Origin of the sequence: Mesorhizobium muleiense, assembly GCF_900099905.1 — a bacterium.
GTDB classification, from domain to species: domain Bacteria; phylum Pseudomonadota; class Alphaproteobacteria; order Rhizobiales; family Rhizobiaceae; genus Mesorhizobium; species Mesorhizobium muleiense.
This window is the reverse complement of sequence record NZ_FNEE01000004.1, coordinates 1-113435: the sequence shown is the minus strand read 5'-3', so window position 1 is coordinate 113435 and position 113435 is coordinate 1. Positions and strand designations below refer to the sequence as shown.

The following is a 113435-nucleotide window of genomic DNA, read 5'->3' as shown; positions in this document are numbered from 1 at the left end:
AAGCGCGCCATCGCGCTGTTCAAGAAGCTCAGCCTGCCGAACCCCGAAAGCATCGGCGAACGGTTTCCGCACCAGGTGTCAGGCGGCCAGCTGCAGCGCGTGATGACTGCGATGGCGCTGTGCTCCGAGCCCGACCTGATCGTCTTCGACGAGCCGACCACGGCGCTCGACGTGACGACGCAGATCGACGTGCTGGCGGCGATCAAGGACGCCATCCGCGACACGCATGTCGCGGCGCTGTACATCACTCATGACCTTGCCGTGGTCGCCCAGGTCTCGGACGAGATCATGGTGCTGCGCCATGGCCGGCTGGTCGAATGGGGCGGCACCCGCCAGATCATCAAGGAGCCGCGCCAGGAATACACCAATGCGCTGGTGTCAGTGCATGAGATCGAGCACCAGGAGCAAAAGCCCGGCACGAACCCGTTCCTGTCGGTCAAGAACATCACCGCCGCCTATGGCCGCAGCCATATCAAGGTGCTGAAGAACGTCTCGGTCGACATCTATCCGGGCCAGACGCTGGCGGTGGTCGGCGAGTCCGGCTCGGGCAAGTCGACGCTGGCGCGCGCCATCACCGGCCTTCTGCCGCCCGAACAAGGCACCGTCACCTTCGACGGGCGGCCGCTCGCCAACCGGCTTGCCGATCGGCCCAAGGAGGATCTGCGCCAGTTGCAGATGATCTACCAGATGGCCGACGTGGCGATGAACCCGCGCCAGACCGTCGGCACCATCATCGGCCGGCCGCTCGAATTCTATTTTGGTTTGCGCGGCCGCGAGCGCGACAAGCGCGTCGCCGAATTGCTTGACAAGATCGAAATGGGCAAGGGCTTTGTCGACCGCTACCCGGCCGAGCTTTCCGGCGGCCAGAAGCAGCGTGTCTGCATCGCCCGTTCGCTTGCCGCCAAGCCGAAGCTGATCATCTGCGACGAGGTGACCTCGGCGCTCGACCCGCTGGTCGCCAACGGCATCCTGAAGCTGCTGCTCGAGCTGCAGAAGGAGGAAAACGTCGCCTATTTGTTCATCACCCACGACCTCGCGACGGTGAAGTCGATCGCCGATTCGATCGCGGTGATGTATCGCGGCGAGGTGGTGCGCTATGGCGCCAAGAGCCAGGTGCTGGCGCCGCCGTTCGATGCCTATACCGACCTTCTCTTGTCCTCAGTCCCCGAAATGGAGATCGGCTGGCTGGAAAAGGCGATCAAGGGACGGCGCATGGCCAGCGCGGGCAATTAGACACACCGGTGGCGCTGAAGACAAAACTTCTGCTGATCATCCTCGACGGCGTGCCTTACCGCAACTGGCGCCGGCTGATGGGCAACCTCGAAGGCTGGGTGCAATCGGGCGAAGCGCGCGTCTGGAAGATGCGTTCCGTGCTGCCGTCGACCTCTGCCTGCTGCTATGCCTCGATCCACACCGGCGTAGCGCCGCAGGTGCATGGCATCTTGACCAACGAGAACCGCTTCCGCGTCGAGCAGCCGGATATCTTCTCCGAGGTCAGCAGGGCCGGCGGCAAGACAGGTGCGGTCACCCATTCCTACTGGTCCGAATTCTTCCGGGCCTATCCGTTCGATCTGGTCGAGGACATGGAGTTCGACGAGCCGGGCGGGCCGATCACCCATGGCCGGTTCCACACCATGACCGGCTACAATGCCCGCAACCAGATGACGCCGAGCGACGTCGACCTGTTCGCGACGCTGACCATGCTGACCAGACGCCACGGCATCGACTACGGCATCCTGCACACCTGCACGCTGGACTCGATGGGCCACCGCTTCGGCCATGACTGCCATGAGATGGACCATGCCGTCTATGCGATGGACGGCATGCTCGCCGCCTTCCTGCCGCGCTGGCGGAAAGCCGGCTACGAGATCATCGTGACCGCCGATCACGGCCAGACCGATCGCGGCCATCATGGCGGCCATGACGACGAGATGCAGGATTTTGCTCTGTATTATTTCGGACAGGGCAACGGGCCGGAGGCCGACACGCTGCTAGACCAGCTGCAGCTTGCGCCGACGGTGCTTGCGCGCCTCGGCGTCCCGGTGCCCGCGACAATGAAGGCCAGGCCGTTCCTCGACTGAGCGCGCGTCTTCCCTTCTCCCCCTTGTGGGAGAAGGTGGATTGTCGCGAAGCGGCAAGACGGATGAGGGGTGTTGGAAGAAACTCGGCGTGAAAATATTGAGGGATTTGAAGCGCTTAATTCTTCGGTGTAGCGATCCGTCCAGCACCCCTCATCCGACCGAGCTTCGCTCGGCCACCTTCTCCCACAGGGGGAGAAGGGAAGAACCTCCCTCTGGCAACACTGCCGCTCTTCGGCTAGCTTTCAGGAAATTCTGGGCGGAAAGCGGTGAACCTTTTTGGGCCGATCAGCGACAGAGCAGACAGGAGCCAGGCGGCTCGATCGGCCATGACGGCAGCGACGGAAACCGATCGTGCGCTTGTCGGCCGGGTCGCGAAGGGCGACCGCGCCGCCGTGCGGCTCCTGTTCATGCGCCACCACGCGCGGGTCTACCGTTTCGTGGTGCGCCAGACCGGATCGGAAATGATGGCCGACGATATCGCCAACGAGGTGTTTCTCGAACTCTGGCGCCAGGCGCCCGGCTTCGAGGGGCGCTCGGAAGTCTCGACGTGGCTGCTCGGCATCGCCCGCTTCAAGGCGCTGTCGTCGTTGCGCAAGAAAAAGGAAGACTGGATCGACGACGATGACGCCGCCCAGGTCGCCGACGGCGCCGACTCTCCGGAAGTCGTCACCATGAAGGAAGACAAGGGCGCCGCGTTGCGGCGTTTCATCGATGCCTTGCCGGAAGAACACCGAACGGTGATCGACCTTGCCTACTACCACGGACAGTCGGTGAGCGAGATCGGCGAGGTACTCGGTATTCCGGTCGCCACCGTCAAGACCAGAATGTTCTACGCCCGCAAGAAACTCGGCGAGGCACTCAAGGCCGCCGGTTACGACAGGGGGTGGCCATGAGCGCCGCTGAAAAGATGTCGCGCCGCGATGAAATGGAAACGCTGCTGCCGTTCTACCTGAATGGCTCGCTGGAAGGTGCAGAGCTCGAAGCCGTCGAGGAATGGCTGGCGACCGACCCGGCAGCGCTTGCCGCACTCGGCGAGGCCGAAGCCGAATTCTCCAGCACAGCTGCATCCAATGAAGCGATCCGCCCGCCGGCCGATGCGCTCAGCCGCTTCGCCCGGGCGCTTGACGCCGAGGCCGGCCCGGTGCGCGCGCCGGCGGCGTCGTCCTGGCTGACGCAAGCGTGGGGCCGCTTCACCGCGGTGCCCGCCGGCGTCGCCTGGGCTGCGGCCGCGGCTCTGCTGGCGCTTGTTGTGGTGCAGGCGTTTGAGCAGCCTGGCGGCATCGACAGCGATTTCGAAATTGCCGGCCAGCAAGGCGATCTTGCGAAAATGCCGTTCGCGCTGGTCACGTTCAAGCCGGATGCCAAGATGGCCGACATTGTCGCTTTTCTTGGCGAGCACCAGCTGAAGATTGCCGCCGGCCCGACCGCCGAAGGTGTCTTCCGTCTTGGCATCCCGGCCGCGACCGCAGCCGACTATGAAAAAGTGCTCGGCCTGATTGCCGCCCAGCCTTTCGCGGAGGCTGTGGTCGAGGGAAGGAAACCGGTCGATGGCGGCTAGGGCGGTCATCCGATTTGCGGCGCTGCTCGTGGCGGCGATGATAATCGGCGCTGTGCCGGCCTTGGCGCAGACCAATGATCCGACCCTTACGCAGACTGAAATCGACTGCCTCAACCGAGGGGCGACGGCGGCCGACTGCATCAAGCGCGACACAAAGGATGGCAGCGGCGAAAGGCCCGGCGCAGGTCCTGCCGCGACAAATGCGGTGCTTCTTCCCGCGCTGATCGTCGACCTGTTCCCCAATCCGATCGGCGGCGGCCAGGCGCCGCTGCCGACGCCCGATCCGCGCCGCGATCCGGCCAGCGGTGCGTTGCCGCCGCCGGTCCCGCCTGCCGGTGCGACAGCGATACAAGCCGCTGCGGCGGGCGGCCCGATCGTTTCGCCCAGCGATCTCGTCGCGGCCGAGCCGCCCCGCGCCATCGTCGGTGATGTCGTGCCGGACGAGGTGCTGGTGACGGTGGAGGGCGACGCCGTCCAGCAGATCGCCGCCTCCTTTGGCCTCGAGGTGCGCTCGCAGCGCCAGTCTCAGTTGCTCGGCGCCACGCTGGTGCGCTTCGGCATTCCCGATGGCCGCCCGGTCGGCGTCGTGCTGGCGCAGCTTTCCGCCGACGGCCGTACTTTACGGCGCGAGCCCAACCATATCTACTCGCTGCAGCAGGCAGCCACCATCGTCAACTATGCCTTCGAGCGCATTGCGCTCGATGCGAAAGGGGCGAGCGGCGAGAACGTGCGCATTGCGGTCGTCGACACCGCCATCGACGACACCAATCCAGCACTCTCCGGCGTCATCGCCGATCAGTTCGACGCAATGCCCGACGTGCCGATCGAGGCGCGCGATCACGGCACCTCGATCGACGGCCTGATCGCCGGCGTCGGCGCGCTCAAAGGCATGGCGCCGGGCGCCAGGATCTACCACGCCCGCGCCTTCGAGGGCGGCAAATCGACGATGGACGGCATCCTTGCGGCGCTCGACTGGGCGGCGGAGCAGGACGTCCGCATCATCAATATGAGCTTCGTCGGCCCGAAGAACGACCTGCTCGGCGTCGCCTGCCGCAATGCTCGCGCCTTGGGCATCGTGCTGGTCGCCGCCGCCGGCAACAACGGACCGAAGGCGCCCTACGGCTACCCGGCCGCCTTCGACGGCGTCATCGCGGTGACCGCCACCGATGCCAAAGACGGGCTGATGCAGCAGTCCAATCGCGGCGCCTACGTCTTCCTCTCCGCTCCCGGCGTCGAGATGGTGGCGCCGAGCGGCGCCGGTTCTGATGTGGTCACCGGCACCTCGTTTGCCGCAGCGATCGTCACCGGCGCGATCGCCAATCTGCTGCATGCCGCACCCGACCGTTCCGCCGACTGGGTCGAGAAAGCGCTGGCCGCCACGGCAAGGGATCTCGGCCCCAAGGGGCGGGACAATGATTTCGGCTATGGCCTGTTGGATATCAGGGCGGCCGAGGCGGCGAAGGAGTAAGTCCGCGTGGGAGGTAAAGCGATGAGGGGCGGCGCGAAGCACCCCCCTTTGTCCGGCAGGACAGAGGGGGGCGAACCGCGATGTCGCATTTCCCGGCCCCGCCAACATTTTACCCTTACGGCGGTGCGCCGGCGACCGATCCCCTGATGACCAGGTCGACCGGCCAGACTTCGCCGCGGGCGCCCTCCTCCAACCCCGAAATCCGCGCCGCCAGCCGCTCGGCGATACGAGCGCCGGCCAGGCGGATCGACGAACGCGTCGTCGACAACGGCACCGAAAAATTCTCCGGCTTCAGCCAGGGGAAGACGTCGTCGTGGGCGATCAGCGACAGGTCGCCCGGAATGGTCAGGCCGAGATCGCGCACCGCGCGCACGACGCCGAGCGCCATGATCAGGCTGGAGCAGGCGATCGCGGTCGGCGCATCGCTTTGCTCAAGTAAGCGCCTGGCGGCGCGGTAGCCGTTCTCCTCGGTCATGGCGAGGGAACAGACATCGCCTTCGCCAAGCGCCAGACCGCTTGCCGCCAGCGCCCGGCGCACACCACGCTCGCGGTGAATGGCGAAGGTCTCGCGGCCGTCGCCGTTGATCAGCGCCAGCCGCCGGTGACCAAGTTGGACGAGCAACCGTGCCGCCTCGTGGAAGGCGCCCTCATTGTCGATGTCGGTGAAAGGGTAATCGAAATCGAGCCCTTCACTGCGGCCATGGACGATAAAGGGGATGCCGAGCGTGCTGACCAGCGCCACCCGCCGGTCGGCCGGCCTCGGCGAGGAGATGTAGACGGCGTCGACCTGCCGGTTGGCGACGATGCGCCGATAGGTCGTCTCCTGATCGTCGGCATCGGCGGGGGACAGCACCAGGTCGAGTTCGTGCGAACGGGCGTAGTCGCCGAGACCGGAGAGGAATTCGACGAAATGCGGGTCGATGTCGACGGCCGCCCCGGTCGGCAAGACATAACCGATCATCCCGGTCTTGCCGGTAGCCAGCCGACGCGCGCTCGGGTTGGGGCGATAGCCGTGGCGCTTGGCGGCGTCGATCACCCGCCGGCGCGTTTCCTCGTTGACTTCCGGGTAGCCGTTCAGCGCGCGGCTTACCGTCGTCTGCGAAAGCGCCAGCATGTGGGAAAGCTGTTTGAGGTTCACCGGAGGCCTCCAAGCCTCAAAGCGCTTTAACTATGGGTCGCCCGCGCCACGGCGGCAAGCGCTACCGATGCGAAGAACATAAGCACCCTTTCTAACCGGTTTGAAGCAAAATTTGCTGTTGCAGCGCCCAAAATGGTGCTGCAGCGCACTTTGTTTGCGCTTGCGGCCGTGACATTAAATCGATTAGTTAACCAGCCTCTTGACTTCTGATTAATTCAGTGGCGTGATTGCAAAGACCAAAGCGCTTTGGAAGACTCTTCGAAAGGTTGCGGTTCCCTTCCGAGTGAGTCACAGTCCTGCTGCGTCGGCGGACGGAATGGAGGTTCCGTCCGGTGTCTGGCACCACTGGGAGGGAATACCAATGAGGAAAATGCTTCTGCTGAGCGCCGCCTTTGTCGCGCTCGCCCTGGGCGCACCGGCGCAAGCCGAACTGAAGTTCAAGCCGGGCGAAGACCCCCGCTTCAACTGGGCGAATTACGAAGAGCTCAAGAAAGTCGACCTCAAGGGCGAGACGCTGTCGATCTTCGGGCCATGGCGCGGCGAGGACGAGGGCCTCATCCGCACCGTTCTCGACTATTTCTCGGAAGCCACCGGCGCCGAGGTCAAATACTCCTCGTCGGAAAATTACGAACAGCAGATCGTCATCGACACGCAGGCCGGCAGCCCGCCCAACATCGCCGTGCTGCCGCAGCCGGGCCTGATCCAGGATCTGGCGTCCAAGGGCCTGCTGACGCCGCTCGGCGACGACACCGCCAACTGGATCAAGGACAATTACGGCGCCGGCCAGTCATGGGTCGATCTCGGCACCTTCAAGGACAAGGATGGCAAGCCGGGCTTTTTCGCCTTTCCCTACAAGGCCGACGTGAAATCGCTGGTCTGGTACTCGCCGGACAATTTCGAGGAAGCCGACTACGAGGTGCCGAAGACGCAGGAAGAGCTCGCCGAGCTCGAAAAGCAGATCATCGCCGACGGGGGCACGCCATGGTGCATCGGGCTCGGTTCGGGCGGCGCCACCGGCTGGCCGGCGACCGACTGGGTCGAGGACATCATGCTGCGCACCCAGACGCCCGAGACCTACGACAAGTGGGTGAAGAACGAGATTCCGTTCAACGACCCCGCGGTGGTCAACGCCATCGACATTTTCGGCAAGATCGCGACCGACGACAAGATGGTCGACGGCGGCGCCAAGGCGGTGGCGGCGACCGATTTTCGCGATAGCCCGAAAGGCCTGTTCTCGGTGCCGCCGAAATGCTATTTGCACCATCAGGCGTCGTTCATCCCAACCTTCTTCCCGGAAGGCACCGAGATCGGCCAGGACGCCGACTTCTTCTACTTCCCAGCGTACGCTGCCAAGCCCGACCTCGGCACCCCGGTTCTCGGCGCCGGCACGCTGGCCATGATCACCAAGGATAGCAAGAGTGCCCGCGCGTTCATCGAATTCCTGAAGATGCCGCTCGCCCATGAGATCTGGATGGCCCAGGGCGGCTTCGTGACGCCGTTCAAGTCGGTCAACAAGGACGCCTATGCCAGCGACGCGCTGAAGAAGCAGGGCGAAATCCTCGCCGAGGCCTCGACCTTCCGCTTCGACGGGTCCGACCTGATGCCGGGCAAGATCGGCGCCGGCGCCTTCTGGACCGGCATGATCGATCTCGTCGGCGGCAAGTCCGCCCAGGATGTCGCCACCGACATCCAGAAGAGCTGGGACGCGATCAAGTAGGCGGTCCCGGCTGAACGTGCGATCCTGCATGGATCCGGGCCTCGGTGGCCCGGATCCGACCGGCGGCCCGCACAGCAGCAATTTTTATGAGCACATTCCGGCATGACGCGCGACCAGCAAGTGCAAAACCCTGCCTTGCACCCGATCGCGTTCCAAATAACTGAATCGGCCTGTGATCGCATCGCCAAAGTCATTCCCGACTGGCGGATCATGCGCAGAGGGAGGGACCCGTGGCGGCTCAGATTTTCTCGGCCATATTCGTCATCGTCGTCGGCGTCGGCGGCTGCGTCGCCTATTTCTGGGGCGCCAACAAGCTGGTGGACATCATCTTCCCGTCGCGCGGCGTTGCAGGTGCGGCGGCCATCGACAATCTGCGCCGGCAGGGGATGATCCGGCCGTGGCTGTTCGTCGGCCCGGCCATGATCATCCTCACCATCTACCTGATCTACCCGGTCGTGGAGACGCTCAGGCTGTCGTTCCTCGATCGCGGTGGCGCCAATTTCGTCGGCTTCGCCAACTATGAATGGGCGTTCGGCGACCGCGAATTCCGCACCTCCATCCTCAACAACATCATCTGGCTGGCGGTCGTGCCTGCCGCCTGCACCTTCCTCGGGCTGATCATCGCCGTCCTCACCGACAAGATCTGGTGGGGCACCATCGCCAAGAGCCTCATCTTCCTGCCGCTGGCCATCTCGTTCGTCGGCGCCAGCGTCATCTGGAAATTCATCTACGAATACCGCGGTGCTGGCCAGACGCAGATCGGCCTGCTCAACGCCATCATCCAATATTTCGGCGGCCAGCCGCAGGTCTGGATATCGCTGCCGTTCTGGAACAATTTCTTCCTGATGATCATCCTGATCTGGATCCAGACCGGCTTTGCTATGGTCATCCTGTCCTCTGCCTTGCGGGGCATTCCCGAGGAGACGCTGGAGGCGGCCGTCATCGACGGCGCCAATCCGTTCCAGATCTTCTGGAAGATCATGGTGCCGCAGATCTGGGGAACGATCGCCGTCGTCTGGACCACCATCACCATCCTGGTGCTGAAGGTTTTCGACATCGTGCTGACGATGACCAACGGCCAATGGAACAGCCAGGTGCTGGCCAATCTGATGTTCGACTGGATGTTCCGCGGCGGCGGCGATTTCGGCCGTGGCGCCACCATCGCCATCATCATCATGATCGCGGTCATTCCGATCATGATCTGGAACATCCGCCAGGCCAACAAAGAGACGGGAGGACATTGAGATGGCCGTCTCGACCGGAAAGTCCTTTGCCAGCCGTTTCGGCGTCCATATCGCGGTCTTCCTCTTCGTCGCGATCTGGACGATCCCGACGCTCGGCATTCTCGTCTCGTCGCTGCGCGACAAGGACCAGATCATCGCCTCGGGCTGGTGGAACTCGTTCGCCAGTTCCACGCAGACGGAAGCGGGGCGGCTGCCACCCGCCTCGGCGCAAGTCGAGAAGGACGGCAAGTTCGTCCTCGAGGGCAACATCTTCGGCGATGATCCGGCCCGCGACATCAGCGCCTTTGGCGTCAAGTCGTCGGCGCCGACGCAATATCCCGCCGGCACCACAGCCGATCTCGGCGACGGCGAGACCTTGCAGCTCAACCCCGACGGCAGTTTCGTCATGACCTCGACCAAGCCGTTCGAGGGCGAGCGTGGCCAGCGCGTCTACTACGCCTCGTCGGCGCCGCCGAAATTCACCACCGACAATTACAATACGGTGCTGTTTTCGGAAGGCATCGGCCGCTCCTTCATGAATTCGCTGACCGTCACCATTCCGGCGACCGTCATCCCGATCCTGATCGCGGCGTTCGCGGCCTATGCGCTGGCCTGGATGCGCTTTCCCGGCCGGGCGTTGCTCATCGCGGTGATCATCGGGCTCCTGGTCGTGCCGCTGCAGATGTCGCTGATCCCGCTGCTGAAGCTTTACAACGGCGTCGGCAGCTTCTTCGGCGTGCCGTCGAAAACCTATCTCGGCATCTGGCTGGCGCATACCGGCTTCGGCCTGCCCTTCGCCATCTATCTCTTGAGAAGCTACATTGCCGGCCTGCCACGAGAAATCATGGAATCGGCGCGCATCGACGGTGCCAGCGATTTCGAGATCTTCGTCAAGATCGTGCTGCCGCTGTCGTTCCCGGTGCTGGCCTCTTTCGCCATCTTCCAGTTCCTGTGGGTGTGGAACGATCTGCTGGTCGCGATGGTTTTCCTCGGCACCGAGGGCGACCAGATCGTGCTGACCGCCAAGCTCAACGCGTTGCTCGGCTCGCGCGGCGGCGACTGGGAGATCCTGACGACATCGGCCTTCATCACCATTGTCGTGCCGCTGATCGTGTTCTTCTCGCTGCAGCGCTATTTCGTCCGCGGGCTGCTCGCCGGCTCGGTGAAGGGAGGCTGAGATCATGCAATCCGCTGTGAAAGCGACGTTGAGTCCCGACTTCGCCGTCGACCGCGACTGGTGGCGAGGTGCCGTGATCTACCAGATCTATCCGCGCAGCTATCAGGACTCGAACGGCGACGGCATCGGCGACCTCAGGGGCATCATCGGCAGGCTGCCCTATATCGCGGCGCTCGGCGTCGATGCCATCTGGATCTCGCCGTTCTTCAAGTCGCCGATGAAGGATTTCGGCTACGACGTGTCCGACTATTGCGACGTCGATCCGATGTTCGGCACGCTGGCCGATTTCGACGCCCTGACCGCCGAGGCGCACAGGCTCGGGCTCAAGGTGATGATCGACGAGGTGCTGTCGCATACCGCCGACATCCATCCGTGGTTCAAGGAAAGCCGCTCGAGCCGCACCAATCCGAAGGCCGACTGGTATGTCTGGGCCGACGCCAGGCCCGACGGCACGCCACCCAACAACTGGCTGTCGATCTTCGGCGGTTCGGCCTGGCAGTGGGACACCAGCCGCCAGCAATATTACCTGCATAATTTCCTGGCCGAGCAGCCCGATCTCAACTTCCACAGCCGCGCAGTCCAGGACGCGCTGCTCGATGTCACCCGCTTCTGGCTGGAGCGCGGCGTCGACGGTTTCCGCCTCGACACCATCAATTTCTACTTCCACAGCCAGGGCCTCGAGGACAATCCGCCGCTGCCGCCCGAACAGCGCAACGACCAGACCGCTCCTTCCGTCAACCCCTACAACTACCAGGACCATCTCTACGACAAGAGCCGCCCCGAAAACCTTGGCTTCCTCGAACGCTTCCGCGCCCTGCTCGACGAATATCCGGCGACGGCGGCGGTTGGCGAAGTCGGCGATTCGCAGCGCGGACTGGAGGTGGTGGCGGCCTATACCGCCGGCAGCAAGCGCGTGCACATGTGCTATTCATTCGACTTCCTGGCGCCCGAAAAGATCAGCGCGGCAAAGGTGCGTTCGGTGCTGGAAGCCTTTGGCGAGGTCGCCAGCGACGGCTGGTCGTGTTGGGCCTTCTCCAACCACGACGTGATGCGCACTGCCTCGCGCTGGGCGGCCGGCGAGGCCGACCAGACCGCTTATCTCAAGGTGATCTCGGCGCTGCTGATGTCGCTGCGCGGCTCGGTCTGCATCTACCAGGGCGAGGAACTCGGTCTTGGCGAAGCGGAATTGCAATTCGAGGATCTGCAGGACCCCTACGGCATCCGGTTCTGGCCGGAATTCAAGGGCCGCGACGGCTGCCGCACGCCGATGGTCTGGAATGGCGCCGACGGCAATGGCGGCTTCTCCACGGCAAAGCCCTGGCTGCCCGTGCCTGCCAAGCACCTTTCGCAGGCGGTCGATGTGCAGCAGGGCGACGACAACTCGCTGCTCGAACACTACCGGCGCTTTCTCGCTTTCCGCCGCCTGTATCCGGCGCTGGCCAAGGGCGAGATCGAGTTCATCGAAAGCCAGGGCGATACGGTCGCCTTCACGCGCCGCGAGGGCAATGAGCAGATCGTCTGCGCCTTCAATCTCGGCAGCCGACCGGCCGAAGTCAATCTCGGCGGACGCTCGCTGCAGCCCTTGCCGGGGCACGGGTTTTCGGGACAGACTGACGCCGGCTCTATCCGCCTCGGCGGCTACGGCGCCTGGTTCGGGCGTATCGACTGAATTTGCAATTCACTGGAGGGAACCCATGGCCGATGTCACGCTAAGGCAAGTGAAGAAATCATACGGCAATCTCAACATTCTCCATGGCATCGACCTCGACATAAAGTCGGGCGAGTTCATCGTCTTCGTCGGCCCTTCGGGCTGTGGCAAGTCGACCTTGCTGCGGTCGATCGCCGGGCTTGAGGAAATCACCTCCGGCGAGCTCAAGATCGACGGCGAGGTGGTGAACGACGTGCCGCCGTCGAAGCGCGGCATCGCCATGGTGTTCCAGTCCTATGCGCTCTATCCGCACATGACTGTCTACGACAACATGGCGTTCTCGATGAAGATCGGCAAGGAGAGCAAGGCCGAGATCGACAAGCGGGTGCGCCAGGCGGCGGAAATCCTGCAGCTGACCAAATATCTCGACCGCCTGCCCAAGGCGATGTCGGGCGGCCAGCGCCAGCGCGTCGCCATCGGCCGCGCCATCGTGCGCAACCCCAAGGTCTTCCTGTTCGACGAGCCGCTGTCGAACCTCGACGCGGCGCTGCGCGTCGCCACCCGCATCGAGATCGCCAAGCTCAAGGAATCGATGCCTGCTACAACGATGATCTACGTCACCCACGACCAGGTCGAGGCGATGACGCTGGCCGACCGCATCGTGGTGCTCAAGGAGGGCCATATCGAGCAGGTCGGCACGCCGATGGAGCTCTACAAGAGACCCGGCAATCTGTTCGTCGCCCAGTTCATCGGCTCGCCGGCCATGAACATCCTGCCGGCGACGATCGACAAATCAGGCGACCCGACCATCGTCAGTCATGTCGGCGGGCGCAAGGCGACGGTGCCGATCGCCACGCCGGCGTCGGTGAAGGGCGCTTCGGTGAGCTTCGGCGTGCGGCCGGAAGATCTGACGATCGCCACCGGTGCGGATTATCTTTTCGAGGGAACGGTGGATTATGTCGAGCAACTCGGCGAGGTCCAGCTCGTCTATGTCGACATCGGCCGCGCCGACCTGCCGCTGGTCACCAAGCTGCCAGGCAATGTCGGGGTCAAGCGCGGCGCTGCGCTGCGCTTGAATGCCGATGCCGGCGACCTGCATATTTTCGATGCCGACGGACATTCATTCACGCTCCACAAAGCGGAAGCAAAGGCAGCCTGAGAGCAGCAGCCGAACTGATGGATGTTTGGTGACCCAAAAACGAGAGCGGCGGGCAAAGCCCGCCGGTCTTGTGCGTTCCGGTCGCTGTTAGAGCGACGTGCGTCCAAGTGGACGCACAAAAGTACGCTCTAACACTTTAACGCTGCGCATCGTGCTTTCCGCGAATCGGAACCGATTTTCGGGCCGATGCGCTAGCGGCCGAACAGGTTCCGGTCGCTGCCCTGCGGGGCGGACTTCTGTACGTCGCCCGACGAGTTGAGCAGCTTGTAGACCGGCGAGCCGGTATTGCGTACCGAAGAAGTCTGCGTGTTGTCGACGTTGATGGTCGCCTGCTTGTTGATGTCGGTTCTGCCAAAGTTGTCGCTACCGGCAAAAGCGCCGCCCGCAGCAATCAAAAGCGCGGCGGCGGTAAGAACGATCTTCTTCATTTTCAAAACTCCTGGATTTTCTTGGTTCCGCCAGCCCGGCGGGCAAATGCCGCCGCCGCTGTTGGAGCGAACTGTTAGTTGTTGCCGAACAGGTTACGGTCGCTGCCGTTGACGGGTTTCTCGTCAGCCGGAACCGGATTCTGCGCCGAAGCCGAATTCCGAATCGAAGCCGTGTACGAGTTGCTGTCGACCGCAGCGGCCGGCTGGTTGGCGCCGTTCGATCCAAAGTTGTCGCTGCCGGCAAAAGCGCTGCCGGAGATGGCCACAATGGCGGCGGTGGCAAGAATGAGCTTCTTCATTTCAAATACTCCTGAGTTCCTCAGACCCCGAGCGGCGAACCGCCACTTTGCTGTTTGGGACCAGCTGTTAATTGTTGCCGAAAAGGTTGCGGTCGGCGCCCTGGCCAACGGGCTGCTTTTCAGCGTGAGCCGGCGTCTGGACAGAGGCCGTATACGAGCTGTCGACCGCGACGGCCGGCTGGTTGGCGGCGTTGGACCCATAATGGTCGCTGCCGGCAAAGGCGCTGCCGGTGATGGCCAGAGCGGCGACGGCAGCAAGAGCGATCTTTTTCATTTTAGTACTCCAGTATCTTCGTCTTCAGTCCGTCTAGCGGCGTGTCTTGGGAGGATGCGCGCGTCGTTCGGACAGCCCCGATGTGGGAAGGCCATTCGGCGGATTCCAATCACGAAGTTGTTCCGTGTGGACCAAGAATCTACACCTTGAAATTGTACCAGATGCTGCTACTACCATGGTTTTATGGTTCGTTTTCAATATCTTATTCAAAATTAGCCATTCATGATTTGACGGATTGGCGGATTTGCGTTCACAGCATGCTGTACGCATTGTCAACAGAAACGAACCGTTCGGTTCGATTTTAGAAGCGGCTAATAGTCACTTTTGTAAACTGTTAACCTTCCTGGTCTCCGCCGCGGGTCGGATTCGATGTCACGGCAGCCGACAATGGCCGCCGACAAAGTGGGGTTTCAGCCCTGCAGATATAAACCTGCAGGTTTCGCCGGCGGTGTCGCGCCGCATGGATACGATGTCGCTTTCATGCCGGCAGTCAGCCGGCCGGCATGATTAGATCACGCCATCTCAGGTGCCGCTTGGTGACGACGAAGCGGAGAATTGGGAAGCCGGTCAGAACCCGGCGCTGCCCCCGCAACGGTGGTGGAGTTCAAGTCGCAACGGGAGACCACTGGGCCACAAGCCTGGGAAGGTGTCGCGACGAGTCCGCAAGGACACTCCAGAGCCCGGAAACCAGCCCGAGATTTTCAGACTCGACTGATCGCGGTGGGCGGTCAAGAGGTGGATGATGCACGTCCGGCCCTGTCGCCGGCGTGCAAACGGTCCTCCCTCCATCACCACCAGTTCAGTCCTTACACGAGGACAGGACATGGACGCGCGCAACGACATGCTGAGGCTCTTGCACGGCCGCAGGCAAGGCTATTCGCTTGAGCAGCCCTTCTACACCGATCCCGATTTCTTCAAGCTCGACATGGAGCTGATCTGGTATCGCGACTGGCTGTTCATCGGCCACGATTGCGAGTTGCCGAAAGCTGGCAGCTATATCACCGCCCAGATCGGCGACTATCCGGTCGTGCTGGTCCGCGACCAGCAAGGCAAGATCAATGCCTTCCACAATTCCTGCCGGCATCGCGGCAGCCGTGTCTGCAATGCCGACAAGGGCACTGCGGCGAAGCTGGTCTGCCCCTATCACCAGTGGACCTACGAGCTGGACGGCCGGCTGTTGTTTGCTCGCCAGATGGCAGACGGCTTCGACAAGAGCCAGTTCAGCCTGAAGCCGGTGGCTTGCGAAAGCGTTGGCGGCTACATCTTTATCTGCCTGGCCAACGAGCCGGCCGACTTCGCGCCGATGCGCGCCATGATCGAGCCTTACCTCCTGCCGCACCGGCTGCGCGAGGCAAAAATCGCCTTCGAATCGACCATCGTCGAGAAGGGCAACTGGAAGCTCGTCTGGGAGAACAACCGCGAGTGCTACCATTGCGCCGGCAACCATCCGGAACTCTGCAAGACATTCCCGGAAGCGCCGACCGTGACCGGCGTGCAGGGCGCCGACAGCGATCCAGAGATGCTCGCGCACTGGGCGAAATGCGAGGCGGCGGGCTTGCCGAGCAAGTTCCGCATCGATCCGGCCGGGCAGTATCGCGCCACCCGCGCGCCGCTGCTGCGCGACGCCGTCAGCTACACGATGACGGGACGACGCGCGGTGAAGAAGAACCTTTCCGACAGCGTTTCGACCGACCGTATCGGCTCGCTGCTGCTCTATCACTATCCGACGAGTTGGAACCATATCCTCGGCGATCATGCCGTCACCTTCCGCGTGCTGCCGATCAGTGCCACGGAAACGGCCGTCACCACCAAATGGCTTGTCCACAAGGACGCGGTCGAAGGCGTCGATTACGACCTCGCCGAACTCACCCATGTCTGGACCGAGACCAACGACCAGGATCGTCGCATTGTCGAGGAAAACGCCTTCGGCATCCTGTCGCCGGCCTATGAGCCCGGCCCCTATTCGGAACTGCATGAGGGCGGCGTCATCCAGTTCGTCGAATGGTACGCCTCCTTCATCGGGCCGCGCCTTGCCGAGGCCGGGCGGCCGGCGCTGCGCAGCGTCGCCTGAACGAGGTCAAGGGGATGAATGCGATGACGGACCTTGGCCTCTACCGCCATCTCGACGAGATGGCGCCCTGGAACGACAGGCTCCAGGTGCTGGAAGTCATCGGCGTCAGCGACGAGGCGCCTGACGTGAAGACCTTCACGTTCCGCTCTGACAACCAGACCTGGTTCCGCTACAGACCGGGGCAGTTCGTGACGCTGGAACTGCCGACCACCGAGGGCCCGATGATGCGGACCTATACGCTGTCGTCCTCGCCGTCGAGGCCGTTCTCGATCGCGGTGACGGTGAAAGCGCAGGCCGGCAGCCTCGGCACCCGCTGGATGTTCGACAATCTGAAGCCCGGCGTTCACGTGAAGGCCTATGGGCCGGCGGGCGACTTTTCGCTGCACAGCCATCCAGCGGCCAAGTATCTGTTCATTTCGGCCGGCTCAGGCGTGACGCCGATGATGTCGATGCTGCGCTGGCTGAACGACTGCGCGCCATGGACAGATGTCGGCTTCGTCAACTGCGCGCGAAAGCCCGAGGAGATCATCTTCCGCAAGGAGCTCGAGCTGCTCGGCAGCCGCATGCCGGGCCTGACGCTCGGCTTCATGATCGAGGAGCGGTCCAGCCGTGAGGGCTGGTTCGGCCATATGGGCCGGATCGACGCGATACGGCTGCCGCTGCTGGCGCCCGATTTTCGCGAGCGCGAAATTTTCTGCTGCGGCCCCGACCCGTTCATGCGCGCCGTGCGGCAGATGCTGGAGGCGGCCGGCTTCGACATGGCCAACTACCATCAGGAGAGCTTTGCGGCCCCGGCGGTGGAGGAAATTCCGGCCCCGTTCGGTTCGCCGGCAGAGGGTGGGCCGGCAAAAAGTGGGCCAGCAGAGGGCGGGATCGAGGTACCTGCCGAGGCCGCAACGCCGATCCGCTTTTCGCTTTCGGATATTGATGCCGAATGCGTTGCCGGCCAGACCGTGCTGCAGACGGCGCGCGCTTCGGGCGTACGCATCCCCGCAGCCTGCGAGTTGGGCCTGTGCGGAACCTGCAAGGTGAAAAAGGTCTCGGGCACGGTCGAGATGAGCCACAATGGCGGCATCCTCGATCACGAGATCGACGACGGCTTCATCCTTGCCTGCTGTTCGAAGCCGCTGACGGCGATCGAGATCGACGCCTGACCGGCGGGGAGCTTAAAGCGCGTCGCGGCTGAATGGATTCATGCGACGCGCTTTAAGTTATTGTTTTTATGCATGTCGTCATCGCAAAACCGCTGCACACTTTTGCGTGACATGCATTAAACCCCGTAGCGTTCGGTGCGGATGAGGTTTGCCGGCACACCGGCATCGATCAGCGCCTGTGCGGCGGCCGACACGAACGCATTCGAGCCGCAGACAAAGGCGAACCTTGGCGGCGCGGGCAGCCGCAGCATCGATTGCTCCATCATCGCGGCATCGACCCGCCGCGAATAGTCTGACGGGCGCCGGGCGGCCTCGCGGGTCAGCGCCAACACCAGATCGAAGCCGTCCCGGCGATCGTGGACGTCGATCAGCTCGTCGCGAAAGATCACCTCGTCCCAGACCCGTGCGGAAAATACCAATGCCACGGGCACCGCCGATCTGCGCGCGGCGCGATGGCGGATCATCGCCATCAGCGGTACCACGCCGGACCCGCCGCCGACCAGCAGAAGCGGGCCGCCGTCGCTGTCGGACCAGACGAAGTGGCCACCGAGCGGTCCGCGCAACTCGACCTCGTCGCCAACCGCCGCGATATCGTGGAAGAAGGGCGAGATCTCGCCATCATCGAGCCTTTCGATCGCCAGCTCGATCGTCTCGCCGGCTTCCGGCGCCGAGGCGATTGAGTAGGAGCGGCGCGCCTGATAGCCGTCCGGCGCCGTCAGCCTGACATCGACATGCTGCCCGGCACGATAGGCGAAGGGCCGCGACGGCTGGAGGAAAAAGCTGGTGACGCGCGGCGTGCGCTTTTCGATGCGGGCGATGGTCACCGTCTGCCAGGGCGACTGCGCCGCCGGCGCGTCGCTCATGGATCGCCCGTATAGCGCTGCTCACGCCACGGGTCGCCATAGATGTGATAGCCGCGCAGCTCCCAGAAGCCGGGCTCGTCGCGCTCGGTGAACTGCAGGCCGTTCAGCCATTTGGCCGACTTCCAGAAATAGAGATGCGGAACCAGCAGCCGCGCCGGGCCGCCATGATCCGGCGTGATCGGCTTGCCTTCGTAAAGCAGCGCCACCATTGCCTTGCCGGCAATGAGATCCTGCGTCGGCACGTTGGTTGTATAGCCGTCGAAGGACAGCGCCAGCGTGAAGGCGGTCGGTGGCTCGATGCCGGCATCCGCCAGAATATCGTCGACCAGCACGCCTTGCCACGCCGTGTCGAACTTGGTCCACGCGGTGACGCAGTGGATGTCGCGGGTCATCTTGGTCAAAGGCAGCGCGTTGAACTCTGTCCAGTTCCACGTCTTGATCGGCCGCGGTCCGTGCTTGAGCGTGAACGACCAGTCCTCGGTGCGCACACGCGGCGTCGGCCCGGCCGACAGCACCGGAAACCCTTGCTCGAGATATTGCCCCGGCGGGATACGCGCATCCGCATCCGTCGGGGGCTTTCGTCCTGAAGAGAAGCCGCGGGTGACCATCGAGACAATCCGTTTGCATCAGGCCGCCTGTCGGCCTTCACCAATGTTGACAAAGATACTCTGGCGGGCAACCAGATTCTTGGCTTATGCGCCGTCTGTTCGCCTGAGATAACCGGTGGCGATCTCGCGCATCCGTTTGGCGTCGAAGCTTGGTCCATGGCCGCCATGGCCGATGCTGACAGGCAGACCGAGCAGCCGCTGCATGGTTCGGCGATAGGCTGATCCGTCGGAATCCGGCAGGTCGTCGATCAGCAAGGCGTCGTAGATGGCGTCGCCGGCGAAGAACAGGCCGTCGGCCTCATCGAACAGCGCGATCGAATCCGGCGAATGGCCGGGCAGATGCAGCACCCGGAATTGCCGGTCGCCAAGGTCGACCAGATCGCCCTCGTCAAGCGTCCGCGTCAGCGGCGCCGGCTGGATTCTGTATTCGGCCGCTCTCCAGCCCGGTGCCGGCAGCTTTGAGACGGCGCCGTCGAGATCATGAAACATGTGGGCGTAGGTGACGGCGTCATCCATGCTGTCGAATTGCGCAGCACTCATCCTCGGCCCGGCTCGCAGCGGGAATTCGTGCAGCGAGCCGACATGGTCGAGGTGGATATGGGTGGCGACGACGAGCAGCGGCTTGCCATCAGGCGTGTCGATCTCCGGCGCCAGCGGGCAAATCCCCATGCCGGTGTCGACAAGCAGGTCGACGTCGCGGCCGCGCAGATGCCAGATGTTGGCGCGCACGAAATCATGCACGAACGGCTCGGTCAGCATGGTTGTAACGGCGTCGACCTTCGTCTTGCTGAACCAATCATCCATCAGAGGGCCGGCATCAGACGAACGGTTTTCCAACCTTGTATTTTTCGGGAACCAGTCGCTTCAGATAGGCCATTCCTGCATCGGAGAGCTGATTGACCTCAGGCAGCATGAAATCGTCGGGCATGTGACGGGTCTTGCCGGCGACGTTTTTCAGCGGCACCTTGTTCAGCACGGTTTTCTTGCCGTCATATTGCAGCGCCACCGAGCCGCCGCCCTGCTCGGCGACAGCGACCGCAAAGACGCCGGCATCGAAGGCTTCCTGCGCATCGACGGCGTTGATGGCGCCGACATAGCCGCGCGGCATGTAGCCGAGCGCATCGACGCGTGCCCGCTTGCCCGGCAATCCTTCGGCCAGCGCACGCTCGAGGGCGGCCGGCAAGTCGCTGCCCGACAGCTTGACGTTGCCATGCGCATCGCGCTCCAGTTTGTCCGGCGGGACAAGGCTTTCGACCAGCGCCTTGCCGTCGGCTGTGCTGACGCCTTCGGAGACTGCGACGATGCAGCGCTTGTGGCGATCGAGCGTGGCGCGCACGTCGTCGATGAAGGCTGAAGCCGAGAACGGACGCTCCGGCACATAAACGAGATGCGGGCCACTGTCGGGATCAAGCTGCCATGCGGCGGCGGCGGCGGTGAGGAAACCGGCGTGCCGGCCCATGACGATGCCGACATAGATGCCCGGCAGAGCACGGAAGTCGAGGTCGACCGAGAGAAAGGCGCCGGCGACGAACTCGGCTGCCGAAATGAAGCCGGGCGTGTGGTCGTTCTCCTCGAGATCGTTGTCGATGGTTTTCGGCGCATGGACGAATGCCATCTTGCCGCCGGCGGCGTCGGTCAGGATCTGCTGCGTGCCGGACGTGTCGTTGCCGCCGATATAGATGAAGGCATCGGCGCCCGCCTTGTTCAGGCCGTTGAGGATGACCTCGCAATAGGCCTCGTCCGGCTTGTCGCGGGTCGAGCCAAGCGCGGCGCTCGGCGTCGCAGCAATCAACCGCAACCGATCCTCCGGAATGGCCGAGAGATCGACATAGTTGCCGTCACGAATGCCGCGCACGCCATGGATGGAGCCCAACACCTTGGCGCCGGGATGCCGCCTGCGGATCTCGAGTGTGGCGCCCACCACCGTCTGGTTGATGACGGCGGTCGGGCCGCCGCCTTGCGCGATGACAAAAGTTCCGGACATGCTTCACGTCTCCCGAGCAGTGGCTTTGCAAGCCACATTCGCCTGTCTTGCGAGATCGCGCAACGGGAGAGTCGAGCGGCCGCGTCAGCCGCCTCGAGTTCAGACGATGACCGGGAGGGTCAGACGACGACGACCGGGTTCCTCCTGGAGACGCGGCTGTAGAGGTCGATGATGTCCTGATTGATCAGGCGAACGCAGCCCGACGACATCGCCTGGCCGATGCTCCACCATTCGGGCGAACCGTGGATGCGGTAGCCGGTGTCCTGGCCGTTCTGGTAGATGTACAGCGCACGCGCGCCGAGCGGGTTGTCGAGGCCGCCGGGCTGCCCGGCCTGCCATTTCACCAGTTCCGGCTTGCGGGCGATCATCTCGGCCGGCGGCCTCCAGGTCGGCCATTCCTTGCCGTACTGGATGTTGGCGCGGCCGGACCAGCGGAAGCCATCCTTGCCGATGCCGACGCCGTAACGGATCGCGTCACCGCCGGGCTGCACCAGGTAGAGCAGCCGCTCCTGCGAATGGACGACGATGGTGCCGGGCTGCTCGCCGGTCGGGTCGACGACGATCTGGCGGCGGAACTCCGGCTTGACCTTGAGGTAGGGCACTTCCGGCAGCGTGAAGCCGCCGTCGGTGACGGAGGCATACATCACACCAGGGCTGGTGATGTTCTTGTCGACGCTGATGCTCGGGCGGACAGGGGTGATCGCGCCGGTGGTGACGGCGTCGAGTTGCAGCGCCGACAGGTCGAGCGTCTGGCTGCAGCCGGCGACGCCGAGCAGCGCCAGCGCACCGGCGCCGGACAACACTGCGCGGCGGGAAAGCTGGATTTCGGAAATTTCGATTTCGTCGCCATTGTGCGGCGGCGTCAGACCTTGCGGCAACTCACGCATGTACCCAAACCCTACGCTGTCGGCGGGAAACACGGTCCGGCCGGATAGAGTGCATTTTCACCAATCATGGTTGAAAAAGCGTGAAGGACCGTCGCCTGATGTTAACCAGGGGCATTTTCGATTTTTGCCCCTTTACATCTTTGTGAGCCCAAGGATTTATCCTCTTCTTTGAGCTCAAGGAGACGAACATGTCCTTCGAAAACTGGGCCGCCTTTGCCGCCGCCTCGACGATCCTTCTTGTCATTCCCGGCCCAACCATCCTTCTGGTCGTGTCCTATGCGCTCGGCCAGGGCTGGCGCACGGCGCTGCCGATGGCGGTTGGCGTGGCGTTTGGCGATTTTACCGCGATGACGCTGTCGATGCTTGGCATCGGCGCGCTGCTGGCGGCGTCGGCCACCGTGTTCACGGTGCTGAAGGTGGTCGGCGCCGGCTATCTGATCTATCTCGGCATAAAGCTGTTTCGCGCCGGTGGCACGCTCAAGGCCGAGCCGCGCCTGGACGCGGTGTCCTCGGCCAAGATGATGGCGCATGCCTGGCTGGTCACCGCGCTCAATCCGAAAAGCATCACCTTCTTCGTCGCCTTCCTGCCACAGTTCCTCGACCGGCATGCCGATTTCTGGACGCAGATGCTGATCTTCGAGACGACTTTCCTGGCGCTCGCTTTCGCCAATGCCTTCGGGTACGCGCTGATCGCCGCAAGGGCACGCAACGTCGTTCGCAACCCGAAGGCGATCCGCATCTTCAACCGCACCGGCGGCACGCTGCTGGTCGGCGCCGGCATCGCCACAGTGGCGATGCGCTCGGGAAATTGAGGACATGACATGGCAGTCAGGGATGCATTCGGCCTGACGTTTTCGGGCGCGACGGAGGCCGGGTTCTCGCCTTACAGCCAGGCCCTGCGCGAACTGCAATGCTTCATCGGCGATCCGGTCGGCTCGATCGATCGCGCCATCGCCGAGCATCCCGGCTTCGTCATGGCGCATGTGTTCAAGGGCTATCTCTTCGGCCTCGCCACCGAGCGCGAGGCGACAGCCGTGGCCAAGACATGCCACGAGGCGGCACTGCCGCTTGCCGCCACGCCGCGCGAGCAGGCGCATGTCGCAGCACTTGGCCACCTTGCCGCAGGACGCTGGCATGAAGCCGCCCGTCTGCTCGAGGATATCGCCATCGAGTTTCCACTCGATGCGCTGGCGCTGCAGACCGGGCATCAGATCGATTTCTTCACCGGCAATGCCCGCATGCTGCGCGACCGCATCGGCCGCGCGCTGCCGTCGTGGCAAAGCGGCATGCCGGGCTACCACGCCGTACTCGGCATGCAGGCGTTCGGACTGGAGGAAATGGGCGACTATGCGCGCGCCGAAAAGCTTGGCCGCATGGCAGTCGACATCGAGCCGCGCGACGGCTGGGCGCAGCACGCCGTCGCCCATGTCATGGAAATGCAGAGCCGGCAAAGGGACGGCATCGCTTGGATGCGCGCCAACCCCGACGCGTGGACGCGTGAAAGCTTCCTGAAAGTGCATAATTGGTGGCATCTGGCGCTGTTCCACTACGATCTCGGCGAGACCGACGAGGCGTTGGCGCTCTATGACGGCCCAATCTACGGCGAACGCTCGACGCTGGCGGTCAACATGGTCGATGCTTCGGCGATCCTGTGGCGGCTGCATCTCGGCGGCGTCGATGTCGGCGGCCGCTGGGCGGCGCTCGCCGCCAACTGGGTCAAGGCCAGCGCCGGCAACTATGCCTTCAACGATGCCCACGCAATGATGGCCCTCGTCGGCGCCGGCCAAGAGACGCCGGCTCGCACCTTGCTCGAGGCGCAGCACGAGGCCATGCACGCCAACGACGACAACGCCGCCTTTACCCGGGATGTCGGCCATCCCCTGACGCTCGCCATCAAGGCGTTCGGCGACGGCAATTATGCCGAGACGGTCCGCCTGATCCGGCCCATCCGGGCGATCGCCCACCGCTTCGGCGGCAGCCACGCGCAGCGCGACGTCATCGACCTGACCCTGATCGAGGCTGCGCTGCGGTCGGGCGACCGTGCATTGGCAAGGGCACTTGCCGCGGAACGCGCGCTGGCGCGGCCCGAGAGCCCGCTGTCGGCGCTGCTTTCGCGGCGGGCTGCCGATTTGTCGGAGAATTGACCGGAGGCGGATCTTGTCTTAAAAACTGCCAAGTCAGATTTTTTCGAGATCCGAAAAAATTAATGACAATGGGAGGACACCATGTATCTCGGCCTCGATCTGGGCACGTCGGGCGTCAAGGCGCTATTGATCGATTCCGGGCAGACCGTCATCGGCTCCGGCCACGCGTCACTCGACGTGTCGCGGCCGCACTCTGGCTGGTCGGAGCAGAACCCCGCCGAGTGGATCCGCGCCTGCGAGGGAGCGATCGCCGAGCTCAAGGTTTCTCATCCAGAACAGCTCGCCGCCGTCAAAGGAATCGGCCTCTCCGGCCAGATGCATGGCGCTACATTGCTCGATGCCGGCGACCAGGTGCTGCGCCCCTGCATCCTGTGGAACGACACGCGCAGCCATGCCGAGGCCGCCAAGCTCGACGCCGACCCGCGCTTTCGCAAGCTGACCGGCAACATCGTCTTCCCCGGCTTCACCGCGCCAAAGCTGGTCTGGGTGAAAAACAACGAGCCGGATATTTTCGCCAAACTGGCAAAGGTCTTGCTGCCGAAGGATTTCCTGCGGCTCTGGCTCACCGGCGAGCATATTTCGGAGATGTCGGACTCGGCCGGCACCTCTTGGCTCGATGTCCGCAAGCGAGACTGGTCATCCGACCTGCTTTCCGCCACGTCGCTCGACGAGAAGCAGATGCCGTCACTGGTCGAAGGGACTGAGAAGGCCGGCGCGTTGCGCAGCGAACTGGCCTCGAAATGGGGGATGCAGGCGGGCATCCCGATCGCTGGTGGCGCCGGCGACAATGCGGCGTCGGCTTGCGGCATGGGCACGGTCGCCGCCGGCCAGGCCTTTGTCTCGCTTGGCACGTCAGGCGTGCTGTTTGCCGCCAATGCGTCCTATCTGCCCGACCCGGAAAGCGCGGTGCATACATTCTGTCACGCGTTGCCCGACACCTGGCACCAGATGGGCGTCATCCTGTCGGCAACCGATTCGCTCAACTGGCTGTCCGAGATTTCAGGCAAAGGCGCCGGCGAGCTGACCGCCGAGCTCGGCGATACGCTGAAGGCGCCGACCGGCGTGTCCTTCCTGCCCTATCTCTCGGGCGAGCGCACCCCGCACAATGATGCGGCCATTCGCGGCTCGTTTACCGGGCTTGCGCAGGAATCGAGCCGCGCCGTGTTGACCCAGGCCGTGCTGGAGGGCGTGGCTTTCGCCTTCCGCGACAGTCTCGAAGCCCTGGCCAAGGCCGGCACGACGCTGACGCGGGTGACGGCGATCGGCGGCGGCTCGCGCTCGCACTATTGGCTAAAGGCAATCGCCACCGCGCTCGGCCTGCCCGTCGACATTCCCGCCGACGGCGATTTCGGCGCCGCCTTCGGTGCAGCGAGGCTTGGCCTGATCGCGGCGACGGGCGCCGATCCGCTCAGAGTGTGCACGGCGCCGGCCACCGATGCCACAATCGAACCGGTCGCCGCGCTAAGCAACGCCTATGCGGATGCCTATCAGCGCTACCGCTTGCTTTACCCGGCTATAAAGGCGGCCACGGCGTGAGTGGTTTCACACCCCCGCCGCGGCCCGAGATCACCTCACTGTGCCGGGACCTTGTCGAGAAAGCCGGTGACGCTTTTCAGGCGGCCATTCTCGATGACGCCGATGTCGGTGCCTTCGATGACGGAATCGGTGCCTTCCGGCCCGAGATTCCACGAGAAGCGGATCGTGTCGCCAAACCCATCCGGCTTGCCCTTCAGCGAAAACCGGAAGCCGGCAAAACGTTTTTGGACACCATCGATCAGTGCGGCGAGGCCATTGTGGCCGTCTCCCTGCACGATCGGATCGCGGTAGCTGACGTCATCGGTGAAGGCCGCCTTGAGCAAGGCTTGCCGGCGCGCGGCATCGCTCTCGTTCCAGGCGGCGATGTAGTTTTCGGCGATCGTGTTGAGGTCGGTCATGGTCTGTCTCCGTGGTTGATTGGCTTTGACATGACCCTTTTCATCCAGCGCCAGCGCGAAACCAATTACGCCTGAGGTAATCAGGACCGAACCCTGCGAGAGGACAGACAGACATGACCAGCGGCTTTTTCGGCGACATCCAGAAGATCAAATACGAGGGGCCGGATTCGACCAATCCGCTGGCCTACCGGTTCTACAATCCCGATGAGGTTGTCGCCGGCAAGCGGCTGGAAGACCATTTGCGCTTTGCCGTCGCCTACTGGCATTCCTTCGCCTGGCCAGGCGGCGATCCGTTCGGCGGCCAGACCTTCGAGCGGCCGTGGTTCGCCGAGGCCGGTGGCACCGACACGATGGAACTGGCCAAGCTCAAGGCCGATGTCGCCTTCGACATGTTTTCGCTGCTGGGTGTTCCCTATTTCTGCTTCCACGATGCCGATGTGCGGCCGGAGGGAAAAGACTTTTCTGAAAGTGCCGCGCGGCTCGACGAGATATCAGACTATTTTGCGGCGAAGATGAAGAAGACCGGGGTCAAGCTGCTTTGGGGCACGGCCAACCTGTTCTCCAATCGCCGCTTCATGGCGGGAGCCGCCACCAATCCCGACCCGGACGTCTTTGCCTATGCGGCAGCGACGGTCAAACACTGCATCGACGTCACCAAGCGGCTGAAGGGCGAGAATTATGTGCTGTGGGGCGGCCGCGAGGGCTATGAGACGCTGCTCAACACCGACCTTGCCCGCGAACAGGAACAGGCCGGCCGCTTCCTGAACCTGGTCGTCGACTACAAGCACCGGATCGGCTTCAAGGGCACCATCCTGATCGAGCCGAAGCCGCAGGAGCCGACAAAGCACCAGTACGACTATGATGTCGCCACGGTCTACGGCTTCCTGAAGCGCTTCGGGCTGGAGAAGGAGGTCAAGCTCAACATCGAGCAGGGCCATGCGATCCTGGCCGGCCATTCCTTCGAGCATGAACTGGCGCTGGCCAATGCGCTCGGCATCTTCGGCTCGATCGACATGAACCGCAACGACTACCAGTCGGGCTGGGACACCGACCAGTTCCCCAACAATGTGCCGGAGATGGCATTGGCCTATTACCAGGTGCTGCAGGCCGGTGGCTTCAAGTCCGGCGGCACCAATTTCGACGCCAAGCTTAGGCGACAGTCGCTCGATCCGCAGGATCTGCTGATTGGCCATATCGGCGGCATGGATTGCTGCGCACGCGGCCTCAAGGCCGCCGCTAAAATGGTGGAGGACAAGGCGCTGTCGGCCCCGCTGGCCGAGCGCTATGCCGGCTGGAATTCGGCCGAGGCCAAGGCGATGCTTGCCGGCAAGCGGACGTTGGAGGAGATCACCGAGCGCGTCGTCAAGAAGAAGATCGAGCCGCAGCCGAGATCCGGCCGCCAGGAACTGCTTGAGAATATCGTCAACCGGTACGTCTGAGGTGCCGCACCGGCGGGTCTGTTGACCGACCCGCCGGCCCGGAACAGCTTTGCGCGAGGGCGGAACCGACGACAAGGTTTTGCCTCGCACCGCCCCTCAATCGCCTCGCTCTTGCCTTCAAACAGCCGTCACGAATCTCGTATATGTGGTTCGTGGCGGGAACAGAAAGAAGGAGGCGAACCGATATGCAGCACGAACGCGAAATCGACGCCCTGCTCTCATCTGGCGAGGGATCGATCATCGACCGGCTGATGGCGCTGCCGCATCCGAAGGATGGCGCGCGCGGTGCAAACGAATGGGACCGCGCGGTCGCCAGCCGCTTCGAGACCCACCTTGCGAGACAGATGCGCTCGCAGATCGACGGCAAAAGCGACCGCCAGGACGCTGCCTGATCCCGACTATCTCCTGCGCAGCCTGACCGGCGCTTCGCCGAAAGCTCTTGAGAACGCCCTGGAAAATGCCGCGGCGGACGAGAACCCCGTTCGCCCGGCAATATCGGCCATGGCCACGCGCGTGTCGACCACCAGCCGGCGCGCTGCACCCAGCCGCAGCCTGAGATAATAGGCGCCCGGCGTCTCGCCGATCGACTTGCGAAAGATGCTCTCCAGCGTACGTGCCGTCACCCCGGCACGCTTTGCCACCGCGGCGATAGTCAAGGGCTGGTCGACGTGGGTTTCCATCAGCCGGATGGCTTGCGCAAGCCGCGGATCGTAGCCGTCGAGGCGGCCGAGCGAGACCAAAGGCTGCGCGTCGGTCGCGGCGCGTGCCTGGTCGTAGATGAAGACGCTTGCCACATCGAGCGCGACCGCCATGCCGAGCCGCGTGCGGATCAGATGCAGCATCAGGTCGAAGGTCGGCGAAGCGCCACCGGAGGTGAAGACCGGCCCGTCGATGACATAGCGGTCGGGGCGAACGTCGACCTCGGGAAAGGCCGATGAGAAATCCTCCATGTCCTCCCAATGGGTGGTGGCGCTGCGCCCTTCCAGCAGACCGGCGCGGGCGACCAGCCAGGTACCGGCTTCGACGCCGCCGCAGGCGCGTGCGGCGCGCCCCGCTCGGCGCAGGCCGGCAAGCAGGGCCGACGTGGCATAGTTCTGCGTGCCGAAACCGGCGACGACGACAAGCACATCCGTCGTATCCGCCGCATCGAAGCGGCCGCTGACCGCAACCGGCAGGCCGCATGTGGTGACCGGCGCTTCGCCGGTCACCGAAACCAGCCTGAAATCGAACAGCGTCTCGCCGGCAATACGGTTGGCGGCGCGCAGCGGATCGACGGCCGAGGCCACACACATGATCGACGACCCGGAAAACACCAGCAGCGTCACCTTGAGCGGCAACCGTTCGGCGCGAAAGATCGACGACTTTTCGTTTTTCATCATACGCACTTCGTAAAATGCAAAACAGTTTCCGGCAAGTCAGGCATTGTTGCTATCTGTTCGATTGGGCCCATGTTTGATCGGGACCATCTGTGCTGATTGGGAGAAAAGTCGATGCCGCTTGCGATGAACCGTGAGGTCTTCATTACCTGTGCCATAACCGGGTCCGGCAGCTCGCAAGACCGCAGCCCGCATGTGCCGCGCTCGCCCAAGCAGATCGCCGATTCGGCCATCGACGCGGCAAAGGCGGGTGCGGCGATCGTCCACTGCCATGTGCGCGACCCCGAAACCGGCAGGCCGCGCCGTGACGTGCAGCTTTATCGCGAAGTGACCGAGCGCATCCGTGCGGCAGACGTCGACGTGGTGCTGAACCTGACCGCCGGCATGGGCGGCGACATGGTGTTCGGCTCGCCGGAAAACCCGCTGCCGCTGAACGAGAAAGCCACCGATATGGGCGGCGCCACCAACCGCGTGGAACATGTGCGCCAGTGCCTGCCGGAGATATGCACGCTCGACTGCGGCACCATGAATTTCGCCGAGGCCGACTATGTCATGACCAACACGCCAGGCATGCTGCGCGCCATGGGCGGCATGATGACGGCGCTTGGCGTCAAGCCGGAGATCGAGGCCTTCGACACCGGCCATCTGTGGTTTGCCAAGCAACTGGTCGAGGAAAAGGTGCTGGACCCGGATGCTCTCGTGCAATTGTGCATGGGCGTGCCATGGGGCGCGCCGGACGATCTCAACACTTTTATGGCGATGGTCAACAATGTGCCGTCAGGTTGGACCTGGTCGGCGTTCTCCATCGGCCGCAACCAGATGGCCTATGCCGCCGCCGCGGTGCTGGCCGGCGGCAATGTCCGCGTCGGGCTTGAGGACAATCTCTGGCTCGACAAGGGCGTGCTGGCAACCAATGCGCAGCTGGTCGAGCGGGCGGTCAGCATCGTGTCGAACATGGGCGCAAGGGTCATCGGCCCCGATGAAGTGCGCAAGAAGCTCAATTTGACAAAGCGCGCGCCGCTTTGAACAAGCAATCGGTAGGGAGGAGCCGCCGATGAAGACCGTGAAATTCACCGCAATGAAGGATGGCGACCGCGACGATTACGCGTTCCTCACCGAGCACGAGATCGACTATGCGGCGAAGACAGGCGAACGGCTGCTTGACGCGCTTGTCCAACTCGACGAAGGCCTGTCCGGCTACAAGATCACCCGGCTCGGCCATTCGCTGCAGGCGGCGACGCGCGCATGGCGCGACGGCGCCGACACCGACTGGATCGTCTGCGCCCTGCTGCACGACATCGGCGACGTCTACGCACCGTACAATCACGACGAATATGCAGCTTCGGTCCTAAAACCTTTCGTGCGCGAGCAGTGCACCTGGGTTGTGGAAAAGCATGGTGACTTCCAGCGCCTCTATTACGCCCACCATCTCGGCGGCAATCCGCATGCGCGCGACCGTTTCGCCGGCCACCTTTATTTCGACGATTGCGACCAGTTCTGTGAGCGCTGGGACCAGTCGAGCTTCGACCCCGACTACGAGACGTTGCCGATCGACTTCTTCCGGCCCTTCGTGCTCGAGGTGTTTGCGCGCAGGGCCTATGACCCCACCGTGATCCGCGCCGGCGAGCGCGTGCCTCTCATCGACCTGGAAAAAGCCAGGACAAGAACCGGAGCCTCCGTATGAGCATCATCACTAAGGCAGCTGCAATCGGCGGCGGCGTCATCGGCGCCGGCTGGGTGGCGCGGCTGCTCTTGAACGGCATCGACGTGTCGATTTTCGATCCCGACCCCGAAGCCGCGCGCAAGGTCGGCGAAGTGATGAAAGGCGCGCGCCGCGCCTACAAGCAGATGCTGCCCGACGGCCTGCCAAAAGAAGGCAAATTGACCTTTGCCAAGACCATTGCCGACGCCGTCGCCGATGCCGATTTCATCCAGGAAAGCGTGCCGGAACGGCTCGACCTGAAACACCGCGTGCTGGCCGAGATCGACCTCTATGCGCCGGCCAATGCGATCGTCGGCTCCTCGACTTCCGGTATCAAGCCGACCGACATGCAGGTGGCGATGAAGAAGCATCCGGAGCGGCTGGTCGTCGGCCATCCGTTCAACCCGGTCTATTTGCTTCCGCTGGTCGAGATCGTCGGCGGCGAGCAGACCTTTCCCGAGGCGATCGAGGTCGCCAAGGAGATGTACGCCTCGATCGGCATGAAACCGGTGGTGATCCGCAAGGAGATCGAGGCGTTCGTCGGCGACCGCCTGCTGGAGGCGGCATGGCGCGAGGCGCTGTGGCTAATCAAGGACGGCATCTGCACGGTCGAGGAACTCGACGACATCATGCGCTATGGCTTCGGCCTGCGCTGGGCGCAGATGGGCATGTTCCAGGTCTACCGCGTCGCCGGCGGCGAGGCCGGCATGCGCCATTTCATGGCGCAGTTCGGGCCGTGCCTGAAATGGCCGTGGACCAAGCTGATGGATGTGCCGGAGTTCAACGACGAACTTGTCGACCTGATCGCCACGCAGTCGGACGATCAGGCGGATGGCCTGTCGATCCGCGAGCTCGAAAAGATCCGCGACGACAATCTGGTCGCCATCATGGATGCGCTGTCGAAGCAGAACAAAGGCAAGGGCTGGGGCGCCGGCGCCTTGCACAAGGACTATACGAAGCAGCTCGCCAAGCTTGCGGCGAAGAAGCCCACCGCCTCCAAGGCGGCCGAGAAGGCCAAGGCCGAAAAGCCGAAGAAAAAGAAGAAAGGCTGAGACCATGGATTTTGGCCTCTCCGAGGAACAGAAACTGATCGTCGAGACGACGCGCGCCTTCGTCGAGAACGAGCTTTACCCGCATGAGCGCGAGGTGGAGCGCACCGGCGTGCTGCGCCGCGAGCTGATCGATGAGATCAAGGCCAAGGCGATCGAAGCCGGGCTCTATGCCGCCAACATGCCTGCGGAGGTCGGTGGCGCCGGCCTCGATACGGTGACCTGGCTGCTTTACGAGAAGGAGCTCGGCCGCGCCAATTACGCACTGCACTGGACCTGCGTGGCGCGGCCATCCAACATCCTCTTGGCCGGCACGCCGGAGCAGCGCGAAAAGTATCTCTATCCCTGCATTCGCGGCGAGAAGTGGGATTGCCTGGCGATGACCGAGCCGGGTTCCGGCTCCGATCTGCGCGGCATGAAGGCAACCGCAGTGCAGGACGGCGACGACTGGGTGCTGAACGGCACCAAGCACTTCATCAGCCATGCCGACCTCGCCGATTTCGCCATCGTCTTCATGGCTTCGGGCGAAGAGGAGACGCCGCGTGGAAAACGCAAGAAGATCACCGCCTTCTTCGTCGACAAGGGCACCAAGGGTTTTACGGTGCGTGACGGCTACCGCAACGTCTCGCACCGCGGCTACACCAATGCCATCCTCGAATTCGACGATTGCCGGCTGCCCGGAGCCCAGGTTCTGGGCGAGGTCCACAAGGGTTTCGACGTCGCCAATTCATGGCTTGGCGCAACCCGCCTGCAGGTCGGCGCCACCTGTCTCGGCCGGGCCGAGCGGGCGCTTGGCCACGCCATCGAATACGCCGCGCAGCGCCAGCAGTTCGGCCAGCAGATCGGCAAGTTCCAGGGCGTTTCATTCAAGCTTGCCGATATGGCGACAGAACTGAAAGCGGCCGACCTGATGGTGTTCGAAGCCGGCTGGAAGTACGATCAGGGCACCGTCACCGATCAGGACATGGCCATGGCCAAGCTGAAGGCCACCGAGATGCTTGCCTTCGTCGCCGACGAGGCGATCCAGATCCATGGCGGCATGGGGCTGATGGACGATCTGCCGCTGGAACGCATCTGGCGCGACGCCCGCGTCGAGCGCATCTGGGAAGGTACGTCGGAAATCCAGCGCCACATCATTTCACGGGCGCTGCTGCGCCCGTTCGGGGGCTGATAAATGCACAAACTTGAGCGCCTCTTGCGCCCGCGAACGATCGCCGTGTTCGGCGGCGCGCAGGCCGCCGCCGTCGTCGCGCAGTCGATCAAGATGGGCTTTGCCGGCGAGATCTGGCCGGTGCACCCGACCAAGGACGAAGTCGCCGGGCGCAAGGCCTACCGCTCGGTGGCCGACCTGCCCGGCGCCCCGGACGCCGCCTTTGTCGGCGTCAACCGGCATTCGACCATCGAGGTGGTCAAGGCGCTGGCCGAGCGCGGTGCCGGCGGCGCCGTCTGCTTTGCCGCCGGCTTTCTCGAGACCGAGGCTTATGACGAGCATGGCGAGCGATTGCAGGCGGAACTGGTCGCTGCGGCGGGCCAGATGCCGATCATCGGGCCGAACTGCTACGGCCTGATCAATTATGCCGACGGCGCGCTTTTATGGCCCGACCAGCATGGCGGCATCAGGCTGGCCGAGGGTGGCCGCGGGGTCGCCATCATCACCCAGTCGTCGAACATCGCCATCAACATGACGATGCAGAAGCGCGGCCTGCCGATCGCCTTTCTGATGACCGCAGGCAACCAGGCACAGACCGGCCTTTCGGAAATGGCGCTCGGCCTGATCGAGGACGATCGGGTCACTTCGCTCGGCCTGCATATCGAGGCGTTCGATTCGGTAGCCGGCTTCGAAAGGCTGGCCGCGCGGGCGCGAGAGCTGAAGAAACCGATCATCGCCATGAAGGTCGGCCGCTCCGAGCAGGCGCGGCAAGCAACGGTGTCGCATACCGCGTCGCTGGCCGGCTCGGACGCTGCCTCGGGCGCCTTCCTGAAGCGGCTCGGCATCGCCCGCGTCGATTCCATCCCTGCCTTCATCGAGGCGCTCAAGCTGCTGCACGTCACCGGACCCCTGCCCGGCTACCGGCTGTCGTCGATGAGCTGTTCGGGCGGCGAGGCGTCTGTCATGGCCGACAGCGCCGAAGGCCGCTGGGTCAATTTCCCGGCGCTGACCGACACTCACCGCGCGCACGTCAAATCGACGCTCGGGCCGCTGGTTGCGGTGGCCAACCCGCTCGACTACCACACCTTCATCTGGAACAACGAGCCGGCGATGACCGCCACCTTCACCGCCATGGTGTCGGGCGGCTTCGACCTCAACATGCTGGTGCTCGATTTCCCGCGCCCCGACCGCTGCTCCGACACCGACTGGTGGACGACGCTGCGCGCCTTCGAATCGGCGTTGAAGACCAACAAGGCGCAGGGCGCGATCGTCTCCTCGCTGCCGGAAAACCTGCCCGAGGAATACACCGCCGGGCTGATGGCACGCGGCATGGTGCCGTTGTTCGGCATTTCCGAGGCCATGGACGCCGCCCAGACGGCCGCGTTCATCGGCTGGGCCTGGCGCGCGCCGCAGGCGCAGCCGATCGACACCTCCGCTTCCGGGGCGCCGGCCGGCGACCATGTCACGCCTGATGAGGCCGAGGCGAAAGCGCGGCTGATCGAGGCCGGGCTTCCGGTGCCGAGCGGTGAACGCGCCGGCAATGCGGTCGAGGCGGTCATCTCCTCGATGGCGCTCGGTTTTCCGGTGGCGCTGAAGGCTTTGGGCGTCACCCACAAATCCGAGCTCGGCGCGGTGCGGCTCAACCTCAGGGACGCCGAATCCGTCAGCACGGCCGCCCATGATCTCGATGCGCTCGGCACCGGCCTCTATGTCGAGCGCATGGTGCGCGACGGCGTCGCCGAGCTGCTCGTCGGCTTCACCCGCGACCCGATGTTCGGCGCGGTGATGACGCTGGGCACCGGTGGCGTGCTGGTCGAACTGCTGCGCGACAGCGTCACGCTGATGCTGCCGGCGACCCGCGACGACATCGAGGCGGCATTGCGCGGGCTCAAATTGTTCCCGCTGCTCGATGGCTATCGCGGCCGGCCCAAGGCCGATCTCGCGGCGGCCATTGACGCGATATCAGGCATTGCCGCCTTCGTGCAGCAAAATGCCGGCGAGATCGAGGAACTCGACATCAACCCGCTGATCGTCTGCGCGCAAGGCAAAGGCGCCTGGATCGCCGACGCGCTGCTGGTGCTTGGAGAAAACTAGCATGTCTGACGTCATCACCACCCGCCGCGAGGGCACGATCCTCGAAGTCACGCTCGATCGGCCCAAGGCCAACGCTATCGACCTCAACACCTCGCGGCTGATGGGCGAGACCTTCAAGGCGTTCCGTGACGATCCGGATCTGCGGGTCGCCATTGTCAAGACCGCCGGCGACAAGTTCTTCTGCGCCGGCTGGGACCTGAAAGCCGCGGCCGGCGGCGATGCTGTCGACGGCGACTATGGCGTCGGCGGGTTCGGCGGGCTGCAGGAGCTGCGCGATCTCAACAAGCCGGTCATCGCCTGCGTCAACGGCATGGCGGTCGGCGGCGGCTTCGAGCTGGCGCTGTCCTGCGACCTCATCTACGCGTCGGATCACTCTTCCTTTGCGCTGCCGGAAATTCGCGCCGGCACGCTGGCCGATGCAGCGACGATCAAGCTGCCGAAGCGCATTCCCTATCATGTCGCCATGGACCTTTTGTTCACCGGCCGCTGGATGGATGTCGCCGAAGCGCATCGCTGGGGTCTGGTCAACGAGGTTCTGCCCAAGGAGAAGCTCGAGGATCGCGTCTGGGAGATCGCACGACTGCTCGCCGGCGGTCCGCCGCTGGTCTTTGCCGCGATCAAGGAGACGGCGCGGGTCGCCGAAGCACTCACCTTCCAGGACGCGATGAACCGGGTGACGCGCCGCCAATTGCCGACGGTTGACGCACTGTACGGCTCGGAGGACAATCTCGAGGGTTTTCGCGCCTTTGCCGAAAAGCGCGACCCAGTGTGGAAGGGGAAGTGAAGGTATTGTTGAAATGACGGCGCCCACCCCCCTCTGGCCTGCCGGGCATCTCCCCCGCAAGGGAGGAGATTGGCAGCTTCGGCCATACATCCCATCCTGCGACGTTGAAGATTGGCGAAAGCCGACACGATATCCGATCTCCCCCCTTGCGGGGGAGATGGCCGGCAGGCCAGAGGGGGGTGCCCAGGCTCAACCTTGGCAGCCCATCCAGCGTCCATGACCGACTACAAAAAACTGATCGACGCCGAGACCTGGGCCTTCATCGAGCGGACCAATTCCTACTATCCGCCTGATGCGATCGACTACACGATCGATCAGCAGCGCGACATCTACGACCGCATGTGCCGTGAATTCTCTGCCGGCCACCCAGACAACGTTACGGCGGAGACCACCGCCATTGCCACGCCTTCGCATCCCATCCCCATCCGCATCTACCGCACACCCGCGCCGGAAGCGGCGGCGATGGTGCTTTATTTCCATGGCGGCGGTTATATCCTCGGCGGGCTCGACAGCCATGACGACCTCTGCGCCGAGCTTTGCAGCCGCACCGGCTATGAGCTGGTTTCGGTCGATTACCGGCTGGCGCCGGAACATCTGCATCCGGCCGGCTTCGACGATGCCATCAGCGCCTTCGAATGGGCGGCGACGACCTACAAGCGCCCGATCCTGCTTTGCGGCGACAGCGCCGGCGGCAATCTTGCCGCCGCGGTCAGCCATGCGACGCGCGGCCATGCACGAAGGCCGATCGGCCAGGTGCTGATCTATCCCGGCCTTGGCGGCGACCGCTCGCAAAGCTCTTACGTGACCCATGCCGAGGCGCCGATGCTGACGGTCCGCGACCTCGATTTCTACACGAATATCAGGACCGGCGGCGAAGACCGCACCGGCGATCTCACGCTGTCGCCGCTGGCCGATGCCGATTTTGCCAATCTGCCGCCGACTGTGCTGATCACCGCCCAATGCGACCCGCTGTCGTCAGACGGCGAGGCTTATCGCGACCGCCTCGTCGCGGAGGAGGGTCACGCCTACTGGTTCGAAGAGCCGGGGCTGGTGCATGGCTATCTCAGAGGCCGGCACACGGTCGGTCGTGCGCAGTCGAGCTTTTCCCGGATCATCGACGCGGTGTCGGCTCTGGGACGCGGCGAATGGATCTGGTGAGGATCCTACCCCACTGCCCGCGACGCCGCCCGGCCGGCGCTGCGGCCTGAGAAAATGCAGCCGCCAAGAAACGTCCCTTCCAGCGCCGCATAGCCATGCATGCCGCCGCCGCCGAAACCGGCGGCTTCGCCGACCGCGTACAGTCCCTCGACCGGCTGGCCATCGGTACCCAGGACACGGCTGTCGAGATCGGTCTGCAAGCCGCCCAGCGTCTTGCGGGTCAGGATGTTGAGCCTGACTGCGATCAGCGGCCCATTGGCAGGGTCGAGCATCTTGTGCGGCTTGGCCGTGCGGATCAGCCGGTCGCCGAGATAGGCTCGGGCGCCGCGCAAGGCGGTGATCTGCATATCCTTGGAGAACGGATTGTCGAGCTGCCTGTCACGGGCGCGGATTTCGTGCTCGACCTGTGCCAGTTCGAGCAGCGGCTCGCCGCCGACAAGCGCGTTCATGCGGGCGACCAGCGCCGGCAAACCAGGCTCGACGATGAAATCCTCGCCCTTCTCCATGAACGCCTTTACCGGACCGGGAACGCCCGATGTGGCGCGGCCAAGCACCTGACGCCAGCTTTTTCCGGTGAGGTCGGGATTCTGCTCGGAGCCCGACAGTGCGAACTCCTTCTGGATGATCTTTTTGGTCAGGATGAACCAGGAATAATCGAAGCCGGTGCTCATGATGTGGCTGAGCGTGCCCAGCGTGTCGAAGCCGGGATAGAGCGGCACCGGCAGGCGCTTGCCGCGGGCGTCGAGCCACAGCGACGACGGGCCGGGCAGGATGCGGATTGCATGGTCGGTCCAGAGCGGCGCCCAGTTCCTGATGCCTTCGACATAGTGCCACATGCGGTCGCGGTTGATGATGCTGCCGCCGGCCTGTTCGGTGATCGCCAGCATGCGGCCGTCGACATGATCGGGAACGCCAGAGATCATGCGTCTGGGCGGCGTGCCGAGCCGCTGCGGCCAGTTTTTGCGGACAAGCTCGGGATTGCCGCCGATGCCGCCGGAGGCAACGATGACCGCTTGCGCCTTGAACTCGAAGTCGCCGGCGATATCGCGCGAATTCCTGCGGCCGCGCTCGACATCGCTCGGCTCAAGCATGTCGCCGCGCACGCCATTCACGGCGGCGCCTGTCTGCGTCAGTTCGTTGACCCGGTGGCGGAATTTGAATCGGATCAGCCCGCTATTCTCGGCCTCGCGCACGCGCCGTACGAACGGGTCGAGCACGCCCGGCCCGGTGCCCCAGGTGACGTGAAAGCGCGGCACCGAATTGCCGTGGCCGACGGCGTTGCCGCCGCCGCGCTCGGCCCAGCCGACGATTGGGAAGAACTTCATGCCGCGCTGCGTCAGCCAGGAGCGCTTCTCGCCGGCGGCGAAGCCGACATAGGCCTCGGCCCAGCGGCGCGGCCAAAAATCTTCCGCACGGTCGAAGGCGGCGGTGCCAAGCCAGTCCTCGAGCGCCAGATCATGCGAATCGCGGATGCGCATGCGCCGCTGCTCGGGCGAATCGACGAGGAAGATGCCGCCAAGCGACCAGAACGCCTGGCCGCCGAGCGACTGTTCAGGCTCCTGGTCGACAACGATGGTCTTCTTGCCGGCCTCGGCCAGCTCGGCCGCCGCGACGAGCCCGGCAAGGCCGGCGCCGACAATGATCACATCCGCATCGTCAGCCACTTTCTCCCCCCGGCTCTCCTCCCCGGCTGACGATTGTCAGACCGTCTCCCAGCCTTCCTTCTCGCCGGCGCGGAAGATGGCGTCGATGACCTTCTGGTTGAGCACGGACTCTTCCAGCGTGAAGACGCGGTCGGTGCCGCCCTGTGCCGCCCGCGCGAAGGCCTCGACCTCCAGCCGGTACTGCTGCATGCCGGGGAAGCGGAACACTTGCGCCTCGCTGTGGTTCTGGTTGTGCAGCTCGATGCGATGGTGGTCGTAGATGCCGGCGTTGAACGGCGAAAGCACCTCGATGAAGCCCTTCTCGCCGTGGAACACCATCACCTGCCGCGCCGCCATCTGCGTCGACAGATAGAACGACAATTCGAAGTCGCCGAAATCGGCGCGGATCGAGGAATAGATGTCGGTGCCGAATGTCTTGTCGCGCTCGATCGTCGCCTGGACGCGCAGCGGCTCCTTGCCCGTCGAAAAGCGCGTCGACACCGTCGGGTAGACGCCGATGTCGGGCAGCGCGCCGCCACCGAGGTCGAGCTGGTTGCGCATGTTCTTGGGATCGACATTGTAGTAGGAGAACGCGCCCTGGACATGGCGCAGCCGGCCGATGGCGCCGTTGGCGATCAGCTCGCGCACCTTGACCCATTGCGGGTGGTAGACGACCATGAAGGCTTCGCAGACCAGCACGTTTTTGGCGTCGCGCAGCTTGATCAGCGGCGGAATGTCCCTGGCGTCGAGCGCCAGCGGCTTTTCGACCAGAACATGCTTGCCGGCCTCGATCGCCTTGGCGGTCCATTCGACATGCTGGGCGGTCGGCAGCGGGATGTAGACGCCGTCGACATCCCTGGATGCGAGCAGCTCGTCATAGGAGCCGAAGGCATGGGGGGCGCCGAACCGATCGGCCAGGGCACGGGCTTTCGACAGGTCGCGGCTGGCGATCGCCGACAGCACGCCGTTCTCCGCCTCGACCATTGCAGGCAAAAGATGCTCGCGGCCGATCTTGGCCGTCGACAAAACACCCCATCGGAACATCAGGCTTCTCCCTCTTCAAATTACAGGCGTGGAGGTTTGCCTGAAATCGGCAAAAAAGCCAATGCGAAGCATGGCAGCGAGCAAGGCGATCGTCTGCGGCTTGTTCGGATGCCGGCGCTGCCCTCCGCAGAGCTTGGTTTCCTCGTCTCCGCAAAGGGGGGCGAGGAAACCAGGTCCTGCAAAGGCTATCCCCTTCTACCTGTATGTGTCATGTCGAAGCCGACGACGCTCCCACAAACCGGCTTTCTATCTTGAAGAAATCGACAAAGGCTCGCAGCGCCGGCCGCATCTGGCGGCGGCTTGGGTAGTAGGCGAAGAAACCGTCGAAGGGCGGGCACCAGTCTTCCAGCACGCGAATGAGCCGGCCGGTGGCCAACGCCTCGCGGACATAGTCCTCGAACAGGAAGGCAAGCCCAGCGCCGTCGGCCGCCGCATTGGCGATCAGATGGTCCTCGTCGAGGATCAGCGGCCCTTGCACCGCCAGCTCGATCTCCTCGCCGTCCTTCTCGAATTCCCAGCGGTAGAGGATGCCGCTGGAGAAACGGAAGCGGATGCAACGGTGACCGACGAGATCGTGTGGATGGCGCGGCCTGGGCATGGTCGCGAAATAGGATGGCGCGCCGACGACGGCGCCGCGAAGGTTTGGACCGATGCGCACCGCGATCATGTCGCGCTGCAGGCTCTCGCCGAGCCGGACGCCGGCGTCGAAGCCGCCTTCGACCACATCGGTGAAGCGGTCTTCGATGACGATCTCCAGCACGATGTCGGGATAGGCCGATGCAAAGGCACCGAGCCGCGGCGTCAGCGCCAGGTGGGCGGCGGTGCGCGGCACGGTCAGCCGGAGATTGCCCGCCGGCCGGTCCCGCGCCTCGACCGCCGATTCCAGCGCCAGATCGATTTCCGACAGCGCCGGCCTCAGCCGCTCGAGCAGCTGTGCGCCTGCCTCGGTCGGGGCGACGCTGCGCGTGCTGCGCGCCAGGAGCCGCACGCCAAGACGCGCCTCCAGGCTGGAAACCGCATGGCTGACTGCCGAGGGCGCAATGCCGAGCTCCTTGGCCGCGCCGCGAAAGCTGCCGCACTGGGCGACGGTAGCCAGCACCGCAAGTTGGGAGAGATGCGTTCGGTTCATTGATCTATCTTTTAGAACAGCCCGTGCAAGCAAGAGCCGATTATCGAACGCGGTGCAAGGCGCTATCTCTGCCGCATCACAACAAGGAGACGCGTGATGCAAACCCGCAAGCTTGGAAATGAACTTGATGTCTATCCGGTCGGTCTCGGCTGCATGGGGATGAGCTTCGGCTATGGCGGCCAGCCGGAGGTGGACGCGATCGCCACACTGCGCCGCGCCGTCGATATCGGCGTCAATTTCTTCGACACGGCCGAGGTCTATGGCCCGTACGAGAATGAGATCCTGCTCGGCAAGGCGCTGAAGCCGGTGCGTGGCCAGGTGACGATCGCGACGAAATTCGGCTTCAAAATCCTTGAAGAAGGCAACGGCGTCGAGCGCATGGCGGGTGTCGACAGCCGCCCCGAACACGTCAAGGCGGTGGCCGAAGCGTCGCTGAAGCGGCTGGGCGTCGAGGTGATCGACCTTTATTACCAGCATCGCGTCGATCCCAATGTGCCGATCGAGGATACGGTCGGCGCCATGGCCGAGCTGGTGCGCGAGGGCAAGGTGCGCGCGCTCGGCCTGTCGGAGGCGAGCGCGGCGACCATTCGCCGGGCGCATGCGGTGCATCCGATATCAGCCGTGCAGAGCGAATATTCGCTGTGGAGCCGCAATCCGGAGGAAGAGGTGCTTGCCGTCTGCCGCGAGCTCGGCATCGGCTTTGTCCCCTACAGCCCGCTCGGCCGCGGCCTGCTGACCGGAACGATCGCCAAGCCAGAGGTGCTCGGTGCCGATGACTGGCGGCGTGGACTGCCGCGCTTCCAGGCCGACGCCATGGCCGCCAATGCAGCTGTTGTCGCGACGCTGGAGACAATGGCGGCGGACAAGGGCGTGACGCCGGCGCAGCTGGCGCTCGCCTGGGTGCTGCATCGGGGCGATTTCATCGTGCCGATCCCCGGTGCGCGAAAAATCCGCCATCTCGAGCAGAATGCGGCAGCAGCACAGATTGCGCTGACCCAGGCGGAAGTGGCGGCCATTGGCGACGCCCTGTCGCCGGAGAAGGTCGTCGGCAAGCGCTACACCGAAGAAATGCTTGCGCTGGTCAATGGATAACAGCGGCTATGAAATCCCTTCAGGCTTGAGTTGCCCATTCCGGGGCGAGCGCCAGCGTGAGGTCTCGCGCGGCTCTGCCTTCTCCCCGTGTGGGAGAAGGTGTCGCCGAAGGCGACGGATGAGGGGTGTTCCAGCTTGGCAAAAGCCGCGCTCCGTCCAACACCCCTCTTCCGTCTTGGCGCTACGCGCCAATCCACCTTCTCCCACAAGGGGAGAAGGCAAGATGGCGCGGTGCCCCTTCTTGGTTTGCAACTTAGGCCCGCAGCACGCCACCGGTCTGCTTGTGCACATTCTCGACGATGCGCTTGGCCAGCGCCTCAAAATCCTCGTCGGTCAGCGTCCTTTCGACCGGCTGGATCGACACTTCGATGGCGATCGATTTCTTGGCGGCGCCGAGTGACGCCCCTTCGAACACGTCGAAGACCGAGACGTTGGTGATCAGCTTCCTGTCGGCGGCAAGGGCTGCGCGGGTCAGCGTGCCGGCTTCGACCGCCTTGTCGACGACGAAGGCGAAATCGCGCTTGACCGCCTGGAACCCGGACAGTTCCAGTCTCGGTTTCGTCCGCGTCGGCTTGACCTTCGGCTCGGGCACGGCATCGATGAAAACCTCGAAGCCGCAGAGCGGCCCGGAGACGTCGAGTTCCTCCAGCGTCTTCGGGTGGAACTCGCCGAACGTGCCCAAAATGACCTTCGGCCCGAGCTTGATCGTGCCGGAGCGGCCGGGATGATACCAGGCCGGGCCGCCGGCCTCGATCTGCAGCCGCTCGACCGGCGCGCCGCAGGCTTCAAGTGCTGCGATCGCGTCGGCCTTGGCGTCGAACACGCCGACCGGACCGGCATTGCCGGCCCAGTGGCGGCCGGAGCCTTCGAGCTTGGCCGTGCCGCGCCGCACGCCGGCGGCGACGCGCCGCTGCTGGTCGGCCGCGTCGCCCTCATAGGTGCCGGACACTTCGAACAGCGCGACATCGCCGATGCCCCTGTCGGCATTGCGCTGCGCGGCGGCGATCAGGCCCGGCAGCAGCGACGGCCGCATGTCGGACATGTCGGCAGCGATCGGGTTGGCGAGCTTCAGTGCGGTCTGGCCGCCGCCGAACGGTTCGGCATGTTTTGCCGGAATGAACGACCAGGTGACCGCCTCCATCATGCCGCGCACCGCCAGCGCCCGCTTGGCGGCGCGGGTGCGGACCTGCAGGACAGTCAGGATTTTGGCGTTGACGGCATCGTGCGCGCCGAGCGGCTGCGGGGCGATGTTGTCGACGCCATGGATGCGCATGACCTCCTCGACCAGATCGGCCTTGCCGTCGACATCCGGCCGCCAGGACGGCACTGCCACATTGACGACATCGCCCGCGCCGTCCGGCTTGAAGCCGAGGCGCGAGAGAATGGCGAGGCTCTCCTCCAGGGGCACCTCTGTGCCGGTCAGCCGCCTCACTTCCGACAGCGGGAAGGAAACGATCTTCGGCGCGTGACCGGCATAGCCGACGACTTCGGTTTCGGTCGGCGTCCCGCCGCAGAAGTCCAGCACCAGCTTGGTCGCCAGTTCCACGCCGGGCACCATGAATTCCGGGTCGACGCCGCGCTCGAAGCGGTAGCGCGCATCGCTGATGATGCCGAGCGTGCGGCCGGTGCGGGCCGTGGTGATCGGATCCCACAGCGCCGATTCGATCAGCACGTCGGTGGTGTTCTCGTCGCAGCCGGAATGTTCGCCGCCCATGATGCCGGCGATCGATTCGACGCCGTCCTGGTCTGCTATCACGCACATGTCAGGCGTCAGCGTGTATTCGCGGCCGTCAAGCGCCAGCACCTTTTCACCGTCACGCGCCCGGCGCACGGTAAGGTTGCCGGCGACCTTGTTCGCGTCGAACACATGCAGCGGCCGGCCGCGATCGAAGGTGACGAAATTGGTGATATCGACCAGCGCGCTGATCGGCCGAAGCCCAATGGCGATGAGCCGCTGCTGCAGCCATTTCGGCGACGGTCCGTTCTTCACGCCTTTCACCAATCTCAGGGCGAAGCCGGGGCAGAGTTCAGGAGCTTCGATCGTCACCTTCACCGGGCACATGCCGCTGCCGGCATGCGGCATGATCGCGCCGCCGACGAGGCGGCCGAGACCGCTCGCCGCCAGATCGCGGGCAATGCCGTAGACGCTGGTCGCGTCCGGACGGTTCGGCGTCAAATTGATCTCTATGACCGGATCGTCGAGATGCGCATAGGCGGCGAAGCTGGTGCCGACCGGCGCATCGGCCGGCAGATCGATGATGCCGTCATGCTCTTCGGAAAGCTCAAGCTCGCGCTCGGAGCACATCATGCCGTGGCTTTCGACGCCCCTGATCTTGCCGACCGTTAGCGTCACGTCGATGCCCGGAATATAGGTGCCGGGTGCTGCAAAGGCGCCGATCAGACCCGCGCGGGCGTTCGGCGCTCCACACACAACCTGCACGGGTGCCTTGCCGTCGCCGGCATCGACCGTCAGCACGCGCAACCGATCGGCATCGGGGTGCTGCACCGCCGCCAGCACCTTGGCGATGACGAAGGGTTTTAGGCTCGATCTGTCGTCGACATGCTCGACTTCGAGGCCGATCGAGGTCAGCCGCTCGACGATCTCGTTGAGCGAGGCGTCGGTCTCGAGGTGGTCCTTGAGCCAGGAGAGGGTGAATTTCATGACTGTGTTCCGTCTGGTCTGGGCACGCTGGTCTTCAGATATCTCGGCAAGTCATCCGGCATGTGCACGAAGGGAAGCTGCTCGCGCACATGGGCGTGGTGCGTCGGCTTGAAATAGGCCGGCATGTCCATGGCGCCGAGCATGAAATAGATGTGGTCGGCCAGCCGCTCATCGACATAGGCGATCGGCGAGCCGCAGATGCCGCAAAAGGAGCGCGTCACCGGCCCGTTCTCGAACATCTTCAGCGCCTTGCCCGTGAAGGCGACCTGCTCGGTGATGAAGCCGACGAAGGCCGATACCGGCGCGCCGCTGGCCCGCCGGCAATCGCCGCAATGGCAATAGCTGACATGGTGCGGTTCGGCCGAAGCCTCGAACCGCACGGCGCCGCAGCGGCAGCCGCCGGTGTGGGCCGCTGTCATGTGCTCAAGCCTGCGAACAGCGTCGGCATGTCGAGCGGCCGGAAGCCGTAATGCGACAGCCAGCGCACATCGGCGTCGAAGAAGGCACGCAGGTCCGGCATGCCGTATTTCAGCATGGCGATGCGATCGATGCCCATGCCCCAGGCAAAGCCCTGATATTCGTCGGGATCGAGCCCGCCATATCTCAGCACATTGGGGTGGACCATGCCGCAACCGAGGATCTCCATCCAGTCGGAGCCTTCGCCGAAGCGCACCTCGCCCGGCCGCGAACGGTCGCACTGGATGTCGACCTCCATGCTGGGTTCGGTGAACGGGAAGAAGCTCGGCCGGAAACGCATCTTGACCTGGCGTACCTCAAAGAAGGCCTTGCAGAACTCCTCCAGCACCCATTTCATGTTGGCGACGTTGGCTGATCTGTCGATCACCAGCCCTTCGACCTGATGGAACATCGGCGAGTGCGTGGCATCGGAATCCTGGCGGTAGGTTTTTCCGGGAATGACGATTCGGATCGGCGGCTTCTGCACCTCCATGGTGCGGATCTGCACCGGCGAGGTGTGGGTGCGCAAAAGCTTGCGGTCGCCCTTCTCGTCCGGCTGGAAAAAGAAGGTGTCATGCATCTCGCGCGCCGGATGGCCTTCCGGGAAGTTCAGCGCAGTGAAATTGTAGTAATCGGTCTCGATATCGGGACCTTCGGCGATGGCAAAGCCGAGGTCGCCGAAGATCGCGGCAATCTCGTCGCTGACCTGGCTGATCGGATGGATGCGGCCGCGCTCGGCCGGCGATTGCCGCACCGGCAGTGTGACGTCGACCTTTTCCGCCGCGAGCCGTGATGCGATCGCTGCGTCCTTGAGTTCGGCGCGGCGCGCGGTAAGCGCCTCGGTGATGCGGTTCTTGAGACCGTTGATCGCCGGGCCTTTTATCTGGCGCTCTTCTGCGCTCATCGAGCCGAGCGTCTTCAGCATTTCGGAGACCGAGCCCTTCTTGCCGAGCGCTGAAACACGCACGGCTTCGATCGCCTGCTCGTCGGCGGCCGACGAAATGTCGCTCATCAGGGAATTTTCGAGAGTTTCCATGTCACTCATGTTTCAGACTCGATTGAAGGCAAAGAAAAACCCGCGCCAGCCCTGCCAGCGCGGGTTTCCCAAATCAAGTGTCGATGTGCTTGGGAAGGCGCTGGTTAGGCTACAGCGCTTTCAAAAGCGTTCGGCGTGGTGTTCTTGAGGTACTCGAGCGCGACCTTGGCCTTGGCCACAAGGGCGGCAAATGCCTGCGGCTCGTGAATGGCCATGTCCGACAGGACCTTGCGATCGATCTCGATGCCGGCCTTGTTGAGACCGTCGATGAACCGGCCATAGGTCAGGCCATGCTCGTGGGTCGCGGCATTGATGCGCTGGATCCACAGAGCGCGGAACGAACGCTTGCGGTTCTTGCGGTCGCGGTAGGCATACTGCAGCGACTTTTCCACCGCCTGCTTGGCGATGCGAATGGTGTTCTTGCGGCGGCCGTAGAAACCCTTGGCGGCTTTCAGGACCTTTTTGTGCTTGGCGTGCGAGGTGACGCCTCTTTTTACGCGTGCCATGTCATGATCTCCTTAAAACTTGTCCAGACCGAATGCCTTAGAGGCCGTTCGGCAGAAAATTCTTGATGACCTTCTTGCCATCCGGTTCAGCCAGAACCATCGTGCCGCGGGCATTTCGAATGAACTTGTTGGAACGCTTGATCATGCCGTGACGCTTGCCGGCCGCAGCCGACAGGACTTTACCCGTACCTGTTATCTTGAACCGCTTCTTGGCGGCTGACTTGGTCTTCATCTTGGGCATTTTGCTACTCCGTTATGTGCGCATCATCGCGCTTTTTGTTCGCTTCAGGCCGACCAAAGCCCGAAAAGCAAATGAAACCGCCACGGCATGCCCTGCCGGGCGGTTTTTGGGAACGGCGGTGCTATACGTCAAAGCGGGCCGGCGTGCAACACCCTGTGCCGACACACAATGGGCCTATGGGAAACGGAACAGCACCGGCAGTATGCCCGATTGCTGGGCGGCGTCGATCGATTCGAAAAACGGCATGGCGACGAGGAACACCAGTCCGTCCAGCAGCGTCGTCCGCAGCAGGCGCGGCTTGAAGCCGCCGGTGTCGCCTTCCTGATACAGCGAAAGCTTCGGGAAAAAGCGCGGCACTCGCGCCATATAGGCCTGGAATGGCGTTCCGAAGGCCTCCTTCAGGAACGTCTCTTCGCGCAGGATGACGACATGAAAGGCGGCGGCGCAAATCACCGCGAAACCGATCGCCGCAGTGATCGAGCCCATCTGTGCGCCGACGCCGGCGGCAGCTATCGAGGAGAAGACATAGAGCGGATTGCGGGTGATCGAATAGGGTCCGCCGGTAACCACCTCGGAGGATTTGCGTCCGCCGATATAGAGCGTCGACCACAAGCGCCCGACAATACCGAGAAAGATCAGCAGGACGCCGACCATTTCGATCGTTTCGTGCGGCACGCTTTCGGGAGGAAAAGCAGACTGGCCAAACAGCAGCGCTGCGAACATGACGACCACGAGGGCGGCAAGCACCATCCTGCGCGCGTGCTGATACCTGCCCAGCGCACGCCTGGCCTGCGCTTGATCGGCCTGCGCAGATTTAACTTCATTGAGCATGTCGGGAATCCAATCGTCGAGGAACTTGCCCGCGATCGCGGCATCCGCAGCTCAATACAGCCAGAAGAGGACGGGAATTACGCCTCTTTCCTGTCCGGACTCGATGAGTTCGAAAAACGGTACGGAAGCCACGAACATCAAGCCGTCGCGCAGCGTGTGATTAAAAATGCGCGGTGTGAAGGTGACCTCGGCCTGATCGCGATAAAGCCGGGGATTGGGAAAAAACCGCGGCACCCGTGCGATGTAGTCCTTGTACGGCGCCCCGAGCACGGTCGTCAAATGCCGTTCCTCGCGCAGCGTGACGATGTAGAACGCGGCCGCGCACAAAACCGCCGACGCCACCGAGACGATCACGCTGCCGGTCTGGGCGCCGATGCCGGCGGCCCCTATGGTGGAGAAAAAATACAGCGGGTTGCGCATCACCGAATATGGGCCGGTAGCAACCAGTTCGGCCGACTTGCGGCCGCCGATATAGAGGATCGACCAGAGCCGGCCGCCAATCCCGATCAGTATCAGGGCGATGCCGTACTGCCCCTCTATGCGTTCGTGGCCTAGTTCATCGTGCGTGGAGCCGCCGAAGATCAGCAAAGCGCAAAAAGCACCGATCAGCAGCGCCAGCAGGACGCGCCGGCGCCGCTGATAGCGGCCCATTTCGTCGAACGATCTTTCAATCGGAGAACGTGCCGCAGCGGCCATGGACAAACCTTTCGCCGCGAGGACCGGCAACCGGAATCCTTGTCGATGCAACTTGCGGAGAAATCATGGCGAAGACAAAAACAAACAAAAGGCCGCCGAAGCGGCCTTTGCTTTGGCGGAATCGCTTAGCGGGGCGCCAGCACCATCATCATCTGGCGGCCTTCGAGCTTCGGTTCGGCTTCGACTTTGGCGATGGGTGCAACTTCCTCGCGAACCTTGTTCAGAAGCTGCATGCCGAGTTCCATATGCGCCATCTCGCGGCCGCGAAAGCGCAATGTCAGCTTGACCTTGTCACCTTCCTCGAAAAACCGCCGGACCGCTTTCATCTTGGTCTCGTAGTCATGGCTGTCGATGTTCGGGCGCATCTTGATCTCTTTGATCTCGATGACCTTCTGGTTCTTGCGCGCCTCGGCCGCCTTCTTCTGGTTGGCGTATTTCAGCTTGCCGAGATCGAGAATTTTTACGACGGGCGGCACTGCGTTGGGCGATATCTCGACCAGATCGAGCCCAGCCTCTTCGGCGAGCAGCAATGCGTCGTTGATGGAGACATCGCCATGGTTGTGGCCTTCGGCGTCGATAAGCTGGACCCGGGGAACCCGGATGTCACGGTTGGAGCGCGGGCCCTCCTTGGTGGGCGCCGTTGCTTTGAAAGGTCTGCGAATGGTCGTGGTCTCCTTGAGCCGTTTCGTTCGGGGTTTTCAATTCAGAATTGCGAACGCGCCAATGTGGTGAGCGCGCGGCCGGAGTCAATAGCACAGCGCTCACAGGAAATCACCTATTCCCTGACTTCTGCCTGCACCAAACGAAGAAAGTTGCCGAGCACTTTTCGTTGAACCGTCCGCTGTGTCAAAAGACCTGCGTGAGGAGTGAGCCATGACCGCACCGGTTTTTCTCAACGTCGACGGAACCAGCATCGCTGTCAGGCGCGCTGCGGGTGCCGAGCCAGGCATTGTCTGGCTCGGCGGCTACAAGTCGGACATGCTGGGCACCAAGGCCGAGAAGCTGGCGGAATGGGCGAGCGGGCAAGGCCGGGCTTTCCTGCGTCACGACTATTCCGGTCACGGCGAATCGGGCGGCGCCTTTGCGGACGGCACCGTCTCGAACTGGCTTTCGCAAAGTCTCGCCGTCTTCAATCATTTCACGCAAGGCAGGCAAATCCTGGTCGGCTCCTCGATGGGCGCATGGATCGCGCTGCGCATGGTCCAGGAATTGCGCCAGGAATTGCACACGCCAGGCGAGAACCGCATCGCCGGTCTGGTGCTTCTAGCGCCGGCGCCGGATTTCACCGCCGAGTTGGTCGAGCCGGCGCTGACCAAAGCGCAGAAGCGCGATCTTGCCAAAAAAGGTTTTTTCGAGGAGCCGTCGGACTATTCGGCCGAGCCTTACATCTACACCCGAGCGCTGATCGAGGACGGCCGCAACAACCGGGTGCTGACAGGGCCGATCGACACCCACTGCCCCGTCCACATATTGCAAGGGCTGGCCGATGCCGACGTGCCGCCGAGCCATGCGCTGAAACTGGTCGGCCTGCTGCCGGCCGACGACGTCACGCTGTCGCTGATCCCCGACGGCGACCATCGCCTGTCGCGGCCTCAGGATCTCGACATGCTGGTGCGGGCGGTCGATGCCATCGTGCGGCAGGCAGGCTAGGACATGCGCATTTCCATTCCGGTATCCGCCTTCGTTGCCGCGATTGTCGGCTTCGGCGGCACGTTGGCCATCGTCATCGCCGCCGCCAAGGCAGTCGGCGCGACGCAAGTCGAAACCGCGAGCTGGGTGATGGCGATCTGCCTCGCGATGGCGATCGAGAGCCTGTGGCTGTCGTGGCGCACCAGGATGCCGGTCATCGCCGCATGGTCGACGCCGGGGGTGGCGCTGATCGCGGCATCGAGCGGCTTTTCGATCAACGAGGCCGTCGGCGCCTTCATCGTCACCGGGATTTTGCTGATTGCCACCGGCCTGTTCAGGCCCTTGACCAAGCTGATCGCCAGGATACCGGCCTCGGTCGCGTCGGGGATGCTCGCCGGCATCGTTGTCACCTTCGCCATCAATGCGGTGAAGGCGATTCCCGTCGACCCGTGGTTGATCCTGCCGCTGATCGCCGCCTTCTTTGTCATCCGCCTGTTCAATCCGGCGCTCTCGGTGCTGGCGGTGCTGATCGGCGGCGGCGCTGCCGCGTTCCTCACCGGCCGGGTCGGTGGTCTGCCGACCCCGGAACTTTCGACATTGACGCTGATTGCGCCGCAGTTCACCGTCACGGCGATCATCGGCCTGGCGCTGCCGCTTTATCTCGTCACCATGGCCTCGCAGAACCTGTCCGGCCTCGCCGTGCTGAGGGCGGCGGGCTACCACCCGGAACCCGGCCCGCTGATCGGCGTCACCGGCCTGCTTTCACTGCTGTCGGCACCATTCGGGGCCTCGACCACCAATCTGGCGGCGATCTCGGCGGCGATCTGCACCGGCCCCGACGTGCATCCCGATCCGGGCGAGCGCTGGAAGACCGGTCCCTTCTACGCGCTTGCCTACCTCGTCTTCGCCATTTTCGGCGCCTCGCTGGTGGCGATCTTTGCCGTGCTGCCGCAGAGCCTGATCGTGCTTGTCGCTGGACTGGCGCTGATGGCGCCGCTCGCCAACGCGCTGTCGATCGCCTTGAAGGAAGACGGCGAACGCATGGCCGCTACCGTCACCTTTGCCGTCACCGCCTCGGGGCTGACGCTGTTCGGCGTCGGTGCGGCGTTCTGGGGGCTGATTGCGGGCCTGGTCGTCCTTTTCCTTGAAACGCTCAAAAAGCGATAATCATTTCAAACGCTTGTCCGGTTTTGGCCGACACTGTCTTGAATCGCCGTTTTTCTCATCCCATTTCGATTCCACGCAGCCGGGATTGGCTGTCTCCAACTGAAGGATTGGGAGAAAATGAACACATCTGCATTGATCCGTCCGGCCTGGACGCCGGCGACCATCGCTCTGATGGTGATCGGTTTTATGGTGTTCTGGCCGCTCGGCCTCGCCATGCTCGCCTACATCATCTGGGGCGACCGGCTTGACGGCTTCAAGCGCGACGTCAACCGCGCGACCGACGGCATCTTCGCCGGCTGCCGCCGCGGTTCCGACAAAGCGGCGCGCTGGGGCCACGGCTCTGCCCGCACCGGCAACGTCGCTTTCGACGACTGGCGCGAAAAAGAACTCGAGCGGCTCAATGAAGAGCGCCGCAAGCTCGACGAGATGCTGAGCGAGTTCGACGAATACGCCAGGGAATTGCGTCGCGCCAAGGACCAGGAAGAGTTCGACCGCTTCATGGCGAACCGCAACAAGTCGACGTCACCCACAACCGGCGGACCCACAACCGGCGGTGGCAAATCCACGCCAGGCCTGCTTGACGAGTAAGTCACTTGCCTCGACATAAATAATAATCAAAAACGGCGTCGCGTCAGCGGCGCCGTTTCTTTTTTGTTCTATTCGTTTTCCTCGAATCACGTATCGTTCCGGCCATGTCATTCGGCTTCTTCCGCAACCTGACCAAACCCAGGCCCGCCCCCGTCGTGGAGCGGGAGCATTGTGTTGCCGGCCGCACGCTGCCGCTCAAGATCGTCGAGAGCGACCGGGCGCGGCGATTGACACTGCGCATCGATTCCGGTGGCCGGGGCCTGCGCATCACCGTGCCACCGGGCCTGCGGCGAGGCGAGGTGGAAAAATTCCTTGACCGCCATCAGGACTGGCTGGAGCAGCGGCTGGCCAAGGTGCCCAACCGGCCGCAGGTGCGGCCCGGCATCAAAATACCGGTGCGCGGCGTGCCGCATCGCATCGTTCATGAGCCCTCGAAACGCGGTACCGTCACGCTGTCGTGCGACGAACGCGGTCCGCTGATGATCGTGCATGGCGAGCGCGTGCACCTGCCGCGCCGCATCGCCGATTTCCTCAAGCGCGAGGCCAAGCGCGAGATCGAGCGGTTGGTGGTCAGGCACACCGGGACGATCGGCAAGCGCGCCAAGGCAATCCGCTTCAAGGACACGTCGAGCCGCTGGGGGTCATGCACGTCGGACGGCAACCTGTCGTTCTCCTGGCGGATCATGATGGCGCCGCGACCGGTCATAAACTACCTCGTCGCGCATGAGGTGGCGCATCTCAAGGAGATGAACCACGGCCCGAAATTCTGGAAATTGTGCGAGCAGCTCTGCCCCGACACCGAGCGCTGCAAGGACTGGCTCAAGCGCAATGGTGGCGCGCTGCAAGCGATCATGTTCGAATAGGATGCGGAATAAAACTGTAGCGATCCTTCGCCCCGCCCCCCTCTGTGAATAGTGAATGGTGAATGGTAGTGAGTAGTGACGCCTCCTTCACTATTCACTATTCACTATTCACTATTCACTATTCACTACTCCTGCACTGCCGCTCAGTCGTCATTCGCCGCATTCAACTCCTCCGGCCTCAAGCCCTCGTCGGTATGGCGCGGCCATGGCAGGAAGTCCTTCTTGAAGGCGTTGCTGCCGAAATAGTCGAGCGCGCGGTGTGCCTCGGCGCCGTTGAAGGCGGCCTTGTCCATCAGATGGGCGATGACCTCTCGAGCCTGGGCGACTTTTTGCCTGAGTTGGGCGACGGTATCGTCTGCCATGCTTGTTTGCTCCCGCCTGTATTATCTGAAGTAAGTAGCCCGTTCCGCTCTCTTGTCTTATGAAGGTAGCGCGTTCCGCGCCGGTGGCAAACATGCGCTTTTTCTCGACTCTTTTGCCGTTTCGTGCCAATCCCCGCGTCATGGCGCTCGACATCAAGATATGCGGACTGAAGACCGACAAGGCATTGGCCGCGGCATTGGCCGGCGGCGCCAGCCATGTCGGCTTTATTTTCTTTGCCAAAAGCCCGCGCTATGTCGAGCCGGCGGAAGCCGGCCGCTTGCGCGAAGCGGCAATCGGCAAGGCCAAGGCGGTTGCCGTGACGGTCGACGCCGGCGATGCGTTTCTGGATGAAATCGTCGAAAAAATGCAGCCCGACATGCTGCAGCTGCATGGCTCGGAAACGCCGGAGCGGGTGGCCGAGATCAAGGCCCGCTATGGCCTGCCGACGATGAAGGCGCTGCCGGTCAGCGAGGCTGCCGACCTGGAGCGGATAAGACCCTTCGTCGGCATTGCCGACCGTTTCCTGTTCGACGCCAAGCCGCCGAAGGGTTCGCAATTGCCGGGCGGCAACGGCATTGCTTTCGACTGGCGCATTCTGGCCGGCCTTGACGCAGGCGTCGATTACATGCTTTCCGGTGGGCTCAACGCCGCCAACATCGGCGATGCCTTTCGGCTTGCCAACCCGCCCGGACTAGACATTTCCTCAGGCGTGGAAAGCGCGCCGGGCGTCAAGGATCCGGCGCTGATCGAACAGTTTTTCCGGGCCGTCAAGGCAGCACGCGACAGCCGCGCCGCCTGACCGTGCTTCAAACCACAAGCTAGGAGATCGGCGATGAACAAGCCGGCGATACCCAATTCCTTCCGCACCGGACCCGACGAGCAGGGCATGTTCGGCATCTTCGGCGGTCGTTTCGTTGCCGAAACATTGATGCCGCTGATCCTCGACCTTGAGCGGCACTGGAACGAGGTCAAAGACGATGGGGATTTCAAGGCCGAACTGACTGACCTTTCGACCCACTATGCCGGGCGGCCGTCGAAGCTTTATTTCGCCGAAGGCCTGACCAGGCATCTTCGCGAGGTTTCCGCGGCTAAGGGCCTCGGGGGCGGCGCAAAGGTCTATTTCAAGCGCGAGGATCTGAACCACACCGGCTCGCACAAGATCAACAACTGCCTCGGCCAGATCCTGCTGGCCAAGCGCATGGGCAAGAAACGCATCATCGCCGAGACCGGCGCCGGCCAGCACGGCGTGGCGTCGGCCACCGTGGCGGCGCGTTTCGGCTTTCCGTGCGTCGTCTATATGGGCGCCACCGACGTCGCCCGGCAAAGCCCGAACGTCTTCCGCATGAAGCTGCTCGGCGCCGAGGTGCGGCCGGTGACTGCCGGCCACGGCACGTTGAAGGACGCCATGAACGAAGCTCTCCGGGATTGGGTGACCAATGTCGAGGACACCTACTACCTGATCGGCACCGCCGCCGGCCCGCACCCCTATCCAGAGCTGGTGCGCGACTTCCAGTCGGTGATCGGCATCGAGGCGCGCGCCCAGATCCTCGAACAGGAAGGCCGGCTGCCGGACACCATCATCGCCGCCGTCGGCGGCGGCTCCAACGCCATCGGCCTTTTTCACCCGTTCCTCGACGACCGCAGCGTAAAGATCATCGGCATCGAGGCCGGTGGCCGCGGCCTCGACGGCATCGAGCATTGCGCCTCAATGAACGCCGGCGCGCCCGGCGTGCTGCACGGCAACCGCACCTATCTCCTGCAGAACGCCGACGGGCAGATCATGGACGGGCATTCGATTTCGGCCGGCCTCGACTATCCCGGCGTCGGGCCGGAGCATTCCTGGCTGCGCGACAGTGGCCGCGTCGACTATGTGCCTGTTCTCGACGACGAGGCGCTGGAGGCGTTCCAGTTGACGACACGCGTCGAAGGCATCATTCCGGCGCTCGAATCCGCCCATGCCATCGCGCATGCGGTGAAGATCGTGCCCGCCATGGACAAGGACCAGATCGTCATCGTCAACCTGTCCGGCCGCGGCGACAAGGACGTGCATACGGTGGCCAATATGCTGGGCATGGAGATCTGATCATGACCACCCGCATCGACCGCCGTATGGCCAAACTGAAGGCCGAAGGGCGCCCGGCACTCGTCACCTATTTCATGGGCGGCGACCCGGACTACGACACCTCCCTGTCGATCATGAAGGCGCTGCCCGGCGCCGGCAGCGACATCATCGAGCTCGGCATGCCGTTTTCCGATCCGATGGCCGACGGCCCGGCGATCCAGGCGGCCGGCCTGCGCGCGCTGAAAGGCGGGCAGACGCTGGTCAAGACGCTGAAGATGGCTTCGGAATTCCGTGCCACCGACAATGAAACGCCGATCGTTTTGATGGGCTACTACAATCCGATCTACATCCACGGCGTCGACCGCTTCCTCGGGGATGCGCTGGCCAGCGGCATAGACGGGCTGATCGTCGTCGACCTGCCGCCGGAAATGGATGAGGAGCTTTGCATTCCAGCGCTGAGGGCCGGCATCAATTTCATCCGGCTGGCGACGCCGACCACCGACGACAAGCGCCTGCCCAAGGTGCTGCAGAACACCTCCGGCTTCGTCTATTACGTGTCGATGACCGGCATCACCGGCTCGGCGCTTGCCGACACCGGCAAGGTGGCGGCGGCGGTCGGGCGCATCAAGGGCCATACCGACCTGCCGGTCTGCGTCGGCTTCGGCGTCAAGACCGCCGAGCAGGCGCGCATCATCGGAGCGTCGGCCGACGGCGTCGTCGTCGGCACTGCGATCGTCAATGCGGTCGCCAATGTTCTGGGGCCGAAGGGCGAAAAGACCGCCGACCCGGCCGAGGCGGTCGCCACGCTGGTCAGCGGGCTTTCGCAAGGCGTGCGCGCGGCCCGCCTTGCTGCCGCCGAATAGTCTTGATCTTCTGGTTGACCATGATCTCCACCGAAAACCGGTTTCCACTTTTCGGGATCATGGTCTAACTCTTCGTCAGGACAGGAGCCGAAGCGATGAACTGGATCACCAACTACGTTCGACCGAAGATCAATTCGATGCTCGGCCGGCGCACCGACATGCCTGAAAACCTCTGGATCAAGGATCCGGAGACCGGCGAGATGATCTTCCACAAGGATCTGGAGCAGAACCAGTTCGTCATCCCGTCCTCCGGCCATCACATGAAGATCTCGGCCAGGGAGCGGCTGAGATTCTTCATGGACGACGGCAAGTACGAGATGCTCGAAAACCCCAAGGTGGTGCAGGATCCGCTGAAATTCCGCGACGAGAAGCGCTACACCGACCGGCTGAAGGACGCCAAGGCCAAGACCGGGCTGGAGGACGCGATCATCAATGCGCTGGGCACCGTCGAAGGCCTGCCGGTGGTGGTGACCGTGCAGGACTTCGCCTTCATGGGCGGCTCGCTCGGCATGGCCGCCGGCGACGCCATCGTTCGTGGCTTCGAGGTCGCAGTGCAACGCAAGCGGCCGCTGATCCTGTTCGCGGCCTCCGGCGGCGCCCGCATGCAGGAGGGCATCCTGTCGCTCATGCAATTGCCGAGAACCACGATCGGCGTCGATCGGCTGAAGGAAGCCGGTCTTCCCTATATCGTCGTCCTGACCAACCCGACTACCGGCGGCGTCACTGCCTCCTACGCCATGCTGGGTGACGTGCACATCGCCGAGCCCGGCGCGCTGATCGGCTTTGCCGGGCCGCGCGTCATCGAGCAGACGATCAGGGAAAAGCTGCCCGACGGCTTCCAGCGCTCCGAGTATCTGATGGAGCACGGCATGGTCGACATGGTGGTGTCGCGGCTGGAGATGCGCCAGACGATCGCACGGCTCCTGAAAATGCTGCTCAAGCTGCCGGAAGAAGAAAAGCCGCTGGAACTGGAAATCCTGCCGCCGGTGGCGGTCCCGGCGGAAGCACGCCCGCAAGCCTGACGCGACATCCGTCGTCGCGAACTGCGATTGCGCGCCATCTGTGGCGCTGTAGCATCTTGATTTCACGCATGATTCCTTTCCGAGAATCGATTTCGATTTTTCGGGGTCATGCGCTAGGATTCTCCCATGAGCACGCTTGCCGCCGACCGCGAAATCGAAAGCCTGATGTCGCTTCATCCGAAGGGCTTCGATCTTTCGCTCGACCGCATTTCGCGGCTGCTGGAGCGGCTTGGCAATCCGCAGGACCATCTGCCGCCGGTCATCCACATCGCCGGCACCAACGGCAAGGGCTCCTGCGCCGCGTTTTCGCGGGCGCTACTCGAAGCGGCCGGCCACCGCGTCCATGTCCACACATCGCCACATCTGGTGAACTGGCATGAGCGCTATCGGCTGGCCGCCGATGGCGGCGGCAGGCTGGTCGAGGACGAGGTCTTCGCCGATGCCATCGCCCGCGTCGCCAAGGCCAATGAAGGCCAGAAGATCACCGTCTTCGAGATCCTCACCGCCGTCACCTTCCTGCTGTTTTCCGAACATCCGGCAGATGCCGTCATCATCGAGGTCGGCCTTGGCGGCCGCTTTGATGCCACCAATGTCGTCACCGAGCCGGCGGTGTCGGTGATCATGCCGGTCTCGCTCGATCACGAATCCTTTCTCGGCGACCGTGTCGAACTGATCGCAGCCGAAAAGGCCGGCATCATCAAGAGCGGTTGCCCGGTGGTCATCGGCGCGCAGGAAAGCGAAACGGCGCTTCAGGTGCTTATCGAAACCGCCGAGCGGCTCGACTGTCCCGCCTTCGTCTATGGCCAGGATTTCCTCGCCTTCGAGGAAAACGGCCGGATGGTCTATCAGGACGAAGACGGGCTGATGGACCTGTCGCCACCGCGGCTGCCAGGGCGCCACCAGTTCGCCAATGCGGCGGCGGCGATTGCGGCGGTCAAGTCGGCAGGTTTCGAGATCAGCCATCGCGTCGCCGACAAGGCGATGGCCAATGTCACCTGGCCGGGGCGGATGCAGAAATTGCCGCAAGGCAGGCTGACGGAACTGGCGCCAAAGGGCGTCGACATCTGGCTCGACGGCGGCCACAATCCCGGCGCCGGCGTGGTCGTCGCCGAGGCATTGGCCGAGCAGGAGGAAAAAAACCCGCGGCCGCTGTTCTTGATTTGCGGCATGATCAACACCAAGGACCAGAGCGGCTATTTCCGCGCCTTCAAGGGCCTGGTGCGGCATGTCTACACGGTGCCGGTGAGCCTCAGCGAGGCCAGTGTGCCGAATGACGAACTGGCGATCCGCGCCGTCGAAGCCGGCCTGTCGGCCGAACCGGTGAGCTCCGTCGCCAATGCGCTGATGCTGCTGCGCGACACGTGGGACGGACCGCCGCCGCGCATCCTGATCAGCGGCTCGCTCTATCTGGCCGGCGCGGTGCTGGCCGAAAACGGCACGCCGCCGGTTTGAGGCGCCGGTTCACCAGGCCATGATGACGGACTTCGTCAAATCACCACGAGGCGCCAGTCATGATCAAGGTAAAACAGCTCGCTCACGTTTGCATCTTCGCAGATGATCTCGAAGTGACGCGAAGCTTCTATCGGGACGTCCTCGGCATGGACACCCAGTTCAACTTCCTGCGCGACGGCAAGATTTTCGGTTTCTACCTCAATTGCGGCAGCCGCAGCCACGTCGAGGTGTTCCGGAAAGACGGGGCCAGCTATAGCGACCTGAACCAGATCAACCACTTCTGCCTTGAAGTGGAAAACCTTGACGCCGCGATCGCCCACGTAAGAGCGAAAGGCGTTGAAGTCACGTCAAAGAAACACGCATGCGATGATACCTACCAGGCGTGGATTCGCGATCCTAACAACGTGAAGATAGAACTGTTTGAGTACACAAAGAAAAGTGCGCAGTTCGTCGGAGGCGATCGTATCGCGGATTGGTGATCGCCTCACGCCTATGGCGGAGACGCCCTCGGTGGGGACTACTTCAGCTCAATCTCGATGAAGGCATACTCGCCCTCATTGGCATTGATGACGTCATGCTCCACGCCCTCCTTGCGGAAATAGGGCGCCCCCTTCTTCATTTCGGCGAAGGATTCGCCGTCCTTGGTCAGGAGCTTGAGCTTGCCGTCCATCAGCGGCACGACGACATAATCATGGCCATGGCGGTGCCAGCCGGTATTGTCGCCCGGCGCGAAGCGGTATTCGGTGACGATGACGCGCTCATTGTCGATGAAGACGGTGGCCTTGGCGGATCCGGTCATGTCGTTCTCCTGCTTTAAGCCAGACAAGAACATGGGCCGGCAAGTGGCGAGTGCCACGGCGGACCAGCCGCATGACCCAGAAAATCCGAATCGATCTTCGGTCAGATCAAGTGCTGCAGCGTCCTTCGCGCGTCCAGGGGGAGGCGCGGCACATTAGATGACGCAGCAAAAAGCCCGGCGCGAGGGCCGGGCTTGTCTGCGGATTTCCGCCGGATCAGGCGAGATTGCCGTTGATCCAGTGCGACAGCGCCGTCTTCGGCGCGGCGCCGACCTTCATGTCGGCCATTTCGCCGCCCTTGAAGATCATCAGCGTCGGGATCGAGCGCACGCCGAACTGCGCGGCCAGCTCGGGATTCTCGTCGATGTTGAGCTTGGCGATCTTGACCTTGCCGCCGAGTTCGATGGCGATGTCTTCCAGCGCCGGCGCGATCATCTTGCACGGGCCGCACCATTCCGCCCAGAAATCGACGACGACCGGTTCCTTGGCGTCAAGCACATCGGTCTGGAAATTGCTCTTGTCGACCTTGACGGTGGCCATGCGAAAATCCTTTCGAGAGTTATTGTCGCACCAAATGTGGTGGTGATCGCGCCCTTCTTCAAGCAGCTGTTGTGTCACGCTCCCGTGAGTCGGGCAAGGGCGTCGTCCATCGCCGCCGGCGGCAGCTCGATCAATCGCGGCGCTTCAGTGAACAGCAGCGCCGCCGAGACCTCATGCCCGGGATAAAGCGGCTGGAGCAGTGCGCGATAGAGCGCGAGTTGCAAGACATAGGCCGGTGGAACGTCCGCCAGCGCTGCAGGCGCCGGCCGGTTGGTCTTGTAGTCGACGATCGACACCCTGCCTGATGTGACCGCCAGCCGGTCGATCTTGCCGGAGATCGAGCGCAGCTTGCCCTTGACCTCCAGGCTGCCCATGACCGCGACCTCAGCGCGTGAATTCGGCGCAAACAGCTGATCGAAGCGGCTGTCGGCAAGGATCGCCGCCACTGAAGCCAAGGCCTTGTCGCGCTCGGTTTCAGGCCATTGCGCGCCAGCGCGCTTGAGGTAGCGCTCCGCAGCATCGCGGCGTTCGGTCTCGGCAATACCGGGCAGCATCTGCAGCAATTTGTGCAGCGCCAGCCCCCGCATGACCGCAAAGCCAGGTTCTGCCTCGGTGTCCAGCACCGGCGAGCCGGTGTCGACTACGGCTTGCCTGGCCTCATCGATCAGCGCCGAGGCGCCGGACGGCGACAGCGGCCGCGGCAGATCCTCGAAGGGCGGCAAAGGCTGGAACAGGCTCTTCGGCAACGGCTCGAACTGTTGCGCCTGCCGCGCCGCTTCGGCGGCCGCCTGTGCGACCGGCGGCAATTTTGTCACGTGAAAGCGATGCACGGTCTCGCCGGTGGCGGGATGCTGCCGCTCGATGCTTTCGGGCGCGCCGACCAGCGCGCGGCTGACGATCGAGTGCCAAGTGCCGGCATTCGGCACCCGCTTGCCGTGATAGCCGCAGACGATCAGCCGGTCCTCGGCGCGGGTCATGCCGACATAGAGCAGCCGGCGGTATTCGTCGTCGGCCAGTTCGCGCGCGCGGACCGAAGCGGCCCGCGAAAAGCCATTGGCGACATCGCCGGCCGAACGCCAGAGATAGCCCTTGCCGTCCCAGTGTTGGCCCGAGCCATCGAACGGCATCAGTCGCGGCAGATGCTGATCGCTGAACGGCGCCGAGCCACCATCGGCCAGGAACACGACGGGCGCCTCGAGGCCCTTGGCGGCATGCACGGTCATGACGCGAACCTCGTCGCGGGTCTGGTCCATTTCGCGCTTGATCTCGGGGCCGGCATTCTCCAGCGTCGACAGGAAGGATTCCAGCCCCGGCAGGCCGGTCCGCTCCTCGGCCAGGCAGAAGCTCAGGAATTCGTCGAGGATGTCGCCGGCTTCCGGCCCGAGCCGCGCGACCATTTTCTTGCGCAAGCCGTCGCGGGCGAGAGCCCCGGCATAGAATTCGAACACCGGCCTGAATGCGGCTTCATCGGACCATGTGTCGAGTTGGGCAGCGATTGCGGCCAACGCGGCGCTTTCGCCGGCTTGCTGCCTGAGCGAAGCGATCAACGAGAGGCCGGACGGCCGCTCGCCGGCGAGCGCGAAAAGCGTCTCTTCCGAAACATCGAAAATCGGGCTGCGCAGCACGGCGGCAAGCGACAGATCGTCCTCAGGCTGGACAAGAAAGTGGCCGAGCGCGATCAGGTCCTTGACCGCGATATGACCGGGCAGGCTGAGGCGGTCGGCGCCGGCGACCGGGATGTCGCGGCGCTTCAGTGCGCGCGTCAGCGCATGGACGAAACGATCGCGCTTGCGCACCAGCACCAGCACGTCGCCGGGCTGAAGCTTCTTGCCGCGGCCTTCGATGATCTCGCCGGCGCCGATCCAGCCGGCAATGGTTGCCGCCACGTTTTCGGCAATACGCACCGCCGGCGCATGGGCGTGGTCGACGGCTTGCGTCCAGTCGTCGGGTTCGTCGACGACGTCGGCGCCGATCGACGGCCAGACCTCGACATAGCCCGGCGCATCGCTGCGGATCGCCTTGTGGGTCAGCGGGTCGGGATCGTGGCTGATGCCGCGCCGCACGAGCGGGTCGGCAAAGACACGGTCCACCGCCGCAAGCACGTCTTCGGTCGAGCGGAACGACCAGGTCAGCTTGAGATCGGCGAAGGCGGCTTTGGCGTCGCGCACTTTTGCGGAAAACAGCAGCCTTGAGTCGGCGAAGGAGTCGGGCGCCGCTCCTTGAAAGGAATAGATCGACTGTTTTTCGTCGCCGACGGCGAACACCGTGCGGTGAACATTGTCGCGTGCGCCGAGCCCGGCAAAGAATTCCTCGGCCAGTCGCTTCACCACCTCCCACTGGTCGGGACTGGTGTCCTGCGCCTCGTCGAGCAGGATATGGTCGATGCCCTGGTCGAGCTTGTATTGCACCCAGGGGCCGGCGTCGGGCCGCGCCAGGAGATTGACCGTTCGGGTGATGAGGTCGTTGAAATCGAGGAAGCCGCGGGCGCGCTTCAAGTGCTCGTAGCGGGCGATCAGCCAGTCGGCGATGGTCAGCGCGGCACATGTGCCCTCCATCATCCTGAACAAGGCCAATCGGTCGGAGATTTCGAGAATGGCATCGACCGCTGACAGATAGCGCTCGGCAAGATCCGGCAGCCGGTCGAGCAACGCCTTCTTGAACATTGCCGGCTCATAAGGCTCGCCATCGCCTCGCAGGAAGGCTTTTGCCAGCAGATGCAGCCGGCGAACCGGATCATCCTCGGCGAAGGCAAGGCGCGCATAGGGCAGAACGTTGTTGAGTACGGTGCGGGCATCGGCGGCTTCAGCAGCACGGGCGAAGGTGATGAAATAGTCCGGCAGGAAGCCCGGCAGCGGCCAGACGGACGCCGCCAGGCCATCGGCGGTCTGGCCGGCGCGAAACCTGAACTCGTCGAACAGCGCCTGAAAACCACCGCCGCCAGCCGCGCTGATGAAGGCGCGCAGACCTTCGCGCTTGCGCACGATCTCGGCCAGCAAGGCGTCAAGCCCGTGTTCGCCGCCGCGTTCCAGAATGGTGGCGAAAGCCTCGGCCAGCTCCGCATCGCCGGCCGCCGTGCCCGAGATCATGTCGCGGCGGGCGGCGGCGAAGAGCGACGCCTCCATCTGCGGATCGAGCATTTCGAAATGGGCCGGTATGTTGGCTTCCAGCGGGAACTGGTGCAGCACCGATTCGCAGAAGGCGTGGATGGTCTGGATCTTCAGCCCGCCGGGCGTCTCCAGCGCCTCGGCGAACAGGCGGCGGGCGCGGCGCATGGCTTCGCGATTGGGCTGGCGACCGTCCAGCGCCTCTATCCTTGTCGCCAGTTCTGCATCGCCAAGCGCCGTCCATTCCGACAATGTCGAAAACACCCTGTTCGACATGTTGGCGGCGGCGGCGCGGGTGTAGGTCAGGCACAGGATCTTCGACGGATCGGTGCCACGCAGCAGAAGACGGATGACACGCTGGGCCAGCACATGGGTCTTGCCCGATCCGGCGTTGGCCGACACCCAGGCGGAATTTTGCGGATCTGAGGCGCTTGCCTGGCTGACGGCGGTATCGGTCGGGATGGGATAGGCCTTCTTCATGCCTCCCCTCCCTCGTCGTCGGCGTCGCCGCCGGCAGACCATTCGAGCACGCGGGCGAGATGGTCGTAGTCGCCGTCGGTCTCGCCCTCGCGGAACGGCAACGCCCGCGACAGGTATCCGGTCGCCGGGTTGGCATAGTGGATCAGCAGTTTTTCGAGCCGCGCCCAGGCTTCCTCGGCGAGGTCTGCGGCGGTTCGCGGCTTGCGGTTGTATTCGAGGATGGATTCCTCGAACACCTCGCCGTTCGGCTTCAGCCTGATGAAGGCCAACTGCGACGGCTCGCGCGCGCCAAGCCCCTTGAAGGCGCCTCGCCTGAGCAGCGCGCCCTCGAGCGCCAGTTGCGGCGAAAGCAGCGTATGGGCCTGCGCCTTCGACGGCGAAGAGCCGGTCTTGTAATCCAGGATGTCGGCCATGCCGCCGGCCAGGAGATCGACACGATCGGCATAGCCGGACAGCGTCACGCCGGACTGGCCGACGCCGGTTTTCTCGGCGTGCTCCTCGGCATGCCGCATTGTCACGGCGAAGGCGCGGCCGCGTTCCCATTCGATGATGCCGGCGGCGAGCTTTTCGAAACGCGGCCACCACACCGCCTCGACATCGGGAGGAAGGGCCGCCTCGGCAAAGCATGCGCGGCCGGCGGCAATGAGACCGTCCAGCGCCTCCGGCACAAGCGGATCGGCTACGGTCCGCGAAAAGAGATGCAGGATGGCGTGAAACAGCGTGCCGCGTTCGGCAGCACCCGGGTCGCGGATGACCGGGTCGAGCGGCATCAGGCGGAGGATCCTCCTGGCATAGATCGCGTAAGGGTCGCGGCGCAGCGTTTCGATCTCGGTGACCGAGAAATGTTGCGGCCGCACATCCAGCGGTGGCTTCGGCTGCGGCCGCGGCGCGAAGTCTCTTCGTTCGCCGGCATCGAGCGCACGGGCCCAGGACAGGAATTCATCACCACGCCGGCGAAGCACCGCCGCATGGTCCTTGCCTATGAAGGTCAGGAGGCGCTGCAGCCAGCGCGACGGCACCGCCGGCGCGTCGCCGGAGCGGGCGGAGCGCGCCAGCACCACTTGCTTCGCCCCCATCGCCATCTGGAAATCATGGGCGGCCAGGCCGATGCGCCGTTCGGGCGGCTCGAGATCGATGCCGGTCTTCATCAGCCGGGACATGAAGCGGTCGCTTTCCGGTTTGCGCGGCCACACGCCTTCGTTGAGCCCGCCAATGACCAGCGTGTCGACGTTCTGCAACCGGGCTTCCAGCGCACCCCAGATGGCGATGTTCCTGTCGGTGCCTTGTGCCGGCTTGACCGTCTCGGGCGCGATCAACGCCTCCATCACGTCGGGCCATTCGTCGGCCGCGAAGGAGAACGACGCCGAGGCAGCGACCAGCCCGCGCAAGAGCTCGGCGAGCTTTTCACCGGCATCGCCGGCATAGAGTCCGCTCAGACTGCCATCCGCGGTTCGGCCGAGACTTTCGAGCGCGACGACGCTGGCCCGCACAAGCGTGGCAAGATCGGCATTCTCCTCGTCGCGATAGGCAACCAGCGGCGCAAGCGCGGCGGTTAACCGGATCAGCAGGTCTCGGGCTTCTTCGATGCGCCTGACCGAAAGCCGCGATCGCCAGAAGGGCGGGCGGCGATTGCCGCGATCGTCGAATTCGAGGAGCCGGGCATCGAAGAGCTCCGGCAGCGAGGCGACGTCGGGGCGGCCGGTGCCGCCGCGCAGCGCCACCAGTTCAACGATCTCCACCGCGCGACGGACGCTAGTGCGTTCCAGACCGAGGCCAAGCAGCGGGTGCTTGAGCAGCGACAGCAGGGCCACGGGATCGCCGGGGCGGAACGCCGCCTGAAGCGCCAGTCTGAGCAGGCTGGCGGCTGGCGTGTTGATGAGCGGTGTGCCGCCCGAATCGTCGGCGACGACACCAAACCGCAACAGCTCGACCGAGACGCGCCGCGCCAGGGCGCGGTCGCCGGTGACGAGCGCGGCACGCTGGCCGGGCTGTTCGACGGCGCGTTTCAGCGCGACGGCGATCGCCACTGCTTCGTCGCGCTCGCCGGCGGCTTCGAGCAGCGTCACGTCGGCGAAGGCCTCGGTAATATCGCCGGTCGTAAAGCGGGCGCGCGTCTCGACCCACAGCTCGGTGGTCTCGGCCGGCCGCAGCGCCTCGCCGACAAGTGCGGCGCGCAGCGCGAGCGGCCTTTCGGCAACGGCGATCTCCTCGACATCGCCGCGCAGCACGCCGATCTTGCCGATCAGTTTTGCCAGGCCGTATTGCGGGTGGCCAAGCAAGGCTGGCCGCGCGCCGGGCACCGCAATTGCCTGGAATGACGGCTCATCCAGCATCAGGTCGAGGCCGGGCAGCACGACCGCGCCGCTGGGCAGGCCGGCGATCACCGCAAGCAATTCAGCGGTGGCGGGAATGGACCCGGTGGAGCCGGCGGCGATCACCGGCCCGGTCGGCGGATTGCGCTTCAGCCGCGCTGCTTCCAGCCTTATCAGCGCATTGCGATGCGCAGCCGGGTTGGAGCGATTGCGTTCTTCGAGGAGATTCGGCCAGTTTTCGGTGACGATGCTCAGGAAGTCGAGCGTCACTTGCCACCAGCCGGCGAGGTTGCCGGTCACCAGATCGGCAAGCCTGATCCAGTCCGTGCCTTCCGTCTCGATCTCGTCCATCAGCCGGGCCAGGTCGCGCGCCAGCCAGATGGCATCGGCGGCCGACGCCGGCACGACGATCTCCTCGTCGAAAAGTGCCGCGACATGCGCCGGCAGGCGGCGTTTCCAGGCGCGCACCAGCGGCGCCAGCAGCAGCAGGCGCTCGATCGCGGCGATCGGCGGCGCGAGGTCGATGGCGGCCGATGCGTCGGCCTCGAACGCGGCCTCGTTCTCGTCGAACTCGCCGAGCGGGCGGATGACCGGCAGTATCGCGGAGCGGCCACCCAGACAGTCGACGAAGACGCCGCGCAGCGCCCGCGCGGCGCGGCGCGTCGGCACGTAGATGGTGGCGTCGGCCAGCGCCAGCGGGTCGCCGTCGAAGCGGAAACCGGAAACGAGGCGCCCTGACAGCAGGGCCTCGGCCAGCGTCGGCAGAAACGGCGCTCCGGGCGGGATCGAGAAAACGCGGCGGGAGCCGCTCATTTCAACTCGGTGAGAGCGCTGGTCAACTCGGTAAGAGTGCCGGGCGACTCAGCAAGAGCGGTGGCAACGACCGCTTCCGCAAGCGGAATGGCGTCGGGCGTGCCAACGGTGATCCAATGGCCGTGCATCACCATGCCGTACAGGCGGCCGGCTGCGATGGCCGCATCAAAATAGGCGTTGAGCGAGTGTGGGCCGGCCGGCGCATCCTTGAAAAGCCTGGGATGGACGATCGCCGCGCCGGCATAGATCAGGCCTGTCGGGTCGCCTTTCGAACGCCGCAAGGCGCCGTCCGGCGCCATCAGGAAATCGGTGCCGCCGCTGTGTCCGGTTGCTGACTGGGAATCCGCGAGCATCAGCAGAATATCCATTTTCGCCGCGTCCCATGCAAGGGCGAGGCGGGCAAGGTTGGGCACGCCGCTGTCGATCCAGAAGGTGTCGGCGTTGACGATGTAAAAGGGAGCCCCTCCCAGTTCCGGCAAAGCATGGACGATACCGCCGGCGGAATCGAGCAGTCTTTGGCTTTCGTCGGAAATGACGACGCGCGGCGCGCGGCGCGCGGCGACGTGGGCGACGATCTGCTCGGGAAAGTAATGGACGTTGACGATGGCCTTGTCGACGCCGGCACGGGCCAGGCCGTCCAGGCTCCAGTCGAGCAACGTCTTGCCTGATATCCTGACCAGCGGTTTCGGCATTGTGTCGGTGATTGGCCGCATGCGCTTTCCCAGCCCGGCGGCAAGCACCATTGCGGTTTTGGGGCGTGTCGTCACAGCGGCCGTTCCTCCAGCAGCCCTTGGGCGGTATAGAAATCCCGCAGGCCGGCCAGTGCCGGATGCGCCAGCGCCCGCCGGAGATAATCGCGTATGCGCGGCAGGTGTTTCAGATAATAGGGCTTGCCGTCCCGCTTTTCGAGCCTGACGAAAATGCCGAGGATCTTCGAATTGCGCTGCGCCGCCATGATCGCATAGGTCTCGACGAATTCGTCCTCGTTGAAAGCACCGGCCTTATGGCGCGCGGCGATATAGGCATCGACCGTCCGTCGCTCGATCTCAGGCGAGATCGTAACCCGGGCGTCCATGGCGAGAGAGGCGAGATCGTAGGCGGAAGGGCCGATCAGCGCGTCCTGGACATCGACGATGCCAAGGCGATCGTGACCGGTACGTTCGCCGCGCCAGATGATGTTCGGCGAATGAAAGTCGCGCAGCATGAGTGTGTATTCGCGACCCTCCAGCCGGTCGAGGGCCGCGTTCCATTGCTTGGCATAGCCGGCGCGCAAGGCATCGCTTGCCGGGCCGCCTGAAATCGCCGGCACATACCAGTCGAGCAGCAATTCGGCTTCGATCATCATGGCGTCGCGGTCGAAAGGCGGCACGTCGTGAAAGACGCCGGGCGCGGCCTCGATGCGATCGGGCCACGTCTTGCCGTGCATCATGGCAAGCAGTTCGGCCGCCGCCGCGTAGCGCTCCGCCAGCGGCTGACCGTGCTGGCCGAGAAATCCCTCCGAGCCGAGATGCTCCATGAGAAGAAAGCCCTGGTCCAGGTCCTGAGCGTGGATTTCCGGGGCGCTGACGCCGCCGGCCCGCAATGCCCGATCGATGGCGACGAAGGCGGCGACGGACTGTGCGGTGTGGGCGATCACCGCATAGGGCTTGCCGTCGCGGACCGGCGGCCCGAGCACCAGCCGCGGCGAGTTCATCAACACGCGCGGCGGCAGGCCGGCCAGCGAGACGAGCTCATAGGAGCGGGCCGAGGCGTCGCCGATAAAATAGTGTCTCTGCGCTTCACCCCAGCCGGCTCTTTCGAGAAAATTGCGCATGGCCAGCGAGCGCGCCGCGCGCTCGAAGGCAGCGCCTTGTCCCGACAATCTCGCCAGGCGCCCGTCGTCCTGATGGACGAGGTCGATCAGCACCGAAGTCTTGGGCAAATAGGCCTCTGCCCGCTCTGGCCATTCGACCAGGGCAGCGCCTTGCGCCAGCGCCTCGTCGAAACCCAGTTCGTCCAGTTCGGACGCCGCGGACAGGCGGTAGAGGTCGAAATGATGCACGGGAACGCGCGCCTCATAGCTCTGGACCAGCGTGAAGGTCGGGCTCGGCACGTCGAGACCGGCATCGTCGGTCATTGCCCTGATCAGCGCCCGCGCCAAACTCGACTTGCCGGCGCCGAGATCGCCTCTGAGAGCCAGCACGTCGCCGGGGCGCAGCGACATGGCCAGATCCTCGCCCAGCCTTGCGGTCGCAGCCTCGTCGGCGAGAAAACGCTCCAGCACCATGCCTGCCATCGAGCGCGCTACTCGGCCGCCGCGCGGATGCCGGACGGCGTGTCGGGAAAGGCACAAATGACGGTCGTGCCCATGTCCTTGCCGGTTTCGATGCGGACACTGCCGCCATGCAGTTCGACAAAGCTCTTGACGATCGACAGGCCCAGGCCGGGGCCGCGCCGGCGGCCGCCATTGGTGCGCGGTTCGAAACGGCGGAACACGGAATCGAGCAGGTCCGGCGGCATGCCGGGACCGTCGTCGTGAACGGAGAATTCCACGCCTTCGGCAAGCGAGCGGCAGGCGAGCGTGATGGTGCTCGCCTCCGGTGCGTAGTTCGCGGCATTGCTCAGCAGGTTGTAGAGGATCTGGCGGATGCGGATTTCGTCGCCGTGGAACGTCTTTGGCGCAGTGGTCGCATCGATCTTGAGCCTGATCGCATGCTCCTCCAGCCGGTCGGCAACAAGCTCGGCAGCGGCAGCGATGGTCCGGTCGACGTGAACTTCGGAGATATCGAGCTCCATGATGCCGGCATCCACGGTCGCCAGATCGAGGATGTCGTTGACGATGGTGAGCAGGACCGAGGAAGACGAACTGACATGCTCGACATATTCGCTCTGCTTCTGGTTCAATGGCCCGGTCGAGGGCAGCGAAAGCAGCTCGGTGAAGCCGATGATGTTGGTCAGCGGCGAGCGCAGCTCGTAGGAGACGTGCTGCACAAACTCGTTCTTGAGCTGGTCGGATTTTTCCAGCGCCTCATTCTTGTCCTTCAGCGCCCGCTCGACATTGACGCTGTCGGTGACGTCGACGAAGGTCATCATCACCTGCCCGTTGGGCAGCGGGATCATCGCGTAGCGCAGCACGGTGCCGTTGTTCAGCTCGGTCTGGCCGTGGCGGTCGCGGCGCTCGTCGTCGAAACCGGTGACGGCGGCAACGAACCCGCGCCAGGGGCTGTCGGCGGCGCGCCGGTCGCACAGATCGCGGATCGTGGAGACGTGAACGTTGGACTTGGCGGCGTCGGCGTCGAGCCCCCAAAGTGCTGCGAATGCCGGGTTCGACAATCTGAGCCTGCCGTCGGGGCCGAACACGGCTACGCCTTCGGCAAGATTGTCGAGCGTTTCGCCCTGGACCCGCACCGCGGTCTGGTAGCGGCTTTCAAGGTCCATCTTCTCGGTCAGGTTCTCGAACACCCAGGTGACGCCACCTTTGGGCTGCGGATTGGCGACGACGCGGATGGTCTTGCCGTCCGGCAAATGCCACCAATGTTCCTGCGACTCGACCGCGCGATAGGCGCCAAGCAGGCTTTCCTTCCAGCGCCGCCATTCAGGCTGCTCGGCGATCTTGCCTTCGCTGCGCAGCCGGTCGAGCAACAAGGCGTTGTCCGGAGCGCTGTGCAGGAAGCCGGCGTCGAGACCCCATAGTTTCTGAAACGCCTGGTTGAAAAACCGCAGTTTTTCGTCGGTATCGAAAATCGCCACGGCGGTGTTGAGCTGGTCGAGCGTGTCGGCATGGCTGCGCACGGTCCGCTCATATTCGCTACGGATCGTTTCGATGGCGCTGGTGTCGCAGGCGAGACCCGCCGAGCCGTCCGCGCCGGCGAAGTCGGTCACGGCGAACATGCGGCGGTCGCCTTCGATCACGGTGGAAAGCGCCTGCTCGAAGACGGGATGCGACTTGTGCTGCGCAGCGATTGCATCGCGCGCCTGGCCGCCCAGGAACTCCTTCGCGTCGCGAACCGCAGCTTCGGCGTTTTCCGCCTCGACCGCCCTGGCATAGGCGCGGTTGACCCATTTCAGCCGCCCGTCCGCCGAGCGCAGCCAGGCTGGCATGCTGAGTGCGTTGAAAAGACCGAGCATGGTGTCATAGGCGGCGGCAAGGCGCTGGTTCTCAATTCTTAGCCTGGCCTCGCTTCGCTGCGTTTCAGAAAGCGAGACGAAGCGGACGAGCACGTGTGCTGCGCTCTTGCGGCCGTGCACTTCGAGCGGCGCCCCGGCCTGCGATTCGATGACGAGATCGAACGGCTTCGCCTTTTCCCGCAGTCCCGCCACGGCATTCTCGAGCGCCGCCGCCGAGCGCGGCATCAGCCAACGGCCAAAGGCGAGGAAGGCGGCACGGTCTTCCGGAGCCCCGCTTTCAACCGGCAATGTCCCGACGAGCTCGGGCTTTTTGTTTTCCGATGCCCACACGACGACACGCTGGTCGCGCAGGTTGAGCAGCGCCTCGGAGCGCTGCAGCGCAGCGTTGACGTCGGCCAGGCGGGCTCTGAGTTCGCCATTCTGGGCCGAGGTGCGCGCCCGTTCGCGGATCAGGAAAATGGCCGAGACAAGTGCCGCGCCCATGACGCCGACAAACATGGCGAGTTGCATGACCTCGACCGTGCTGACCGACAGCCCGGCTTTGGGCGCAGCCGCGTGGGATGCAGCAGCCGGTCCAGCATGTGCCGAAAGGCCAAGCAGCGGGCCGGCGAGCGCGGAAGAAGCAAGCAATTTTCCGACGCGGGCGCCAGCGCGCCATAAGAGGCTTCCGCCTCTGGCAGCGGAACCCGTGGTCACCATATCGTTGTGGCCGCCGGAAACGGCCTGTCCCGCGCAAGGCGGGTAATCCCCCGGCATGTCCTGGTCCTCTTCGCCGCCTGAATGCAAGACCGCCCTGATGCGGGCCTCGGCCCTCGTCCCCGGGTCCGCGAATCAGCACCATAGCGCTTGCGCGAATCGGCGTGAAGAATCAATCAGCGCAAAAATAAAGCCGGGCGAAAGTCAATCGCCCGGCCTCAATATCTAGTGGTAATTTCCGCTGTGGTTAATAGCGGTAGTGTTCCGGCTTGAACGGTCCCTGCGGGGTCACGCCGATATAGGCGGCCTGTTCGCCGGACAGTTCGGTAAGCCGGGCGCCGAGCTTGTCGAGATGCAGGCGCGCGACCTTTTCATCGAGATGCTTCGGCAGGACATAGACCTGGTTCTGATACTGGCCGGGCTTGCTGTACAGCTCGATCTGGGCCAGCACCTGGTTGGTGAACGACGCCGACATGACGAAGCTCGGGTGGCCGGTGGCGTTGCCGAGATTGAGCAGGCGGCCTTCCGACAAAAGGATCATCCGCTTGCCGTCCGGGAAGGTGATCATGTCGACCTGCGGCTTGATGTTGGTCCACTTCAGATTGCGCAGCGACGCCACCTGGATCTCGTTGTCGAAGTGGCCGATATTGCCGACGATCACCATGTCCTTCATCGCCCGCATATGGTCGATGGTGACGACATCCTTGTTGCCGGTGGTGGTGATGATGATGTCGGCGGTCGGGGCGGCATCTTCGAGGGTGACGACTTCGAAGCCGTCCATTGCCGCCTGCAATGCGCAGATCGGATCGACCTCGGTGACCTTGACGCGGGCGCCGGCGCCCTTGAGCGACGCCGAAGAGCCCTTGCCGACGTCGCCATAGCCGCAGACGACCGCAACCTTGCCGGCCATCATCGTGTCGGTGCCGCGGCGAATGCCGTCGACCAGCGATTCCTTGCAGCCATATTTATTGTCGAATTTCGACTTGGTCACGCTATCGTTGACGTTGATCGCCGGGAACGGCAGCAGGCCCTTCTTCTGCAACTGATAGAGCCGGTTGACGCCGGTGGTAGTCTCTTCGGTGACGCCGCGGATCGCTTCCTTCTGCTTGGCGAAGAAACCGGGCGATGCCGCCATCCGCTTCTTGATCTGGGCAAACAGGATTTCTTCCTCCTCGCTGCCCGGATTGGAGAGCACATCCTCGCCGGCTTCGGCGCGCGCGCCGATCAGGATGTACATGGTGGCATCGCCGCCATCGTCGAGGATCATGTTGGAAGTGCCGCCATCGGCCCACTGGAATATCTTGTCGGTGTAGACCCAGTAGTCCTCGAGCGACTCGCCCTTGACCGCGAAGACCGGAATGCCGGCCTCGGCGATGGCCGCGGCCGCATGGTCCTGGGTCGAGAAGATGTTGCAGGAGGCCCAGCGGATCTCGGCGCCGAGCGCCTTCAGCGTTTCGATCAGCACCGCCGTCTGGATGGTCATGTGCAGCGAGCCGGTGATGCGCGCGCCCTTGAGCGGCTGCGCCTCGCCAAATTCTTCGCGGCAGGCCATCAGGCCCGGCATTTCGGTTTCGGCGATCTCGATCTCCTTGCGGCCCCAGCCGGCAAGCGAGATGTCGGCGACCACATAGTCATTGCTACCCGTCATGGCAGTGCTCCGATCAAGAATTGTCTTCGGGATGCGCCCGCGCCGGAAGGCGTGTCGAAGGGCGCGAGTTGCCGGCCTGACTAGCAGATCGTCGGTCGGACGACAATGGGATATAAAGAAATCTTTATCCGTGCATGTCCTCAGAGGCGCGCCGGCGCGAAATCGGGTTCAGCCGCGACGCGCTCCAGGCGTCAGGACTCTTCGCCGAAGCGGGAGGCGACCAGTTGCTCCAGCGCGTCGATCACCTGCTCGGCCTCCGGGCCGCTGGCGGTGACGCGGATCGAATAGCCGGGGCTTGCCGCCAGCATCATGAGGCCCATGATCGAGGTGCCACCAACCGTGACGCCGTCCTTCTCGACCTGGACGGAGGCGTCGAAGCCGCTGGCAACCTGAACGAATTTTGCCGAGGCGCGGGCATGCAGGCCACGCTGGTTGACGATTGGAAATTCCCGGACGATGTCACCCTTGTTGGCCGACAGCGCGCTCATTTGCTGCTCAGAAGCTGGCTGGCGACATTGATGTATTTGCGGCCGGCCGCCTGCGCCTCGTCCAGCGCTGCGCTCATATTGTCGCCCTTGCGAATGCTGGACAGCTTGATCAGCATCGGCAGGTTCATGCCGGCAATGACCTCGGTACGACCGGATTCCATCACCGAAATTGCAAGATTGGAAGGCGTGCCGCCGAACATGTCTGTCAAGACGATGACGCCCGCTCCCGTGTCGACACGGGCAACGGCATCGATGATGTCGCTGCGGCGCTGCTCCATATCGTCATCGGCGCCGATCGCGACGGTCTCGAAACTGTCTTGTGGCCCGACGACATGTTCCACGGCATGGCGGAATTCGGCGGCCAGTTGACCGTGCGTTACAAGCACGAGTCCGATCATTCTTTGGTGGCTCCCGTCATCGCCGCTTCACAGGCGTTTCATGCTCGCCGGCCTTTTCAGGCGGCGGGAGCGCTATCTTGTCGACGCGAGGCGCGTTGACAAGCCCAAAATTGCACAGGCGCAGGCCATTTTGACGCATTGCAGCAACAATTCGAAATCGCATCATACGAAAGGCGCAATTGGCAGCCGCGCCATCACGGCCGGCAGGGCCGCCGGAACATTGCGTTCGGCAAGATCAATACGTGGCACCGGACAGCCCGCGATGAACTCGCTGGCATCTTCCTGGAAGCGGTCCATTTCGCTTGCCGGGACCAGCCGGACGCAAAGGTCGATGACGCCGCCGGGCTCGAACGACAATGGCCGCGGGCCGAATCCGGGCACCTCGGCGAGGCCGGCGATGGGAGCGGGCACCCGGCAGACCAGCCGCCCCGCGTGATCGGCCGCGAGGAGCCTGTCGTCACCGATCAGCCGCGAAAACAATCCACGTTGGCGGCAATGATCGATGAGGGCGAACGCCAGCGTCGTCTTGCCCGACCCGGACGGTCCCGTGATGAGGACACCACGCTCGCCGATCAGGATCGCCGTGCCGTGAATGTTCTCAGCCTTCACAGTCGGCTCAGGCATGATTCTTGTCCGGAAACCGGTCGCCACTTTTCGGGATCATGCTTTTTGGTTCACGCATGATCTTGTCCGAAAACCGGTTCCCACTTTTCGGGATCATGCGTCAGCCTTCCGCCGGCAGTGTCACGACGAAACGCGCGCCCTTGATCTCGCCGGGTTTGGTGCCCGGGATGTTCTCGGCGGTCAGCGTGCCGCCATGGGCTTCGACGATCTGCCTGCTGATCGACAGGCCAAGACCCGAGTTCTGGCCGAACGCCTCGCCGGCCGGCCGGTCGGTGTAGAAGCGCTCGAAGATGCGGTCGATGTTGTCGGCCCTTATACCGGGACCATTGTCGTCGACGGTGATGATGTTGACCTTACCGGCGCGCGCCAGCGATATGGCGATGTGGCCGCGCTCCTCAGGAACGAAGGAGCGGGCATTCTCGATCAGGTTGGTGATGACCTGGCCGATCCTCAGATCATGGCCGGCGACGAAATAGCCTTTGACGCCCTGCGGCAGTTTGGCGACCTTGAACTCGATGTCGACCGTCTTCTTGTTGCGCGTGGCCGTGCGCGAAACGTCGACCAGATCGGTGATGAATTTCTTGAGATCCACGGTTCCTGCGTCTTCGCGCGCGAGCTCGGCGTCAAGACGGGAGGCATCGGAAATGTCGGTGATGAGACGGTCCAGCCGCCGGACGTCGTGCTGGATGATCTCCATCAGCCGGGCGCGCGACGCCTCGTTCTTGGCCAGAGGCAGGGTCTCTACCGCGCTGCGCAGCGAGGTCAGCGGGTTCTTCAATTCGTGCGATACGTCGGCGGCGAAACTTTCGATCGCCTCGATGCGGGCGTAGAGCGCATTGGTCATGTCGCGCACGGCGATCGACAGATTGCCGATCTCGTCCTGCCGGTCGGAGAAGTCCGGGATTTCCTCGCGATTCTTGACGCCGCGCCGCACCCTGACCGCCGCCGCCGACAGCCGGCGCAGCGGGTTGGCGATGGTCGAAGCAAGCAGCATCGACAGGATGGCGGTGACAAGGGCGGCGATGCCGAAGACGCGCAGGATCGCCTTGCGCTCGGCCGCGACGATCTTGTCGATGTCGCCGCCTTCCGTCGACAGCATCAGCACGCCGAGGACGGCGCGGAAGCGCTGGATCGGCACGGCGACCGAAACAATCTGCTCGCCCTGTTCGGAGATCCGCACGATGGTCGACGGGCTGCCGGTAAGCGCCTTGACCACCTCCGGAAATGCAGCGCCGTTGCCGCCCGGCTGCTCATGGTAGACCGGCAGCGCGGTGTTGCGGAAGAAGTCGAAGACGAATTTCTGGATTCGCTCGAGAAGATCGGGCTCTTCCTTGTCGGTCGGCGGCAGATCGTAGCGAAGAATCTGGCCGCGCGAATAGAGGTGGCGCGAATCGAGCAGCAGATTGGCGTCGCGGTCATAGATCCGGGCGCGCGTCCGCGTCGGCGAAATCAAGCGCCTGAGCACCGGCGCGACGCGCTCCGGATTGATCGGAAAGTCCAGATTGTCGAGTTGATCGGAGCCGGGGCCCAGGCTTTCGCCGGCCTGCAGTTCAAGCAGCTTTTCCGGATCGATGCTGATCGAATCGGTCTCGACCGTCGCCGATGCGGCGATCGCGCCGGCGATGATCTCGCCCTGGGTCATCAGGCTCTCGACGCGGGCATCGATCAGCCCGTCGCGAAACGTGTTGAGGTAGAGAATGCCGGTGACCAGGACGGCCAGGCCGGCGAGGTTGAGGAAGAGAATGCGCCGCGTCAGGCTGGAAAAGATATGGTGGCCGAGGAAGCGGCGCATCGGCACCGTGATCCTCGACAGGAATGCGGGCAGAATCCGCGACGGGCGCCGGGCGCCCGTCCGTCTCACTCGCTCTACGTCCACTGCCATCGAATAGCAGCCCCCGCTTAGTAATTAGTGAGTAGGCAGTAGGGAATAGAAAAATGGTTGGCTGAGGTCGCGGCGATGCTGAGTGGCCGTTCGCACCATTCAAAACTGACTACCGACTATTCCCTACTGCCTATTGCCTATTTACGCTTCGCGAAACCGATATCCGACTCCGTAAAGGGTTTCGATCATCTCGAAGTCATCATCGACGGCCTTGAACTTCTTGCGAAGCCGCTTGATGTGACTGTCGATGGTGCGGTCATCGACATAGACCTGCTCGTCATAGGCCGAATCCATCAGCGCATCACGGCTTTTTACCACACCGGGGCGTTGGGCCAGAGAATGCAGGATCAGGAATTCGGTGACGGTAAGCGTCACCGGCTCGCCTTTCCAGGTACAAGTGTGGCGCTCCTGGTCCATGACAAGCTGGCCGCGCTCAAGCGAACGGGCCTGCTGGTTGGGCGTCTTGGCCGACGCCTCGCGGGCGCTGGCACGGCGCAGCACGGCGCGAACCCGCTCGACCAGAAGACGCTGCGAGAAGGGTTTGCGGATAAAGTCGTCGGCGCCCATCTTGAGGCCGAAAAGCTCATCGATCTCGTCGTCCTTGGACGTCAGGAAGATCACCGGCAGGTCGGATTTCTGGCGCATCCGGCGCAGAAGCTCCATGCCGTCCATGCGCGGCATCTTGATGTCGAGGATGGCGAGATTCGGCGGGCGCGCCGCCAGGCCTTCCAGCGCCGACGCCCCATCCGTATAGGTTTCGACGCGATACCCCTCCGATTCGAGGGCGATCGACACCGAAGTCAGAATGTTGCGGTCGTCGTCGACAAGCGCGATTGTTGCCATTTCAAGTGGCTCCCTCATGAGCTGTCCCTTCTTTGGTCGAGAAGGGGCTTTTGCAGGACAAATTAGGTACAAAATGTGGCACAGGCTTCGTCCGCTGTCACGAGCGGCATGCCGGCGGCCACAATCTCACCTCAACATGGATTGGACCGATACAGACCGCCAATCCTTTGGGCACCCGCCTGATTTTTCGCACATATAAACGATTTAAACAACTTTCAAAATATTTAAATCGATTAAATATTTGATATCATTTGGCTTTTCTGGTTCTGACCGTTACAGTCTCCATCGTTGGGGGCTCCGGAAGTTCGCCGGCCAGGATGCTGCAATCGAAGAAGGAACCCCTCATGTCGGAAGCCGGCAAACGCAATCCCGCATGGGCGATCGACCGGATCGGCCTGAAAACCACCGGCGCGGTGCGCTATAATTTCGGCGAGGCCGTCCTTTACGAGGAAGCGATCCGCCGCGGCGAGGCCCGGCTCACCGCGCATGGCGCGCTGGTCGCCGAGACCGGGCAGCACACCGGCCGCTCGCCCAAGGACAAATTCGTCGTCCGCGACGAGACCACCGGGCCGCATGTATGGTGGGACAACAACAAGGCGATTTCGCCGGCCCAGTTCGATACGCTGCTCGCCGATTTTCGCGCCCATGCGGCGGACAAGGATCTTTATGTGCAGGACCTGGTCGGCGGCGCCGATGAGGACTTGAAGCTGACGACCCGGGTCGTCACGGAGCTTGCCTGGCACTCCTTGTTCATCCGCAATCTGCTGATTCGCCCGCAAGCCGCCGAGCTCGAGAATTTCGTGCCCGAGTTGACGATCATCGACCTGCCGTCGTTTCGGGCCGATCCCGTCCGCCACGGCACCCGATCCGGAACCGTGATCGCCGTCGATCTGACGCGCATGATCGTGCTGATCGGCGGCACCTCCTATGCCGGCGAAATGAAAAAATCGGTGTTCACCGTGCTCAACTATCAGTTGCCGGCGAAGGGCGTGATGCCGATGCATTGCTCGGCCAATGAAGGCGCCGGCGGAGACGCGGCCATCTTCTTCGGCCTCTCTGGAACCGGCAAGACGACGCTGTCGGCCGATCCGTCGCGCACGCTGGTCGGCGACGACGAGCACGGCTGGGGTCCGCATGGCATCTTCAACTTCGAAGGCGGCTGCTATGCCAAGACGATAAAGCTCTCGGCCGAAGCCGAGCCGGAGATCTTCGCCACCACCCAGCGCTTCGGCACGGTGCTGGAGAATGTGGTGCTCGACGCCGGCCGCGTGCCGGATTTCAACGACGGCAATCTCACTGAAAACACGCGCTGCGCCTATCCGCTCCACTTCATCCCCAACGCCAGCAAGACAGGCCGCGCCAGTCACCCGAAAAACATCATCATGCTGACCGCCGACGCATTCGGCGTGATGCCGCCGATCGCCCGGCTGACCCCGGCGCAGGCGATGTATCATTTCCTCTCCGGCTACACCGCCAAGGTGGCAGGGACCGAAAAGGGCGTCACTGAACCCGAAGCGACGTTTTCGACCTGTTTCGGCGCACCGTTCATGCCGCGCCATCCGTCGGAATACGGCAATCTGCTGCGCGAGCTGATCGCCCATCACGGTGTTGATTGCTGGCTGGTCAACACCGGCTGGACCGGCGGCGCCTACGGCACCGGCAAGCGGATGCCGATCAAGGCGACGCGGGCGCTGCTCGCCGCAGCGCTCGACGGCTCGCTGAAAGGGGCCGATTACCGGACCGACGCCAATTTTGGTTTCGAGGTGCCGGTGGCGGTCGCGGGCGTCGACCGTGCCATTCTCGACCCAAGATCGACATGGGCCGATACCTCAGCCTATGACCTGCAGGCGGCAAGGCTGGTCGGCATGTTCGCCGTCAATTTCGAAAAATTCGAACCGCATGTCGACGCCATCGTGCTCGGCGCCGCGCCGCGCATGCGCGAAGCCGCGGAATAGTCGCCGCTGCGTCTCGAGGCGCCGGACCGGGGTCGGGAACGCCCGACCCGGGACCGGGATCGGGAAGGCCCGACCCGGGACCGGGATCGGGAAGGCCCAACCCGGGGGAAGGTCCGATCCGGGGATCGGGCCTTTTCTTTTTTCGTTCGCCGCGCCATGACTGCGGCATGAATGCCGACGACAAGATCATCATTGCCGACGATGCGGTGATCCATCCGGATGACCTGCACGAGGACTTCATCCGCTCGTCCGGCCCCGGCGGCCAGAACGTCAACAAGGTGGCGACGGCGGTGCAATTGCGCTTCGATGCGGCGAATGCGCCGGGCCTGTCGGAGCGCGTCCGCGAGCGAACCATAAGGCTGGCCGGCCAGCGCGCCACCAAGGACGGCGTTATCGTCATCGAGGCCGGACGCTTCCGCACGCAAGAGCAGAACCGGGCGGACGCCCGGGCGCGGCTTGCGGAACTGGTCGCCAGGGCCGCCGAACCGCCGCCGCCGCCGCGCAAGAAGACGAGGCCGTCGAAAGGCGCGGTCGAAAGGCGGCTGAAGACCAAGGCTGGGCGCGGCACGATCAAGAAGCTGCGCGGTCGGGTGGACGACGATTGACGCGCGTCCACCCGGACGCACAAGGCGCGCGCTCTGGCAGCCACGCATCGTGCTTTTCCAAAAATCGATTCCGAGTTCTGGGCCGATGCGGGAGGCGCGACATCGATCGCGGTCGAGACCGCTTCCAATTCGAGGTTGCAGGTGGCAAGTTCGGTATTCGTCACAGCAAGGAGACCGCAGATGGGCATGTTTGATTTCGTCAAGGGCGTCGGCAAGAAGCTCGGCTTCGGCGACGATGAGCCGGAGCCGACCGCCGATACGCTGAAGAAGGAACTCGATTCGCACGCGCTCGGCACCGACAATGTGGAAGTCGACGTCAAGGGCGACACGGCTGTGCTGAAAGGCGTGGTCAAGGACCAGTCGATCTTCGAAAAAGCCATCATCGCCGTCGGCAACACGCTCGGCGTGTCCAAGGTGCAGGCGGATGAATTGCAGGTCGCCGCACCCGAGGCCGGCACGCCTGCAGCCCCGGCCAAGCAACCGACCTTCTACACGGTCAAGAAAGGCGACAATCTCTGGAAGATCGCCGAAAAGAGCTATGGCAAGGGCAAGGGTGCGAAGAACACGGTCATTTTCGAGGCCAACAAGCCGATGCTGACCGACCCGGACAAGATCTATCCGGGGCAGGTTCTGCGCATCCCGGATCTCGATCAGGCCTGACCAGATCGAGCCAGATCGGCAACAATGGCGGCGGCTTTCGGGTCGCCGTTTTCGTATGATGGTGGCATTCTGGTCGTTTGCAGACCAACGGATCAAACGACCATGCTCGTTCTGCCCAAAGGCGTCCGCCACATGCCCCTCTATCTGTCCCGCGCGGTGCAGGAAGCGCTGGTCGAGGATGTGAGGCAGGTCGTGCAGGAAGCGCCGCTGTTCGTGCCGGCGATGCCGCGCACCGGCAAGGAGATGAGCGTGCGCATGACGAATTGCGGTTCGCTTGGCTGGGTCACCGACAAGGAGCACGGCTATCGCTACCAGCCGACGCACCCGGTGACCGGGACGCCCTGGCCGCCGATCCCGGACGTGCTGCTGGAGCTGTGGCGCGAGGTGTCTGCCTATCCCCATCCGCCGGAGGCTTGCCTGGTCAATTTCTATTCGCCCGACGCGAAGATGGGCCTTCATCAGGACCGCGACGAGATCGATTTCTCCGCGCCGGTCGTCTCCGTTTCACTGGGCGACGATTGCCTGTTCAGGGTCGGCCAGAGCACGCGCGAAGGCGGCACCAAATCGTTCAGGCTGAAAAGCGGCGACGTCGTCGTGCTTGGCGGCGAAGGGCGCCTCTGTTTCCACGGCGTCGACCGTATCTATCCGTCAACCTCGGCACTGCTCAGGAATGGCGGCCGGATCAATCTGACGCTGCGGCGGGTGACCTATCCTGGCTAATGCTGTCGCGCAAAAGCGCGGACTTTCAAGTCGAGCCGTATCGCCGCTCATCACTTTTTTCAGGCATCGGATTTTCCCAAAACCGGCACCCGCTTCGTGTCACGGCCGAGGCCCGCGACTGAGCGACCGGAAAAGATCCAGCGTTCGAGAACGACGAAGTTGACCACGGGAAGGAGAATACAGGTGAGCAGGATCGGAATCGCGACCGGCAAGGCCGAGCTGCCCGCCGTTAACCGCTTCGTTACAGCTTCCTGAGCGCTACTTCCTCGACCAGATGATTGGCGCCCTTGCGCAGGATGAGATCGGCGCGGGCTCGCGTCGGCAGAATGTTCTCGCGCAGATTTTTCAGGTTGATGTTGGCCCACAGGCCTTCGGCGATGGCGCGGGCCGCTGCTTGCGAAAGTTGCGAATAGCGGTGGAAGAAGGAGTCCGGATCGCGGAAGGCGGTCTCGCGCAGCCGCATGAAGCGGGCGATGTACCATTGATGGATCAGCTCCTCCTCGGCATCGATATAGATGGCGAAGTCGAAGAAATCCGACAGGAAAGGCACGATCTTGCCGTCCTTTGGCAGCTTGCCCGGCTGCAGGACGTTGATGCCTTCGAAGATCAATATGTCCGGCCGGTCGATGGTCTGGAACGCGCCGGGAACGACGTCGTAGGTCAGGTGCGAATAGACTGGCGCGCGGACATTGCGCTGCCCCGATTTGATGCCCGACAGGAAACGCAGCAGGGCGCCGACATCGTAGCTATCGGGAAAGCCCTTGCGCTCCATCAAATTGTTGCGGCGCAGGATTTCGTTGGGAAGCAGGAAGCCGTCGGTGGTGATCAGATCGACCTTGGGGCTCGACGGCCAGCGCGCCAGCAATTCCTTGAGGACGCGCGCCGTGGTCGATTTGCCGACCGCGACGGAGCCGGCAATGCCGATGATGAAGGGCGTCTTGACGACATCCACCGCGTTGAAGAAGGCCTGGCGCTGCCTGAACAGCAGTTGGCTAGCCTCGACATGGGCCGACAACAGCCGAGATAGCGAAAGATAGATGCGCTTGACCTCTTCGAGGTCGACCGGGTCGTTGAGCGAACGCAGGCGACGGATCTCGTCCTCGCCGAGCGTCATCGGCGTATCGGCGCGGAACTGCGACCATTCTTCCGCCGAGAAAAAACGGAAGGGCGAATATTTCTCGGTGGGGGCGAGCTGGTCCATCGAGTTTCCTGCCCTCCGCAGCGATCAGCCCCGGTCCTGCCGAGACGCCTTTTCGGCGATGCCCGAACGACCGGTGCGGCGCTCGAGTTCGGTCAGGACATCGGCAAGCGGAACGCCGGCGACACCCAGAACGACGAGCCAATGATAGATGAGATCGGCGCTTTCCGAAACGAGGGCTTGCCTGTCACCGCCAACGGCCGCGATCACCGTTTCGACCGCCTCTTCGCCGAGCTTCTGCGCCGCCTTGTCGATGCCGCGCGCGAACAGCTTTGCCGTCCACGAATCCGGATCGCCGGAATGCGCGCGTTCCCTGATGATTGTCTCCAGATCGGAGAGCGAAAACTCAGCCATGGCGCTATCTATCTGCTTGTTTAAGCATGATCTTTTCCGAAACCGGTTCCCCCTTTTGGCTGGCGCGCGGACCTTCGGTTCGGGATCATGCTTTAGAGCCGATCCCCTGACGAGTCCAGTCGCATCGGCAGGCCGGCTCGGGCCATGTGCGACTTGGCTTCGGCAATGCTGTACGTGCCGAAATGGAAAATCGATGCCGCCAGCACCGCGCCGGCATGGCCGTCGCGAATGCCCTCGACCAGGTGATCGAGCGTGCCGACGCCGCCTGAGGCGATGACCGGCGCACGCACCGCGTCGGCGACCGCGCGGGTGAGCGCGATGTCGTAGCCGGCCTTGGTGCCGTCGCGGTCCATCGACGTCAGCAGAATCTCGCCGGCGCCGCGATCGACCATCTGCTGAGCGAATTCGACCGCGTCGATGCCGGTCTTCTCGCGGCCGCCATGGGTGAAAATCTCCCAGCGGTCGGCCTCGCCTTCGCCTGACACTATCTTGGCATCGATGGCGACGACGATGCACTGGTTGCCGAACTTGTCGGCCGCCTCGGCGATGAAATCGGGATTCCTCACTGCCGCCGTGTTGATCGACACTTTGTCGGCGCCGGCCAAAAGCAGCTTTCTTATGTCGGCGACCTGGCGCACGCCGCCGCCGACGGTCAGCGGCATGAAGCATTGCTCGGCGGTGCGGGCGACGATGTCGAAGATGGTCTCGCGATTTTCGGACGAGGCGGTGATGTCGAGGAAACAGAGCTCGTCGGCGCCGGCGGCATCATAGGCCTTGGCCGCTTCGACCGGATCGCCGGCATCGATCAGGTCGACGAAATTGACGCCTTTGACGACGCGGCCGTTCTTGACGTCGAGACAGGGGATGACGCGGGCTTTCAGCATCAGATCCTCGCATGCGCGGCAAGAAAATCGCCAAGCAATTGCCCAACGACAGGCGGAACCTCGCCTTTGGCGTCAAAGGCAGGATCATAGGCGGACAGGGTGATGCCGACGATCGGGATCGACTTGGCCAGCCCGCAAACCAGTTGCCGCAGCTGCTCCGGATTTGGACCTCCCGGTAGCGCATAGCGGTTCACTTGCAGCACATCCGGATCGTGAACATCCAGATCAAGATGCAAATGCACTTGGGCCGCGCCGGCCGCCTTGAGCTTTCCGACATTGTCGAGTGCATCGGTCCACTGGGCGCGAATGATCGGCAACGTATCGAGAAGCCGCCTTTCATCTGGATCGAGGTCGCGCGCGTCGACCAGCATGCACCGCGACGGGTCGATCGCCTGGAAGCCGGGAATCGCTGACGTCATCGGCCGCCAGCAGAGCCCCAGCGTCGTCGCCAGCGCCATGCCGTCGAGAAAGCCGTAGGCGGACGTCTCGGGCGTGTTGAGATCGCCATGCTGATCGATCCAGATGATCGAATCAGCGGCGTCGCCAGCCACCGCACCGGCGGCGGTCAGGCAATTTCCGGCGAGCACGATGGGAAAACGCTCATCGTCGCGCGCCATGTCGACCTTGTTGGCGACTGCCCGACAAACCGCGAAACCTGTCGCGATTTCGCGTCTCTGGGCATCGCCGACCTCGCCGATGTCCTCGACGATGACATCATGGCCGCGCAGGGCAAGTTCGTCGACAAGGCCGCCGGCAATGATGGCGTCGGGGCCCTGGCCAAAGCCGGCATGGTAAAGGCCGCTGTCATAGGGTGCGAGGATGATCGAGAGTTTCATCGCGCCCTCGCCTTCTCCGGTCCGGCCGCCAGGATCGCCAATGCCTCGGCCGGGTCGATACGTCCGTCATAAAGTGCACGCCCTGAGATGGCGCCTTCGAGCTTTTGCGCATCGGGCATCGTCATGCGCACGATGTCGGCGATCGAGGCCAGCCCGCCGGAGGCGATGACCGGGATGGACACGGCGTCGGCAAGATCGATGGTGGCGTCCCAGTTGATGCCGGTCAGCACACCGTCGCGGTCGATGTCGGTGTAGACGATGGCGGCAACGCCGGCGCCCTCGAACTTCTTCGCCAGTTCGATGACGCCGAGACTAGAGGCCTCGGCCCAGCCCTCGACCGCCACCTTGCCGCCTTTGGCGTCGATGCCAACGGCGATCTTGCCCGGGAATGCCTTGCAGGCCTGCCTGACCAGATCCGGATCGCGCACCGCCACCGTGCCGAGAATGATGCGGGCCAGGCCGCGATCGAGCCAGTCCTCGACCTGCGCCAGGGTGCGGATGCCGCCGCCGAGCTGCACCGGGTTCTTCGTTGCCTTGAGAATGGTGCCGACCGCCGCGCCGTTGACGCTCTGGCCCTTGAAGGCGCCGTTGAGGTCGACGACATGCAGCCATTCAAAGCCTTGTTGTTCGAAAGCCCTGGCCTGCGCGGCCGGGTCGTCATTGTAAATCGTCGCGGTCGCCATATCGCCGTGCTTCAGGCGCACGCACTTGCCGTCCTTGAGGTCGATGGCCGGGAACAGGATCACCGTTCAGGCGCCTTCAACAATGACGAAGTGACCGGTCGAGGCGGCAAGCCTGTACTTCAATGCCTCCCGGTATTCAGGCGATTCGTAGCATTCTATCGCCTTGTCGTAGGACTCGAACTCGACCAGGACGTGGCGGTTGCCTGTCGGCCCTTCCGGGTTCGCATAACGCCCCGCCCGCACGGGAAACTTCGCGCCATATTTCGCAAAAGCCGCCGCGTTCGCCTCGATATACTGCTTGTAGCCCTCGGGATCGCGGACATCGACCATCGCCATCCAGTAGCCTTTCTTGCTCATTTCTTAGGGCCTCCAGCGCAGGAAATTGGTGATCAGCGCCAGGCCAAGCGCCTGGCTCTTTTCGGGATGAAACTGCGTGCCGGCGAGATTGTCGCTGGTAACAGCAGCTGTAACCGGACCACCATAGTCGGCAATCGCCAGCACCTCGTCCGGCTTCTGCGCGTCGAGATGGTAGGAATGAACGAAATAGGCGTGCAGCCCCTTGCTGCCTGTCGGAATGCCGGAAAACAGCGGATGCTTGCGCGTGGGCTCGATCGTGTTCCAGCCGATCTGCGGGATTTTTAGCGCGGGATCGGCCGGGGTGATCTCCTTGACGTCGCCGGCGATCCAGCCAAAGCCTTTTGTGACAGTCTTTTCCAGGCCCCGCTCCGACATCAGCTGCATGCCGACGCAGATGCCGAGGAACGGCCGCCGCTTGACGATCGCGACCTCCTCGACCGCTTCCCACATGCCGGCCACGGCGCGCAGCCCGGCCGCGCAATCGGCATAGGCGCCGACGCCGGGCAGGACGATGCGGTCGGCGGTTCTGACACGCTCGGCATCGGCGGTCAGGTCGATGGCGGCGGCGATGCCGGCCTCGTGCGCGGCGCGCTCGAAGGCCTTGGTGGCCGAGCGCAAATTGCCCGAGCCATAATCGATGATCGCGACCCGCATGTCAGGGTCTTCCCGGCGTGTGCGTCAGTCCGAGCACCAAGCCTGTCTGTGCCGGCCGGGCATGGGCAGCGTCGGGAACGATGCGCGGCACCGGCGCTGGCTCATCCGCACGCGCTTCGGCTTCCAGCACATAGCGTGTATCGGCATCGTCGAGCCTGTCGGCCTCGACGACGCCCCATTCGTGCCAGCCACGACGGCGCAGCGCGGCGATCCGCAACGCCTGCCCTTCCAGCCCGACATAGAGCGATACCAGCAGCGACAGCAGCGGGCCGGCCAGCCCAAGGCTCAGCCCTTCGGCAAGCATCGAAAGCAGAGCCATGCCGACAAACGCCAGTGCTGCCTCGATCCACAACCGGTGCCAGAGCAGCCACAGCGGCGGCACGAGGAAGCCAAGCCAGGAAAACCCATCACGGACAAAGGCCGTTGTGTCAGGCTTTTCGCCGCGGCCCGGCGGTTCCATCACGACATAGACGGCCATGGCCTATCCCTTCAGAGATCCCTTGGTGGAAGGAACCGCGTCAGGCTGGCGCGGGTCGCTTTCAAGCGCGAAACGCAGCGCACGCGCCACCGCCTTGAAGCAGGTCTCGGCGATGTGGTGATTGTTGGCGCCGTAGTGGTTGGTGACATGCAGCGTGATGCCGGCATTTTGCGCCAGGGCCTGGAAGAATTCGCGCACCAGTTCGGTGTCGAACGTGCCGATCTTCGGCGACGAGAACACAACGTTCCAGACAAGGAAAGGACGGCCGGAAACGTCGATCGCCGCGCGCGTCAGCGTCTCGTCCATGGCGAGATCGATCGAGGCATAGCGCATGATGCCGCGCCGCTCGCCCAGTGCCTTGGCCAGCGCCTGACCGAGCGCGATGCCGGTGTCCTCGACCGTGTGGTGGTCGTCTATGTGGAGGTCGCCCTTGGCCTTGACCGTCATGTCGATCAACGAATGGCGCGACAGCTGGTCCAGCATGTGGTCGAAGAAGCCGACGCCCGTCGAAATATCGGATTTTCCCGAGCCGTCGACCTGGACCGATACGGAGATGTCGGTTTCCCTGGTCTTGCGGCTTGCGTTGGCGGAACGGGGCGGCATGCTCATCCTTGTCCAGAGTTCAGGCGTTCAAGCGTCCACATGCTTGAAAGCGTCCACATGCTTGAAAACGAGAGCCTTCTAGCAGCATGATCCGGTGATTGCCAGTTGCCGTGCCAAGCAGTATCGAGCCTGGCCGATGACCGGTTGGCAATCGTCGGACCTATGCATACATAGGGTCGATCAAGTCACTCGTAATGCGCCAATCGCCTTGTCGGGACCGGTGCTGATCGGAGCAGAGATGTCGAACGAACTGACCATGCACGCCACGACGATCCTGACCGTGCGCAGGGGCGGCAAGGTGGTGATCGCCGGTGATGGCCAGGTCAGCCTTGGCCAGACGATCATGAAAGGCAACGCCAAGAAGGTGCGCCGAATCGGCAAAAGCGGCAATGTCATTGCCGGTTTCGCCGGCGCCACCGCTGACGCCTTCACGCTTCTGGAGCGGCTGGAGGCCAAGCTCGAACAATATCCGGAGCAATTGACGCGGGCCTGCGTCGAACTCGCCAAGGACTGGCGCACCGACCGCTATCTGCGCCGGCTGGAAGCGATGATGCTGGTTGCCGACAAGTCGGTCTCGCTGGCGCTGACCGGCACCGGCGACGTGCTCGAACCCGAACATGGCGTCATGGCGATCGGCTCGGGCGGCAATTATGCGCTGGCCGCGGCGCGCGCGCTGATGGACACCGACAAGGATGCCGAAGAAATCGCCCGCAAGGCGATGCAGATCGCATCCGACATTTGCGTCTACACCAACAACAATTTTGTCATCGAAATCCTCGATGCCGGCTGAGCCGGCCGCTGGCCATGATCCCGAAAAGTGGAAACCGGTTTTTGCTTCGCTGACCTTCGGTTCGCAGGAGATCATGGCCAAACGAGAAAATAGATATGATTTTCGACCGGTGACCGAGGCGGACCTGCCGATGATCGCGGCATGGCTGGCCGAGCCGCATGTCGCCGAGTGGTGGGACGATCCCGAGACGGAGATCGCCCAGATCCGCGAGCATATCGACAGCATTTCCGTCGAGCCGCTGATCATCGAGCTCGACGGCGAGCCGATCGGCTACATGCAGAGCTACGATCCGCATCTGGAGGACGGCCACCCCTACAGCGACCAGCCTTTCGGCACGCTCGGCATCGATCTGTCGATCGGCAGGCCCGAGCTTGTCGGACGCGGCCACGGCTCGGCAATTGTCCGGCAGTTCGTGGAACAGCTGTTCGAGGAAGGGGCACCGCGTGTCATCATCGACCCGGATCCATCCAACGGACGAGCGATCCGTGCCTATCAAAAGGCCGGGTTCAGAGCTATCGATCGCAGGCAATCGGAATATGGCGACGCCTTGCTGATGGCAATTGACGCCGAAGAGGGCGACGCCCAAGAGGGCAATATCGAATAGGGTGACGCCGAATAAGGCGCCGAAGAGGGGCAGTAACAGCATGAGTACAAGCGGCGCCGACAAGACCGTCTCGGCCTATGAAGACAGCTGGCGGATGGGACTTCTGCTCGTCCTCGGCCTGATCATATTCCAGGCTGGAGCCCTTTACGGCATGGGCCGAACGCCGATCTGCGAATGCGGCTATGTCAAGCTGTGGCACGGCATCGTGCAGAGCTCGGAGAATTCCCAGCATATTTCCGACTGGTACACATTCTCGCACCTCATCCACGGCTTCCTGTTCTATGCGCTGGCGTGGGCTCTGTTCCCGCGCTCGCCGATCGGGCTCAGGCTGGCATTTGCGGTCGTCATCGAGGGCGGCTGGGAGCTTCTCGAGAACAGCCCGTTGATCATCGAGCGCTACCGCGCCGGCACGATCTCGCTCGACTATTACGGCGACAGCATCGTCAATTCGGTGGCGGACACGCTGGCGATGGTGCTGGGATTTGTGATGGCGCGCAGGCTTCCTATATGGGTGATCGTGACCCTCGCTCTCATCTTCGAATTCGGTGTCGGCTACATCATCAGGGACAATCTGACACTCAACGTGATCATGCTGCTGCATCCGTTCGAGTCCATCCGGCAGTGGCAAAGTGGAATTTAGCGACATGACCACATTCTCGCCCCGCGAAATCGTTTCGGAACTCGATCGCTTCATCATCGGCCAGAAGGACGCCAAGCGCGCCGTGGCCATCGCCTTGCGCAACCGCTGGCGCCGCCAACAGCTCGAAGGCCAGATGCGTGAAGAGGTGATGCCGAAGAACATCCTGATGATCGGCCCAACCGGCGTCGGCAAGACCGAGATCTCGCGCCGCCTGGCGCGCCTTGCCGGTGCGCCGTTCGTCAAGGTCGAGGCGACCAAGTTCACCGAGGTCGGCTATGTCGGCCGCGACGTCGAGCAGATCATCCGCGACCTGGTCGAGATCGCCATCGGCCTGGTGCGCGAGAAGATGCGCGAGGACGTCAAGGCGCGCGCCCATATCAATGCCGAGGAACGCGTGCTGGAGGCGCTCGTCGGCAAGACGGCGAGCCCGGCGACGCGCGACAGTTTCCGCAAAAAGCTGCGCGACGGCGAGCTCGACGACAAGGAGATCGAGATCGAAGTGAGCGATACCGGCACCGGCGGCATGCCCGGCTTCGAGATCCCCGGCATGCCGGGCGCCAATATCGGCGTGCTGAACATCAACGACATGCTGTCGAAAGCGATGGGCGGTCAGAAGACCAAGACCCGCAAGACGACGGTGAAGGAATCCTACGCGGTGCTGGTCGGCGACGAGTCCGACAAGCTGCTCGACCAGGACGAGGTGGTGCGCAGGGCGCTCGAATCGACCGAAAACGACGGCATCGTCTTCCTCGATGAGATCGACAAGATCGCCTCGCGCGAAGGCGGCATGGGCGCCGGTGTTTCCCGCGAAGGCGTGCAGCGCGACCTGCTGCCGCTTGTCGAAGGCACCACGGTCGCGACCAAATACGGACCGGTGAAGACGGATCACATCCTGTTCATCGCATCGGGCGCGTTCCACGTTGCCAAGCCATCCGATCTGCTGCCCGAACTGCAGGGCCGTCTGCCGATCCGCGTCGAGCTGCGTGCGCTGGAGAAGGACGATTTCGTCCGCATCCTGACCGAGACCGAGGCCAGCCTGATCAAGCAGTACATCGCGCTGATGAAGACCGAGGGCGTCGATCTCGTCTTCACCGACGACGCCATCGATTCACTGGCCGGCATCGCCGTCGATCTCAACGCCAGCGTCGAGAACATTGGCGCCAGGCGACTGCAGACGGTGATGGAGCGGGTGCTGGACGAGATCTCCTATGACGCGCCGGACCGCCACGGCACGTCGGTGACAGTCGACGCCGCCTATGTGGAGAAGCATGTCGGCGATCTGTCGAGAAACACGGATCTGTCGCGATTCATTCTGTAGCAGGCGATCCATCCGCAAGAGTCGGACCGGCGGAGCCGGCACGTGTTGCCAAATGGAAGCATCTGGCCAGCTTTTGTCTTGCCGGGCGACGGGGCTCTCGACTCCCGTTGCCGCTTTACCTAGTTTGCCGGCAACACCAGCGCCGCGCAGCTTTTTGGATGCGCAAAGGACGCTGTACAGTTGGTTCTGCGCATGACCCCCGAAAATCGGTTCCGAGGGTCATGCGTTGTTGCAGGCGGCGGCGCATGAAAAAAACGATCCTCGTCACTCTCGGGCTGACGCTGGCGACAGCCATGTTCGCCGCCGAAGCGGCGACGATGGTGCCGCCGGGCAACAGTCATGTCGAGCAGCCCAACATACCGGGCGCCTCAAGCCGGCGCACCCAGGCCACCAACACCACCTTCCAGTCGAAATACCGCAAGGTCTATGCGCTGCTGCAGCACGACGCCGGTCTTCGCGGCAAGATCGAGCAGGCAGCAGCGACCTATGGCATCGATCCTATGCATATCGTCGGCGCCATCGTCGGCGAGCACACCTACAATGTCGACGCCTACGACCGGCTGCAGACCTACTACGTCAAGGCGATCTCCTATCTGTCGAGCAAGCTGTCCTTCGCCTATGAAGGCGAGGACATCACCGATTTCGTGCAACGGCCGCAATTCCAGGAATGCGTCGGCAAATCGGATAGTTACGAGCTCTGGGAATGCCGCGAGCAGGTGTGGAACCTTTCCTTTCGCGGCAAGACCGTCGGCGGTGAGAGCTTCCCCGACGACCGCTTCGGCGCGACTTTCTTCCAGCCCTATTATGCCGGCCAGACTTTTGGCCTGGGCCAGCTCAATCCGCTGACCGCCTTGCAGATGAGCGATCTCGTGCACCAGGTTTCCGGCCTGCCGAAGCTCGACGTCGGCGATCCGAACGCGGTCTACAAGACCATCATGGATCCGGACCTGACCTTGGACTATGTCGCGGCGACGATCCGGAAATCGATCGATGCCTATCAGAGCATTGCCGGCTTCGACATATCGGGCAATCCCGGCATCACATCGACCCTCTACAATGTCGGCAATCCTGAGCAGCGCGCCCATGCGCTGAAGGCCGAAAACGACAGGCGCCGCGCCGCGGGCGAACCGGAGAAGCTGCCCGAGGAAAATTACTATGGCTGGCTGGTCAACGACAAACTGCCGGAGCTGAACGCGCTGTTTCAGGAGTGATGAGATCTGGACTTCGAGCTGAAACCGAAGTCGCCCATTCGGCGTTTGCGCTGCCGGCTTTCGACAATCGGCCCGCACCGGGCTCACGCCGCCAGCAGCGACTTCAGCTTGATCGTTTGCGAACCGAGCGCCTCGGGAGCCGGCTTTGCCCTTCTTGCGATCAGCATCTCGGCCAGCCTGATGTCGCGGGCGACAGAATTGCCCGGACCGATGCCGCTCGCTGCGACCAGCCTGCCGTCTTGCGCCAGGTGGAACAGGATGAAGGCGCCATCGTCGAGATCGCGGCGCACGACCTTGCTGCCCTCGTCCGACAGCCCAGATATCTGCAAGGTCAGGCCGTACTGATCCGACCAGAACCATGGCACAGCCGCGTGGGCCTCACCGGCGCCAAGCATGTTACTGGCCGCCAGCGCGCCCTGCTCCTGCGCGTTGCGCCAGGCCTCCAGCCGCACGCGCCGGCCGCCATAGACGGCAAGCGGAAACGAGCAGCAATCGCCGGCGGCAAAGATATCCGGATCGCTGGTGCGAAGCTCGGCATCGACGGCTATGCCGTTGTCGATCGTCAGGCCCGCTTCTGCGGCTAGTCCGGTCACCGGCACAGCGCCGATGCCGATCACCGCCAGGTCGGCGACGATGTCCTGCCCGCCGGCAAGCGCGATGCTCACCTCGGCGCCGTCGTCGGCAATCGCGGCGATTGCGTCGCCGCACAGGATTTTGACGCCTTCGGCTTCATGCGCCTCGTGGACGATCTTGGCGATCTCGGCCGGCACGCCGCGCATCAGGATGCGCGGCTGCGCCTCGATGACGGTGACAACTGCGCCCAGTCTGCGTGCGGCGGCGGCGAGCTCAAGACCGATGAAGCCGCCGCCAATGATGGCGATGCGGTTTCCGGCGCGGAGATGGGCTCGAATTGCCAGCGCGTCGTTGAAGGTCCGGAGATAGGCACAACGCGGCCCGAGGCCCGGCATTGGCAGTCTGCGCGGCAGGGAACCGGTCGCCAGCAGCAATTTGTCGTATGGCAGCGCCGAGCCGTCCGACAGGCGCACGACATGAGCAGCGCGGTCGATCGCCACCGCCTGAACCGAATGGATATGCCTTATCGATCTCTCGGCCAGGATCTCATCGCTGGCGATCGCCTTGATCACCGGCGCATCGCCGGCCATCGCGTCCTTCGACAGCGGCGGCCGCTCATAGGGCAGATGCGGCTCGTCGCCGACCAGCGTCACCGGGCCATCATAGCCGAGATCGCGCAGCGCCAGGGCAGCCCGCCCGCCGCATTCGCCGGCGCCGATGATGAGCGTTCCTTTCGCCATCACCGTCACCCGATCTGAATGAGGATTTTGCCGGCGTCGAGTTTGACCGGATAGGTCCTGAGATTGACGCAGACCGGCGCGCCCCTGGCTGCACCAGTCTTGTAGTTGAAGCGGCCATTGTGCTTCGGGCATTCTATGATGTCGTCCAACACCAGCCCGTCGGCCAGATGCACCTTCTCATGCGTGCAAAGGCCGTCCGTCGCGAAATATTCGTCGTCGGGACTGCGATAGATGGCGAAGGTGCGGCCGTCATGGTCGAACCGCATCACGTCCTCTTCGTCGATGTCATCGGCACCACAGGCCTCGATCCAGTCGCTCATTGGTCCTCCCGGCAGAATTTTGCTTGATCAACGTGCCCCGGCACAGGCGCGCATATCATTCGGCTGCTGCCGCGACAGCATCGTTATCGTTGTGGAATTCCTCGCGATAAGGCTTGGCGGTCGGCGGCAGTTCGCGCTTGAGAAAATAGTCTTCATTGCGCAGCTGGCGCAGGAAGGCAGGCACCATCTCGCGATAGCCGGCCAGGATCGATGGCGTCGGCGCCGGCAGGTCGTGCTTGATCAGCTCATGCAGCCTCGGCAGCGCGTGATAGGGCACCATCGGGAACATGTGGTGCTCGACATGGTAGTTCATGTTCCAGTAGATGAAGCGGCTGATCGGGTTCATGTGGACCGTGCGGCTGTTGAGGCGGTGGTCGATGACATTTTCGGCGAGGCCGCCATGCTGCAGCAGGCCGGTCATGACGTGATGCCAGGCGCCGTAAAGCCTGGGCAGACCGACCAGCATCAAGGGCAGGAACGAGCCGCCATAAAGCGCCAGCGCGATTGTCGCGGCATAGATCGCGGTCCAGATGCGGGCAATGCGGATCGCCTTCGGCTGCTCCTGCTCGGGAATGAAGGTCTTTTCCGCCGGGCTGATGATGCCGGCCGCATTGCGCACCATGTCGCTCATGGCATGCCAGGCATCGACAATGCCGAAGAAATTGAGCGCGACGCGCAACAGGTCCGGCGGGCGCATCACCGCGATCTCCGGATCGCGGCCGACGATGACCGTGTCAGTGTGATGCCGCGTATGGCTCCAGCGCCAGGTCACCGGGTTGCGCATGATCATGAAGCAGGCGATCTGATAGACCGCATCATTCATCCACTGCGTCCTGAAGGCGGTGCCGTGGCCGCATTCGTGCCAGCGTGAATCGGTGGAAGAGCCGTAGAGCACGCCATAGACGAAGAAGAACGGCACGCACCACCATGTGCCCCAGAACCAGGCGCCGCCGGCGCCGCTCAGGACCAGGGCGGAGAGCCAGATGATGGTGTCGCGGATCGCCGGCCCATCGGAGCGCTGCATCAGCTCCTTCATCTGCTTGCGGGGCACGTCGGTATGATACCATTCGGCCGCCGCCAGCCCGGTCTCGACGGCGCGCTTCGCGTCGCGGCCGAGCAGGCTGTAGTCTCGCCGGGACGGCATTGCGGATAGTGTCGCTTCCATTGAGGCTGCCTCCGTCGGCATCCGTCGGAACGGGTGCCTCTGCCACAGGTGCTTATGCCCTAAAATAACGCCAAGCCGTGATAGGCTCAACATCATGAAGATAGTTTCTATCATTTCCCATCAGAATGATGTATAGCCTATGCCAGGCAATCAGGCAGGAAGCGTATGGCAAAACGGCCGACCATCACCGATCTGGCGCGTATTTCGGGGGTCAGCGTCGCCACCGTCGATCGGGTGCTGAACAATCGCCTGCCGGTGCGCGAGGAAACCGCGCGCCGCGTCTATGAGGCCGCCACCAGCATCGGCTACCACGCCGCCGGGCTGATCAAGCAGCGGATGCGCCAGGAACTGCCGGAATACCGGCTCGGCTTTCTGCTGCTGAGGGGCAATGATGTTTTCTACAGCGATTTCGCCCGGGAGATCGAACTGGCTGTTTCGCAATCGCAGCGCTTCCGCGGCGTCGCCACCATCGATTTCGCCAGTTCGCTGGCCCCCGACGAGATCGCCGCGCAGATGCGCAAGCTGGCGGCGAAATCCAGGGCAGTCGCCCTTGTCGGTCCGGACCATCCGACGCTGACGGCAGCCGTCGAGACCCTGAAGGCGAGGGGGCAACCTGTCTTCTCCCTGCTATCCGACTTTGCAGCCGGCATCCGCGAGGGCTATGTCGGCCTCGACAACCGCAAGGTCGGTCGTACCGCGGCCTGGATGATCGCCAGAGCGGCGAGGAAGCCCGGCAAGGTCGCCCTTTTCGTCGGCAGCCATCGCTTCCATGGCCATGAGCTGCGCGAGATCGGCTTCAGATCATTTTTCCGCGAGCATGCGCCGGAATTCACGGTGATGGAGACGCTGGTCAACCTGGAAGCCAACCAGGTGACCCATGATGCAATGATCGATCTTCTGGCGCGGTACCCGGATCTGGCCGGCTGCTATGTCGCTGGCGGCGGCATGGAAGGCGCGGTTTCCGCGCTACGGGCGGCCAGCCCGGCAAACATGCCAGTGGTCGTCTGCAACGAGATCAACGCCGAATCGCGCGCGGCGCTCGCCGACAACATCCTGACCATGGTGATTTCGACGCCGCTGGCAGCACTATGCCGCGAACTTGTCGGGCTGATGGTGCATGCCATCGAGGCAGGCGCCGCCAATGCGCCGGGCCAGACCTTCCTGCCCTTCGACATCTATCTGCCGGAAAACATCTAGGCTCGGGCAGAACATCTGGGCTCAGCCAAGACATCCTGTTTAGATCGGGGCGTCGGCAGTGATGTGAACCATCAGCCTGATGGATTCTTGCAGAAGGTTTGCCGGCCCTCAGCCGCGTTGTCCGAAAAAACCGGCAGCCGCTTTCGGAATCTCCTTGACGCCCGCCAGTAGAATGGAATAAATATTTCACCAACTAGGTATTTTGGTTCTTTCGTTCCGGAACATCTGTTTCAACGGAGGGCTTGGCGTTCCAGCCAACGCGGAAATCGCCATCGGAAACGGAGAAGCAATCGGGAGAGATTCCCTGGGAGATCGGGGATTCCGGGTAGATCGGTGCAGCCGGACACCAATTCTGTGGAGGAGAAATAGAATGAAAAAGCTGCTGTTGGGCGCCGCATTCTTGGCGCTGATGAGCTCGTCCGCCCTCGCTGCCAAAATCGCCGTGTCGATGGCGCTGTTCGACGACAATTTTCTCACCGTGCTGCGCAACGGCATGATTGAGCAGGCCAAAGGCATGGAAGGCGTCGAACTGCAGGTCGAGGACGCGCAGAACGACGTCGCCAAGCAACTCGACCAGATCAAGAACTTCGTCGCCTCGGGCGTCGACGCGATTGTCGTCAATCCAGTCGACACCTCGGCCACCCAGGCAATGTCGGATGCCGCCGCTGCGGCCAACGTTCCGCTGGTCTATGTCAACCGCGAGCCGGTCAATGTCGACACGCTGCCTGACAACCAGGCTTTCGTTGCCTCGAACGAGGTTGAATCAGGCACTCTCGAGACCCAGGAAGTCTGCCGGCTGTTCAAGGAAGCCGGCAAGACCGAGGCCAATGTCTATGTGATCATGGGCGAGTTGTCGAACCAGGCCGCGGTGCAGCGCACCAAGGACATTGACGATGTGATCGCCACTCCCGAATGCAGCTTCATCAAGATCATCGACAAGCAGACGTCGAACTGGAAACGCGAGGAAGCACAGAACCTGATGACCAACTGGCTGTCGACCGGCGCGCCGTTCGATGGCGTGATCGCCAACAATGACGAGAGCGCCATCGGCGCCATCCAGGCCATGAAAGCTGCCAACATCGACATGAAGTCGGTTGTTGTCGGCGGCGTGGACGCCACCCAGGACGCGCTTGCCGCGATGCAGGCGGGCGATCTCGACGTCACCGTGTTCCAGGACGCGGCCGGCCAAGGCGCCGGGGCGCTGGACGCGGCGCTCAAGCTTTCCAAGGGCGAGGCGGTCGAGCAGAAGGTCTACATCCCCTTCCAGCTGGTCACGCCGGCAAACATCGACAAGTTCCTGCAGAAGAACTGAGGCAGAGGAGCGTTCTCGATAGGAGCGGCGCGGCAGAGCATCGGACCGGTTTTGGGAATCCGACGTTTTAAAGAACAAGAAAACCGCGCCGCTCCCTCTTTCCCTCATCGCCGAAACAAGCGGCGGGAGGGCGACTGCGATTAGAGCGACGTGCGTCCGTTTGGACGCACAAAAGTACGCTCTAAAACTTTGGGACGCATCGTGCTTTCCGAAAATCGATCCGATTTTCGGGCCGATGCGGTTGGAGGAAGCAAGAGTTGACACAGACAACCCATGGCGTCGGCGGACTGAGCTATGATGCGAAAAAGCGCACATGGCCTGCCGAATTCAACGTTTTCCTGGCGCTCATCATCCTCGTTGGCGCCTTCGAGCTGATAGGCCGGGTCTTTCTTGGCGACAGCTTCCTGTTCAACACCCGCGCCAATGTCGATACGATCTTCAACGAGGCGCGCCTGCAGATCATCATCCTGCAGGTGTCGATCGTCGGCATCATCGCCATCGGCGTGACGCAGGTGATCATTTCCGGCGGCATCGACCTTTCCTCTGGTTCGATCGTCGGCGCCACGGCGATGATCGCCATGAGTTTCGCCCAGGTGGCGACGGTCAACGGCAACCCTAATCCCAAGGCGATGTTCCTCGCGCAAGGCTGGACCGACCTGCCGGTGATCGTGCCGGTGCTGGTCGCGATCGGCTGCGGCCTGCTGGCTGGCCTGGTCAACGGCTCGTTGATCGCCTACACGCGCATTCCGCCGTTCATCGCCACGCTCGGCATGATGGTCACCGCGCGCGGCATCGCCAAATGGTGGTCCAAGGGGCAGCCGATCTCGTTTCCCACCGAAAGTTTCGCCGCCATCGGCAAGGGGCTGATGCCGGTCATCATCTTCATATCGCTGGCGATTCTGTTCCAGCTGATCCTGTCATACACCAGGTACGGGAAGCACTGTTATGCCATCGGCTCCAACGAGGACGCCGCCCGCATGTCCGGCATAAATGTCAAGAACCACAAGATCCTCGTCTTCGTCATTGCCGGTATCCTCGCCTCGCTGGCCGCCGTGGTGCTGAGCTCCAAGAACCTCACTGCTCAGGCCGGCATGGGCGTGATGTACGAACTGGACGCGATCGCCATGGCGGTCATCGGCGGCGTCTCGCTGTCGGGCGGCCGCGGCTCGATCATCGGCACGGTGATCGGTGCGCTGATCTTCGGCGTCATCATCTCCGGCTTCACCTTCCTGCGCCTCGACGCCTACTACCAGGAGATGGTCAAGGGCGTGATCATCATCGGCGCAGTCGTTCTCGACCAGTGGCGCCAGCGCCTGCGGGCAATGAGGGCTTGACCATGTCAGACATCGTCCTGAAGACCGAAAACCTGACCAAATACTATGGCGGCGTGCATGCGCTCGAAAGCGCGAATTTCGAACTGCGCAAGGGCGAGCATGTCGCCATCATGGGTGACAATGGCGCCGGAAAATCGACCTTCGTGCGCCAGATCACCGCCGTCGAGCAGCGCACCAGCGGCAAGATCTGGTTCGACGGCAAGGAAGTCAACTTCGCCGGCCCGATCGCGGCGCGCGAGGCGGGCATCGAGACGGTGTTCCAGAACCTGGCGCTTGCCGACGATCTCGACGTGCCGTCGAACCTGTTTCTCGGCCGCGAAAAGGTGCTGTTCAATCTCGGGCCTTTCTCGATCCTCGATCGCAAGTTCATGCGCAAGGCGACCGAAGCAGCGTTGATCCGCACGGCGGTGAAGATTCCCAATCTTTCCAACACCATCCGCCACATGTCAGGCGGCCAGCGCCAGTGCGTGGCAATCGCCAGAACCGCGACTTTCGCATCCAAGCTCATCATCATGGATGAGCCAACGGCAGCGCTTGGTGTGCAGGAGACGATGCAGGTAGAAAACATCATCCGCACACTGAAGGCCAATGGCGAGCCGCTGATCCTGATCAGTCACAACATGCGCCAGGTGTTCGACCTCGTCGACCGCATCGTCGTGTTCCGGCGCGGCCGCATCGTCGCCAACCTGCGCAAGCATGACACCGACGGCAACGACATCGTCTCATACATCACCGGCGCCAAGACCGGGGAGGCGGAACTTGCCGCTTAGGGCGGATGCCGGCGCGGCGGGTCATCGGCCCGTCGCCGATCAGCCGAAATAAGAAAATCTACTGCGCCTTGCCCTGAACGGTGCAGTAAAGACGCACTTCCATTTCGAACCATCCCAAAGGAAATTTCCATGTCTCTCCGCTTCGCTCTTCTCGGCGCCGGCCGCATCGGCAAGGTCCACGCCCGCGCCGTGGGTTCCAATCCGCAGGCCAGGCTGGTCGCAGTTGCCGATGCATTCGAGAAGGCGGCGACCGATCTGGCGTCGGCCTATGGCGCGGAAGTGCGCAGCATCGAGGCCATCGAAAAAGCCGGGGATATCGATGCGGTCATTATCTGCACGCCGACCGACACCCATGCCGATCTGATCGAGCGGTTCGCCAAGGCCGGCAAGGCGATCTTCTGCGAGAAGCCGATCGACCTTGACGCCGGCCGAGTGGAAGAATGCCTGGCCGTGGTCGACAAGGCCGGCGCCACTTTGATGGTCGGCTTCAACCGCCGCTTCGATCCGCATTTCGCCGCCGTGCGCAAGGCGATCGACGACGGCGCCATCGGCACGGTCGAGATGGTGACCATCACGTCGCGCGATCCCGGCCCGCCGCCGCTCGACTATATCGGCCGCTCGGGCGGCATCTTCCGCGACATGACCATCCATGATTTCGATATGGCGCGCTTCCTGCTCGGCGAGGAACCGGTGGCGGTCAGCGCCCATGCCTCGGTGCTGGTCGACAAAAAGATCGGCGAGGCCGGCGACTTCGACAGCGTCAGCGTCATCCTCGAAACCGCCTCCGGCAAGCAGTGCATCATCTCCAATTCGCGACGCGCCACTTATGGCTACGACCAGCGCATCGAGGTGCATGGCTCGAAAGGCATGGTTGCGGCCGAGAACCAGCGGCCGGTGTCGATCGAGCTGGCCAATGAAAAGGGCTATACGCGCCCGCCGCTGCACGACTTCTTCATGACCCGCTACCTCGACGCCTATGCCAACGAGATCGCCGCCTTCATCGCGGCGGCGACGTCAGGCAACAAGGCGGCGCCAAGCGGTGCGGACGGGCTCGTCGCGCTGCGGCTGGCGGACGCGGCGCTGAAATCGGCGACGGAAGGCAAGACCGTCCGCCTCGACAAGACAGTCTGACTATCAACCACAGGAGCAAGGCGATGAACGGTTCCGCCGGTCGCAATTCAGAAACACGCGCCATCGTCACCGGCGGCGCGCAAGGCATCGGCTTCGCCGTCGCCGAGGTGCTGGCCGACGAGGGCTGCCGCGCCCTGGCGTTGGTCGGCCGTTCCAGGGAGAAGGGCGACAAGGCGGTCGCCGCACTTGCGAAAGACGGCGTCGACGCCATCTTCATCAGCGCCGACGTCTCAGTGGTGGCCGACTGCAAACGGGTCGTCGAAACCGCGATCGCTCATTTCGGTACGATCAACGCTTTGGTTAACGCCGCCGCCACCTCGGCCCGCGGTTCACTGGTCGAGACCTCCGAGGATCTTTTTGACCAGATCTTCCAGACCAATGTCCGCGGCCCCTTCTTCCTGATGCAGGGTGTGGTGGCGCATCTGCTCGACCGCAAGGCGCCTGGCTCGATCGTCAACGTGCTGTCGATGTCGGCGCATTGCGGCCAGTCGTTCCTGGCGCCCTATTCGTCGAGCAAGGGCGCACTGGCGACGCTGACCAAGAATGTCGCCAATGCCTACCGCAGCAATCGTATCCGCTGCAACGCCGTGCTGCCCGGCTGGATGGATACGGAGGGCGAGGCGATCGTGCAGAAGAAATGGCACGACGCGCCGGACGACTGGCTGGAAAAGGCCGAGGCCGCGCAGCCGATGGGCCAGTTGGTGAAGCCGGCGCAGCTTGCCCGGCTGATCAGCTATATGATCAGCCCGCAGTCCGGCGTCATGACCGGCTCGCTGGTCGACTACGACCAAACCATTGCAGGGTCTTCGCCGGAGTAGCGTCATCTGAACGTGACAAACACCCTGGCTTCGGCTATAGGGCTGGCATGATCCACCTGACCGCCTCGTTCTGGTACTTTAGCTACGGCAGCTCGCTGGCGGCGGGAGGATTGCGCACGATCTGAAGATTGCAGCAACAACATCCGAACAGCCGCCAGACCTGGCGGCTTTTTTGTTTCAGCCGGCAGGTCTCCCAACCAGGAGCAGAAAGCCGTGTTGACCACCACAGATGATCTTCGGGTCAAGGAAATCCGAGAGCTGAGTACGCCGGACGACGTGATGCGGGAGATACCGCGCACGCTGACGGCGACGCGCACCGTTTCCGCGTCACGCAACGCTATCCACGCCGTGCTGAACGGCGCCGACGATCGGCTGGTCGTCGTCGTCGGTCCCTGTTCGATCCACGACCCGATCGCTGCCGTCGACTATGCCAGCCGGCTGGTGGCGCTGCGCGAGAGCCTGTCGGACCGGCTGGAAATCGTGATGCGCGTGTATTTCGAGAAACCGCGCACGACGGTTGGCTGGAAGGGCCTGATCAACGATCCCGACCTGGACGGCAGCTTCAACATCGACAAGGGCCTGCGGATGGCCCGCAACGTGCTCTCCGCGGTCAACAATCTTGGCCTTCCGGCGGCGACCGAATTCCTCGACATGGCCACCCCGCAATACATTGCCGACCTCGTCGCCTGGGGCGCGATCGGCGCGCGCACGACAGAGAGCCAGATCCATCGCGAACTCGCATCCGGCCTGTCCTGCCCGGTCGGCTTCAAGAACGGCACCGACGGCAATTTGCGGATCGCCGCCGAGGCGGTGAAGTCCGCCGCCCAGCCGCACCATTTCATGGCGGTGACGAAGGGCGGGCGCAGTGCCATCGCGACGACCACCGGCAACGAGGACTGCCACGTCATCCTGCGCGGCGGCATTATGCCGAATTATGACGCAACGAGCATAGCTGCCGCCTGCGCGGAACTCGGCCGGATCGGCGTAGCACCACGGCTGATGATCGACGTCAGCCACGCCAACAGCAACAAGAAGCCGGAGAACCAGCCGATGGTGGCGGCCGACGTCGCGGGCCAGGTCGCGGCAGGCGACGAACGCATCATCGGCGTCATGATCGAGAGCAACCTCGTCGCCGGCCGGCAGGAAGTCACGCCCGGCAAGCCGCTCGTCTATGGCCAGAGCATCACCGACGGCTGCATCGACTGGACAACCACCGAGACGGTGCTGCACGGCCTTGCCGACGCCGTCGAGCGGCGCCGGTCAGCGCGACGCGCCCTGATCGCCAGCCGTCCGGGCGCCGCCTGAAGCGGTTGGCACGGAATTTTGCGGGCGGTTGCTACCGTGCTGCGTGGCTTTGAAAGGCCGGCGCCGCCCCTATTGCCCTGCCGGGCATTTCTCCCCGTATAGTGACGGGGAGAAAGACGCCGTCATCGGCGGTTTCGCCGACTACAAGCGTTGCAGGAAGAGCGCCGAGAGGGCGGTCAGCTTCTTTCTCCCCGTTTACGGGGAGAAATGCCCGGCAGGGCAATGAGGAGCTGCGTCAATATCGACAATTGGCACTCTCCAACACAAGCTCTCCCTTGCTCTGGCATGGGTGGCGTCGAGGCTCGGATTGCGGGTCGCTAGCGCACCGCGATCCAGCGCTGTTCCTCGAACGAGCGCGCCATGGCATGCACCGTCCGCTCGATCTCGAGGCCTTCGTCAAAATCGATGATCCGCGCCGGCTTGCCGGCCAGCCGCGTCAAAAGCTCGCGGCATTCGATGATCTTGAGGTCGTTGAAACCGAGACCGTGGCCGGGCGCCGGCAGGAAGGCGTCGTAGGGCTTGTGGTGCGGCGCCACCAGGATGGTGCGATAGCCTTGCTCGGTCGGGCGGTCGGCTGTCAGGTAAAGCTGGAACTCGTTCATCTGCTCCTGGTCGTACAGGATCGAGCCCTTCGAGCCGAAGATCTGAATGGCGATCCGGCCCTTGCGGCCCCAGGCCGAACGGTTGACCAGCAGTGTGCCGGCAATGCCGTTTTCGAGATGCATCAGCACGCTGGCGATGTCGTAGGTCTCGACCGCGCGACGCCCGCCTGACGCGACGCGGCGATCGGCATAGGGTTTTGCCATGTCGCACATGACGCGGGCGACGCGGCCGAACAGCACCGAGACCAGCGACAACGGATGCACGGCGAAATCGTCGAGCGCGCCGTAACCGGACGCCGCCTCGTGCTTCCAGAAGAACAGCGCCTCCGGGTCGGCCATGAAATCCTCGTCCATCTCGATGCGCAGATGATTGATTTCACCGATGATCTTCTCGTCGAGCAGCGCACCGATATGGCGGATGACCGGATTCTGGATGTAGTTGTAGCCGAGCGCGGCCACCTTGCCGGACTTTTTGGCCGCGGCCGCCATGGCTTGCGCCTCGGAAAAACTCGGCGCCATCGGTTTTTCGCACCACAGATGCTTGCCGGCTTCGAGGATGGCGATGGCCATCTCCGGGTGGAACTGGTTCGGCGTGGTCAGCGAGACGATATCGACGTCCGGGTCATCGACGACGGCGCGCCAGTCGCCGGAGCCCTTGGCGAAGCCGAACTCGGTCGCCCGGCGCTTGGCAAGGTCGTCATCGACCTCGCCGAGATGGACCAGCCTTGGCTTGGCCACGTCGGGAAAGACGGTGCCGACCGCGTTCCACGCGATGGCGTGGCACTTGCCCATGAACCCCGTGCCGATAAGACCGACTCCGACCATTTCCTTGTCTCCACTGCCAGAAAGGTTGCGTGGATGAATTAGTCCATTTTTTCCAGAAATGGAACGCATGGCTCATTTTTTATGGCCTTCTTGCACAGGCTCGCTATGATGGGGCATCACACGGCATCGACTGATAGACCTGGGCGGAGCGACGATGGACGAACGGGTGCCCCGCGATTTCGAGACGCTGCGTACGACGATCCTGGAACGGCGCCAGAGCCTGCCCAAGCGCATCGCGCAGATCGCCGCCTATGCGCTCGACAATCCCGACGATATTGCCTTCGGCACCGCCGCCAGCATCGCCGCCTCCGCCGGCGTCCAGCCTTCGACCCTGATTCGCTTCGCCCAGCAGCTCGGCTTCGACGGCTTCACCAGCCTGCAGCTGGTGTTTCGCGAGCGCCTGCGCGAGCGCAATTCGTCCTATGATGAAAGGCTGGCGGCATTGCGCGCCAAGGCCGAGGAAGGCGCCGGTCACCGGGCGATTTTCGACGGCTTCGTCGCCGCGGCGAGCAACTCGCTCAACGATATTTCAGGCAGGTTGAACGAAGACCATTTCGAAGCTGCCATCGCCTTGCTGGCGAAGGCGGAGACGATTTATGTGCTGGCCAAGCGCCGCTCCTATCCGGTCGCCTCCTACATCGCCTATGCGCTGGGCAAGCTCAAGATCCGCAACCAGCTGATCGAATCAGCCGCCGGCCTCAACGCCGAGATGATCAGCTTTGCCTCGCCCAGGGATGCCGTCATCGCCATCAGTTTCTCGCCTTATGCCCCGGCGACCATTGAGGAGGCGCGCGTCATCTCGGAGCAAGGCGTTCCGATCGTAGCGATCACCGACAGTTCCTTTTCCCCGCTCGCCCAGTTCGCCAGAGTCTGGTTCGAGGTCGCCGAGGCCGATTTCGCCGGCTTCCGCTCGCTGTCGGCGACGATGGCGCTGGCCATGGCGCTGACCGTTGCGGTCGGCGAAAAGCGGCGCGACACCGGCGGGAAGCGCAAGGCCTGACAGGCTACTTTTCGGCAAAGGAACGCACGTTCCATATTGACTATCGATTGGAATTATTATTTCATATTGCCGGCGCCACGCTGCCGCTCGCGCGTGTTACCCAAACAATGTGTTACCAAGACAACAAGGCTGATGGGAGGTTCGAATGAGCGAAGCCGTGGACGCGAAACTTGCGCCGCTCGACGTCATCACCATCGGCCGCGCCTCGGTCGATCTTTATGGCCAGCAGATTGGCTCGCGCCTGGAGGACATCACCTCCTTTGCCAAGTCGGTCGGCGGCTGTCCGGCCAACATTTCGGTCGGCACGGCGAGGCTCGGCCTGCGCTCGGCGCTGCTCACCCGCGTCGGCGACGAGCAGATGGGCCGCTTCATCCGCGAGCAGTTGACGCGCGAAGGGGTTTCGGTTGACGGCCTCAGGACCGATCCGGACCGGCTGACCGCGCTGGTGCTGCTGTCGGTCGAGGACGAGGGCGTGTCGCCGATGATCTTCTATCGCACCGACTGCGCCGACATGGCGCTTTCGGAAGACGACATCGATGAGACGTTCGTCGCTTCGGCACGCGCGATCGTCGTCACCGGCACGCATTTTTCGCGGCCCAACAGCGACGCCGCGCAGCGCAAGGCGATCCGTGCCATCAAGGCCACGGGCGGCAAAGCGGTGTTCGACATCGACTACCGCCCTAATCTGTGGGGCCTTGCCGGCCATGCCGAAGGCTTCGAGCGCTATGTGAAATCCGACCGGGTCTCCGCCCAGCTGAAGACAGTGCTGCCCGACTGCGACCTGATCGTCGGCACCGAAGAAGAGATCATGATCGCCTCCGGTGCCGATGATTGCCTGAGCGCGTTGAAGACGATCCGCTCGCTGTCCAAGGCCACGATCGTCTTGAAGCGCGGCGCCATGGGCTGCATCGTCTATGACGGGCCGATCAGCGACGACCTCGAGGACGGTATCGTTGGCAAGGGTTTTCCGATCGAGGTCTACAATGTGCTCGGCGCCGGCGATGCCTTCATGTCGGGTTTTTTGCGCGGCTGGCTCGGCGGCGAAAGCTTGGAGACGGCAGCGACCTGGGCCAACGCCTGCGGCGCCTTCGCCGTGTCGCGGCTGCTCTGTGCACCGGAATACCCGACCTTCGAGGAATTGCAGTTCTTCCTGAAGAACGGCAGCAGGCACCTGGCGCTGCGCAAGGACGAGGCGATCAACCATATCCATTGGGCGACGACGCGCCGACGCGACATTCCCTCGCTGATGGCGCTGGCCTGCGATCACCGCATCCAGCTTGACGATGTCGCCGCGAAGGCAGGCGCCGACCCGTCGCGCATCCATGATTTCAAGGTGCTGACGGTCAAGGCGGCGGCAAAGGTTGCCGCCGGCCGCGCCGGCTATGGCATGCTGCTCGACGAAAAATACGGCCGCGAGGCGATGTTCGAATTCGCCCGCCATCCTTTCGCCTGGCTTGGCCGGCCAGTCGAATTGCCCGGATCGCGGCCGCTTCGTTTCGAATTCTCGCAGGATATCGGCTCGCAACTGATTGAGTGGCCGGTCGACCATTGCATCAAGTGCCTGTGCTTCTACCACCCCGACGACCCGGAGGCGCTGAAGACCGAGCAGCAGCAGAAGCTCAAAAGCCTGTTCGGGGCCGCGCGGAAAGTAGGCAGAGAACTTCTCATCGAAATCATCGCCGGCAAGCACGGCGAGCTCGACGACACGACGATCCCGCGGGCGCTGGAGGAACTCTATGCGCTTGATATCAAGCCCGACTGGTGGAAGCTTGAACCGCAGGCCTCAGCCGGGGCCTGGGCGAAGATCGAAGCGGTGATCCTGAAAAACGATCCGTGGTGCCGCGGGGTTGTGCTGCTCGGCCTCGAAGCGCCGCAGGACGAGCTGGAAGCGGCCTTTGCCGCCACCGCCAAGGCGCCCATCGTCAAGGGCTTCGCCGTCGGTCGCACCATCTTCATCAACGCGGCCGAACAATGGCTTGCCGGCAAGATGTCGGACGAGGAGGCGGTTGCCGACATGGCGTCCCGCTTCGAGGGGCTGACCGAGGCATGGCTTGCCGCGCGCGGCCGCAAAGCAGCATAAGAAGGCGCGGCACAAGGACTGCGGAGGAAAACAACATGACCAAGACAATCCGCCTGACGATGGCGCAGGCGCTGACCCGCTTTCTCGGCTGCCAGATGACCGAGATCGACGGCAGGAAAATGCCGATCTTCGGCGGCGTCTGGGCGATTTTCGGCCACGGCAATGTCGCCGGCATCGGCGAGGCGCTTTATCAGGTGCGCGACGAATTGCCGACTTTTCGCGCCCACAACGAACAGGCCATGGCGCATGCGGCGATCGCCTATGCCAAGGCCAATTTCCGTCGCCGGTTCATGGCGGCAACCAGTTCGATCGGCCCCGGCGCGCTCAACATGGTGACGGCGGCGGCACTTGCGCATGTAAACCGGTTGCCCGTCCTGTTTCTCCCCGGCGACGTCTTCGCCAATCGTATCCCCGATCCCGTGCTGCAGCAGGCAGAGGATTTCTCCGACGGAACGGCGACGGTCAATGACTGCTTCCGGCCGGTGTCGCGCTATTTCGACCGCATCACCCGGCCCGAGCAGATCATCCCGGCGCTCAACCGTGCGATGCAGGTGCTGACCGATCCGGCCGAATGCGGACCGGTGACCTTGGCGCTCTGCCAGGACGTGCAGGCCGAGGCCTTTGATTACCCCGAGAGCTTCTTTGCCGAACGGGTCTGGCATCAGCGCCGGCCGCGTCCGGACCGTGGGGAATTGGCGGCCGCCGTGGCGGCGCTGAAGGCGGCAACAAAGCCCTTGGTGATTGCCGGCGGCGGCGTTCTCTATTCGCAGGCTTCCGGCGAACTGGCGCAGCTGGTGCAAGGCGCCGGCATCCCGGTCTGCGAGACGCAGGGCGGCAAATCCTCGCTGCCGGACGATCATCCGCTCAATATGGCGGCGGTCGGCGTCACCGGCACTTCGGCGGCCAATAGGCTGGCTGAAGAAGCCGACGTCGTGCTCGCGGTCGGCACCAGGCTGCAGGATTTCACCACCGGCTCGTGGGCGCTGTTCAAGAATTCCGGCAAGACCATCATCGGGCTGAACGTCCAGCCTTTCGATGCGGGCAAGCACCAGGCGTTGCCGCTGGTCACTGATGCGGCGGAAGGGCTGGCCGAGCTCGGCGCGGCGCTGAACGGCTGGCAGGCGCCGGCTGCCTGGACCGACAATGCGGCCAGGGGCAAGAAAGAATGGCAGGCCGAAGCCGGCAAGGTGACGGCCTCGACCAATGCCGCCTACCCGTCGGATGCGCAGGTGATCGGCGCCGTGCAACGCGCCATGGGCTCCGACGTGATATTGCTTCATGCCGCCGGCGGCCTGCCCGGCGAATTGCACAAGCTCTGGCAGGCGGGCGCGCCCGGCTCCTACCACGCCGAATACGGCTTTTCGACCATGGGCTACGAGATCGCAGGCGGGCTCGGCGTCAAGATGGCCAAGCCCGACGATGAGGTCGTCGTCATGATCGGCGACGGCTCCTATCTGATGCTCAATTCCGAGATCGCAACGTCGGTCATGCTCGGCCTCAAGCTGACCATCGTGCTGCTCGACAACAGGGGCTATGGCTGCATCAACCGGCTGCAGATGGCAACCGGCGGCGCCAACTTCAACAATCTGCTGAAGGACGCCCGCCACGAGATTTTGCCCGACATCGACTTCGCGGCGCATGCGGCAAGCCTCGGCGCCATCGCCGAGAAGGTTTCGTCGATCGCCGGGTTGGAAACGGCGCTGGCAAAAGCGAAAGACAATAGCAAGACGACGGTACTGGTCATCGACACCGACCCACTGGTGTCGACCGATGTCGGCGGCCATTGGTGGGATGTCGCCGTGCCGGAAGTTTCTTCGCGGCCGCAGGTCAACGCCGCACGCAAAGCCTATGAAGAAAAGCGGCGGATGCAGAGTGTTGGTGATTGAGCCGGGGCTGCCCCTCACCCTTACCCTCTCCCCGTAAGGACGGGGAGAGGGGGTCGCCGGCGTAGGAGCTTGCGCCTTCTCCCCGTTCTTACGGGGAGAAGGCGCCGGCAGGCGGATGAGGGGCAGCGCCGACGAATGAAAATTGAACGATCTGACATTGGAGTGACGACTTGAAAGCCAAACTGGGCATGTCCCCCATTGCATGGTGGAACGACGATCTTGCGGAACTCAGCGATGACGTGTCGCTGGAGGACTGCTTGGCGCAGTCGCGCTCGGCGGGCTTCACCGGCATGGAGATGGGCCGCCGTTTTCCCAGTGATCCGAAAATCATGCTGCCGATCCTGAACGAGGCCGACGTGACGCTCTGCGGCGGCTGGTTCTCCGGTACTCTGGTCGACGAAGACATGGCCAGGAACAAGGATCGCATCCAGCCGATGATTGATCTGTTCAAGGCGGTGGACGCGCCCTGCATCGTCTATGGTGAGGTCGGCCGCTCCATCCAGGGTGACCGCTCAAAGCCGCTCGCCACCAAGCCGAGGCTTTCGGACGACGAGATGAAGGCCTATGCGAGGCGCCTCACGCAGTTCGGCGAATGGTGCGCCGATCAAGGCATGCCGCTCTCCTACCACCATCATATGGCGGCGGTCGTCGAGACCGAGCCGGAGCTCGACGCCTTCATGCGCCATTCGGGAGAAGGCATTCCACTGCTGCTCGACGCCGGCCATCTGGCCTTTGCCGGCGGCGATGTGCTGCGCGCCATCGACAATCATCACCGGCGCATCAACCATGTCCATGTCAAGGACGTGCGCATGGAGGTGATCGAGAAACTCGATCGCCAGAAGCAATCCTTCCTCGATGCCGTGGCGCTTGGCGCCTTCACGGTGCCGGGCGATGGCTCGCTGGATTTCGGTGCCATTGTGGAAAGGCTGGCGAATTACGGCTATGAAGGCTGGTTCGTGGTCGAGGCCGAGCAGGATCCCAAGAAGAATCCGCCGCTCACGATGGCGCAAGTCGGCTACAAGGAATTGATGCGGGTGATGACAGCTGCCGGCTACACGGTTGAAACGCAGGGCTTCCCCAATGCTTGAGCGAGTCTATTCCCGGCGACGGGGCGATCCGATGCGGGGGCTGATCCGATGAAGGACTCCGAGCATCCGTTCTTTCGGCCACTGTGGCGGCGCGTTGCCATCGTCGCCGTCTGCCTGGTCTGGTCCGTGGTCGAGTTTGCCACCGGCGCGCCATTCTGGGGCATGATCGCGCTCGGCTTTGCCGGCTATGCCGTCTGGCAGTTCTTCTATCTCTACAAGCCCGCCGACGACGGCAAGGATTCGGCCGACACCGAACCAAAGGAATGAGCCCCGATGTCGAAACTGCTCGTTAAAGCCGATAGGGGCCATGGCCGCGTCGCCCATGTGACGCCGCAAAACGCCGGCTGGACCTATGTCGGTTTCGATCTGCATCGATTGCGGCCCGGCGAGACCGTCTCCGGACAAACCGCGGACCGTGAAGTCTGCCTGGTGTTCGTCACCGGCAAGGGCAAAGCCAAGGCCGGCGGCAACGATCTCGGCCTGCTCGGCGAACGCATGTCGCCCTTCGAAGGCAAGCCGTGGTCGGTCTATGTGCCGCAGGGCTCGGACTGGTCGGTGACTGCCGACACCGGTCTCGAACTCGCGGTCTGCTCGGCGCCAGGGCTTGGCGGCGGCCTGCCGGTTCGCGTCATTGCGCCGAAGGATCTCGGCCAGGAGGTTCGCGGCAAGGGCACCAACACGCGCTATGTCACCAACATCCTGCCGGAAGGCAAGCCGGCCGATTCATTGCTGGTGGTCGAGGTCATCACGCCGGGCGGCCACACGTCGAGCTATCCGCCGCACAAGCATGACCAGGACAATCTGCCGGCCGAGTCCTATCTCGAGGAGACCTATTACCACCGGCTCAATCCGCCGCAGGGCTTTGCCTTCCAGCGCGTCTACATCGATGCCGATCGCAACGGCGCTCGTTCGCTCGACGAGGCGATGGCGATCGAGGACGGCGATATCGTGCTGGTGCCCAAGGGTTATCACCCTTGCGCCGCCTGCCATGGTTACGACCTCTACTACCTCAACGTCATGGCCGGGCCGAAGCGGACGTGGAAATTCCACAACGCGCCCGAGCACGAATGGCTGATGAAGGCCTGAGGCGCTGCCCGTCCGGGTCGCAACTGGCCCAAGGCGAAAAAATCGTCGGCTAATGACCCGCCTGAACAAGTTTGTTATCAGGAGCGATCATCAGCTTCGTCATTTCGTCATGCAAATCGCCTATGGCAGCGGGAGTTGACGAGGACTTTCGATGCGCTACGCTATCTATTTCACCCCCCGGCAGGACGAACCGCTGGCGCGGATCGCCGCCAATTGGCTCGGCCGTGACCCGTTCGGCGCTGCCACGAGGCCGGTCGAGGCCGTGGGCGAACTGTCGGCGGCGGAAGTCGCCTTCCATACCGCTTCGGCGCGCCGCTACGGCTTTCATGCGACGCTGAAGGCGCCCTTCCGGCTGGCTTCGAACGAAACGGAAGCCGCGCTTCGCGCGGCACTGGACGATTTCGCCGAAACGACGCCGGTGGTGACGATCCCACGGCTGGTCGTCAGCCAGATCGACGGCTTCTTCGCGCTGGTGCCGGAAGGCCCGCTGCCGGCGCTCAACCGCTTCGCCGACGACGTCGTGCGCGACTTCGACCGTTTTCGCGCGCCGCTGAGCGAGGCTGAGATCGAACGGCGCAGCCCTGACTCGCTGAAGCCGGCTGAATTCCGCAATCTCTGCCAGTGGGGTTACCCCTATGTCTTCGAGACCTTCCGTTTTCATATGACGCTGTCCGGCCGGGCCTCGTCACAGGAAAGCCCTCGTCTTCGCGCAGCAATCGACAGCCTGTTTGCGGGAGTCCTGCAACGGCCGGTGCCGGTGGACGCACTGACCCTGTTTGTCGAAACCGAACCTGGCGCCCCGTTCATGGTGCTCTCCCATCACGCGCTCGGGCGCCGCCCGGCGAGAAAAACCGCCTGAAATACAATTTGTTCAACCGCTTTTGTGCGACGCCAACTCATCCCAATCGGTGATTCAATTGGCTGCAAAAATGCTCCAAGGACTGCCTGAAATGACCGTCGAGACCGTTCTCAACAATGCCCGCATCGTGCTTGCTGACGAGATCGTCGAAGGCTCGATCGTGCTGCGCGACGGCTTGATCGCCGGGATCGATGCCGGCGCCGGCCGAAGCGGCGAGGACATGGGCGGCGATTTCATCATTCCCGGGCTGGTCGAGCTTCACACCGACCACCTCGAAGGCCATTACGCGCCGCGGCCGAAGGTGCGCTGGAACCCGATCGCCGCCGTTCTCGCCCACGACGCGCAGGTGGCGACCGCCGGCATCACCACCGTGCTCGATGCCTTGCGCGTCGGCATGGACGACGACGCCGACATGAATTCGGCCGACATGCGCAAGCTGGCCGATGCGATCGAGGACAGCGTCCAGCAGGACCGGCTGCGGGCCGACCATTTCATCCATCTGCGCTGCGAGGTTTCGGCGCCGGATTGCCTCGCAGCCTTCGCGCATTTTGACGGCGATGACAGGATCAAGCTGGCGTCGCTGATGGACCATGCACCGGGACAGCGTCAGTTCGTCGATTTGGAAACCTATGCCTACTACTACCAGCGCAAGCTGAAGCTGACGGATCGCGAATTCCAGCAATTTTGTGAGAAGCGGATGGCGGAGTCGGCGACGAATTCTGGGGCGAACCGCGCCTTCATCGCTGCCGCCTGCCATCAGCGCGGCATCGTGCTGGCCAGCCATGACGACGCCACGACCGGCCATGTCGACGAGGCGATCGAACAAGGCGTCCGCGTCGCCGAATTCCCGACCACCAAGGAGGCCGCAAAAGCTTCGAAGGAAGCCGGGCTCGGGGTGCTGATGGGCGCCCCGAACGTCATGCGCGGCGCCTCGCATTCGGGCAATGTTTCGGCCCGGACACTCGCCGGCGAAGGCCTGCTCGACATATTGTCGTCCGACTACATCCCCTTCAGCCTGATCCAGTCGGCGTTTTTCCTCGGCGACGTTGTCGACGGCATCTCCCTGCCGCAGGCGGTGGCGATGGTTTCGAAGAACCCGGCCGAGGCAGTCGGCCTCGCCGACCGTGGTGTCATCGAGCAGGGCCGGCGCGCCGATCTGGTTCGCGTCCGTCTTGACGATCATGTCCCAGTTGTCCGCACGGTCTGGCGGCAGGGACGTCGGGTCGCGTGATGGTGTCGGCGTCGATCGAGCGTGAATTGTCCGCCGCGGCGTTTCCGATCCGCGACGGGGTGTTCGTCGCTGTCGTCGGGCCGAGCGGCGCCGGCAAGGACACGGTGATCGGCTATGCCCGGTCGCTGTTTGCCGACGAGACCCGGCTGGAGTTCGTGCGCCGGGTCATCACCCGGCCGAGCGACGCGGCAAGCGAGGATCACGACACGCTGGCCGATGCGGCCTTCGTCGAGGCGGAAGCGGATGGCGCCTTCGCCATCTCGTGGGAGGCGCATGGCTTGCGCTACGGCATCCCGGCTGAAGTCGACCGGTCGGTGGCCAATGGCCGCGTCGCCATCGCCAATGTCTCCCGCGCCATCATCCCGGCGCTGCGTGATCGCTATGCCAATCTGGCTGTCGTCGAGATCACCGCATCGCCGCAGATCCTGGCCGAACGACTGGCGATGCGCGGCCGCGAGTCGCGCGGCGAAGTGCTGGCGCGGCTGGCGCGCAGCGCCAATGTGGCGTTGTCCGGGCCAGGCGTCACCCCGATCGACAATAGCGGCCAGCGCGAGGCGGCCGGCGAGCGTTTTGTCGAAGTGCTGCGCAAGGCAATGGCCTTCTCCGACCGGTCGGGCACGATTTAAGCCGCCTCTTACCTTCTCCCTCTTGTTTGGACCGGAGACATCGCGAACAGGTGTGCGAAGACATCGCGAACAGTTTGCCATCCTATCGATCAATGGCATTGAGGTCGATGGTTTCTATTTTCTGATGTCTGAACCAGGCGTCGAAGACGCCGTCGGCAGCGGTTGGGCGAAAGGCGACGGACTTTCCGGCGAAGGCCCTGCACAGGCGCACGTTGTGGCCGAGAATGGAGACGAAGCCATGCTGCTGAACGCGGCGGATGAGATCGTCCTTGGCATAGTCGAACGGCTCGACG

At 63.6% G+C, this 113435-nt stretch carries 110 protein-coding genes, 1 pseudogene and 1 riboswitch (1 of these 112 running past the window's edge); of the genes and pseudogenes, 60 read left to right on the top strand and 51 right to left on the bottom strand.

Features of this window, described 5'->3' with window-relative positions; all coding sequences use genetic code 11:
- The 5 genes from BLT09_RS10150 to BLT09_RS10130 all read left to right on the top strand — a co-directional run.
- Positions 1 to 1233, top strand: partial view of an ABC transporter ATP-binding protein gene (locus BLT09_RS10150; RefSeq protein ID WP_091592657.1) — the 3' portion only. It extends 420 nt beyond the left edge of the window; 1233 of the gene's 1653 nt are visible here — the last part of the coding sequence; its start codon lies beyond the left edge, outside the window; it ends in the stop codon at positions 1231 to 1233.
- A gap of 8 nt (positions 1234 to 1241) precedes the next feature.
- The gene (locus BLT09_RS10145; RefSeq protein WP_091592655.1) at positions 1242 to 2081 is read left to right on the top strand and encodes an alkaline phosphatase family protein; all 840 of its coding nucleotides are present in this window, start codon (positions 1242 to 1244) and stop codon (positions 2079 to 2081) included.
- A 326-nt stretch (positions 2082 to 2407) separates the two neighbouring features.
- Positions 2408 to 2974, top strand: a complete 567-nt coding sequence (locus BLT09_RS10140) for a sigma-70 family RNA polymerase sigma factor (RefSeq protein WP_077375233.1) — start codon at positions 2408 to 2410, stop codon at positions 2972 to 2974.
- Positions 2971 to 3639 (top strand): anti-sigma factor, encoded by a 669-nt coding sequence (locus BLT09_RS10135; RefSeq protein ID WP_091592653.1) that lies wholly within the window; start codon positions 2971 to 2973, stop codon positions 3637 to 3639. The genes BLT09_RS10140 and BLT09_RS10135 overlap by 4 nt, the downstream gene beginning before the upstream one ends.
- The gene (locus BLT09_RS10130) at positions 3629 to 5107 is read left to right on the top strand and encodes a S8 family serine peptidase (protein WP_091592651.1); all 1479 of its coding nucleotides are present in this window, start codon (positions 3629 to 3631) and stop codon (positions 5105 to 5107) included. The genes BLT09_RS10135 and BLT09_RS10130 overlap by 11 nt, the downstream gene beginning before the upstream one ends.
- Before the next feature lie 115 nt (positions 5108 to 5222).
- Here the strand turns inward: BLT09_RS10130 and BLT09_RS10125 are convergent, their stop codons facing one another.
- Entirely contained in the window at positions 5223 to 6245 is a 1023-nt protein-coding gene (locus BLT09_RS10125; RefSeq protein WP_091592649.1) for a substrate-binding domain-containing protein, read from the bottom strand.
- A 361-nt stretch (positions 6246 to 6606) separates the two neighbouring features.
- On the opposite strand from BLT09_RS10125, the gene BLT09_RS10120 reads away from it, so the two are divergent.
- From BLT09_RS10120 to BLT09_RS10100, 5 genes are all read left to right on the top strand, one after another.
- Positions 6607 to 7962 carry an ABC transporter substrate-binding protein gene (locus BLT09_RS10120; protein ID WP_091592647.1) on the top strand — a complete coding sequence of 452 codons (1356 nt, stop codon included), beginning with the start codon at positions 6607 to 6609 and terminating at the stop codon, positions 7960 to 7962.
- A gap of 230 nt (positions 7963 to 8192) precedes the next feature.
- Positions 8193 to 9206 carry a carbohydrate ABC transporter permease gene (locus tag BLT09_RS10115; protein WP_023796848.1) on the top strand — a complete coding sequence of 338 codons (1014 nt, stop codon included), beginning with the start codon at positions 8193 to 8195 and terminating at the stop codon, positions 9204 to 9206.
- Position 9207: 1 nt separating this feature from the next.
- Positions 9208 to 10362: a carbohydrate ABC transporter permease gene (locus tag BLT09_RS10110; protein WP_027151438.1), complete on the top strand. Its 1155-nt coding sequence runs from the start codon at positions 9208 to 9210 to the stop codon at positions 10360 to 10362.
- A 4-nt stretch (positions 10363 to 10366) separates the two neighbouring features.
- Positions 10367 to 12031, top strand: a complete 1665-nt coding sequence (bglA, locus tag BLT09_RS10105) for a beta-galactosidase BglA (protein ID WP_091592644.1) — start codon at positions 10367 to 10369, stop codon at positions 12029 to 12031.
- A 25-nt stretch (positions 12032 to 12056) separates the two neighbouring features.
- A complete protein-coding gene (locus BLT09_RS10100; protein ID WP_023796851.1) occupies positions 12057 to 13169 on the top strand; it encodes an ABC transporter ATP-binding protein in 1113 nt (370 codons plus the stop codon).
- A 191-nt stretch (positions 13170 to 13360) separates the two neighbouring features.
- On the opposite strand, the gene BLT09_RS10095 is transcribed toward BLT09_RS10100, so the two are convergent.
- From BLT09_RS10095 to BLT09_RS10085, 3 genes are all read right to left on the bottom strand, one after another.
- Positions 13361 to 13597 carry a DUF680 domain-containing protein gene (locus tag BLT09_RS10095; protein WP_023796852.1) on the bottom strand — a complete coding sequence of 79 codons (237 nt, stop codon included), beginning with the start codon at positions 13595 to 13597 and terminating at the stop codon, positions 13361 to 13363.
- 74 nt (positions 13598 to 13671) lie between these two features.
- Positions 13672 to 13896 carry a DUF680 domain-containing protein gene (locus BLT09_RS10090; RefSeq protein ID WP_023796853.1) on the bottom strand — a complete coding sequence of 75 codons (225 nt, stop codon included), beginning with the start codon at positions 13894 to 13896 and terminating at the stop codon, positions 13672 to 13674.
- A 67-nt stretch (positions 13897 to 13963) separates the two neighbouring features.
- Positions 13964 to 14170, bottom strand: a complete 207-nt coding sequence (locus tag BLT09_RS10085; protein WP_023796854.1) for a DUF680 domain-containing protein — start codon at positions 14168 to 14170, stop codon at positions 13964 to 13966.
- Between the two features lie 507 nt (positions 14171 to 14677).
- Positions 14678 to 14880, top strand: a riboswitch (cobalamin riboswitch).
- Positions 14881 to 14993: 113 nt separating this feature from the next.
- Here BLT09_RS10085 and BLT09_RS10080 point away from each other — a divergent pair.
- Positions 14994 to 16241 carry an aromatic ring-hydroxylating oxygenase subunit alpha gene (locus BLT09_RS10080; RefSeq protein WP_091592642.1) on the top strand — a complete coding sequence of 416 codons (1248 nt, stop codon included), beginning with the start codon at positions 14994 to 14996 and terminating at the stop codon, positions 16239 to 16241.
- Positions 16242 to 16264: 23 nt separating this feature from the next.
- Positions 16265 to 17395 (top strand): FAD-binding oxidoreductase, encoded by a 1131-nt coding sequence (locus BLT09_RS10075; RefSeq protein WP_091592970.1) that lies wholly within the window; start codon positions 16265 to 16267, stop codon positions 17393 to 17395.
- Positions 17396 to 17511: 116 nt separating this feature from the next.
- On the opposite strand, the gene BLT09_RS10070 is transcribed toward BLT09_RS10075, so the two are convergent.
- From BLT09_RS10070 to BLT09_RS10050, 5 genes are all read right to left on the bottom strand, one after another.
- A complete protein-coding gene (locus tag BLT09_RS10070) occupies positions 17512 to 18258 on the bottom strand; it encodes an FAD-binding oxidoreductase (RefSeq protein ID WP_091592640.1) in 747 nt (248 codons plus the stop codon).
- Positions 18255 to 18866, bottom strand: a complete 612-nt coding sequence (locus tag BLT09_RS10065; protein ID WP_091592638.1) for a molybdopterin-dependent oxidoreductase — start codon at positions 18864 to 18866, stop codon at positions 18255 to 18257. Before BLT09_RS10065 ends, BLT09_RS10070 begins: the two co-directional genes overlap by 4 nt.
- Before the next feature lie 84 nt (positions 18867 to 18950).
- Positions 18951 to 19670: an MBL fold metallo-hydrolase gene (locus tag BLT09_RS10060; RefSeq protein WP_091592636.1), complete on the bottom strand. Its 720-nt coding sequence runs from the start codon at positions 19668 to 19670 to the stop codon at positions 18951 to 18953.
- Positions 19671 to 19683: 13 nt separating this feature from the next.
- Positions 19684 to 20850 carry a diphosphate--fructose-6-phosphate 1-phosphotransferase gene (locus tag BLT09_RS10055; RefSeq protein WP_091592634.1) on the bottom strand — a complete coding sequence of 389 codons (1167 nt, stop codon included), beginning with the start codon at positions 20848 to 20850 and terminating at the stop codon, positions 19684 to 19686.
- Between the two features lie 119 nt (positions 20851 to 20969).
- Positions 20970 to 21737, bottom strand: a complete 768-nt coding sequence (locus tag BLT09_RS10050; protein WP_091592632.1) for a L,D-transpeptidase — start codon at positions 21735 to 21737, stop codon at positions 20970 to 20972.
- A 188-nt stretch (positions 21738 to 21925) separates the two neighbouring features.
- On the opposite strand from BLT09_RS10050, the gene BLT09_RS10045 reads away from it, so the two are divergent.
- From BLT09_RS10045 to xylB, 3 genes are all read left to right on the top strand, one after another.
- Positions 21926 to 22549, top strand: coding sequence for a LysE family translocator (locus BLT09_RS10045; protein ID WP_077375225.1), 624 nt, complete (start codon positions 21926 to 21928; stop codon positions 22547 to 22549).
- Between the two features lie 9 nt (positions 22550 to 22558).
- Positions 22559 to 23881, top strand: a complete 1323-nt coding sequence (locus BLT09_RS10040; RefSeq protein WP_091592630.1) for a tetratricopeptide repeat protein — start codon at positions 22559 to 22561, stop codon at positions 23879 to 23881.
- Positions 23882 to 23962: 81 nt separating this feature from the next.
- Positions 23963 to 25417, top strand: coding sequence for a xylulokinase (gene xylB, locus BLT09_RS10035; protein ID WP_091592628.1), 1455 nt, complete (start codon positions 23963 to 23965; stop codon positions 25415 to 25417).
- A 35-nt stretch (positions 25418 to 25452) separates the two neighbouring features.
- Here the strand turns inward: xylB and BLT09_RS10030 are convergent, their stop codons facing one another.
- Positions 25453 to 25815 carry a nuclear transport factor 2 family protein gene (locus BLT09_RS10030; RefSeq protein ID WP_091592626.1) on the bottom strand — a complete coding sequence of 121 codons (363 nt, stop codon included), beginning with the start codon at positions 25813 to 25815 and terminating at the stop codon, positions 25453 to 25455.
- Positions 25816 to 25928: 113 nt separating this feature from the next.
- Between BLT09_RS10030 and xylA the strand changes: the two genes are divergently transcribed.
- Complete coding sequence (gene xylA / locus BLT09_RS10025; RefSeq protein WP_091592624.1) at positions 25929 to 27254, top strand: xylose isomerase; 1326 nt, start codon at positions 25929 to 25931, stop codon at positions 27252 to 27254.
- A gap of 185 nt (positions 27255 to 27439) precedes the next feature.
- Positions 27440 to 27646 carry a hypothetical protein gene (locus BLT09_RS10020; protein ID WP_023796867.1) on the top strand — a complete coding sequence of 69 codons (207 nt, stop codon included), beginning with the start codon at positions 27440 to 27442 and terminating at the stop codon, positions 27644 to 27646.
- Between the two features lie 6 nt (positions 27647 to 27652).
- On the opposite strand, the gene BLT09_RS10015 is transcribed toward BLT09_RS10020, so the two are convergent.
- Positions 27653 to 28633 carry a GlxA family transcriptional regulator gene (locus BLT09_RS10015; protein ID WP_091592622.1) on the bottom strand — a complete coding sequence of 327 codons (981 nt, stop codon included), beginning with the start codon at positions 28631 to 28633 and terminating at the stop codon, positions 27653 to 27655.
- Positions 28634 to 28744: 111 nt separating this feature from the next.
- On the opposite strand from BLT09_RS10015, the gene bcoG reads away from it, so the two are divergent.
- From bcoG to BLT09_RS09975, 7 genes are all read left to right on the top strand, one after another.
- On the top strand, positions 28745 to 29656 hold the full coding sequence (bcoG, locus tag BLT09_RS10010; RefSeq protein ID WP_023796869.1) for a 3-dehydrocarnitine:acetyl-CoA trimethylamine transferase BcoG: 912 nt from the start codon (positions 28745 to 28747) through the stop codon (positions 29654 to 29656).
- A gap of 28 nt (positions 29657 to 29684) precedes the next feature.
- On the top strand, positions 29685 to 30314 hold the full coding sequence (locus tag BLT09_RS10005; RefSeq protein ID WP_091592620.1) for an HD domain-containing protein: 630 nt from the start codon (positions 29685 to 29687) through the stop codon (positions 30312 to 30314).
- On the top strand, positions 30311 to 31384 hold the full coding sequence (locus tag BLT09_RS10000; RefSeq protein ID WP_091592618.1) for a carnitine 3-dehydrogenase: 1074 nt from the start codon (positions 30311 to 30313) through the stop codon (positions 31382 to 31384). The genes BLT09_RS10005 and BLT09_RS10000 overlap by 4 nt, the downstream gene beginning before the upstream one ends.
- A gap of 4 nt (positions 31385 to 31388) precedes the next feature.
- Positions 31389 to 32552 (top strand): acyl-CoA dehydrogenase family protein, encoded by a 1164-nt coding sequence (locus BLT09_RS09995; protein ID WP_091592616.1) that lies wholly within the window; start codon positions 31389 to 31391, stop codon positions 32550 to 32552.
- A gap of 3 nt (positions 32553 to 32555) precedes the next feature.
- Positions 32556 to 34625, top strand: a complete 2070-nt coding sequence (locus tag BLT09_RS09990) for an acetate--CoA ligase family protein (protein WP_091592614.1) — start codon at positions 32556 to 32558, stop codon at positions 34623 to 34625.
- Position 34626: 1 nt separating this feature from the next.
- The gene (locus tag BLT09_RS09985) at positions 34627 to 35409 is read left to right on the top strand and encodes a carnitinyl-CoA dehydratase (RefSeq protein ID WP_091592612.1); all 783 of its coding nucleotides are present in this window, start codon (positions 34627 to 34629) and stop codon (positions 35407 to 35409) included.
- Positions 35410 to 35625: 216 nt separating this feature from the next.
- Complete coding sequence (locus BLT09_RS09975; RefSeq protein WP_091592610.1) at positions 35626 to 36567, top strand: alpha/beta hydrolase; 942 nt, start codon at positions 35626 to 35628, stop codon at positions 36565 to 36567.
- A gap of 5 nt (positions 36568 to 36572) precedes the next feature.
- Here the strand turns inward: BLT09_RS09975 and BLT09_RS09970 are convergent, their stop codons facing one another.
- The 3 genes from BLT09_RS09970 to BLT09_RS09960 all read right to left on the bottom strand — a co-directional run bounded on the left by BLT09_RS09970 (position 36573) and on the right by BLT09_RS09960 (position 40383).
- Positions 36573 to 38231, bottom strand: coding sequence for an FAD-binding dehydrogenase (locus BLT09_RS09970; protein WP_091592608.1), 1659 nt, complete (start codon positions 38229 to 38231; stop codon positions 36573 to 36575).
- 36 nt (positions 38232 to 38267) lie between these two features.
- Positions 38268 to 39254: a Gfo/Idh/MocA family protein gene (locus BLT09_RS09965; protein ID WP_091592606.1), complete on the bottom strand. Its 987-nt coding sequence runs from the start codon at positions 39252 to 39254 to the stop codon at positions 38268 to 38270.
- Between the two features lie 208 nt (positions 39255 to 39462).
- Entirely contained in the window at positions 39463 to 40383 is a 921-nt protein-coding gene (locus BLT09_RS09960) for a LysR family transcriptional regulator (RefSeq protein WP_091592604.1), read from the bottom strand.
- Positions 40384 to 40479: 96 nt separating this feature from the next.
- Between BLT09_RS09960 and BLT09_RS09955 the strand changes: the two genes are divergently transcribed.
- Positions 40480 to 41475 (top strand): aldo/keto reductase, encoded by a 996-nt coding sequence (locus BLT09_RS09955; RefSeq protein WP_091592602.1) that lies wholly within the window; start codon positions 40480 to 40482, stop codon positions 41473 to 41475.
- Between the two features lie 253 nt (positions 41476 to 41728).
- Here BLT09_RS09955 and pheT read toward each other — a convergent pair whose 3' ends face one another.
- The 8 genes from pheT to infC all read right to left on the bottom strand — a co-directional run bounded on the left by pheT (position 41729) and on the right by infC (position 48565).
- Complete coding sequence (gene pheT / locus BLT09_RS09950; protein WP_091592600.1) at positions 41729 to 44137, bottom strand: phenylalanine--tRNA ligase subunit beta; 2409 nt, start codon at positions 44135 to 44137, stop codon at positions 41729 to 41731.
- Positions 44134 to 44556, bottom strand: coding sequence for a GFA family protein (locus tag BLT09_RS09945; protein ID WP_091592598.1), 423 nt, complete (start codon positions 44554 to 44556; stop codon positions 44134 to 44136). The genes pheT and BLT09_RS09945 overlap by 4 nt, the downstream gene beginning before the upstream one ends.
- A complete protein-coding gene (gene pheS / locus BLT09_RS09940; RefSeq protein WP_091592596.1) occupies positions 44553 to 45638 on the bottom strand; it encodes a phenylalanine--tRNA ligase subunit alpha in 1086 nt (361 codons plus the stop codon). Before pheS ends, BLT09_RS09945 begins: the two co-directional genes overlap by 4 nt.
- 95 nt (positions 45639 to 45733) lie before the next feature.
- Positions 45734 to 46135 carry a 50S ribosomal protein L20 gene (gene rplT, locus BLT09_RS09935; protein ID WP_023796882.1) on the bottom strand — a complete coding sequence of 134 codons (402 nt, stop codon included), beginning with the start codon at positions 46133 to 46135 and terminating at the stop codon, positions 45734 to 45736.
- 37 nt (positions 46136 to 46172) lie between these two features.
- Positions 46173 to 46376 (bottom strand): 50S ribosomal protein L35, encoded by a 204-nt coding sequence (rpmI, locus tag BLT09_RS09930; protein ID WP_006201248.1) that lies wholly within the window; start codon positions 46374 to 46376, stop codon positions 46173 to 46175.
- A gap of 174 nt (positions 46377 to 46550) precedes the next feature.
- The gene (locus BLT09_RS09925; RefSeq protein ID WP_091592594.1) at positions 46551 to 47207 is read right to left on the bottom strand and encodes a methyltransferase family protein; all 657 of its coding nucleotides are present in this window, start codon (positions 47205 to 47207) and stop codon (positions 46551 to 46553) included.
- A gap of 51 nt (positions 47208 to 47258) precedes the next feature.
- The gene (locus tag BLT09_RS09920) at positions 47259 to 47903 is read right to left on the bottom strand and encodes a methyltransferase family protein (RefSeq protein WP_091592968.1); all 645 of its coding nucleotides are present in this window, start codon (positions 47901 to 47903) and stop codon (positions 47259 to 47261) included.
- 125 nt (positions 47904 to 48028) lie between these two features.
- A complete protein-coding gene (gene infC / locus BLT09_RS09915; protein ID WP_077374810.1) occupies positions 48029 to 48565 on the bottom strand; it encodes a translation initiation factor IF-3 in 537 nt (178 codons plus the stop codon).
- 211 nt (positions 48566 to 48776) lie between these two features.
- Between infC and BLT09_RS09910 the strand changes: the two genes are divergently transcribed.
- The 4 genes from BLT09_RS09910 (at position 48777) to BLT09_RS09895 (ending at position 52150) form a co-directional block, all read left to right on the top strand.
- Complete coding sequence (locus tag BLT09_RS09910; RefSeq protein WP_091592592.1) at positions 48777 to 49553, top strand: alpha/beta hydrolase; 777 nt, start codon at positions 48777 to 48779, stop codon at positions 49551 to 49553.
- A 3-nt stretch (positions 49554 to 49556) separates the two neighbouring features.
- Complete coding sequence (locus BLT09_RS09905) at positions 49557 to 50699, top strand: benzoate/H(+) symporter BenE family transporter (RefSeq protein WP_091592591.1); 1143 nt, start codon at positions 49557 to 49559, stop codon at positions 50697 to 50699.
- Positions 50700 to 50816: 117 nt separating this feature from the next.
- Positions 50817 to 51287: a DUF2852 domain-containing protein gene (locus BLT09_RS09900; protein ID WP_023796888.1), complete on the top strand. Its 471-nt coding sequence runs from the start codon at positions 50817 to 50819 to the stop codon at positions 51285 to 51287.
- Between the two features lie 104 nt (positions 51288 to 51391).
- Positions 51392 to 52150, top strand: a complete 759-nt coding sequence (locus BLT09_RS09895; protein WP_027152023.1) for a M48 family metallopeptidase — start codon at positions 51392 to 51394, stop codon at positions 52148 to 52150.
- A gap of 143 nt (positions 52151 to 52293) precedes the next feature.
- On the opposite strand, the gene BLT09_RS09890 is transcribed toward BLT09_RS09895, so the two are convergent.
- Positions 52294 to 52512, bottom strand: a complete 219-nt coding sequence (locus BLT09_RS09890; protein WP_023796889.1) for a hypothetical protein — start codon at positions 52510 to 52512, stop codon at positions 52294 to 52296.
- Positions 52513 to 52652: 140 nt separating this feature from the next.
- Here BLT09_RS09890 and BLT09_RS09885 point away from each other — a divergent pair, with 140 nt between their 5' ends.
- From BLT09_RS09885 to BLT09_RS09860, 6 genes are all read left to right on the top strand, one after another.
- A complete protein-coding gene (locus BLT09_RS09885; RefSeq protein ID WP_091592966.1) occupies positions 52653 to 53312 on the top strand; it encodes a phosphoribosylanthranilate isomerase in 660 nt (219 codons plus the stop codon).
- A gap of 33 nt (positions 53313 to 53345) precedes the next feature.
- Positions 53346 to 54596 carry a tryptophan synthase subunit beta gene (trpB, locus tag BLT09_RS09880; protein ID WP_091592589.1) on the top strand — a complete coding sequence of 417 codons (1251 nt, stop codon included), beginning with the start codon at positions 53346 to 53348 and terminating at the stop codon, positions 54594 to 54596.
- Positions 54597 to 54598: 2 nt separating this feature from the next.
- Positions 54599 to 55438 (top strand): tryptophan synthase subunit alpha, encoded by an 840-nt coding sequence (gene trpA, locus BLT09_RS09875; protein ID WP_023796892.1) that lies wholly within the window; start codon positions 54599 to 54601, stop codon positions 55436 to 55438.
- A 95-nt stretch (positions 55439 to 55533) separates the two neighbouring features.
- Positions 55534 to 56460, top strand: coding sequence for an acetyl-CoA carboxylase, carboxyltransferase subunit beta (gene accD, locus BLT09_RS09870; RefSeq protein ID WP_091592587.1), 927 nt, complete (start codon positions 55534 to 55536; stop codon positions 56458 to 56460).
- Positions 56461 to 56586: 126 nt separating this feature from the next.
- Entirely contained in the window at positions 56587 to 57912 is a 1326-nt protein-coding gene (locus tag BLT09_RS09865) for a bifunctional folylpolyglutamate synthase/dihydrofolate synthase (protein ID WP_091592584.1), read from the top strand.
- Between the two features lie 59 nt (positions 57913 to 57971).
- Complete coding sequence (locus BLT09_RS09860) at positions 57972 to 58391, top strand: VOC family protein (protein WP_091592581.1); 420 nt, start codon at positions 57972 to 57974, stop codon at positions 58389 to 58391.
- Positions 58392 to 58429: 38 nt separating this feature from the next.
- Here the strand turns inward: BLT09_RS09860 and BLT09_RS09855 are convergent, their stop codons facing one another.
- The 13 genes from BLT09_RS09855 to BLT09_RS09795 all read right to left on the bottom strand — a co-directional run bounded on the left by BLT09_RS09855 (position 58430) and on the right by BLT09_RS09795 (position 76644).
- A complete protein-coding gene (locus BLT09_RS09855; protein WP_023796896.1) occupies positions 58430 to 58711 on the bottom strand; it encodes a cupin domain-containing protein in 282 nt (93 codons plus the stop codon).
- Positions 58712 to 58925: 214 nt separating this feature from the next.
- Positions 58926 to 59249, bottom strand: coding sequence for a thioredoxin (gene trxA / locus BLT09_RS09850; protein WP_091592579.1), 324 nt, complete (start codon positions 59247 to 59249; stop codon positions 58926 to 58928).
- Positions 59250 to 59323: 74 nt separating this feature from the next.
- Positions 59324 to 62833, bottom strand: coding sequence for a double-strand break repair helicase AddA (addA, locus tag BLT09_RS09845; RefSeq protein ID WP_091592577.1), 3510 nt, complete (start codon positions 62831 to 62833; stop codon positions 59324 to 59326).
- The gene (gene addB, locus BLT09_RS09840) at positions 62830 to 65958 is read right to left on the bottom strand and encodes a double-strand break repair protein AddB (protein WP_091592575.1); all 3129 of its coding nucleotides are present in this window, start codon (positions 65956 to 65958) and stop codon (positions 62830 to 62832) included. The genes addA and addB overlap by 4 nt, the downstream gene beginning before the upstream one ends.
- The gene (locus tag BLT09_RS09835) at positions 65955 to 66725 is read right to left on the bottom strand and encodes a nucleotidyltransferase family protein (RefSeq protein WP_091592573.1); all 771 of its coding nucleotides are present in this window, start codon (positions 66723 to 66725) and stop codon (positions 65955 to 65957) included. The genes addB and BLT09_RS09835 overlap by 4 nt, the downstream gene beginning before the upstream one ends.
- A complete protein-coding gene (gene tsaE, locus BLT09_RS09830) occupies positions 66722 to 68233 on the bottom strand; it encodes a tRNA (adenosine(37)-N6)-threonylcarbamoyltransferase complex ATPase subunit type 1 TsaE (protein ID WP_091592572.1) in 1512 nt (503 codons plus the stop codon). Before tsaE ends, BLT09_RS09835 begins: the two co-directional genes overlap by 4 nt.
- An 8-nt stretch (positions 68234 to 68241) precedes the next feature.
- On the bottom strand, positions 68242 to 70821 hold the full coding sequence (locus BLT09_RS09825) for a sensor histidine kinase (protein ID WP_091592571.1): 2580 nt from the start codon (positions 70819 to 70821) through the stop codon (positions 68242 to 68244).
- 187 nt (positions 70822 to 71008) lie between these two features.
- A complete protein-coding gene (gene ahcY, locus BLT09_RS09820) occupies positions 71009 to 72409 on the bottom strand; it encodes an adenosylhomocysteinase (RefSeq protein WP_091592570.1) in 1401 nt (466 codons plus the stop codon).
- Between the two features lie 191 nt (positions 72410 to 72600).
- Entirely contained in the window at positions 72601 to 72897 is a 297-nt protein-coding gene (locus BLT09_RS09815; RefSeq protein ID WP_023796904.1) for an HPr family phosphocarrier protein, read from the bottom strand.
- Entirely contained in the window at positions 72894 to 73295 is a 402-nt protein-coding gene (locus BLT09_RS09810) for a PTS sugar transporter subunit IIA (protein WP_027152037.1), read from the bottom strand. The genes BLT09_RS09815 and BLT09_RS09810 overlap by 4 nt, the downstream gene beginning before the upstream one ends.
- A 162-nt stretch (positions 73296 to 73457) precedes the next feature.
- Positions 73458 to 73919 (bottom strand): HPr kinase/phosphorylase, encoded by a 462-nt coding sequence (locus BLT09_RS09805; RefSeq protein ID WP_091592568.1) that lies wholly within the window; start codon positions 73917 to 73919, stop codon positions 73458 to 73460.
- 100 nt (positions 73920 to 74019) lie between these two features.
- A complete protein-coding gene (locus tag BLT09_RS09800) occupies positions 74020 to 75801 on the bottom strand; it encodes a sensor histidine kinase (RefSeq protein WP_023796908.1) in 1782 nt (593 codons plus the stop codon).
- A gap of 141 nt (positions 75802 to 75942) precedes the next feature.
- Positions 75943 to 76644 (bottom strand): response regulator transcription factor, encoded by a 702-nt coding sequence (locus BLT09_RS09795; protein WP_023796909.1) that lies wholly within the window; start codon positions 76642 to 76644, stop codon positions 75943 to 75945.
- Positions 76645 to 76988: 344 nt separating this feature from the next.
- Between BLT09_RS09795 and BLT09_RS09790 the strand changes: the two genes are divergently transcribed.
- From BLT09_RS09790 to BLT09_RS09775, 4 genes are all read left to right on the top strand, one after another.
- Positions 76989 to 78599, top strand: coding sequence for a phosphoenolpyruvate carboxykinase (locus tag BLT09_RS09790; RefSeq protein ID WP_091592964.1), 1611 nt, complete (start codon positions 76989 to 76991; stop codon positions 78597 to 78599).
- Positions 78600 to 78766: 167 nt separating this feature from the next.
- Complete coding sequence (arfB, locus tag BLT09_RS09785; RefSeq protein WP_091592566.1) at positions 78767 to 79204, top strand: alternative ribosome rescue aminoacyl-tRNA hydrolase ArfB; 438 nt, start codon at positions 78767 to 78769, stop codon at positions 79202 to 79204.
- A gap of 180 nt (positions 79205 to 79384) precedes the next feature.
- Positions 79385 to 79864, top strand: coding sequence for a peptidoglycan-binding protein LysM (lysM, locus tag BLT09_RS09780; protein ID WP_077375207.1), 480 nt, complete (start codon positions 79385 to 79387; stop codon positions 79862 to 79864).
- A gap of 102 nt (positions 79865 to 79966) precedes the next feature.
- Positions 79967 to 80584 (top strand): alpha-ketoglutarate-dependent dioxygenase AlkB, encoded by a 618-nt coding sequence (locus BLT09_RS09775; protein WP_091592564.1) that lies wholly within the window; start codon positions 79967 to 79969, stop codon positions 80582 to 80584.
- A gap of 59 nt (positions 80585 to 80643) precedes the next feature.
- Here the strand turns inward: BLT09_RS09775 and BLT09_RS34250 are convergent, their stop codons facing one another.
- From BLT09_RS34250 to hisB, 10 genes are all read right to left on the bottom strand, one after another.
- Positions 80644 to 80796 carry a hypothetical protein gene (locus BLT09_RS34250; protein WP_236473771.1) on the bottom strand — a complete coding sequence of 51 codons (153 nt, stop codon included), beginning with the start codon at positions 80794 to 80796 and terminating at the stop codon, positions 80644 to 80646.
- A 29-nt stretch (positions 80797 to 80825) separates the two neighbouring features.
- Positions 80826 to 81785: a type I pantothenate kinase gene (gene coaA / locus BLT09_RS09770; protein WP_091592562.1), complete on the bottom strand. Its 960-nt coding sequence runs from the start codon at positions 81783 to 81785 to the stop codon at positions 80826 to 80828.
- A gap of 24 nt (positions 81786 to 81809) precedes the next feature.
- A complete protein-coding gene (locus BLT09_RS09765; protein WP_023796915.1) occupies positions 81810 to 82136 on the bottom strand; it encodes a phosphoribosyl-ATP diphosphatase in 327 nt (108 codons plus the stop codon).
- A 92-nt stretch (positions 82137 to 82228) separates the two neighbouring features.
- Complete coding sequence (gene hisF, locus BLT09_RS09760) at positions 82229 to 83023, bottom strand: imidazole glycerol phosphate synthase subunit HisF (RefSeq protein ID WP_167366398.1); 795 nt, start codon at positions 83021 to 83023, stop codon at positions 82229 to 82231.
- Positions 83020 to 83856: an arginase family protein gene (locus BLT09_RS09755; RefSeq protein WP_091592557.1), complete on the bottom strand. Its 837-nt coding sequence runs from the start codon at positions 83854 to 83856 to the stop codon at positions 83020 to 83022. The genes hisF and BLT09_RS09755 overlap by 4 nt, the downstream gene beginning before the upstream one ends.
- The gene (gene hisA, locus BLT09_RS09750; protein WP_091592555.1) at positions 83853 to 84602 is read right to left on the bottom strand and encodes a 1-(5-phosphoribosyl)-5-[(5-phosphoribosylamino)methylideneamino]imidazole-4-carboxamide isomerase; all 750 of its coding nucleotides are present in this window, start codon (positions 84600 to 84602) and stop codon (positions 83853 to 83855) included. The genes BLT09_RS09755 and hisA overlap by 4 nt, the downstream gene beginning before the upstream one ends.
- A 3-nt stretch (positions 84603 to 84605) precedes the next feature.
- Positions 84606 to 84896, bottom strand: a complete 291-nt coding sequence (locus BLT09_RS09745) for a DUF1330 domain-containing protein (RefSeq protein WP_023796919.1) — start codon at positions 84894 to 84896, stop codon at positions 84606 to 84608.
- 3 nt (positions 84897 to 84899) lie between these two features.
- Positions 84900 to 85550 carry an imidazole glycerol phosphate synthase subunit HisH gene (gene hisH, locus BLT09_RS09740; protein WP_091592553.1) on the bottom strand — a complete coding sequence of 217 codons (651 nt, stop codon included), beginning with the start codon at positions 85548 to 85550 and terminating at the stop codon, positions 84900 to 84902.
- 1 nt (position 85551) lies between these two features.
- Entirely contained in the window at positions 85552 to 86028 is a 477-nt protein-coding gene (locus tag BLT09_RS09735; protein WP_091592551.1) for a DUF2628 domain-containing protein, read from the bottom strand.
- 3 nt (positions 86029 to 86031) lie between these two features.
- A complete protein-coding gene (hisB, locus tag BLT09_RS09730; protein ID WP_091592962.1) occupies positions 86032 to 86631 on the bottom strand; it encodes an imidazoleglycerol-phosphate dehydratase HisB in 600 nt (199 codons plus the stop codon).
- Between the two features lie 238 nt (positions 86632 to 86869).
- Between hisB and hslV the strand changes: the two genes are divergently transcribed.
- The 5 genes from hslV to BLT09_RS09705 all read left to right on the top strand — a co-directional run bounded on the left by hslV (position 86870) and on the right by BLT09_RS09705 (position 91194).
- Positions 86870 to 87421, top strand: coding sequence for an ATP-dependent protease subunit HslV (gene hslV, locus BLT09_RS09725; protein WP_023796923.1), 552 nt, complete (start codon positions 86870 to 86872; stop codon positions 87419 to 87421).
- A 73-nt stretch (positions 87422 to 87494) separates the two neighbouring features.
- On the top strand, positions 87495 to 88025 hold the full coding sequence (locus BLT09_RS09720) for a GNAT family N-acetyltransferase (protein ID WP_091592960.1): 531 nt from the start codon (positions 87495 to 87497) through the stop codon (positions 88023 to 88025).
- 40 nt (positions 88026 to 88065) lie between these two features.
- Positions 88066 to 88665 (top strand): DUF2585 domain-containing protein, encoded by a 600-nt coding sequence (locus BLT09_RS09715; protein ID WP_091592958.1) that lies wholly within the window; start codon positions 88066 to 88068, stop codon positions 88663 to 88665.
- Between the two features lie 4 nt (positions 88666 to 88669).
- Positions 88670 to 89983 (top strand): ATP-dependent protease ATPase subunit HslU, encoded by a 1314-nt coding sequence (hslU, locus tag BLT09_RS09710; RefSeq protein WP_023796926.1) that lies wholly within the window; start codon positions 88670 to 88672, stop codon positions 89981 to 89983.
- A gap of 245 nt (positions 89984 to 90228) precedes the next feature.
- Positions 90229 to 91194 carry a DUF1402 family protein gene (locus BLT09_RS09705; RefSeq protein ID WP_091592548.1) on the top strand — a complete coding sequence of 322 codons (966 nt, stop codon included), beginning with the start codon at positions 90229 to 90231 and terminating at the stop codon, positions 91192 to 91194.
- Between the two features lie 83 nt (positions 91195 to 91277).
- Here the strand turns inward: BLT09_RS09705 and BLT09_RS09700 are convergent, their stop codons facing one another.
- Genes BLT09_RS09700 through BLT09_RS09690 form a run of 3 tightly spaced genes read right to left on the bottom strand, consistent with a single transcriptional unit; the run spans position 91278 to position 93992 of the window.
- Positions 91278 to 92507, bottom strand: coding sequence for an NAD(P)/FAD-dependent oxidoreductase (locus tag BLT09_RS09700; RefSeq protein ID WP_091592547.1), 1230 nt, complete (start codon positions 92505 to 92507; stop codon positions 91278 to 91280).
- A 5-nt stretch (positions 92508 to 92512) separates the two neighbouring features.
- Complete coding sequence (locus BLT09_RS09695; protein ID WP_091592545.1) at positions 92513 to 92827, bottom strand: MocE family 2Fe-2S type ferredoxin; 315 nt, start codon at positions 92825 to 92827, stop codon at positions 92513 to 92515.
- A 55-nt stretch (positions 92828 to 92882) separates the two neighbouring features.
- Positions 92883 to 93992, bottom strand: a complete 1110-nt coding sequence (locus BLT09_RS09690; RefSeq protein ID WP_091592543.1) for a fatty acid desaturase family protein — start codon at positions 93990 to 93992, stop codon at positions 92883 to 92885.
- 165 nt (positions 93993 to 94157) lie between these two features.
- Between BLT09_RS09690 and BLT09_RS09685 the strand changes: the two genes are divergently transcribed.
- The 7 genes from BLT09_RS09685 to BLT09_RS09655 all read left to right on the top strand — a co-directional run bounded on the left by BLT09_RS09685 (position 94158) and on the right by BLT09_RS09655 (position 101859).
- Positions 94158 to 95189, top strand: a complete 1032-nt coding sequence (locus tag BLT09_RS09685; protein WP_091592541.1) for a LacI family DNA-binding transcriptional regulator — start codon at positions 94158 to 94160, stop codon at positions 95187 to 95189.
- A 370-nt stretch (positions 95190 to 95559) separates the two neighbouring features.
- Positions 95560 to 96501 carry a sugar ABC transporter substrate-binding protein gene (locus BLT09_RS09680; protein ID WP_091592539.1) on the top strand — a complete coding sequence of 314 codons (942 nt, stop codon included), beginning with the start codon at positions 95560 to 95562 and terminating at the stop codon, positions 96499 to 96501.
- 257 nt (positions 96502 to 96758) lie between these two features.
- Positions 96759 to 97835 carry an ABC transporter permease gene (locus BLT09_RS09675; protein ID WP_091592538.1) on the top strand — a complete coding sequence of 359 codons (1077 nt, stop codon included), beginning with the start codon at positions 96759 to 96761 and terminating at the stop codon, positions 97833 to 97835.
- Positions 97836 to 97837: 2 nt separating this feature from the next.
- A complete protein-coding gene (locus BLT09_RS09670) occupies positions 97838 to 98605 on the top strand; it encodes an ATP-binding cassette domain-containing protein (protein WP_091592536.1) in 768 nt (255 codons plus the stop codon).
- A gap of 129 nt (positions 98606 to 98734) precedes the next feature.
- Positions 98735 to 99736, top strand: coding sequence for an inositol 2-dehydrogenase (iolG, locus tag BLT09_RS09665; protein WP_091592533.1), 1002 nt, complete (start codon positions 98735 to 98737; stop codon positions 99734 to 99736).
- A 23-nt stretch (positions 99737 to 99759) separates the two neighbouring features.
- Positions 99760 to 100554 carry an SDR family oxidoreductase gene (locus BLT09_RS09660; protein WP_091592531.1) on the top strand — a complete coding sequence of 265 codons (795 nt, stop codon included), beginning with the start codon at positions 99760 to 99762 and terminating at the stop codon, positions 100552 to 100554.
- A 213-nt stretch (positions 100555 to 100767) separates the two neighbouring features.
- Positions 100768 to 101859 carry a 3-deoxy-7-phosphoheptulonate synthase gene (locus BLT09_RS09655; RefSeq protein ID WP_091592530.1) on the top strand — a complete coding sequence of 364 codons (1092 nt, stop codon included), beginning with the start codon at positions 100768 to 100770 and terminating at the stop codon, positions 101857 to 101859.
- A gap of 317 nt (positions 101860 to 102176) precedes the next feature.
- On the opposite strand, the gene BLT09_RS09645 is transcribed toward BLT09_RS09655, so the two are convergent.
- Positions 102177 to 103286: a Gfo/Idh/MocA family protein gene (locus tag BLT09_RS09645; RefSeq protein ID WP_091592528.1), complete on the bottom strand. Its 1110-nt coding sequence runs from the start codon at positions 103284 to 103286 to the stop codon at positions 102177 to 102179.
- A 154-nt stretch (positions 103287 to 103440) separates the two neighbouring features.
- Here BLT09_RS09645 and BLT09_RS09640 point away from each other — a divergent pair, with 154 nt between their 5' ends.
- From BLT09_RS09640 to phnN, 9 genes are all read left to right on the top strand, one after another.
- Complete coding sequence (locus BLT09_RS09640) at positions 103441 to 104286, top strand: MurR/RpiR family transcriptional regulator (protein ID WP_167366390.1); 846 nt, start codon at positions 103441 to 103443, stop codon at positions 104284 to 104286.
- A 145-nt stretch (positions 104287 to 104431) separates the two neighbouring features.
- Positions 104432 to 106366, top strand: a complete 1935-nt coding sequence (locus BLT09_RS09635) for a bifunctional 5-dehydro-2-deoxygluconokinase/5-dehydro-2-deoxyphosphogluconate aldolase (RefSeq protein WP_091592524.1) — start codon at positions 104432 to 104434, stop codon at positions 106364 to 106366.
- A gap of 35 nt (positions 106367 to 106401) precedes the next feature.
- Positions 106402 to 108252, top strand: coding sequence for a 3D-(3,5/4)-trihydroxycyclohexane-1,2-dione acylhydrolase (decyclizing) (gene iolD, locus BLT09_RS09630; RefSeq protein ID WP_091592957.1), 1851 nt, complete (start codon positions 106402 to 106404; stop codon positions 108250 to 108252).
- 170 nt (positions 108253 to 108422) lie between these two features.
- Positions 108423 to 109340, top strand: coding sequence for a myo-inosose-2 dehydratase (gene iolE / locus BLT09_RS09625; protein WP_091592523.1), 918 nt, complete (start codon positions 108423 to 108425; stop codon positions 109338 to 109340).
- A 48-nt stretch (positions 109341 to 109388) separates the two neighbouring features.
- Positions 109389 to 109607: a DUF3329 domain-containing protein gene (locus BLT09_RS09620; protein ID WP_091592520.1), complete on the top strand. Its 219-nt coding sequence runs from the start codon at positions 109389 to 109391 to the stop codon at positions 109605 to 109607.
- A 6-nt stretch (positions 109608 to 109613) separates the two neighbouring features.
- The gene (gene iolB, locus BLT09_RS09615; protein WP_091592518.1) at positions 109614 to 110426 is read left to right on the top strand and encodes a 5-deoxy-glucuronate isomerase; all 813 of its coding nucleotides are present in this window, start codon (positions 109614 to 109616) and stop codon (positions 110424 to 110426) included.
- Between the two features lie 151 nt (positions 110427 to 110577).
- On the top strand, positions 110578 to 111285 hold the full coding sequence (locus BLT09_RS09610; protein WP_091592516.1) for a DUF1045 domain-containing protein: 708 nt from the start codon (positions 110578 to 110580) through the stop codon (positions 111283 to 111285).
- Positions 111286 to 111376: 91 nt separating this feature from the next.
- A complete protein-coding gene (locus BLT09_RS09605; protein ID WP_091592514.1) occupies positions 111377 to 112516 on the top strand; it encodes an alpha-D-ribose 1-methylphosphonate 5-triphosphate diphosphatase in 1140 nt (379 codons plus the stop codon).
- Entirely contained in the window at positions 112513 to 113142 is a 630-nt protein-coding gene (gene phnN, locus BLT09_RS09600; protein ID WP_208602489.1) for a phosphonate metabolism protein/1,5-bisphosphokinase (PRPP-forming) PhnN, read from the top strand. Before BLT09_RS09605 ends, phnN begins: the two co-directional genes overlap by 4 nt.
- Positions 113143 to 113224: 82 nt before the next feature.
- On the opposite strand, the pseudogene BLT09_RS34245 reads toward phnN, so the two are convergent.
- Positions 113225 to 113435 (bottom strand): annotated as a pseudogene (locus tag BLT09_RS34245) (hypothetical protein); the annotation flags it as partial.

Bases quoted from the DNA above. Each gene is read 5' to 3' on its own strand.
- BLT09_RS10090 (WP_023796853.1), bottom strand. From the start codon at position 13,896: ATGAAGAAGCTCATTCTTGCCACCGCCGCCATTGTGGCCATCTCCGGC.
- BLT09_RS09735 (WP_091592551.1), bottom strand. From the start codon at position 86,028: ATGGCCGTCTATGTCGTGATGGAACCGCCGGGCCGCGGCGAAAAGCCT.
- BLT09_RS10070 (WP_091592640.1), bottom strand. From the start codon at position 18,258: ATGAGCGACGCGCCGGCGGCGCAGTCGCCCTGGCAGACGGTGACCATC.
- BLT09_RS09855 (WP_023796896.1), bottom strand. From the start codon at position 58,711: ATGACCGGATCCGCCAAGGCCACCGTCTTCATCGACAATGAGCGCGTC.
- BLT09_RS09660 (WP_091592531.1), top strand. From the start codon at position 99,760: ATGAACGGTTCCGCCGGTCGCAATTCAGAAACACGCGCCATCGTCACC.
- BLT09_RS10110 (WP_027151438.1), top strand. From the start codon at position 9,208: ATGGCCGTCTCGACCGGAAAGTCCTTTGCCAGCCGTTTCGGCGTCCAT.
- BLT09_RS09955 (WP_091592602.1), top strand. From the start codon at position 40,480: ATGCAAACCCGCAAGCTTGGAAATGAACTTGATGTCTATCCGGTCGGT.
- BLT09_RS09640 (WP_167366390.1), top strand. From the start codon at position 103,441: ATGGACGAACGGGTGCCCCGCGATTTCGAGACGCTGCGTACGACGATC.
- accD (WP_091592587.1), top strand. From the start codon at position 55,534: ATGAACTGGATCACCAACTACGTTCGACCGAAGATCAATTCGATGCTC.
- BLT09_RS10135 (WP_091592653.1), top strand. From the start codon at position 2,971: ATGAGCGCCGCTGAAAAGATGTCGCGCCGCGATGAAATGGAAACGCTG.
- BLT09_RS10015 (WP_091592622.1), bottom strand. From the start codon at position 28,633: ATGATGAAAAACGAAAAGTCGTCGATCTTTCGCGCCGAACGGTTGCCG.
- BLT09_RS09745 (WP_023796919.1), bottom strand. From the start codon at position 84,896: ATGAGCAAGAAAGGCTACTGGATGGCGATGGTCGATGTCCGCGATCCC.
- hslU (WP_023796926.1), top strand. From the start codon at position 88,670: ATGACCACATTCTCGCCCCGCGAAATCGTTTCGGAACTCGATCGCTTC.
- BLT09_RS09670 (WP_091592536.1), top strand. From the start codon at position 97,838: ATGTCAGACATCGTCCTGAAGACCGAAAACCTGACCAAATACTATGGC.
- BLT09_RS09985 (WP_091592612.1), top strand. From the start codon at position 34,627: ATGTCTGACGTCATCACCACCCGCCGCGAGGGCACGATCCTCGAAGTC.
- BLT09_RS10130 (WP_091592651.1), top strand. From the start codon at position 3,629: ATGGCGGCTAGGGCGGTCATCCGATTTGCGGCGCTGCTCGTGGCGGCG.
- BLT09_RS09945 (WP_091592598.1), bottom strand. From the start codon at position 44,556: ATGACAGCGGCCCACACCGGCGGCTGCCGCTGCGGCGCCGTGCGGTTC.
- BLT09_RS10055 (WP_091592634.1), bottom strand. From the start codon at position 20,850: ATGTCCGGAACTTTTGTCATCGCGCAAGGCGGCGGCCCGACCGCCGTC.
- tsaE (WP_091592572.1), bottom strand. From the start codon at position 68,233: ATGGCAGGCATGGTGCTGGAGCGTTTTCTCGCCGACGAGGCTGCGACC.
- BLT09_RS09635 (WP_091592524.1), top strand. From the start codon at position 104,432: ATGAGCGAAGCCGTGGACGCGAAACTTGCGCCGCTCGACGTCATCACC.
- BLT09_RS09995 (WP_091592616.1), top strand. From the start codon at position 31,389: ATGGATTTTGGCCTCTCCGAGGAACAGAAACTGATCGTCGAGACGACG.
- BLT09_RS10065 (WP_091592638.1), bottom strand. From the start codon at position 18,866: ATGGTCACCCGCGGCTTCTCTTCAGGACGAAAGCCCCCGACGGATGCG.
- rpmI (WP_006201248.1), bottom strand. From the start codon at position 46,376: ATGCCCAAGATGAAGACCAAGTCAGCCGCCAAGAAGCGGTTCAAGATA.
- BLT09_RS09895 (WP_027152023.1), top strand. From the start codon at position 51,392: ATGTCATTCGGCTTCTTCCGCAACCTGACCAAACCCAGGCCCGCCCCC.
- BLT09_RS09885 (WP_091592966.1), top strand. From the start codon at position 52,653: ATGGCGCTCGACATCAAGATATGCGGACTGAAGACCGACAAGGCATTG.
- pheT (WP_091592600.1), bottom strand. From the start codon at position 44,137: ATGAAATTCACCCTCTCCTGGCTCAAGGACCACCTCGAGACCGACGCC.
- BLT09_RS10030 (WP_091592626.1), bottom strand. From the start codon at position 25,815: ATGACCGACCTCAACACGATCGCCGAAAACTACATCGCCGCCTGGAAC.
- BLT09_RS09860 (WP_091592581.1), top strand. From the start codon at position 57,972: ATGATCAAGGTAAAACAGCTCGCTCACGTTTGCATCTTCGCAGATGAT.
- iolB (WP_091592518.1), top strand. From the start codon at position 109,614: ATGTCGAAACTGCTCGTTAAAGCCGATAGGGGCCATGGCCGCGTCGCC.
- hisB (WP_091592962.1), bottom strand. From the start codon at position 86,631: ATGCCGCCCCGTTCCGCCAACGCAAGCCGCAAGACCAGGGAAACCGAC.
- lysM (WP_077375207.1), top strand. From the start codon at position 79,385: ATGGGCATGTTTGATTTCGTCAAGGGCGTCGGCAAGAAGCTCGGCTTC.
- BLT09_RS10095 (WP_023796852.1), bottom strand. From the start codon at position 13,597: ATGAAGAAGATCGTTCTTACCGCCGCCGCGCTTTTGATTGCTGCGGGC.
- BLT09_RS09890 (WP_023796889.1), bottom strand. From the start codon at position 52,512: ATGGCAGACGATACCGTCGCCCAACTCAGGCAAAAAGTCGCCCAGGCT.
- BLT09_RS10045 (WP_077375225.1), top strand. From the start codon at position 21,926: ATGTCCTTCGAAAACTGGGCCGCCTTTGCCGCCGCCTCGACGATCCTT.
- BLT09_RS09805 (WP_091592568.1), bottom strand. From the start codon at position 73,919: ATGCCTGAGCCGACTGTGAAGGCTGAGAACATTCACGGCACGGCGATC.
- BLT09_RS09960 (WP_091592604.1), bottom strand. From the start codon at position 40,383: ATGAACCGAACGCATCTCTCCCAACTTGCGGTGCTGGCTACCGTCGCC.
- BLT09_RS09975 (WP_091592610.1), top strand. From the start codon at position 35,626: ATGACCGACTACAAAAAACTGATCGACGCCGAGACCTGGGCCTTCATC.
- BLT09_RS09620 (WP_091592520.1), top strand. From the start codon at position 109,389: ATGAAGGACTCCGAGCATCCGTTCTTTCGGCCACTGTGGCGGCGCGTT.
- BLT09_RS10140 (WP_077375233.1), top strand. From the start codon at position 2,408: ATGACGGCAGCGACGGAAACCGATCGTGCGCTTGTCGGCCGGGTCGCG.
- BLT09_RS10000 (WP_091592618.1), top strand. From the start codon at position 30,311: ATGAGCATCATCACTAAGGCAGCTGCAATCGGCGGCGGCGTCATCGGC.
- BLT09_RS09680 (WP_091592539.1), top strand. From the start codon at position 95,560: ATGAAAAAGCTGCTGTTGGGCGCCGCATTCTTGGCGCTGATGAGCTCG.
- BLT09_RS10050 (WP_091592632.1), bottom strand. From the start codon at position 21,737: ATGCGTGAGTTGCCGCAAGGTCTGACGCCGCCGCACAATGGCGACGAA.
- bglA (WP_091592644.1), top strand. From the start codon at position 10,367: ATGCAATCCGCTGTGAAAGCGACGTTGAGTCCCGACTTCGCCGTCGAC.
- BLT09_RS10005 (WP_091592620.1), top strand. From the start codon at position 29,685: ATGAAGACCGTGAAATTCACCGCAATGAAGGATGGCGACCGCGACGAT.
- BLT09_RS09900 (WP_023796888.1), top strand. From the start codon at position 50,817: ATGAACACATCTGCATTGATCCGTCCGGCCTGGACGCCGGCGACCATC.
- BLT09_RS09790 (WP_091592964.1), top strand. From the start codon at position 76,989: ATGTCGGAAGCCGGCAAACGCAATCCCGCATGGGCGATCGACCGGATC.
- hisH (WP_091592553.1), bottom strand. From the start codon at position 85,550: ATGCGGGTCGCGATCATCGATTATGGCTCGGGCAATTTGCGCTCGGCC.
- xylA (WP_091592624.1), top strand. From the start codon at position 25,929: ATGACCAGCGGCTTTTTCGGCGACATCCAGAAGATCAAATACGAGGGG.
- BLT09_RS10020 (WP_023796867.1), top strand. From the start codon at position 27,440: ATGCAGCACGAACGCGAAATCGACGCCCTGCTCTCATCTGGCGAGGGA.
- BLT09_RS09920 (WP_091592968.1), bottom strand. From the start codon at position 47,903: ATGGCCGCTGCGGCACGTTCTCCGATTGAAAGATCGTTCGACGAAATG.
- addB (WP_091592575.1), bottom strand. From the start codon at position 65,958: ATGAGCGGCTCCCGCCGCGTTTTCTCGATCCCGCCCGGAGCGCCGTTT.
- iolD (WP_091592957.1), top strand. From the start codon at position 106,402: ATGACCAAGACAATCCGCCTGACGATGGCGCAGGCGCTGACCCGCTTT.
- BLT09_RS09810 (WP_027152037.1), bottom strand. From the start codon at position 73,295: ATGATCGGACTCGTGCTTGTAACGCACGGTCAACTGGCCGCCGAATTC.
- iolG (WP_091592533.1), top strand. From the start codon at position 98,735: ATGTCTCTCCGCTTCGCTCTTCTCGGCGCCGGCCGCATCGGCAAGGTC.
- BLT09_RS10120 (WP_091592647.1), top strand. From the start codon at position 6,607: ATGAGGAAAATGCTTCTGCTGAGCGCCGCCTTTGTCGCGCTCGCCCTG.
- BLT09_RS10075 (WP_091592970.1), top strand. From the start codon at position 16,265: ATGACGGACCTTGGCCTCTACCGCCATCTCGACGAGATGGCGCCCTGG.
- pheS (WP_091592596.1), bottom strand. From the start codon at position 45,638: ATGAGTGACATGGAAACTCTCGAAAATTCCCTGATGAGCGACATTTCG.
- coaA (WP_091592562.1), bottom strand. From the start codon at position 81,785: ATGGACCAGCTCGCCCCCACCGAGAAATATTCGCCCTTCCGTTTTTTC.
- BLT09_RS10100 (WP_023796851.1), top strand. From the start codon at position 12,057: ATGGCCGATGTCACGCTAAGGCAAGTGAAGAAATCATACGGCAATCTC.
- arfB (WP_091592566.1), top strand. From the start codon at position 78,767: ATGAATGCCGACGACAAGATCATCATTGCCGACGATGCGGTGATCCAT.
- bcoG (WP_023796869.1), top strand. From the start codon at position 28,745: ATGCCGCTTGCGATGAACCGTGAGGTCTTCATTACCTGTGCCATAACC.
- BLT09_RS09715 (WP_091592958.1), top strand. From the start codon at position 88,066: ATGAGTACAAGCGGCGCCGACAAGACCGTCTCGGCCTATGAAGACAGC.
- BLT09_RS10080 (WP_091592642.1), top strand. From the start codon at position 14,994: ATGGACGCGCGCAACGACATGCTGAGGCTCTTGCACGGCCGCAGGCAA.
- BLT09_RS09965 (WP_091592606.1), bottom strand. From the start codon at position 39,254: ATGTTCCGATGGGGTGTTTTGTCGACGGCCAAGATCGGCCGCGAGCAT.
- BLT09_RS09775 (WP_091592564.1), top strand. From the start codon at position 79,967: ATGCTCGTTCTGCCCAAAGGCGTCCGCCACATGCCCCTCTATCTGTCC.
- BLT09_RS10040 (WP_091592630.1), top strand. From the start codon at position 22,559: ATGGCAGTCAGGGATGCATTCGGCCTGACGTTTTCGGGCGCGACGGAG.
- BLT09_RS09695 (WP_091592545.1), bottom strand. From the start codon at position 92,827: ATGAGCGACTGGATCGAGGCCTGTGGTGCCGATGACATCGACGAAGAG.
- BLT09_RS09925 (WP_091592594.1), bottom strand. From the start codon at position 47,207: ATGCTCAATGAAGTTAAATCTGCGCAGGCCGATCAAGCGCAGGCCAGG.
- BLT09_RS09755 (WP_091592557.1), bottom strand. From the start codon at position 83,856: ATGAAACTCTCGATCATCCTCGCACCCTATGACAGCGGCCTTTACCAT.
- BLT09_RS09720 (WP_091592960.1), top strand. From the start codon at position 87,495: ATGGCCAAACGAGAAAATAGATATGATTTTCGACCGGTGACCGAGGCG.
- trpA (WP_023796892.1), top strand. From the start codon at position 54,599: ATGACCACCCGCATCGACCGCCGTATGGCCAAACTGAAGGCCGAAGGG.
- hslV (WP_023796923.1), top strand. From the start codon at position 86,870: ATGTCGAACGAACTGACCATGCACGCCACGACGATCCTGACCGTGCGC.
- BLT09_RS09990 (WP_091592614.1), top strand. From the start codon at position 32,556: ATGCACAAACTTGAGCGCCTCTTGCGCCCGCGAACGATCGCCGTGTTC.
- BLT09_RS09610 (WP_091592516.1), top strand. From the start codon at position 110,578: ATGCGCTACGCTATCTATTTCACCCCCCGGCAGGACGAACCGCTGGCG.
- xylB (WP_091592628.1), top strand. From the start codon at position 23,963: ATGTATCTCGGCCTCGATCTGGGCACGTCGGGCGTCAAGGCGCTATTG.
- BLT09_RS09815 (WP_023796904.1), bottom strand. From the start codon at position 72,897: ATGAGCGCGCTGTCGGCCAACAAGGGTGACATCGTCCGGGAATTTCCA.
- BLT09_RS09605 (WP_091592514.1), top strand. From the start codon at position 111,377: ATGACCGTCGAGACCGTTCTCAACAATGCCCGCATCGTGCTTGCTGAC.
- trxA (WP_091592579.1), bottom strand. From the start codon at position 59,249: ATGGCCACCGTCAAGGTCGACAAGAGCAATTTCCAGACCGATGTGCTT.
- BLT09_RS09685 (WP_091592541.1), top strand. From the start codon at position 94,158: ATGGCAAAACGGCCGACCATCACCGATCTGGCGCGTATTTCGGGGGTC.
- BLT09_RS10060 (WP_091592636.1), bottom strand. From the start codon at position 19,670: ATGGATGATTGGTTCAGCAAGACGAAGGTCGACGCCGTTACAACCATG.
- BLT09_RS09765 (WP_023796915.1), bottom strand. From the start codon at position 82,136: ATGGCTGAGTTTTCGCTCTCCGATCTGGAGACAATCATCAGGGAACGC.
- BLT09_RS09705 (WP_091592548.1), top strand. From the start codon at position 90,229: ATGAAAAAAACGATCCTCGTCACTCTCGGGCTGACGCTGGCGACAGCC.
- BLT09_RS10085 (WP_023796854.1), bottom strand. From the start codon at position 14,170: ATGAAAAAGATCGCTCTTGCTGCCGTCGCCGCTCTGGCCATCACCGGC.
- BLT09_RS09690 (WP_091592543.1), bottom strand. From the start codon at position 93,992: ATGGAAGCGACACTATCCGCAATGCCGTCCCGGCGAGACTACAGCCTG.
- ahcY (WP_091592570.1), bottom strand. From the start codon at position 72,409: ATGACGGGTAGCAATGACTATGTGGTCGCCGACATCTCGCTTGCCGGC.
- BLT09_RS09700 (WP_091592547.1), bottom strand. From the start codon at position 92,507: ATGGCGAAAGGAACGCTCATCATCGGCGCCGGCGAATGCGGCGGGCGG.
- trpB (WP_091592589.1), top strand. From the start codon at position 53,346: ATGAACAAGCCGGCGATACCCAATTCCTTCCGCACCGGACCCGACGAG.
- BLT09_RS09825 (WP_091592571.1), bottom strand. From the start codon at position 70,821: ATGCCGGGGGATTACCCGCCTTGCGCGGGACAGGCCGTTTCCGGCGGC.
- BLT09_RS09795 (WP_023796909.1), bottom strand. From the start codon at position 76,644: ATGGCAACAATCGCGCTTGTCGACGACGACCGCAACATTCTGACTTCG.
- BLT09_RS09865 (WP_091592584.1), top strand. From the start codon at position 56,587: ATGAGCACGCTTGCCGCCGACCGCGAAATCGAAAGCCTGATGTCGCTT.
- rplT (WP_023796882.1), bottom strand. From the start codon at position 46,135: ATGGCACGCGTAAAAAGAGGCGTCACCTCGCACGCCAAGCACAAAAAG.
- addA (WP_091592577.1), bottom strand. From the start codon at position 62,833: ATGAAGAAGGCCTATCCCATCCCGACCGATACCGCCGTCAGCCAGGCA.
- BLT09_RS09905 (WP_091592591.1), top strand. From the start codon at position 49,557: ATGCGCATTTCCATTCCGGTATCCGCCTTCGTTGCCGCGATTGTCGGC.
- BLT09_RS09800 (WP_023796908.1), bottom strand. From the start codon at position 75,801: ATGGCAGTGGACGTAGAGCGAGTGAGACGGACGGGCGCCCGGCGCCCG.
- BLT09_RS09910 (WP_091592592.1), top strand. From the start codon at position 48,777: ATGACCGCACCGGTTTTTCTCAACGTCGACGGAACCAGCATCGCTGTC.
- BLT09_RS09645 (WP_091592528.1), bottom strand. From the start codon at position 103,286: ATGGTCGGAGTCGGTCTTATCGGCACGGGGTTCATGGGCAAGTGCCAC.